The sequence below is a fragment of the Bradyrhizobium sp. Pa8 genome (assembly GCF_052588265.1).
In genome coordinates, this window is sequence record NZ_CP176767.1 from 5223390 (window position 1) to 5335261 (window position 111872).

The window sequence follows — 111872 nt, forward strand, 5'->3', positions numbered from 1 at the left end:
GCGAGCCCCGCGATCAGCGAGGCCAGGAACAGCATCGCGATTTCGCGCCCGCCCCACATTGCAATTCGCGCGGTCGCCGAATGATCGGGCGACGCAAACAGGTTCGGCATGCCGATCTGCACCAGCGCCACCAGTCCGAGCGTCGCGGCGAAGGACATTTGAAAACTCGGATGCACAAGTGCTTCCGGTGCGACCGCGAGCACGATGAGCGCGGCCACCGCCAGCGTGCGGAAGGTGATGGCACGGCGATCGACCATGACCGCGATCAGCACCACCGCCGTCATGAAGAACGAGCGTTGCGTGGCGACCTCCGCGCCCGACAGCAGCAGATAGAACGCGGCTGCGACCAAGGCCGCGGCCGCCGACCATTTCTTGATGGCGAAGCCGGCCGCCATTCCAGGGATCAACGCCAGCAGCGCGCGCACCGCGAAGAAGACCACGCCGGCGACGACCGCCATGTGATAGCCGGAAATCGAGAGCACATGGCCGAGCCCCGAGATGAACATGGCGTCGTTGACGGGCGTGGTAATCGCATCGCGCCGGCCCGTGAGCAGCGCGGTCGCAATCGCCCGGTTGTCGCCCTCGAGCGTGGCGCGGATGCGCGCATCGATCGCATCGCGCAGACCCTGCATGAAGGCGGCATAACGTAGCCGCAAGCCACCGGCATCCGGCGGCACCGATGCCGCAATCGTGCCCATCACGAAGCCGGAGGCGCCGATGCCCTGGAAGAACATGTCGCGCGAAAAGTCATAGCTGCCGGGGCGCACCGGCGACAACGGCGGCAACAGCCGCGCCTTCAACTGCACGAAGCTGCCGACCTCGGGCGCAGTCCCCTTGCGCACGGAGAGGCGCACGCGCTCGAGCTTGACGTCGCTGCGCTGCGCCTCCATCGCCGTGACGCGCAGCACGAAGCGGTCGGTGCGCTCGCGGATGTCGCGGGTCTCCACGAAGCCCGACAGCGAGACGGAATAAAGCGGCTTTGCCAGCACCGTGTGCGCGATCCGCGCCGTCTTCCAGGTCGCCGTGGCAAAGCCGGCCGCGACCGCCGCGATCATGATCGCCGGCGCAAACAACCGGCTCCGCCGCAACAGCACGGCGCCAAGCATGAGTGCGACGGCCGTTGCGGCAACAACCCACAGCACCGGTTCATGATCGGCGGCAAAGTAGAGCGCGATGCCGCCGCCGAACGCGACCGGCACCCACGGCAACAATCGCCCAGCGCCGGCCTCGGCGCGCGCCCATTCGCGCAGGGTCTCGGCCAGCGACGTCCAGAGGTCGAACCCTGCCGGCACGAGGCCGCCCGCGGATGCAGCTCGGCCGACGGGCCAAGTCCCCGCGATCCAAGTCCCCGCAACCCCCTGGGACCGAACTGGCCGGCCCGGCTCCGCCATTCCCTGCACCTTACGATACGCGACAGGCCTGGAGGCTACCGGAACGTGCAGGCTGGCGAATGGCGATTATATACTTGACACCACAAGGCCCAATCCCTAGAATCGCCGTAGTTTCTAGGGATTTGGCCTCATGTCTCAGTTCAACGCGCCCCACTTCCAGAGCCACGAAGCAGCCCGCGAGTACCTTGAAGGTCTCCGCTGGGGCGCTGAGCGCGTCTGTCCGCACTGCGGCGTTGTCAATCAGTCGTTCGGCACCAAGAAGCCCGGCGTCTACCGCTGCCGCGTCAAGGAGTGCCGCAAGGACTTCTCAGTGACGACCAAGAGCGTGATGGAAAGCAGCCACATCAAGCTCCACGTCTGGCTACAGGCGTTCTACCTGATGGCGTCGAGCAAGAAGGGCGTTAGCTCGCACCAGCTCCATAGGGCCTTGGGCATCACGTACAAGTCGGCTTGGTTCCTCACCCATCGCATCCGTGAAGCGATGCGCGCTGGCGGCTTGCTCCCGCCCATGGGCGGCGGCGGCAACCCGGTTGAAGTTGACGAAACTTTCTACGGCCGCGTCAAAGGTATGCCGAAGAAGGGCCGTTACGCATGGGCGAACAAGAACGTTGTTCTTACGCTTGTGGAACGCGGCGGTGCCGCTCGCAGCTTCCACATTGACGGCGTTCGCGCTGGCGAAATCCTGCCGATCATCCGCGCCAACCTCAGCAAAGAGGCGCGCCTGATGACTGACGAAGCCAACGCTTACAAGTACATTGCCGAAGTCGAAGGCATCAGCCACGAGACCGTGAACCACTCCAAAGACGAGTACGTTCGCGGCGACATCACCACCAACACGGTGGAAGGATATTATTCGATCCTCAAGCGCGGCATGAAGGGCGTCTATCAGCATTGCGCTGAGAAGCACCTGCACCGCTACCTTTCAGAATTCGACTTCCGTTACAGCAACCGCGTTGCGCTCGGCATCGACGACGGAGAACGCGCGGACCTTGCCATCAAAGGCGCGGCTGGCAAGCGTCTGACGTATCGTCAATCTCACTAAGACCGATCTGTCCCGGCTGGCTCGGCGCTTCATTCGCTGGCGCGCGAAGAAGCATCCGCCCAAGAAGCCGATCCGCGTCAAATACTGGCGAACGCGCTAGTTGTGTAAAACCCGTACAAAGCCGGAACGCGGACTACCAATACGGGAATCAGGATATACTGGAACATGATTCGAGAGGGGCCCTGTGGCGGGGCTCCCTCCCGAACCCGCATTCACAGCTCGGGGCTGCTAGCGGGCATTGGCGATACCAACAGCCGGACAATGAGTCCGGATTCGTCAGCAGTCAATAGTGGCCCCACCTTAGAAAGGGGCCAGAATGGCCGGAAATACCTATTGGTTGACGTTTCGCATTCACGACGACGCAACTTATGAGCACCGTCGCGACAAGCTCTACGAAGCGATCGACAATCTGTCATCGAAGTGGTGGCTCGAACCAACTTCATTCATTGCGTTCTCTTCGGAACAGAGTGCCGATACAATCGCAGCCAGAATAAAGGCGTCCTTCAACCCAGCAACCGACATGGCGCTACTCGGAATGACTGAGTACAAAACAGCGCGGCTAATCGGCAAGTCAGATGATCAAGACGTTTATAAGTTGATCCCCTTCCTAAAGAAGGTTTGACGCACTTCGATTGGCACATTGAGCATCCTTGCGATCCAACGGATTAGCCGGCTTCTGCTCATTGCTTCCTTCATGACTTGGAAGCCCGGCTCTGGCCGGGCTTCTTCTTAGCCTTCTTCACCTTCGGCTTTTCCTTCAACGGCTCATGAGGCGTTTTTAGCGCGCCACGTAGCGCAGCCTCGAAACGCTCTTGGGCTTCTTTCTCGTCAAACTCTTCGGTCTGATCTTTGCCCATCATTCTCCCCATAGACTGGCTCAGGTTCGTCGTGAGTGGAGAACCAAAACACCTTTCGATAACGCGCGTCGGGTCCGATCTCTGCGCCCGAATTGGCTGTTCTTCAAACCTTGTAATGATGGATCATCATTACGCGCTGAAGTGCACCCATAAACACCGCATTACACCGGATCACTTCCAGGTTCTGCCTGCAACTCTCACATATGGCCGGGTAGTCGCCGATAGAAGCAGGCACCTTAGCTTTTTTCATTTCGACCACATCTTCGGCCAATGGTTTCAGGCAACCATCAAAACCAACCTCGCCGGAAACGAGCTATGGGTGGTTACCTTCCACCCCGCCAGCGACAAGGAAGTCCGCCGGATGCTCAAGAAATACGGCGAAGTGTCCTGAAACTAGAACGGGCAGCCGAAGCTGCCCGTTGAAGAATGCGCGGTGGGACTCCAACCCCCACATAATGCACACCGCTGGCTGAATCTCTCCTCCCTGACTCCCCACGAGAGGGAAAAAGGAAAGACCAGCGGGGCCACGGCCGGGAGATTCACCGTGTCACGCGCAACCCGGAGAGTAACCGACTCGGTTACCAAATGCATTACGAACCAAAGGCGAACCCTAAATATGGTTCCCGAATTGGCGCCGGCCTGTCACCACAAATCAACACTTTGTGCCTTGTGGTGTCAAGTATATAATTCCCTGGCGAATAGCGGTACGGATCAGGAACGGAGCGAAGGTCCCCCTACTTTTCCTCTTCCATCGTCACGGCGACGTCCGCCTTGGCCGAGAGCCGAACCTTGTTGCCCTCGACACCGGCGACGAGGCCCTTGTCGATGAAGTGATGGTGGCCCTTGTGGCTACCCTCGCCGCTATCCTTCTTGGTCAGCTTGATGCGGTTGCCTTCGACGCGATCGACGGTGCCGATGTGGACGCCGTCGGCGCCGATGACTTCCATATGCTCTGCGATGTTCTGCATGGTGAGATCCTTGTTGGGGACCCACACAACGCCTGAGAGGCCTTTCCGTTCGTTCGTGACAAAACCGCCCGGCGCGATGGGCGACCGTTCCATCTCGGGACGGGTCACTCGGTTCAGGTCGATTGAGCCGAAAGTCTCATAAGACGCCAGCCCCGGCGGGATTACATTGCTTCTACGCCTCCCCGGCAGACGGGCAGGTCGTGATGGCTCGCGGTACCGAAGAGACCGCTGGAGCTCTTTCTCAGGTGGCTCAAGCGTCCCTGAGACCAGGCGTTGCGGACGCAACTCGCAATTCTCGCCTGTAGCGTTCGCGCACCAAGCGTACTCCGCGAGCGAATGGGCGCTGAAAAGCGCCAGGAGTAGCGTTTGAATTTGATAGGAGCAGCACATGGCAGTTCAAGTACCGAGCGATTTTCGCCGCGTGATTGTTGCTGCATCGGTGGGAAACGTCATCGAATGGTATGATTTCTATATCTTTGGCAGCCTGGCCGCAGTTCTGTCGGTCAAGTTCTTCGAGCAGTCCCACCCGGTTGCAGCCCTCCTCAGCACGATCGCGCTGTTCACTGCAGGCTTCCTGATCCGTCCGCTGGGAGCTTTCCTCTTTGGATGGATGGGCGACCGGGTCGGGCGAAAATATACGTTCCTCATCACGCTGAGCGGAATGGGACTGGGTACGGGGGCAATCGGGTTGATCCCGACCTACCAGTCCATCGGTCTGACGGCGGCGTTCCTTCTATTCGGCTTGCGCATGATCCAGGGTCTGTGTCTGGGCGGCGAATATGGCGGCGCCATCACCTATGTCGCAGAGCATGTTCCGGACGAGAAGCGCGGCTACTACACCGGCTGGCTGCAGACCTCGCCAACTCTCGGCATCGTAGTGTCCCTGGCCGTGATCATCCTGACACGGACCTGGTTCGGCAATCAGGCCTTCGACGAATGGGCATGGCGCGTTCCGTTCCTGGTGTCCTTCCTGCTGGTGGCCATTGCGATCTATATCCGCCTCCAGCTCCAGGAGACGCCGATCTTCCAGGAGATCAAGGCCCGCGGACAGATGACGAGGAATCCGTGGAAGGAGGCCTTCCTCAGTTCGAACATCAAATACATCGGGATCGCCATCGTGGTCCTGATCGGACAGGGCGTGGTCTGGTACAGTGGTCAATTCTGGGCGCTGTACTTTCTGCAGCAGGTCTCCAAGGTGGACCCGCTGACCTCGGCCTACATCGTGGGAGCGGCGCTGCTCATTGCAACGCCGAGCCTGATCTTCTTTGGCTGGCTGTCGGATCAGATCGGCCGCAAGCCGGTGATCCTCGGAGGCATGCTGCTCGCCGCGATCACGTACTATCCGCTGTACCTGTGGCTGGGATCGGTCACGCAGCCCGGAAACATCAACTATCCGACCGCGATCTTCATCATCTTCATCCTCGTTTGCTATGTCGGGATGGTGTACGGGCCGGTCGGCGCGTTTCTGGCGGAATTCTTCCCTGCCAGGATCAGGTACACGTCGGTCTCCGTGCCGTACCACATCGGCAACGGTTGGGGTGGCGGATTGGTGCCGTTCATCACCTCGGCGGCATTCGCCGCGACCGGCAGCATCGGCTACGCACTGATCTACCCGATCGTCGTCCCCGCGGTGTGCTTCGTGCTCGCTGTCTTCCTGATGCCGGAGACGCGCAAGATCAGCATCTGGCAGCCGATCGAGCCCAGAACCGCACCGTGACGGAATAATCTTGGTGCTGGTCTTGGTGTAGGATCGCAAGGCCCTGCACCATCGCCGCATGGGCCCCAGCGCGATGACGATCACTCGGGTCCTCGTTACGCCCAAGCGTTGTCCTCGGCATGCTCAAGTCGAGCCTCGCCTCCGGCGGATAGCGGTCGGCGGAGAATTCGGCCGATTGCTCTTGTCAGCCGGCCGGGTGATGCCAGCGATCGTGCCACCAGGCGCTGAAATCGCGATCGGTCACCAGCTCCCAGCCACCGAGCAAGATCACCAGCAGGCCCGACAATACGCTGCTCGCCGTGGATGACGCCTGGTCATAGCCAATGGTCCAAGGCGCCAGCACCAACGCCAGGCCCAACAGCATTTCGCCCCACTCTTCCAGGTAGGACGGGATGACAAGAGCCTCTACGGCAAACAGCATGACGCCGAGCCCAAGGGCGATGGTGATCCAGACAGCCGCCCCGGATAAACCCAGGACAAACGACGACAGGACCAGCCACACGCCCACCAACAGGCTGGCAGCGTCTTGCCAATGTTGGATGCGCATAATGCTCACCTCCCTCTGCTATTTATATGGGGGCGCACCGATGAAGATGCATCCGTCCGGCCTGCGTTGTGTTGCCGCGACTGCCGGTCCAGAACCGGTGTTCAATCCTGGCCGCCCATGCCCCCGGAAAAGGCCCTTGCGAGTGCGACGCACCAGGATGCAGACTGTCGAAGCTTGACAGGTGTCAATATCTACCGTTCTCGGCCCACCCAGTTCGCGCCCGGAACAAGAGGGAGATGACGCCATGCGAGAAATAGAAATCCACGACTATGCGCGGCAGTTGCTGGAAGCACATGGCCCCAAGGCCATTGCCGAAGCCGCCCAGAACGCGATCGATCTCGAGTCAAAGGGCGATCTCGAACTGGCACAAACCTGGCGGCATATCGAAGACGCCATGAAGCTCATGCGCGGGCCACATCAAAGCTAAAACTGCCGGCGGGCCTGCGAAGCTGCCTGACTGCGAGCGGTGCGCCATGCCGGATTGAGGCTGACGCGACGCCAACGCTGAACGTGGACCACAGTCCGTCGCAAGCCGCTCGGTTGCGGCCGAACGGCAGCGCGATCTCAGGACGCTGATCTGGGAGCGAAGCCATGGTTGCGAAATGTGCGACAGCCGAAGATCTCGTGAAGGCGATCAAGGACGAGACGGTCCAGATGATCGATTTGCGGTTCACCGACTTGCCGGGGGTGTGGCAACATTTTTCCGTCCCGCCAAGCGCGGTGAATGCCGATGCACTCAATGAGGGCATTGGATTCGATGGCTCATCGATCCGCGGCTTCCAGGAGATCCAGGAAAGCGACATGCTGGTTGTCGCGGATCCGGCGACGGCATTCGTCGACCCCTATAGTCAGGCAAAGACGCTGGTCCTCATCTGCAACATCAGAGACCCGGTGACCGGCCAATCCTATAGCCGGGATGCCCGCTACATCGCCCAGAAAGCCGAAACCTACCTCAAGGGCACCGGGCGCGCCGATACGAGCTACTTCGGCCCGGAAGCGGAGTTCTTCGTATTCGACGACGTGCGCTACGGACAGGGCATCAACTACGCGATGCACGAAATCGACTCCAGCGAAGGCAGCTGGAACACCGGCGCAGAGGAAGCGCCGAATCTGGGCCACAAGCCGCGCCCGAAGGAAGGATACTTTCCCGTCCCCCCGACCGACAGCATGCAGGCGCTGCGCACCGAGATGGTTCTGACGATGGAGCATCTGGGAATCCAGATCGAAGCCCATCACCATGAAGTCGCAACAGGCGGCCAAAATGAAATCGACATGCGCTTCACGACCCTCACCCGCATGGCCGACAATCTGATGATCTACAAATATGTGGTGAAGAACACCGCCCATCAGCATGGCAAGACCGCGACATTCATGCCGAAGCCGCTGTTTGAGGACAACGCTTCGGGCATGCACGTTCATCAGAGCCTCTGGAAGGGTGAGACCAATCTCTTTTATGACAAAGCCGACTACGCCGAGCTGAGCGAGCTTGGCCGCTACTACATCGGCGGGCTATTGACCCACGCCTGGGCTCTCTGCGGTCTTTGCGCCCCGACCACGAACTCCTATCGGCGTCTGGTGCCGGGCTATGAGGCTCCGATCAACCTGGTCTACTCCCAGCGCAATCGTTCAGCCTGCTGCCGGATTCCAATGTATTCGCCGAACCCGCGGGCAAAGCGCGTCGAGTTTCGCTCGCCTGATCCCTCCTGCAATCCCTATCTGGCCTTCGCCGCAATGCTGATGGCCGGCCTCGACGGCATCAACAACCGGATCGACCCGGGCAGCCCGATCGACAAGAACCTTTACGACCTCCCGCCTGCCGAAGCGAAGGAGGTGAAGTCAACACCGGGATCGCTGGAGCAGGCGCTTGACGCGCTCGAGCGAGATCACGCCTTCCTGCTGCGCGGTGATGTGTTTACAGCCGACGTGATCGAAACCTGGCTTGACTACAAGCGAAAGAAGGAGGTCGATGCGATCCGGCTGCGCCCTCATCCTTATGAGTTTCACCTCTACTACGATATCTAAAGCCCGATGATTCTAGGATGAATCGTCATCGCGCTTTAGGTTGTTGTTTGAGCATGATCTTTTTCGGAAAACCGCTGCACACTTTTCCGGATCGTGCTCTATAGCGATCGCCCCCTGAGGGAGGCCGGCCCACGACTCAATCAGCGGAGTCACGGACGAAACGTGATGGTTCGCGATCTTCCAATCGCCGGCCTCACGGACAACCACCCAGGTGATCTTCACCGAAAGCGGCGGACCTTCCTCGCCGAGGTCGAAAGAGGCGATGCCCGCCATATTGATCACATCAGGCGCGACCCGCGCTGATGCCACGTCAGAGAACGTGACGCGCGGCGAGCGCCAGCGCGGCAGGCCATTGAAATAGGCCACCACGCCTTCCCGGCCGCGATAGAGCCTTGGATTCGAACCGAAGAAGAAAACGCTCTTCGAATAGAGAGACGACAGCGCCGCGGCGTCGAGCTTCTCGAAGCCGGCGCACCATTTCGCGATGATGGCGGAAACGATGGCGTCGGCTTCACTGCTCATAGGCCCAATCCCCTCAGCCCTTGGCCACTTCCTTCGCGAACGTGTCGCGCAGGCCGATGGTGCGCGAAAACACCGGCTTGCCCGGCGTCGAGTCCTTGTCGCGCACGAAATAGCCCTGACGCTCGAACTGCATCGGCTCGGTCGAATTGCTCTCCGCAACCGATGCCTCGATCCGCGCGTTGGAGAGGATCTCCAGCGACTGCGGATTGAGATCGGCCGCGAAGTTCGAGGCGTCCGGGCTCGGATTGGAGAACAACTGGTTGTAGATGCGGATCTCCGCCGGCACCGACGTCGCCGCCGGCAGCCAGTGCATGGTCGCCTTGACCTTGCGGCCGTCGGGCGCGTTGCCGCCCTTGGTCGCGGGATCGTAGGTGCAGCGCAGCTCCACCACTTCGCCCGCGTCGTTCTTGATCACGCCGGTGCACTTGACGAAATAGGCGTAGCGCAGCCGCACCTCGTTGCCCGGCGACAGGCGAAAGAACTTCTTGGGCGGGTGCTCCATGAAGTCGTCCTGCTCGATATACAGCTCGCGGCCGAAATTGATCTTGCGCGTGCCGGCCGAGGGATCGTCGGGATGGTTGATCGCTTCGAGCTCTTCGGTCTGCCCTTCCGGATAGTTCTCGATGACCACCTTGAGCGGCCGCAGCACGCCCATGCGCCGCTGCGACGTGCGGTTCAGCTCCTCGCGGATGCAGAATTCCAGCATGCCGACGTCGACGACGCTGTTGGCCTTGGCAACGCCGATGCGCTTGACGAATTCGCGCAAGGCTGCCGGCGGCACGCCGCGGCGGCGCATCCCCGCCACAGTCGGCATGCGCGGATCGTCCCATCCGGCGACATGGCCGTCGCGGACGAGCTGGGTCAGCACGCGCTTGGACAGCAGCGTGTAGGTCAGGTTGAGCCGCGCCATTTCGTACTGGTGCGGCTTGGACGGCACCGGCAGCTTTTCGATGAACCAGTCGTAGAGCGGCCGATGGTCCTCGAACTCCAGCGTGCAGATCGAGTGCGTGATGCCCTCGATCGCGTCCGACTGGCCGTGCGCATAATCGTAGCTCGGATAGATGCTCCACTTGGTCCCGGTGCGCGGATGGTGCGCATGCAGGATGCGGTACAGCACGGGGTCGCGCAGGTTGATGTTGCCCGCGGACATGTCGATCTTGGCCCGCAGCACACGCGCGCCGTTCGGGAATTCACCGGCCTTCATGCGGCGGAACAGGTCGAGATTCTCGTCCACGCTGCGGTCGCGGAACGGCGAGTTCTTGCCCGGCTCAGTCAGCGTGCCGCGCGCGAGGCGGATCTCCTCCTGGGTCTGGTCGTCGACATAGGCGAGCCCGTCACGGATCAGCTGCTCCGCCCATTCGTACAGGCGGTCGAAATAGTCCGAGGCGAAGAACAGGTTCCTGCCCCAATCGAAGCCGAGCCAGTGCACGTCCGCCTGGATGGAATCGATGTATTCCTGCTCTTCCTTGACCGGGTTGGTGTCGTCGAAGCGCAGATGGCAGCGGCCCGGAAACTCCTGCGCGATGCCGAAATTGAGCGCGATCGACTTGGCGTGGCCGATATGCAGGTAGCCGTTCGGCTCCGGCGGGAACCGGGTCACGATCTCCCTGTACTTGCCCTGATCGAGGTCGGCCTGGATGATGTCACGAATGAAATCGCGCCCAACCTCGTTCGCCACCGGTTCTGTCATTACGAAAATCCTGTAGGGAAATCAGCGGCCCTTCTGCCAAATTCGCTTGGCTGAGCCAAGAGCTTAGCGGTCCGCTGCCGGGCTTTAGTTATGCTCCGGTCCTGTTATATACCACCGCCTCCAATGCATAGGCCCTGCCAAGAATGACCGATTCCGTCGTCACCCGCTTTGCTCCCTCGCCGACCGGCTTCCTCCATATCGGGGGCGCCCGCACAGCGCTGTTCAACTGGCTCTATGCGAAAAAGCACGGCGGCAAGATGCTGCTCCGGATCGAGGACACCGACCGGGAGCGCTCCACGGAGACTGCGATCGGCGCCATCCTCGACGGCCTCAAATGGCTGGAGCTCGGCTGGGATGGCGACGTCATCTACCAGTTCAGCCGCGCCGCCCGTCACCGCGAGGTCGCCGAGCAGCTGCTCGCCGACGGCAAGGCCTATCGCTGCTACGCGACCGCGGAGGAGCTCACCGCGATGCGCGAGAAGGCGCGCAGCGAGGGCCGCACCCGCCTCTATGACGGCATGTGGCGCGACCGTGACCCGGCAACAGCGCCTTCCGACGTCAAGCCCACCATCCGCCTTCGCGCGCCGCAGACCGGCGAAACCGTGATCGAGGACCAGGTCCAGGGCCGCGTGGTCTGGCAGAACGAGAACCTCGACGACCTCGTCCTGCTGCGCGGCGATGGCAATCCGACCTACATGCTCGCGGTGGTCGTGGACGACCACGACATGGGCGTCACCCATGTCATCCGCGGCGACGACCACCTGATCAACGCCGCCCGCCAGAAGCAGATCTACGACGCGATGGGCTGGGCGCTGCCGAGCATGTCCCACATCCCCCTGATCCACGGCCCGGACGGCTCGAAGCTGTCGAAGCGCCACGGCGCACTGGGCGTCGATGCCTACCGCGCCATGGGGTACCTTCCGGCCGCGCTCCGCAATTACCTCGTCCGGCTCGGCTGGAGCCATGGCGACCAGGAGATCTTTTCGACCGAGGAGATGATCGCCGCGTTCGACCTCGCCAGCGTCGGCCGCGCCGCCGCCCGCTTCGATTTCGCCAAGCTCGAAAACCTCAACGGCCACTACATCCGCCACGCCGACGATCAATCACTCGTGAAGATGTTCGAGGACGTGCTGGACCACGTCGTGCCCAGCCGCGACGAGCTTAAGGCCAAGTTAAACGACACCACGCGGGCGCAGCTTCTCAAAGCCATGCCGGCCCTGAAGGAGCGCGCCAAGACGCTGATCGAGCTGATCGACAGCGCCTATTTCATCTTCGCCGACCGGCCGCTGGAGCTCGATCCCAAGGCGGCAGCGCTGCTGACACCCGAGAACCGCAAGCTGATCGGCCAGCTTCATTCCGCGCTGGAGAAAGTCGAGACATGGAGTGCGGCGAATGCGGAGGCCGCGCTGCGCGCTTTTGCCGAGGAAAATAGTCTCAAGCTCGGCGCCGTCGCCCAGCCGCTGCGGGCGGCGCTAACGGGACGGTCGACATCGCCTGGCATATTTGAGGTTTTGGACGTGCTGGGACGCCAGGAAAGCCTGGGCCGGCTCGAGGATCAGTCCAAGGACTAGGCTAAGACGTAAGTCGACCATGCGCGCGGTGATCTTGCAGCGCACACAGCAATAATATACCCATCTGCCCCGTACCTTCTGGAACATCCGGCCTGCCCCATTATCTCATCGGGGCCTTCCGGGTCCGGCCCGTTTCACCACACATCGGGGACCTCTGATGGACGCAAAAGCAAGCAATAAGACCGCCACGCTGACGGTCGGAAACAAGAACTACGATCTCCCGATCCACAGCGGCAGCGTCGGGCCTGATGTCGTCGATATCGGCAAGCTCTACGCCCAGTCCGGGCTGTTCACCTACGATCCCGGCTTCACCTCGACCGCAAGCTGCGAGTCCAAGATCACCTATATCGACGGTGACGCGGGCGTGCTGGAATACCGCGGCTACCCGATCGAGCAGCTCGCCGAGAACGGCGACTTCCTTGAGACCTGCTACCTTCTGCTCTACGGGAACCTGCCGACCGCCGCGCAGAAGAAGGATTTCGACGACCGCGTGATCCATCACACGATGGTGCACGAGCAGATGGCCCGCTTCTTCCAGGGCTTCCGCCGCGATGCCCATCCGATGGCGGTGATGGTGGCTTCCGTCGGCGCGCTCGCCGCGTTCTACCATGACTCCACCGACATCAACGATCCGAAGCAGCGCATGATCGCTTCGATGCGGATGATCGCGAAGATCCCGACGCTGGCGGCGATGGCCTACAAGTACACGATCGGCCAGCCCTTCGTGTATCCGAAGAACTCGCTGAAGTTCGCCGAGAACTTCCTGCACATGTGCTTCGCCGTGCCCTGTGAGGAGTACAAGATCAACCCTGTGCTGGCTGACGCGCTGGACAAGATCTTCATCCTGCACGCCGATCACGAGCAGAACGCCTCGACCTCGACGGTGCGCATCGCCGGCTCCTCCGGCGCCAACCCCTTCGCCTGCATCGCCGCCGGCATCGCCTGCCTCTGGGGCCCGGCGCATGGCGGCGCCAACGAAGCCGCGCTCGCGATGCTCGCCGAGATCGGCTCGGTTGACAAGATTCCGGAATTCATCGCCAAGGTGAAGGACAAGAACAGCGAAGTCCGCCTGATGGGCTTCGGCCACCGCGTCTACAAGAACTATGATCCGCGCGCCAAGATCATGCAGAAGATGTGTCATGCCGTTCTCAAGGAGACCGGCCATGGCGACGATCCGATGCTGAAGGTGGCGCTCGAGCTCGAGAAGATCGCGCTCAGCGACCAGTACTTCATCGACCGCAAGCTCTACCCGAACGTCGACTTCTATTCGGGCATCACGCTGAAGGCGATGGGCTTCCCGGTCTCGATGTTCACCGTGCTGTTCGCGGTCGCCCGCACCGTCGGCTGGATCAGCCAGTGGAGCGAGATGATCGAGGACCCGCAGCAGAAGATCGGCCGTCCGCGCCAGCTCTACACCGGCGTCACCCGCCGCGACTACGTCGCAATCAAGGATCGGAAGTAAGATCGGCCTTAGGGCTTTTGGAAACGGCGCCATCCTGCGATGGCGCCGTTTTTGTTTTGGAGGACGCCGTAGGGTGGGCAAAGCGAAGCGTGCCCACCACCTCTCCGCGAGCGAGACAAAAACGGTGGGCACGCTGCGCTTTGCCCACCCTACGATATGGAGAACCCGATGCTGACCGGAAGCTGCCTCTGCGGAGGCGTTGCCTACGAGGTCGATGCGACCCCGGGCACCATCATGCACTGCCATTGCCAGACCTGCCGGAAGACGCACGGATCGGCCTTCTCCACCGTCACCAACGTGCCGCGCGACCGCTTCCGCTGGACGAGGGGCGAGGACTTGCTGCGCGGCTTCGAATCCTCGCCCGGCAAAACCCGCTATTTCTGCTCGCACTGCGGATCGCACATCGTCGCCTCGCGCGAGGGCAAGAACACGGTCCTGCTGCGGATGGGCTGCCTCGACACACCGATCGCAGAACGGCCCGAGATGCACATCTGGCGATCGGATTCCGCCAACTGGTACGACCCGAAGGCCGAGCTGCCGGAATGGCCGGAAGGCACGCGGCCGAAAGCCTGACCGGTTCTTCGCCTCATCTTGCTGCCACGCACAACAACAAGTCGACTCATCGCGCGCGCAATCGCTTGACAGTCGAAACGCTCCGCGCGCAAATTCTTACACTAAGTAAGAATGACGACAGGGATGGAAATGCCGGAGCAGCCGAGAAGTCGGCGGCAGACGCGCGCTGCCATTTTGACTCACTTGCTCCAGTCCGGCGGCTCGTTCCGGCCGCCGCTGGCCAAGGCCGTGCGCCTGTCCGAGGCGAGCCTGTCGCGCATCCTGTTTGACCTGAAAGCCGAAGGCCTGATCGAGGAAGTGCGGCGCCCTGCCCCTTATGTCGGCGGTCCGACAGGCCTCGTGTCGCTCGATGGCTCCGTGGCGCTCGCGGCCCTCGAGCTGACCGGCCAGTGGCTCGGCATCGGCGTCGGCGGCCTGTCGGGCGAGCTGCATTACATCGAGCGCCTCCCGCTGCCGGCCAAGCTGACGGTCGAGAGCGTCGGCCGCGTGTTTCGCGAGGCGATTACGTTATTACGCAACTGGACGCGCCGCCGCCGCATCACGCTTGCGCAGATCGGCATCACCATTCCCGGCCTCGGCCGCTTGAGCGAGTTCGGCAATCCGATCATTCCTTGCGATGTCGAACGCATCGGCGGCATGTTCGGCGAGCTGTTTGCGGACGTCCCGGTCGTCTTCACCAATTCGGTGGTCGCGCACGCCATTTTTCATCGCTGCCGCACGGAAAACTACCCGTTCAGCGATGCGCACCTGTTCGTCTTCGTCGGCCAGGGCGTCGCGGGGACGTGGATGGACGATCCGATCGAGGAGGATGCGCTCCAGCCGGTCGAGCTTGGCCACATGGTGTTCGGCAACGATGGACCGCGTTGCCGCTGCGGCCACCACGGATGCGTCGAGGCCTATACGTCGCTGCCGGCGCTGGCCGAGCTCCTGCGTACCACCGAAGCGGAATTGCTCCAGCTCGGCAGTGAATGGGTGGCCGCGATCCCGCTCACCTCGCGTGTGCGGCAAGAATTGCGACAGCGGCTGTTCAGGCTGGGCCTCGCGATCGGCAACACGCTCAACGTCAAGCCATGCCGCGGCGTCGTCGTCAGCGGTTGGCCGTCGGCTCTCTCTGAGGAGGATCGCAAAGCGGTGGTCGATGGGATCGACGCCTGCCTTCTCGGCGGACGGAAACTGGCGCAGGTGTCGCTCGCCTTCGTGCCGCCCTCGAACGGCAACGATCCGCAAGCAGCTCTCGCCTTCGCCGCCTTTTGTCTCGCGAGCCGCGGCGGGATGCCCGCGGCTTCGACGGAGGCCGCCTGACATGCCCTGAGCCACGTGGCTCAACGCGCCAAGAAAGTTCACACCGGGAGGAACTGCCATGCCGATCACGACAACAAGGCGCCGTCTGCTCGCTGGGTCTGCGGCCGCACTCGCATTACCGGCATTCGCCCGCGCGCAAGGCGCGGCCAAGCCGCGCCTGACCGCGATCTCGCAATGGTCCGCAGGCAGCGATGGGGCGGCGATCACCGCACTCGGCAAGAAATTCGAGGAGAAAGGCGGCGTCTGGCAGCACTCGCCCGTCCCCGGCTTCACCACAGAGATGATGAACAAGCTGCGCGCTCAGATCATCGCCGGCGATCCGCCGGCCTGCTCGCAGCTCAAGGGCCCCGAGATTGCGGCCTGGTCGAAGATCGCCCCGACTGTCGATCTCGACGCCCTCGTCGCGGCCGCCGGCTACGAAAAGGTCGTCGCTCCGGACCTCGCAAAATTGCACAAGCCGGGAGGCAAGTGGATTGCGCTGCCGTTGCAGATCTACAGCACCAACATGCTGTTTCTCTCCAAGCGCGCGATGGACAAGGCCAAGGCCGACAAGATTCCGGTTACCTGGGCCGACTTCAACGAGCTCGCCGACAAGATGAAGGCGGGCGGCATCACCTACCCCATCGCCAACGGCGGCACCCGCCCCGATGACGGGCAGAAATTCGAGGCCTCTTTGGCCGGCATCAGTCCCACGGCATACCGTGCGGCCATCATGAATCTCGACAAGAAGGCCCTGGAGGGCCCCGAGATCAAGGCTGCCTTCGTCCAGGTCCGCAAGATCGCCAACTGGATGGACCCCAACGTCGGCGCCCAACCCTACGCCACCAATTTGAAGCGCTTCGTCGACGGCGACATGGGCATGATGATCATGGGCGGCTGGGCGCAGGGCGTGTTGCGCAACGCCGGTTTCAAGTTCGACGACTTCATGATCACGCCGGGCCCGAGCGACAATGGCAGGCCGGTCTTCCTGTTGAATGCCGACGCCTTCATCTTCTGGCAGCGCAAGGAGCCCGACCTCCAGGCCGGTCAGACGTTGATGGCCCAGCTCGTCATGGATCCGGCGATCCAGACCATGTACTCGCAGATCACGGGATCGATCCCGGTGCGCACCGATGTCGACCTCTCCGGTGAGGGCTGGTCGGACGGTCAACGGCGGACCGCAGCCGCGCTCAAGGACGCTGTCGCCAACAATCAGGCCGTCCTGAGTCTTGCGCACAACATGGCGCAGGAAAACGGCATGACGGCCGCGATGATCGACGTGCTCACCGAGTATGTGAAGAACAAGACGATCACGCCGGAGCAGGCGGTCACCCGCCTCGCCGAGGCCGTCGAGGGTTCGCGTTGACCGACACCGTCTCCACAGCAACGCGGCCGGCGACGTCTGACGTCGTGCGCCGGCTGCCCGAATATCTGATGATCTGGATGCCACTGCTGTTGTCGGCTGCGCATCTCATTTCGTTTTCGCTGTGGACGATCTGGATTTCGTTCACGCCCTCTACCCTTGTTCCGGTTACGGGCTGGGTGGGCTTGCGCAACTACAACGCGGTCCTGGCATCGCGGAACTGGCAGATTGCCTTCGACAATCTGCTGCTGTTTGGCAGTGCTTTCGTGCTGCTGAGTTTGATCACCGGCCTTGTGCTTGCGATCCTGCTCGATCAGCGCATTCGCGGCGAGAATGTGCTGCGATCCATCTTCCTGTATCCGCTTGCGGTGTCGTTCGTCGTCACCGGCACGGTCTGGAGCTGGCTACTCAATCCCGGCATCGGGATCCAGAAGCTCGTCCATGACCTCGGCTGGACCTCCTTCCGGTTCGACTGGCTGATCGACCGTGACATGGCGATCTGGACGATCGTGATTGCCGCGATCTGGCAATCCTCGGGCTTCGCCATGGCGCTCTTCCTCGCCGGCCTTCGCTCCGTCGATTCCGATATCATCAAGGCCGCCCAGATCGACGGCGCTGGACCGGTCCGAACCTATTGGCGGGTCATTCTGCCGACGCTCTGGCCGATCACCATCACCGTCGTCGTCGTCCAGTTGCAGTTCGCGATCTCGGCCTTCGACCTTGTCCGTGCGCTCACCAATGGCGGGCCGGGAATCGCGACCCAGCTGCCGGCCCTTGTCGTCTACGACCTCATGTTCCAGCGCAGCCAGCTCGGCCGGGGCGCCGCGGCGGCGGTGCTCATGCTGCTCATTCTCCTCGCGGTGCTGCTACCCTATGCGGCGTGGCGTTATGTCCAGCGAAGGCAGGCCACCCATGCGTGACCGCAGCTTCGCACCGAGCCGAATTCTGATCTATCTCGTCGTGACATTGTTCGCTGCGGCCTATCTCGCGCCACTCGTTGTTGTCGTCCTGAACTCTCTCCGCACCAACGAGGAGATCGCGCAGGGTTCGATGATCGGCTGGCCGCAACATTTGGCCTGGAGCAACTACGCCAAGGCCTGGAGCGGTTTCTGCGTCGCCGAGACCTGCGCCGGCATCCGGCCGTACATGCTGAACTCCGCGCTCGTCACCATCCCGGCGACGATTTTCTCGACCCTGCTCGGCGCTGTCGCCGGTTACGCCGTGTCACTCTGGCGCTTTCGCGGCGACAGCTGGATCTACGGCATCGTGACCCTCGGCCTCTTCCTTCCCCAGCAGATGCGCCTGCTTCCCTGGACCATCGTGCTGCGGGACACCGGTCTCATCAACACGCTGACGGGCCTCGTGCTGATTCACACGATCCAGGGGCTCTCCTTCACCACGCTGTTCTGCCGAAACTACTATGTCGCCATTCCACACGAGTTGATCAGGGCCGCACGCATCGATGGCGCCGGGTTCTTTCGCATTTTCTGGCGCATCATACTGCCACTCTCGGCTCCTATTCTGATCGTCACCGTGATCTGGCAGTTCACGCATATCTGGAACGAATTCCTCTATGGCGTGACATTCACCACCGGCCAGCAGCAGCCCGTCACGGCCGCGCTCATTGCGCTCTCCGCCGCAATTGCGGACATTCCGCAGCATGGCGTGCAGAGCGCCGCGGTGATCATCGCGGCGCTGCCCACTTTGTTGATCTATCTCCTCGGCGGACGGTACTTCGTACGCGGCCTGACCGCCGGCGCAGTGAAATGATGGGGTCGTCATGGCAGCACTGAGCATTCGCACCCTGTCCAAGCGCTACGCCAATCTGGAGGTGCTGAAGGGCATCAATCTCGACATCGAGAGCGGCGAATTCACCGTGCTGGTCGGGCCATCCGGCTGTGGCAAGTCCACCCTGCTCAACATCGTCGCCGGGCTCGATCGTCCGAGTGACGGAACGATCGAGATCGGCGGACGCGTCGTCAACGACGTCCCGCCCAAGGATCGCGACATCGCGATGGTGTTCCAGTCCTACGCGCTCTATCCGTCGATGACGGTGCGCCAGAACATCACCTTCGGCATGGAATGCCGTCACGTTCCGAAGGTCGAGCAGGAGAAGGCGCTGGCGAATGTGGCTCGCCTCCTCCAGATCGAGCCCCTGCTCGGCCGCAAGCCGTCGCAGCTGTCGGGCGGCCAGCGCCAGCGCGTGGCGATGGGACGGGCGCTGGTGCGCGATCCCCTGCTCTTCCTGTTCGACGAGCCGCTCTCCAATCTCGATGCGAAGCTGCGCGTCGAGATGCGGATGGAGATCAAGCGGCTGCACCAGCGCATCGGCGCCACCATCATCTATGTCACCCACGATCAGATCGAGGCGATGACGATGGCAACGCGCATCGCGGTGATGCATCGGGGCGTGGTGCAGCAGTTCGCCGATCCGGACACCGTGTACCGCTATCCGGCCAATCTGTTCGTCGCCCGCTTCATGGGTTCGCCGCCGATGAACACCATGCCGGGGCGGCTCGAGGCCGATAGCGGCGGACCCGTGGCCGTGATCGGCGCGGGGCGACCGGACGAGGTTCGTCTGCGCCTGCATGGACACGACGCGGCGGCATCTTATGTCGGCCGCGACGTGGTCGTCGGGATCAGGCCGGAATGCATCGCCGAGGCCAGCCGCGTCTTTTCCAGGGAGCCACCTGTGCTCGTCGACGCGCCGGTCGAGATGGTCGAACCGACCGGCGCCGAGACAATCGTGCTGCTGCGGCTCGGCGGCGAGACTGCGCTGGCGCGCATCACGCCGGATATCCGTCCCGCGCCTGGCGCGACCGCCACCTTCGCGCTCGACACGCGGCGCATTTGCCTGTTCGACCCCGAGACGGAGCGGCTGATCGCATGACCCGGACCATCTATCCCAGCCTTGCCGGCCGCGTGGTGTTGATCACCGGCGGCGCCAGCGGCATCGGTGCCGCTTTCGTGCGCGCCTTCGCCACCCAGGGCGCCCGTGTTGCCTTCCTCGACATCGATGCGAGCGCCGGCGAAGCGCTGGTGCGGGACGTCTCGGCCACATCCGGCTCCACGCCCCTGTTTGTGCCCTGCGACCTGCTCGACATCGACGCCTTGCGCGCTGCGATGGCACGGGTGCACGGATCGCTCGGCGATGCCGCAGTCCTCGTCAACAATGCCGCCAACGACCAGCGTCAGGTGCTGGCCGAGGTGACGCCGGCCGAATTCGACTGGACGATCGGCGTCAATCTCAAGCACGTCTTCTTCGCGGCCCAGGCAGTGGTGCCGCAGATGCAGGCGCGCGGCGGCGGCTCGATCATCAACATGTCGTCGGTGGCGTGGATCCGCGGTGCGCCGGCGTTGCCGGTCTATGCCGCGGCGAAGGCGGCGATCGTCGGCTTCACCAACTCGCTGGCCAGGTCAGTCGGCCCCGACCGCATTCGCGTCAACGCGATCGCGCCCGGCATGGTGATCACCGAGCGCCAGCGCCGGCTCTGGTTTCCGGACGAGCAGAAGATCTCCGAGCTGCGCACCCGCCAGGCGGTGCCCGATGCGGTGACGCCCGAGGACATCGCCAGCATGGCGCTGTTTCTCGCGTCGGACGAGAGCCAGCGTATCACCAGCCAGTATTTTCGGGTCGACGGCGGCTTGGCTTAGAGCCTTTCATTGCTTAATTGAATCGGAGGGGATTCCGGTTTTTGGCGGATTGTGATTCAAGATGCTGACTGGATTGGAGGCCAGCATCGCATGACCCGACCTCTTTCCCTGGATCTTCGCGAGCGTGTGGTGGCGTCGGTTTTGGCGGGCGAGAGCTGCCGGTCTGTGGCGGAACGGTTTGGTGTTGCGGTCTCGTCGGTTGTGAAGTGGTCACAGCGGCAGCGGGCGACCGGCTCGGTTGTGCCTGGCAAGATGGGCGGTCACCGCAAGCCTGTGCTTGATCCGCACCGCGCCTTCATCGTCGAGCGGATCACTCAGACGCCGCACCTGACGCTGCATGGTCTGAAGGCGGAACTGGCAACCCGTGGGGTCAAGGTCTCACACAACGCGGTCTGGCTGTTCCTGCGTCGGGAAGGGCTGCGGTTCAAAAAAAACACTGTTCGCCCTCGAACAGGCTCGCGCCGACGTCTCTCGTAGGCGCCAGCGTTGGCGATCCTGGCAGGCCGGACTTGATCCGGGCCGGCTCGTCTTCATCGATGAGACCTGGATCAAGACCAACATGGCCCCTTTGCGGGGCTGGGGCCCCAAAGGGGCACGCCTGCGCGGCTTCGCCCCACACGGTCACTGGCGTACCCTCACATTCCTCGGCGCGCTCCGTCATGACCAACTCACGGCACCCTGCGTCTTCGACGGCCCGATCAACGGCGAATGCTTCCGCGCTTATGTGAAGCACCTTCTCCTGCCAACCCTGCGCGAAGGCGACATCGTCATTCTCGACAATCTCGGAAGCCACAAGTCGAAAGCTGTCAGGCAGATGATCCAGGCTGCTGGCGCCAGGCTCTGGTACCTGCCGCCATACTCGCCCGACCTCAACCCGATCGAACAGGCCTTCTCCAAGATCAAACACTGGATGCGGCAAGCTCAGAAGCGCACCATCGAGGACACTTGGCGCCACATCGGTCACCTCGTCCACGACATCCAGCCTCGCGAATGCGCCAACTACTTCGCCAACGCCGGTTATGCTTCAGTCAAAATGTGAAACGCTCTAGCTCCGCCGCCCCTTGCGCATCGTCGCAAGCACGATGTCGGCGGCGAGCACGCTCGGCGACTTGTTGCCAGTGGACATCATGGTGTCGAGCCGTGCGAAGGCCTCAACCTGTCGTTTGCGCAGCGGCGTGTCCGTGAGCAGCTCCGTCAATGCCGGCGCCAGCTTCTCCGGCATGCAGTCTTCCTGCAAGAACTCCGGAATGACATCCTCGCCGATCACGAGATTGGCGAGGATCACCGAGGAGACGCGGATCGCGCGGCGCAGGATGAAGGCTTCGATCGCGCCGACGCGATAGGCCGTCACCATCGGAATGCCTGATAGCGCGAGCTCCAGCGTCACGGTGCCGGATTTGGCCAGCGCCGCGCGCGCGGTTCGAAATGCGGCACGCCTCTCGGTCTCGCCGACCACGATTTGCGGCTTGACCGGCCAGCTCGCGATGCCTTCGCGGATGGTGGCTTCGAGATGCGGCATGGTCGGCAGCTTCAGTTCGAAGGCACGGCCTTCGGCCTGGAGCCGTCCGAGTGTCGCGCCAAACACGTCGAGATGGTGCCTGATCTCGCTGCGGCGGCTGCCGGGCAGCACCAGCAGAACCGGCGGCTCGGCATCGCGGCGCCGCTGCTCCTCCGCATTTGGCCGCAGCGACGGCAACTGCTCGATCAGGGGATGGCCGACATAGCTGCATGGCGGCCCGCCGAGCTTGCGGTACTCCTCCGGCTCGAACGGCAACAGGCCAAGCACATGATCGACGTAGCCGAGCATGGTCCGCGCCCGTCCCGGCCGCCAGGCCCAGAGCTGCGGCGAGACATAGTCGACGACCGGGATCGCGGGATTCTTCGCGCGCACGCGGCGGGCAACGCGATGGGTGAAATCGGGGCTGTCGATGATGACGAGCGCGTCGGGCGCAGCCTCCAGCACGGCGTCCACGGTCTGGCGGATCAGCCGCAATATCTTCGGCAATTGCTGCACCACCGCGGCGAACCCGACGATCGACAGCTCCTCGATCGGAAACAGCGTCTCGAGCCCCTCGCGCGCCATGGTCCGACCGCCGACGCCCACGAACTGCACGCCGTCGCCGAGCCGCTGGCGCAACACCTTCATCAAGGCGCTGCCGAGCCGGTCGCCGGATTCCTCCGTCGCGATCAGGAAGATCTTTCGCTTGGGATCGCGGCTCTGCATCACGTCGTCAGGCCGATGACGAAGAGATATTTGGCGTCGGCGAGCGAGATCATCGCCTGCGGCTCGGCGGCGATGGTATTGCCGGCGACGACGGCGATGCCGGCCAGTCCAGCGCGAGCGACGCCCTCCAGGGTACGCGGGCCGATCGTCGGCAGGTCGAAGCGCAAATCCTGCCCGCTCTTAGGTACCTTCACCAGCACCCCGCGTCCTGCCGCAGCGCGGATGCGACCTTCCTCGCGCAGGCGTGCCACGCGCGCGAGCAGCGCGTCGGTGCCCTCGATATCCTCGATCGCCACCACATGGCCGTCGATCACGACCGCGGCCTGGCCGATGTCGAACGGGCCGAGCGCGGTCAGCACCGCGCGGCCGCGCTCGATGTCGGCCTTGCTGTTGTCGTTCGGCCAGGCGCGGCTGATGCAGCCCTCGGGCATCAGCAGATCCGGCGCGACATCCTTGATGCCGACCATGCGAAAGCCGCCTTGCTCGAGAATGCGCCCGACGCCGGACAACAGATGATCGTCGCCGCCGCGGAAGGCGCGGATGACGTTGCCGAGCAGGCGCAGTGTCGTGACGTCGAACCTTATTTCGGACAGTGCGGGCCGCACCAATGTGCCGATGAAGATCAGATCGCGGCAGCCCTCCTCGCGGAACAGCCGCATGGCGCGGCCGAGCTGGCCGACCGAGATCCAGCGATGGCGGAATTGCTCCACTCGCGTCGGATCGCAGGCACCCCGCAGCGGGAACAGCACCGGCGTGATGCCGCGCGCGGCAAGCGAGTCGGCGACCGCGAACGGCATGGCGCCGCCGCCGGCGACGACGCCGACCGGCGACGAAATCTCCGAAGCCGCCGATGTCATGCCCGCGGCCATCCCGAAATCACTTCTCGATGGCGGGAAGACAGATCGGGCGATGCTTGCGCTTGCCGATGAAGTCGAGGATTTCGGCAATCGCGGGGTCTTCGCTCGCGAGCGGCTGGGCCGCCGCGAGCCGCTCGGCGAACGTGCCGGGGCCGTGGAAGAGTTTTTGGTAGAACGATTGCACGGTCGCGCGCCGCTGCTTGGTGAACTGCCGCCGCTTCATCCCGATGAGATTGAGGCCTTCCAGCGCCGCATACTGGCCGTTGGCGAGGCCGAACGGAATGATGTCGTCGCGCACGCCCGAGAGACCGCCGACCATCACCTGCGGGCCGATGCGCGTGAGCTGATGCACCGCCGACAGGCCGCCGATATAGACGAAATCGCCGATCTCGCAGTGGCCGCCGAGCGTCGCCGAGGTCGCGAAGATCACGTTGTTGCCGACCATGCAGTCATGGCCGACATGGCTGTTGTTCATGAAGTAGCCGCCGTTGCCGACGCGCGTCAGCCCGCCGCCCTTGATGGTGCCGACATTCATCGTCGCGCCTTCGCGGATGGTGCAGCCGGAACCGACCTCCAGCCTGGTCGGCTCGCCCTTGTAGCTGAGATCCTGGGGCGCGCCGCCCAGCACCGCGAAGGGCGAGATCACGCAGCCGTCACCGATCGAGGTGTGGCCGATGACCGTGACCTGTCCGATCAGCTTGCAGTTCGCGCCGATCACGGCATCCGGACCGATGATGCAAAAGGGTCCGATCTCGGTACCCTCGCCGATCACGGCGCCGTCCGCGACCCGTGCGGTGGGATCAATCTTACTCATCAAGCAATCTGACTCATCAAGAAGGTCTGATTATGTGTTGAAGTCGCTCGGTTTTCCGGTGGTTAGCGCGACTATGCCCGATCTGTCCAGTGACGTATCATCTCGGCCTGTTTCAGGCGCCGGATGAGCCGGCCGTCCTAAAGCACGATGAGATTGGGATGAATCGTCATCGTACTTCAGGCTATTGTTTAAGCATGATCCTTTCGGAAAACCGCTGCACACTTTTCCGGATCATGCTCTAGCCCTTCAACGCCTTCATGTGGAGCTTGAAGTCATCGTGGTCAGGGCCCTGGCAGTTCTGCTCGCACAGCTCGCGGCCGCCCCGATCGTCTCCGAGACGGTCGAGACCCGCGAACGCCGCTTCGTCGATCTCGGGACGTTCGAGTGCCGCGACATCACCCGCAGCACGGTGCTTCAGCGGGTCTGCTACGACCGCACGCGGCAGAACCTCATCGTCGCGATCGACGGCCAATATGACCGCTATTGCGGGGTCGCGGCCGAGACGGTCGACAGCCTGCTCGGCGCACCGTCCATGGGCCAGTTCTTCAACCGGAGTATCAGGCGCGAGCCGGCCGGCGGCCGTTACGGCTGCGGCGCATAATCCATTTCCGCTGGCTTGAGCCGCTCAGTCCGTCAGCATGGCGCCGACGTCGGCTTCGGCAACGATCTGGCCGTTGACCTTGGCGTCGCCGTGAAACCACCACATCGTCTTGCGGCGGCCGATCGAACGCATGTGATATTCGATGGTGTCGCCGGGCAGCACCGGCTTGCGGAATTTGCACTTGTCGATGGTGAGGAAATACACCGCGCGCGGCTTCTCGGTGCCCTCGACCGAGGTGATGCCGATCACGCCCGCGGTCTGCGCCATCGCTTCGATCATCATCACGCCGGGATAGACCGGGCGTTCCGGGAAATGGCCCTGGAAGGCCGGCTCGTTGAAGGTGACGTTCTTGATGCCGATGCCGCTGTAATCTGCGCGGATATTGATCACCCGGTCGATCAGCAGCATCGGGAAACGGTGCGGCAGCGTCCGGAGGATCGCGTTGATATCCACCAGCTCGAATTTGATCGGTGATTCCTCCGTCATTCCCGTCCCTCGTTCTTCGGATCGGCCCTGCTGTCGCGTACCAGGCGCTCCACCGCGATAATTTCCTTGAACCACTGCTTGGTCGGCTTGGCGAAAAAGCCGCCCCAGCGTCCGTTCGGCGGGATGTCGTCCTTGACGCCGCTCATCGCGGTGACCTGGGCCCCATCGCCGATCTTGAGGTGATTGTTGATGCCAACCTTTGCTCCCAGCGCCACGTTGTCGCCGATCGTCAGGCTGCCTGCGAGCCCGATCTGGGCCGCCAGCAGGCAGTTCCGACCGATGGTCACATTGTGGCCGATCTGGACCTGGTTGTCGATTTTGGTGCCCTCCCCGATTACGGTGTCGCGCAGGGAGCCGCGATCGATGGTGGTGCCGGCGCCGACTTCCACATTGTTCTGGATCAGCACGCGGCCGGTCTGGGGCACCTTGAGATGGCCCTCGGGGCCGAAGAAGATGAAGCCATAGCCGTCCTGGCCGATCGAGCAGCCGGGATGGATCAGCACGTTGTTGCCGATCAGCGCGCACTGGATGGCCGTGCGGGCGCCGACATTGCAGTCCCGGCCGATCTTGACGCCGGGACCGATGACCACGCCGGCCCCGATCACGGTGCCGCTGCCGATCTCGACGTCAGGGCCGATGACGGTCAGGGGATCGACGATGACGTCGTCCTCCAGCCGGGCCGAGGGATCGATGATGGCCGACGGGGCGATGCCGTCATTACCGACCCAGGACTGCGGGCGCAGCGCATCGCCGTGCCATTCCCGGGCGAGCCCGACGAAGGCGCGGAACGGCTGCGCCACCCGCAGCACGGCCACATGCGCGGGCACCTTGGCCTCGAAGCGCGGACTCACCAGGCAAGCTCCGGCCCTGGTCGCCTTGAGCTCGTCGGCATATTTGAGGTTGTCGAAGAACGCCAGATGCATCGGGCCGGCTTCGTCGAGCGAAGCAAGACCGGTAATGACGTGACCGCCCCTGGCTGGGTCGACGAGCTGCGCCTTGGTCAGCGCTGCAATGTCAGCCAGCGCTGAGGCCGGCGGCTTTTTGAAGAAGGTCGGCTGCGCCATTCCACCCCATCGCGGTCCGGCTTCGGCATGAAGCGGTCAGGCCGCATCATGCCTTATCTCACGGATTGAGCACGATCTTTTTGGAAACCGGCCCCACAAGGGGCCGGCTCATGCCCTGCTGATCGAATTAGAACGAGGTGCCGCCGCCGAACCGGAACTCCTGGGTACGGTCGTACTTGCCCTTGGTGAGCGGCACGGCGTAGTCGAAGCGCAGCGGTCCAAATGGCGACTGCCAGATCAGGCCGACACCAACCGACGAACGGACGACGTTGCCGTTGTCATACACCAGGCCGGTACAGGTTCCAGCCGTGGGCGGGTTGATGGTCGACGGCGCACAGTTCGAGTTCCTGGTCGTGGTCATTTCGTTGGTCAGCGACCACGTCGTTGGGCCCTGATAGTCGAAGAGGCCGCCGGCGTCGGCGTAGACCGCGCCCTTCAGACCCACTTCCTTCGGCAGGAACCAGAACGGCATCTGCAATTCGAACGAAGCGCCCCAATATTTGGTACCGCCAAGCGCGTCTTGCGTGCCAAAGGGATTCAAATCGCGCGGACCGATGCCGTTCGGAGCAAAGCCGCGGACCAAGTTCGGGCCCATCTGGAACTGATCCAGCATGCGGATATCATTGTTGCCGATCTTGTTCAGCATGCCGCCCTGAAGGTGAACGAGGCCGACGATGTCGGACACCAGCGGAGCGTAGTACTTCGCGTCCACGACGGACTTCAGGTAGGTGACGTCGCCGCCCACGCCGGCGAAGTCCTGCCGGAAGTCGACGAGCAGACCGTCGGTGGGGTTCTTGTTGTTGTCCAGCGTGTTGTAGGTCAGCGTGTAGCCGAGCGCCGAGGTCAGGGTCTTGCCGCCGGCAAGCTCCTTGCGGACCGGCAGCGAGGCTTCGCCGTCGGAGTAGCAGCCGAGACCGCCGGTCGAGGTCAGATCGATCGGCGGCGTTTGCGATGCGGCAAAGGCCGGGCTCGGGTTGAAGGCCGACGAACCGAGGACGTTGTTACAGTTCGCCAGGTAGGACGGCAGCGTGATTTCCTGCTGGTAGATCGAGTAGCGCAGCTGGAGCGCCAGATCTTCACGCAAGGAGAAGCCGAGGCGCGGCGAGAAGCCGAGCGTCTTGGTGCCGTAGGAGATGTAGCTGTTGGCCAGCTGCTGGCGCTGATAGAGGTCGAGACCGAGCGCGACGCGGTAGTCGAGCAGATACGGCTCGACGAACGACAGCGAATAGCCGCGCGCATACTGGCCGTAGGTCACCGACGCCTTGGCGAACAGGCCGCGGCCGAGCAAATTGCGCTCGGAGATCGAGACTTCGGCGAGCGCGCCGTCGGTCGTCGAGTAACCGCCCGAGACCGAGAAGTCGCCGGTCGATTTCTCCTCGAGATCGACGATCAGGACCACGCGGTCGCTGGAGGAGCCCGGCTCCGTCGTGATCTTCACGCTCTTGAAGTAGTCGAGGTTCTTCAGGCGGCGCTCGGCACGGTCGACCAGCGCGCGGTTGTAGGCATCGCCCTCGGAGATGTCGAACTCGCGGCGGATCACGTAGTCGCGCGTGCGGGTGTTGCCGCGGACGTTGATGCGCTCGATATAGGTGCGCGGGCCTTCGTCGATGTTGAACACCACGGCGACGGTGTGCGCCTCGAAATTGCGGTCGCCGCCGGGACGGACCACGGCGAAGGCATAGCCGCGACGCGACGCCTCGATCTGCATTTCCTCGACCGACTTCTCGACCGACTCGACGTTGTAGAGCGCGCCGACATTGACGCGCGAATAGGAGCGCATCGTGGTCGGATCGAAGTTCGGAATGGAGGAGCGGAAGTCGACGGTGCCGACGCGGTACTGCGAGCCTTCCTCGATCTTGAAGGTGACGTTGAAGCCCTTCTTCTCCGGATCGTATTCGGTGAGCGCGGCGACGACCTGGACGTCGGCGAAACCGTTCTTGAGATAGAAACGACGGATCAGATCGCGGTCGGCCTCGACGCGATCGGGATCGTAGATGTCGTTGCTGGCGAGGAAGCTCAGCAGGTTCGATTCGTGCGTCTTGATGACGTCGCGCAGGCGGTAGGACGAGAACGCGTTGTTGCCGACGAACTCGATCGACTTGACGCCGGTCTTGGCGCCCTCCTCGACCGTGAAGACCAGGTCGACGCGGTTATTCGGCTGCTCGATGATCTCGGGCGTGACGCGGACGTCATAGCGGCCCGAGCGGCGGTAGATTTCGGCGATTCGCAGCGTGTCCGACTGCACCATGGCGCGGGAGAAGGTGCCGCGCGCCTTGGACTGGACTTCAGCGGTGAGCTGCTCGTCCTTGATCTTCTTGTTGCCTTCGAACGCGATGCGGCCGATCACCGGGTTTTCCACCACAGAGACGATGATCTGGCCGCCGGAACCGCGATTGATTCGCACGTCCTGGAACAGGCCGGTCTCGATCAGGGCCTTCAGGCCGTCATCGATGGCGCCCTGATCCAGGCGGCCACCCGGGCCCGGCTTGAAATAGGAGCGGATCGTCTCCACCTCGACACGGCGATTTCCTTCGACGGAAATCGACTGGACGGTCTGAGCAAGCGCAGACGAAGACACAAAAGCAGCCCCAACCGGGGCAAGCACCGGCGCGCCGAACAAGATCAGGGATGCGAGCAAGCCCCCCCGGAGTCGCAGTCCAAACTTCATTGCGCAACGCGCCCTTATCAGTACCAGACCCAACCCCAACGCCGGTCCGGGAGATTCCCCAAGTTCGAAGCCGCTTGTAGCCAATTTCCCCGATGCCGCAAACGGCTGCTGACACCGCAATTTCAATTTCATTCCAAGACGTTGCTCATGAGCAACGCCACAAAAAAGCCCGTATCAGGAAGCTGCCATCCGCAAGATGTCGTTGTAGGTGGCAAACACCATCAGCATCAGCACCAAACCGAGCCCGATTCGGAACCCCATCTCCTGAGTCCGCTCGGACAGGGGTCGGCCCCGGACCACCTCCGCCGCGTAGAACATCAGGTGACCGCCATCGAGCAGCGGGATCGGGAACAGGTTCAACAGCCCGATCGACACCGACAGCACCGCGCACAAATTGATCACGAACTGGAAGCCGGCGCTGGCCGCCTGCCCCGACATCTTGGCGATGCCGAGCACGCCGCTGACCTCATTGGGATTGCCTTGTCCGACGAACAGCGAGCCAAGGAACTTGAAGGTGCTGGTGATGATGAACCAGACCTGCTCGACCCCGATCTTGAGCGCTTCGCCGACGCCGACCGGCGTGGTCGAGGCCTCGCCGGCCTGGGACTTGTGCTCGACGCCGAGCACGCCGAGGCGGTGGCTGTTGCCAAAGGGATCCTTGCGCTCAAGCAGCGCCGGCGTCGCGGTCAGGGAGACGATGGCGCCGTCCCGCTTGACCTGGAAGGCAAGCGCCGAACCGGCATTCATCGCAACGATTCGCTGCATGTCGGCAAAGCTCTCGATCGGCTTGCCGTCGATCTGCACGACGACGTCGCCGATCTTGAAGCCGGCCGCGGCCGCAGCGCCGTCGGCGACGACGCCGTCGACGCGGGCGATCGTGCTCGGCTTGCCGTAATAGAGCGCCATGGCGGCGAAGATCAGCGCGCCCAGGATGAAATTGGCGATCGGTCCGGCCGCGACGATGGCGGCGCGCGGGCCGACCTTCTTGTGATGGAAGCTGCCGGCGCGCTCCTCGGCCGTCATAGCCGCGAGCGTCTCGGCCGACGGGGTCGAAGCTTCGCTCTCGTCGCCGAAGAACTTGACGTAGCCGCCGAGCGGGATCGCCGATATCTTCCAGCGGGTGCCATGGCGGTCGTTGAAGCCGACCAGCTCCGGTCCGAAACCGAGCGAGAAGGTCAGCACCCGAACGCCCGCCCAGCGCGCGACCAGGAAATGGCCGAGCTCATGGAAGAACACGACGATCGTCAGGACGAACAGGAAGGGAACCGCGTAGCCGAGGAGCCCATGGCTCAACGTATTGAAACTATGGACGAAAAAGTCGATCATCGAATTCCCTCATCCAGCGCCGCAAGGCCCTGGCCCCGTGCCATCTAGGATGCCTTTAAGGCAATTTGAGGCAATAGGGCGGCAGCTCTATTTCGCGCAACATGGTCAACAGAGATTGCATCGTCGGCGGACGTCAGGGGAGCCTGGTTCCCGCCGCGGATCCAGTCGTCCAGCGTCGCCTCGACCAGCCGCGCAATCGCGCCGAACCGGATCTTGCCGGCGATGAAAGCGGCGACCGCAACCTCGTTGGCGGCGTTGTAGACGGTGGTCGCCCCCTTCCCGGTCCGGAGCGAATCGAAGGCCAGCCGAAGTCCGGGGAAGCGCTCGAAATCCGGCGCCTCGAAGGTCAGCTGGCCGATCTTGGCCAGATCGAGCTTGGCCGCCGGCCCCTTGATGCGATCGGGCCAGCCGAGGCAGTGCGCGATCGGCGTGCGCATGTCGGGAGAACCGAGCTGGGCCACCACCGAACGGTCGGAGAACTCGACCATGCCGTGGATGATCGACTGCGGATGCACGAGGACGTCGATCTCGTCGGGCGAGAGCGCGAACAGATAGGACGCCTCGATCACCTCGAGGCCCTTGTTCATCATCGAGGCGGAATCGATCGTGATCTTCTGGCCCATGCTCCAGTTCGGATGCTTCAAGGCCTGCTCGAGTGTCGCCTGCTCGATGTCGGCGGGCTTCCAGGTCCGGAACGGCCCGCCCGAGGCGGTGATGATGACGCGGACGAGCTCATCGCGGTTGCCTGAGCCGAGTGCCTGGAACAGCGCATTGTGCTCGGAATCGGCCGGCAGGATGCAGGCGCCCGCTTTCGCCGCGCGCTGCATGAAGAAATCGCCGGCGCAGACGAGACATTCCTTGTTGGCGAGCGCGACATGCGCGCCGCGATCGACCGCGGCCAGGGCCGGCTTCAGTCCGGCGGCGCCGCTTACGGCGGCCATCACCCAATCGGCCGGACGCGCGCCGGCTTCGATCACCGCGCTTTCGCCCGCGCCGCATTCCGTGCTCGTTCCCGCGAGCGCAGCCTTGAGCTCTGCGAACTTGGATGTGTCGGCAATCGCGACGTAGCGCGCGGAAAATTCCTTGGCGAGCTTGGCCAGCGCTTCGACATTGCCGTTCGCCGTCAAGGCTTCGACGCGATAGCGCTCGGGAGAGGCGCGCAGCAGATCCATCGTGCTGTCGCCGATCGAGCCGGTGGCGCCGAGAACCGTGACACTGCGGACGCTCGACGCCGCAGCCTTGTTGTTACGCAATGGGACCGCGCTCATATCCTCACCAAACCATAAGACCGCTTCCGGCGCTATGCACACCATGGCGGAGAAAGCCGATAATCCATGCCATCAGGATGGCGGCGACAAAACCGTCCAGGCGGTCCAGTAACCCGCCATGGCCGGGAATTAAGTGACTGGAATCCTTGACGCCGAAGCGCCGCTTCACCGCGGATTCGAACAGATCGCCCGCCTGCGATACCACCGACAGGATGGCGCTGACGAGCAGCAGTGGAACCGCCTTTCCGATCCCGCACGCCGCAAAGCCGGCCGCAACCAAAAGGCTCGCCGCAAAGCCGCCGAGCGCCCCGGACCAGGTCTTCTTCGGGCTCACGCGCGGCCATAGTTTCGGTCCGCCAATGCTGCGTCCGGCGAAATAGCCGCCGATATCGGTCGCCCACACTACGAGCAGCACGAACATCAGCGCGGCGAAGCCGTTGACGAGATCCTGCCGCACCAGGATCGAGGCCAGCAGCGCCGCCGATGCGTAGGCGAAGCCGGTGGCCGCCCAGATGAACTTGCCCCGCGCGATCAGCGTCACGATCGCGCCGCCGATGAGGCCGATGACGATTGCGGTCTTGAGCGCGCCGAAGGCGACGCAGGCCCCCATCATGGCAATGACGATGGTCCCCGCCCCGGTCAGTGCGGCAGACCCCGCGCCCACCACCATCAGCCATTCCGCAAACAGCCCGATCGACACCAGGGTGACGAGAAGCGCCCATAGCCAGCCGCCGGCGTAGGCGAGCGCGATGGCGAGCGGCGCCAGCACCAGCGCCGCGAGGACTCGCATCACGAGATTGCTCGGGGCAGGCTTCGCGCCCGCCGATGCGGCGTCGGGTTCGCTCACGAGGCGTTTTTCGCGACCAGACCGCCGAAACGGCGCTCGCGTCTGGCGAATTCGGCGATTGCGCCTTCCAGCGCCGCCTTGTCGAAATCGGGCCAGTGGATCGGCACGAAGACCAGCTCGCTGTAGGCGGCCTGCCACATCAGGAAGTTGGATAGCCGCTGCTCGCCGCTGGTGCGGATGATGAGATCGGGATCGGGGATGTCGGGCGCATCGAGATGAGCCCCGATCGTCTCGGCGTCGATCGTTTCAGGGGCGCGCTTGCCGTCTGCGACTTCCCGCGCGAGCTTCTGGGCGGCTTTCGCGATTTCCTGCCGCGAACCGTAATTGAAGGCGACGACCAGCGTCAGGCGCGTGTTGTCGCGCGTCAGTTCCTCGGCCTCGTTGAGGAGTGCGCAGATGTCGCTATCGAGTCCGTCGCGCTCGCCGATGATGCGGACCTTGACGCCGTCGCGATGCAGGCTCGCGAGATCGTTGCGGATGAAGCGGCGCAGGAGACCAAACAGATCGCCGATCTCGCTCGCCGGGCGCGACCAGTTCTCCGAAGAGAAGGAGAAGATGGTGAGATAGCGGATGCCGAGCTCGTGCGAGGCACGCACCACCCGGCGCAGCGCCTCGACACCGCGGCGATGCCCTTCAGCCCGCGGCAGGCCGCGCGCGGCCGCCCAACGCCCGTTGCCATCCATGATGATGGCGACATGCGCAGGCGCGTCGGACCGGTCGGGTCCTTCCGTTGCTGGCGCGGCGGCGTTGGACATGAAGGCGGCCCTAAAGCATGATCCGGACAAGTGCGAAGCGGATTTCCGAAAAGATCATGCGCGAACAATAACCTAAAGCGCGATGACAGTTCATCGCGCTTTAGACGGTGAGGATTTCTTTTTCCTTGGCGGCCAGCAACTGGTCGATCTCGGCGATGGTGCCGTCGGTCGCCTTCTGCACCTCGTCGGCGTGACGCTTCTGATCGTCCTCCGACATCTCGTGATTCTTCTCGGCCTTCTTGAGGACGTCGAGGCCGTCGCGGCGGACGTGACGCGCGGCGACCTTGGCCGCTTCCGCGTATTTGTGCGCGACCTTGACGAGCTCCTTGCGACGCTCCTCATTGAGCTCGGGGATGCGCAGGCGCAGCACCTGGCCCTCGGTCGCGGGCGACAGGCCGAGATTGGAATCGACGATCGCCTTCTCGACCGGCTTGACCATCGACTTGTCCCAGACCTGCACCGAGATCAGCCGCGGCTCCGGCACGCTGACGGTGGCAAGCTGGTTGAGCGGCATGTGGCTGCCGTAAGCCTCGACCTGCACCGGGTCGAGCATCGAGGCCGACGCGCGCCCCGTGCGCAGGCCGCCAAGCTCGTGCTTGAGGGCCTGGACGGCGCCCTGCATGCGACGCTTCACTTCGTTGAGGTCGAAATTACCCGTGGCCATCACGTTTCTCCTTCAAAATCCCGGCGACTCACTCCGCGCCCTACAGGCGCGACCGACGAGCCCTCAGCCGGCGACGACGGTTCCGTGGCCGCCGCCACGCAGCACAGCGCCGATCGAACCCGGCTCCGCGATCGAGAATACGATGATAGGCAGCAACGTCTCGCGGGCAAGCGCGAAGGCGGTCGCATCCATCACCTTGTAGCCGCCCTCGATCGCCTGCGAATGCGTCAGCCGGTCGAACCGCGTGGCGGTCGGATCCTTTTTCGGGTCGGCCGAGTAGACGCCGTCGACATTGGTTGCCTTCAGCACAGCCTCGGCTCCGATCTCGGCGGCCCGAAGCACCGCGGTCGTGTCGGTGGTGAAGAACGGATTGCCGGTTCCGCCCCCGAGCAGCACGATCCGGCCCTCGGCGAGGTATTTGTGCGCCGCGGTGCGGGTGAACAGCTCGGAAATCTCGGGCATGACGAAGGCCGACAGCGTACGTGCCGGCGTGCCCTTGCGCTCGATCGTCGCCTCCAGCGCGAGGCAGTTCATCATGGTGGCGAGCATGCCCATGGTGTCGCCGGTGGTGCGCGACACCCCTTGCGAGGACACTTCGACGCCGCGCACGATGTTGCCGCCGCCGATCACCACCGCAACCTCGGTGCCGAGCTGGCGGGCGGCGATCAGATCGTCCGCAACCCGGTCGAGGGTCGGCTGATCGATGCCAAAGCCCTGCTGTCCCGCGAGATACTCGCCGGACAGCTTGATCACGACGCGACGATAGACCGGATCAGTCATGAGCACTTTCCCCGTCCGGGCGCCGCTTCCGGCGGCAAGCCGGAAGGAACGTACCGGCGCTTACTTCTTGCCGCTGGCCGCTGCGACCTCGGCCGCGAAGTCGCTTTCCTGCTTCTCGATTCCCTCACCGAGAGCATAGCGCACAAAGCCCGCGATCTTCACCGCGCCGCCGACCTTGCCTTCGGCTTCCTTCACCGCCTGCGCCACCGACTTGCCGGTGTCGTGGATGAAGGCCTGCTCGAGCAGGCAGACTTCCTTGTAGTAGGTCTTGAGGCCGGACTCGACGATCTTTTCGATGACGTTCTCGGGCTTGCCCTGCTGGCGATATTTGTCGGCGAGCACGTCCTTCTCACGCTTCACGACCGCCGGATCGAGGCCGGACGGCTCGAGCGCGAGCGGATTGGTGGCCGCGACATGCATCGCGATCTGGCGACCGAGGGCCGCGAGCTCGTCGGCCTTGCCGGGCGATTCGAGCGCGACGATCACGCCCATCTTGCCGGCGCCTTCGACGACTGCGCCGTGGACGTAGCTCGACACGACGCCCTGCTTCACTTCGAGCGAAGCTGCGCGGCGCAGCGTCATGTTCTCGCCGATGGTGGCGATCGCATCGTTGATTGCGGCTTCGATCGTGACGTCACCGACCTTGGCGGCCTTGATCTTCTCGACATCGGCGCCGACGTCGAATGCGACCTGCGCGACCATCTTGACGAGGCCCTGGAACTGGCCGTTGCGCGCGACGAAGTCGGTCTCGGAGTTGACCTCGACCACGACGCCCTTGGTGCCCTTGGTGAGCGCGCCGATCAGGCCTTCCGCGGCGACGCGGCCGGACTTCTTGGCGGCCTTCGACAGGCCCTTCTTGCGCAGCCAGTCCTGCGCGGCTTCCATATTGCCGTCGTTTTCGGTGAGCGCGGCCTTGCAGTCCATCATGCCTGCGCCGGTGGACTCGCGCAGATCCTTGACCATCGCAGCTGTGATCGTTGCCATCGTTGAAAATCCTTCTTGCCTGCCGGTTTGCCGCGGCGTGGCATCAAACAGCCCCGCCGCGGTCCATCTCAGGAATTCGCGTCAACTGAAATGGTGGCCGGACTTATATCCGGCCAACCCATCGCTCTTTTTGACTATTCCGCTTCCGCGGTCAGCGCCTTGGCCTTGGCCACCCAGGCATCCGCACGGCTCGGCAGACCGACTTCTTCGCCGATCTTGTGTGCGGTGTCGTGATCGAGCTCGGCGAGCTGCCAGAAGTGGAAGATGCCGAGGTCGTTGAACTTCTTCTCGATCGCGCCCGACACGCCCGGGAGCTTCTTGAGGTCGTCGGCGGTGCCGCGCGGACCGGCAAGGCCCTGGAAGCCGCTCGAGGAAGCGGCCGGCAGCTCTTCGGCGACCGGACGAGCCGAGGCGCCGATGTCGATACCCGAATCGCCCTGGGCGCGCGAGATGCCGTCGATCGCCGCACGTGCGATCAGGTCGCAATAGAGGGCGATCGCACGGCCGGCGTCGTCATTGCCCGGGACCACATAGGTGATGCCCTTGGGATCCGAATTGGTGTCGACGATCGCGGCGACCGGGATGTTGAGCCGCTGGGCTTCCTGGATCGCGATGTCTTCCTTGTTGGTGTCGATCACGAAGATCAGGTCGGGCAGACCGCCCATGTCCTTGATGCCGCCGAGCGAGCGATCGAGCTTGTCGCGCTCGCGCTGAAGCGTCAGGCGCTCCTTCTTGGTGTAGGAGCTGGCGTCGCCGCCGGACAGCACGTCATCGAGATGACGCAGGCGCTTGATCGAGGCCGAGATCGTCTTCCAGTTGGTCAGCGTGCCGCCGAGCCAGCGCGAATTGACGAAATACTGCGCGCAGCGCTTGGCAGCGTCCGCGACGCCGTCCTGCGCCTGGCGCTTGGTGCCGACGAACAGGATGCGGCCGCCCTTGGCGACGGTGTCGCTGACCGCCTGCAAGGCGGTGTGCAGCAACGGCACGGTCTGCGCGAGGTCGACGATGTGGATGTTGTTGCGGGCGCCGAAAATGAACGGTGCCATTTTCGGATTCCAGCGGTGAGACTGGTGACCAAAGTGCACGCCAGCTTCGAGGAGCTGACGCATGGTGAAATCGGGTAGCGCCATAGTTTCAATTCTCCGGTTGGTTCCTCCGGAAACGTGTGAGCAAAACGGAGCGTTCTCGCCCCGGTTGCCACCGGACGGCCTTGTGAGCCATGTTTCCGTGTGAGATGGGGCGCTATATAGCGCCATTTCGGCCAGAAGCAAGGAAATAAGGGCCTTTCGGGGGCGGTTTTCGCCCCCCGAAGCCCCTCTTCCGTAATCACCACGCCAGTCCGTAAAGACCTAGCACTTGGGCTGGTTCGGCGGGCACTTTTTCGCCGCCGGCGGCGGCGCCGCTGGGCGCGGCGGAGGCGCCGCCGGACGCGGCGGGGGCGGTGGCGCGACGGCCATCCGTGGCGGCGGCGGTGCCGGCCGGGCGACCGGCGGTGGCGGCGCGGGCCGCGCCATGGGCGGAGGTGCTGGCCGGGCCATTGGCGGAGGCGCCGGCCGTGCAACGGCCACAGGCGGAGCCGCGCGGGCCGGCGGAGGCGATGCGACATGCGGCGGCGGTGCCGGGCGAGCGGCGGGCGGTGGCGGCGTCGGCCTCGCCACGGCCTGCGGCCGCGGTGCTGGAGCTGACGGCGACGGCCGGGCGGCCTGCGCTGGAGGGGTCGCGGGCAAGTTCTGCGGTTTGACCGGCTCGCGCGCGGCCGAGGGCGGCGGCGTGACCGGCCTGCCCGCAGCGCCCGAGGGCGTGCCGGGCGACGTGCCCGCAGCAGGTGGCGCGCCAGCCGGCTCACGGGTTGCAGACTTGCCGCCAGCGGGCGCGCCGCCGGGCGGGGTCTGAGCAACCGGCGGCTTCGGCGGTTGGCCGGGCGCAGCCGGATTCGCGGTGGGCGCAACGGTCGTCGGAGTGCCGGCCGTTGGCGCACCAGGATGGGGCGGCAGCGTTGTGCCGGGAGCGGCCGTGGTTGGCGCCCCCGGATGCGTCGGCGCGGGCGCGCCGGGTGCATTTGCCGTCGGCGCCAAGGGCCTGCCGCCTGGCGACGTCCCTGCCCCGGCCGGCGGCGCCGGCGGCCCGCCTTGGGCGCCGGGAACCGGCAGCGTGTTGGTCTGTGGCAGCTTGGTCGGCGGTGCGGCGGGGGGCGTGCCGGTCGGCGGCGCGACATTGGCCGGCGTCCCGGGAGGCGTCCCTGGCCTCGCCGTCGGCTGGACTGTCGCGCTCGGCGGCATCGGCGCCTTGCCCTGCTGGATCAGCGCGGCGCGTTGCGTAGCGGCTTGCGGCAACATTGGCGCTACCGGGTTGGCGCGGTCGGCAATCGCCGGCCTCAGATTGCCGGGCCCGGTCCCTCCTCCCGCTCCCACGGGCGGGGCGGGCGGCCGGTTGATCACGGTGTTGATGACCGTGGTGTTATGGATGTTGTTGAAGATGATGTTGTTCGGCGGCGGCGCGACATAGATCGGCGGCCTGACGAACACCGGGATCGGCACGAACATCGGCTGCGGCAGCACGAACAGGCCGACCACGGGCAGCGGTGGCTCGAGCACGACGAAATCCGGCGGCGGCGGCGGCAGATAATAGACAGGCGGCGGCGGTGGCGGCGCGAAGCCGAAATCAGGGTCGCTGAAGTACAGCACGGGACGGTCGACATAGACCACCTCCTCCGGCGGCGGGGGCGGCACGTCATAGTCGATCATCGCGAAGGTCGGCGGTGGCTCGGGCGGCGCGGTGAGAATCGCCAGACGCCGACGCGCATCGGCCGCGTGCGGCCCGCGCGGATAGCGGCGCAGATAGGACCAATAGGCCTCCGGTGTATCGTTCCGGTAGGTCCGCCGCCAGGTGATCGCCTCGCGGCGCGCCGCGACGATCGCCATCACACGCTTCGACAGCGGGTCACCGGGATAGGCCGTGAGAAATTCTTCGTAGGCGGGCAGCGTGTCGCGCTCGAGCGCGGCCGCATAGGCGTCCTGTACGCCGAGATCGCGGATCGGCTTGTTGCGGATCGCGGCAACCTGGTCGGGCGCGGCCTCCGGCGGCGGCGCATCGGGCCCGCGCTCGAAGAACGAGAAGGGCGCCGAAATCTTCGCCTCGTTCCAGGGCACCTGCGCGCCCTTGCTGGCCTCGTTGACGCGCAGACGGACGCGGTCGAACACCTCGGCCAGCGGCAGACCGCCGGTACGGATCATCTCCGCCAGCGATTGCGCGTAGATGCCGTACGGGCCGGGCTCTTCCGGCGCGACCGTGCCGGGCGCGGCGTTGAAGGCGATCAGCATGTTCGGATCGGGCTCGACCAGCGCCAGCCCGCTCGCGATCGGCTGGCCGCCTTCGATGAAGGGCTGCGCGCGCGCCGCGTCGAGCACGACGATGTTAGCCTTGAGCGGAATGGAAGCGAGCTGGCGCGCGTAGTCGCTGATGCGCAGGCCTTCGGTCGGAACGTCGGTGTCGCGGGTGATGTTGGAATCGACCGGGATGAAATAGTTCTCGCCGGCAAGCTGCACGCCATAGCCGGCAAGATAGATCATCGCGACGGTGCCAGGACCCGAGGCCTGCGCCTTCTGGATGAAATCGCGAAGACTCTTGCGCAGCGTGTCGCCGTCGAGGTCGCGCGCGCCGACCACGTCGAAGCCCGCCGATTGCAACGTCTGCGCGATCAGGCCGGCATCGTTCGCGGTCGTCGCCAGCGGCGACGTGGCGTAGGCGCCGTTGCCGACCACGAGCGCGACGCGCTTTTCCTGCTGCTGCGCGCGCGCCCGATCGGGCGCGGCCGCAGCGACGGCCAGGATCGGCAAGAGAAAACAGATGAAGGCCTTGTAGGTCCCACGCATGGCTTACTTGCCCGCTATCGTTGTTGAGCTGCCACCGTACATAAGACGTGCGGCCGGCTGAATGGCTCTTGAACGAAAAGCGCGGATTGAGGCGGCGGCATGGCGCCCCCCCCCCCCCATCAAACCCCTGCGTCAGGCCCGCGTCAGCCTCACGACCGCGCTGCGGCGCGAGCTGCGCTCAGCCCTGCGCGATCAGATCGACCGTTCCCGTGGTGAGCCGGTAGATGCCGCCGACGACCTTCAGCTTGCCCTGCTCCACGGCCGCATTGAGGATCGGCGCGGCCGCCTTCAGCTTCGCGACGTTGTCGATCACGTTCTGCCGGATCGCCTTGTTGAGCACGTCCCCGCCCTGCTGCATCGCAGCCTTTGCGGCAGGCGCGATCGCATCGACCAGCGAGGGAATGTGGCCCGGCGGCGACGTGTTGTCCTTGATTGCCTTCAGCGTCGCATCGACCGCGCCGCAGGCATCATGGCCAAGCACCAGGATCAGCGGTGCGTTGAGCACGGCCACCGCATATTCCATGCTGGCAATGGTTTCGGTGCCGGCAAAATTTCCGGCGACGCGGCAGACGAAGAGATCCCCGCGGCCGCTGTCGAAGGCATATTCCGGCGCGATGCGTGAATCGGCGCAGCTCAGAACCGCCGCGAACGGATTCTGTCCACCGGCCAACGCCTCGCGCTCGTGCTTGAAATCGTGGCGCCGCGCCACACCGTCGACGTAGCGCGCATTGCCCTCCATCAGCCGCTTCAGCGATGCGTCGGGCGACAACACGTTCTGCGGCTTGGGTGGCTGCTTGGCCTCCTTTGCCAAGGCGCCGCTCGCGAAAGCTCCGCCGGCGAAGGCCATGCCGAATGCAGCGGCGCCAAACAACATCGCGGATCGCCGCGATGGCGCGATGTCTCGATGCAGTGATTCATGATGCAGAGATTCAGAGCACTTGTCGCACATGTGACGTTTCCCCGGGGACAGTGGACGAATGGAAGCGTCGCGATGATAGGTGCATCGATGTGAAGAAATCACCAATGATAAATGATGCAACTGATGATTGCTGCAACGCGAACCATGTTGCAAAGCCGAAGCGATCGCTCGCCTCACGCGCAACGACCGCACAGAGCTGCGCCCATCTGCATATATTCGAGATCGGCTGCTAAAGCATGATCCGGAAAAGGGCAGCAATTCTCACTCACCACAAACGCGGCACGCGTTTGTGGTGAGATCATACGCTAACGCCGATCCCAAGCACGATGACGATTCTTCCAGATTTCATCGTGCTTTAGAGCTGCTGCACGTCCACGACGCCCGCGACCGCCTTGATCGCGCCGGCGATCTGCGGCGAGACCTTGAAGCGGCCGGGCAGCTTCATCTCGACCTCGGTCTCGAGGTCGAGCATCATCACCAGCGAGACCTCTCCGTCACCGTTCGAGCGCGGCGCGATGCCGGGACTGCCGACTTTTGGCGCGGCGCCGTTCGAGGCCGCCATATCGGGTCCGGCCAGACGCTTGGCGATCGACTCCAGCGGCTTGGTGTCGCGCACGAAGATGCGCAGGCCCTTCTGTGTCTTGGCGGCGGCGTCATCGAGCGGCTCGGCATGCAGCACGCGCGCGCGGACGTCCTCGCCCTGCAATTCCGCGCCCAACTGGAGCAGCACGGCGGCGCCCGGTTCGAGCACATCGCGGTATTGCGCGAGGCCTTCGGAGAACAGCACCGCCTCGAAGTGGCCCGTGGGATCAGAGAGCCCCATGATGCCCATCTTGTTGCCGGTCTTGGTGCGCCGCTCCATGCGCGACACCACGGTGGCCGCGACCTTGCCGGCGGTGGCGCCGGTCTTCACCGCACGCGAGAACTCGGCCCAGCTCTGCACCCGCAGGCGCTTCAGGACCATCGCGTAATCGTCGAGCGGATGGCCCGACAGGAAGAATCCGATAGCGTCATATTCGCGGCGCAACCGCTCGGCCGGCAGCCAGGGCTCGATCTGCGGCAGCATGATGGTCGGCGCGTCCGCCGACATGCCGAACATGTCGTTCTGGCCGATGGTCTCGGCCTGATGCGCACGCTGGCAGGCGGCCAGGATCGAGTCCGCGCCGGCAAAAACCCGCGCCCTGTTCGGCTCCAGCGTGTCGAAGGCGCCAGCAGCGGCGAGGCTTTCGATGATGCGCTTGTTGATTGCGCGCGGATTGACCCGCGCGGCGAAGTCGGCGAGCGAGGTGAACAGCCCGCGCCTGGTACGCTCCTCGATGATCTGCTCGATCGCCTGGATGCCGACGCCCTTGAGCGCGGCGAGCGCGTAATAGATCGTCTTCTCGCCGACCTCGAAAGTCGGGCCTGAGCGGTTGATGTTCGGCGGCTCGACCTTGATGCCGAGGCGCTGCGCCTCGGAACGGAATTCGGAGAGCTTGTCGGTGTTGTTGAGATCGAGCGTCATCGACGCTGCGATGAACTCCACCGGGTAATGCGCCTTCATATAGGCGGTGTGGTAGGACACCAGCGCGTAGGCCGCCGCGTGGCTCTTGTTGAAGCCGTAGTCGGCGAACTTTGCGAGCAGCTCGAAGATGGTCTCGGCCTGCCCCTTCGGCACGCCGTTCTTCACCGCACCCGCGACGAAGATGTCGCGCTGCTTGTCCATCTCGGCGCGGATCTTCTTGCCCATGGCGCGGCGCAGCAGGTCGGCGTCACCGAGCGAATAGCCCGACATCACCTGCGCGATCTGCATCACCTGTTCCTGGTAGATGATGACGCCGAAGGTTTCCTTCAGGATCGGCTCCAGCACCGGATGCAGATATTCCGGCTCCTCATCGCCGTGCTTGCGCGAGCAATAGGTCGGGATGTTCGCCATCGGGCCCGGGCGATAGAGCGCGACCAGCGCAATGATGTCCTCGAAACGGTCGGGGCGCATGTCGACCAGCGCGCGCCGCATCCCCTGGCTTTCAACCTGGAACACGCCGACCACCTCGCCCCGCGCCAGCATCTGGTAGCTTTCGGCATCGTCGATCGGCAGCGTCGCGAGATCGATGTCGATGTTGCGCGGCTTCAGGAGCTTCACCGCGACGTCGAGCACGGTCAGCGTCTTCAGGCCGAGGAAGTCGAACTTCACGAGCCCGGCCGGCTCGACCCATTTCATGTTGAACTGGGTTACCGGCATGTCCGACTTGGGATCGCGGTACATCGGCACGAGTTCGCTCAAGGGGCGATCGCCGATCACGATGCCGGCCGCGTGCGTCGAGGCGTGGCGGGTCAGGCCTTCGAGGCGCTGCGCGATGTCGAAGGCGCGTGCCACCACCGGGTCTTCATCGCGGAACGCCTGAAGCTTCGGCTCGCTCTCGATCGCGGCGGCCAACGTCACCGGCGCGGCCGGATTCTGCGGCACCAGCTTGGTCAGCTTGTCGACCTGGCCATAGGGCATCTGCAGGACCCGGCCGACGTCGCGCAGCACGCCGCGCGCCTGCAGGGTACCGAAGGTGATGATCTGCGCGACCTGGTCGCGACCGTAGCGCTCCTGGACGTACCTGATCACCTCGCCGCGGCGGTCCTGGCAGAAATCGATGTCGAAGTCCGGCATCGAGACGCGTTCCGGATTGAGGAAGCGTTCAAACAGCAGGCCGAACTTGATCGGGTCGAGGTCGGTGATGGTCAGCGCCCAGGCGACCAGTGAGCCGGCGCCCGAACCGCGCCCCGGTCCGACCGGAATCCCTTGGCCCTTCGCCCATTTGATGAAGTCCGACACGATCAGGAAGTAGCCCGCGTACTTCATGCGCATGATGACGTCGAGCTCGAACGCCAGGCGCTTGTCGTAGTCCTCTTCCGTGGTGCCCTGCGACAGGCCGTGCACGCGCAGGCGGTTGGCGAGCCCCTCCTCCGCCTGGCGCTTCAGCTCGGCCGCCTCGACCGACGCGGCGTCGGAGCTGGCGGCGGCACCGACGGTGAAGAATGGCAGGATCGGCTTCCGCGTCATCGGGCGGAACGAGCAGCGCTCGGCGATCTCCACCGTCGAGGCCAGCGCCTCCGGAATGTCGGCGAACAGCACCGCCATCTCGGCGCGGGTCTTGAAGCGGTGATCGGGCGTGAGCTGAACGCGATCGGTCTCGGCGATCAGCCGCCCGCCGGCGATGCAGAGCAGCGCGTCGTGCGCCTCGTAATCGTCGTTCGAAGCGAAATACGGCTCGTTGGTCGCAACCAGCGGCAGGCCTTTTGCGTAGGCAATGTCGATCAGCCCACTTTCGACGCGCCGCTCCTTGTCGATGTTGTGGCGCTGCAATTCGACATAGAGGCGGTCGCCGAACAGGCCTGCGAGACGCTCGCAGCGCGTCGCCGCAATTTCGGCCTGCCCGCTGGCAAGCGCGAGCGAGATCGGCCCGTCAGGGCCGCCCGTGAGTGCGATCAAGCCTTCGGTCTCACCGTCGAGCCAATCGAACTTGATGAACGGCGCGTGGCTGTCAGGCGATTCGAGGAACGCGCGCGAGTTCAGCCGCATCAGGCTGCGATAGCCGCGCTCCTGGGCCGCCAGCAGCACCACGCGCGACGGCAGCAGCGCATTGCGCGCACTGGGATCCTGGTCGCCGAAATCGATCGCGAGCTCGCAGCCGACGATCGGCTGGATGCCGGAGCCCGCCATCTTGTCGGAGAACTCCAGCGCGCCAAACATGTTGTCGGTGTCGGTCAGCGCCAGTGCGGGCTGGTGGTCTTTCTTCGCAAGCTCGGCGAGCTTGGCGATCTTGATCGAGCCCTTGAGCAGCGAATAGGCCGAGTGAACGTGAAGGTGGACAAATCCGGCGCTCGGCATGGTCGCGTGACGGCCTCTTGCAGATGAGATGGAGCGGTCGCCGGCTCCAGGGGGATCATGGGGACATCTTCCGTCCACCCAGCCGACTCGCCTCACAATGGTGGGGCGTCACCGCTTCAGAGTCCACGCCGGAGCCACGAAACGGCCGCGTCGTCCCGCTTTTCCCCAAGGGCATGACCAAGGGGGTCTGGCCAGCCGCGGCTCAGAGCTGCGGAATCACCTGCGCCCAGATTGCGATCATCCCGACGAACAGCGAGATCGAGGCGAGTGCGGCGGCTTCTTCCACGAAAATCCTGAACATGGCTTGCTCCATTACCAGAACGTATGAAGAACATTGTTCTCATTTCGTTCTTGAGAGTCAAGCCGTCTCAGCCACCTCGAAATGGGATGGTTAACTCGCTGAATTCAAACGATGAAAAAGCCCCGGCCAACGGCCGGGGCTTTCACAACCGCTCCAAGGAGAGCGATCAGTCTCAGTCGTTTGCTCAGTACCGGCCGATCAGCGGGCCGCCGAACTTGTAGTTCAGGCGGACGAGACCCATGTCGACGTCCTGGCGGATGCGCTCCGAGCCGGCGAAGCCAGCGAAGGTCACGTCCTTGTCGGACAGGAAGATGTGGTTGTACTCGACGCCAACCGACCAGTTCGGCGCGAAGCCGTACTCGAGGCCGGCACCGACCGTGCCACCCCAGCGGCTGTCGCTGCTTGAGGAGAGCAGCGCGCCAGCCGTGCTGGAGATTTCGTACTTGTTGCTGACCACAGCCGCACCGCCCTTGACGTAGATCAGGACGTTGTTCCAAGCGTAGCCAACCTGACCGGTGATCAGACCGAACGCATCGATCTTGGTGCGGTTGCGGGTGGCGAACAGCGCGCTGGTGTTGTCGCCCGAGAAATCGGCCCAGTTGCCCTGGCCTTCCACGCCGAACACCCACTGGCCGGACTGCCAGCGATAGCCGATCTGGCCACCGACCGTGCCGCCCGTCGCATCGTGCGAACCTTCGCGGCCAACGCCAACGAAATCCCAGGTCGCGTGCGACGAACCGCCACCGCCGTTGATGCCGATGTAGAAGCCGCTCCAGTCGTAGATCGTGGCGACCATGGCCGGCGCCTTGGTGTACGGCCGAGCCGCGAGATCAGCAGCCAGCGCCGGTGCAGCGGCGCTGAGCGCGACCAGGCTCACAGCAGCAAGCAACAAGTTCTTCTTCATTTGAATCCCGTTCCAGTTTCATCAGTAGGCCCCCGGGCCGTGCGGTGGTCATATCAGCGATCGACGGAATTGCTGTAACCGCGACGCCACAGTTGAAGCCAAAGGCCCACGCTGCGTTAATGGATGTTTAGCGGCCCCCGCGGGAAACCCTTTGAAACAAGAGTTTTCATGAGTTCCAATGTCGACTACACGACGTATATTGCATCTGTGCTTGGACACCCGATGCACGCACGATTGTGTGATTGGAGCTTGAGATGCGCAGACAGATTGCCCTCCCCATTGTCGCCACATTTTCGCTCGCAATCGCCACATTCGCGTTCACGCTGAGCGCAAGCACGCCCGCACGCGCATTCGGTACGCATCACGCGTTCTGCCTGACCGGCGACGAATGGCCGGGGCTGAGCAATTGCACGTTCGACAGTTACGCTCAGTGTCAGGCGAGCTCGTCGGGCCGCGCGCTGACCTGCCTCGCGAATCCGTATTTCGCAGGCCAGAGCGATGATCCCTACGCCTATCAGAATCGTCCGGGCGCCCAGACACCGGGCTATTCACCCGGCTATTACGCGCCGCGCTGAGATGCGCCGCGCCCGCTCCGCACTCGTCGCCACCGGCCTGCTCTTCTCGGGCGTTCCGGCGCACGCGCAGACCTACGATCCCAGCTATCCCGTCTGCATGCAGATCTACGGCCCGGTCGGCTATTTCGACTGCCGCTACACTTCGCTCGAACAGTGCAGGTTTCTTGCCGTCGGGCGCTCCGCGAGCTGCGCCGTGAATCCGTATTTTCCGCAGAAGAAACCGGGAGCCTCTCGCCGGTCGAAGCGCGCCGATTAGCGCCACTCGCAAATCGGGATGCTGATATGCGGCCTGCCTTGCATCGCGCCTCCGATGTTGACGCGGGCTGGTGCGGGTTTAAGTACGACGACAAATCTTGCAGGGGTGGCGACGTTCGCTGGGCTGGTTCCCGTTGACGCCACCAATGCAGGACACATGACGACCTCGCCTCACGCGACCTCGCCCCGCGCCTCAGCGCCCCCTCACCTCGCCATCGTCCTGTTCTCGCTCGCGATGGGTGGCTTTGCGATCGGAACCACCGAATTCGCATCGATGAGCTTGCTGCCGTTCTTCGCTGCCGACCTCGGGATCGACGAGCCGGCCGCGGGGCACGCGATCAGTGCCTACGCGCTCGGCGTGGTGCTGGGCGCGCCGCTGATCGCCGTGCTTGGCGCGCGGTTCGCCCGGCGCACCCAGTTGCTGGCCCTGATGGCCGTGTTCGCGCTCGGCAACGCGCTCACCGCGCTCGCGCCGGGCTTCGGCTGGATGATCGCAGCCCGATTTCTGTCGGGATTGCCGCATGGCGCCTATTTCGGCATCGCCGCGCTGGTCGCGGCCTCGCTCGTTCCGCAACACCGCCGTTCGCAGGCGATCGGCCAGGTGATGCTCGGCCTGACCTCTGCCACGATCATCGGCGTGCCCTTGGCCAATCTGATCGGCCAGGCGGTCGGCTGGCGCGCGAGCTTCGCCCTCGTGTCGTTGCTGGCGTTGATCACGGTCCTGCTGTGCGCCCTGTTCGCGCCGCGCGACCAGGCCGGCCAATCGGATCCGCGGCGAGAGCTCGCGGCGCTCAGAAGCGGCCGCGTCTGGATCACGCTCGCGATCGGAGCCGTCGGCTTCGGCGGCATGTTCGCCGTCTACACTTATCTGGCGACGACCCTGATCGAGGTCACCAAGGTCAGCCCCGCGGTCATTCCGTTCTTCCTGGCCGTGTTCGGCATTGGCGCTACGCTCGGCAATCTGTTCGTGCCGCGCTTTGCGGACCGCGCGCTGATGCCGACGGCAGGCGTCATCCTGCTGTTTGCCGCGGCCGCGCTCCTGGTCTTTCCGCTCGCCGCCGGCAATCCCTGGCTGCTGGCGGCCGACGTCTTCGCGATCGGCGCCAGCGTCTCGCTCGGAGCCGTCCTGCAGACGCGGCTGATGGACGTCGCGGGAGACGCGCAGGCGCTCGCTGCTGCGCTCAACCACTCGGCGTTCAACACCGCCAATGCGCTCGGCCCGTTCCTGGGCGGCCTTGCCATACGCGAGGGGCTGGGCTGGACCTCCACCGGTCCCGTCGGAGCCGCGCTCGCGCTTCTTGGCTTCCTGATCTGGATCGTCGCCGCGCGCGAGGCCGGAGCCGCGCCGGTCGAGGACACCTCAGGCGACGCTGCCTTGCTGAAGAACGCTCCCGCGAGGCCGGCACCACCGCTGGCGCCGGATGACCGAAGCCGTTCGGATGCCGTCAGGGATCCCGTAGCTTAAAGCGGCAGCTCAGCTTTGCCAGGGCGTATTGCGGATGCGCGTACACGCGTTGGGCTTGCGGAAGGTGGGATCGTGATCCTCGATGTAGTCGAAATTCACCGTCCCGAACGTCGTCTGGGGTTTCTTCAGGGCTGAACAGGTCTGCACCTTCAGGAACTCGTTCTTGAAATCGCCGCGCGGAAACGCTGATATCACCTGGTCGCGCTGCTCCGTCGTGTAGTCGTCATACCCAACGCCCACGACATCCACCAGGACGCCTGCGTTCGTCAGGGCGATTTCCGGCCTCATATATTGCGGGATGCCGGGCGTGGTATGCAATGCGATCGCTTCCCACACCAGATCGGCCTGCGGCTCGGCAATGCCGCGCGCCCGGAGGAATTCGCGCGCGGCGTCGGCCCCGTCGACCTCAAATCGCTTCGTCGCCGTATGGTAATGATCGACAAGGCCGAGGTCGTGAAACAGCGCCGCGACATAGAGCAGTTCGGCATCGAACTTCAGCTTCTGACGCAGCCCCTTCATCGCGCCGAACACGTAGACGCGAACCGAATGGTTGAACAGCATCGCGTCTTCGTAACTGCGCACCAGCTCAGTGGCTTCGCGCGCCAGCTTGCTGTCGGGAATTCTGACGCCGGAAATCAAGCTCGTCATCTTCAACCTCCTGCTTTGCATCTGTTACGGTCGATGCCGTTCGTGGCCCTCAGGCGGCCTTCTCGATGGCGGCCTGCGGCGTTCTACGGAAGCTGATCGCCATGCGATTATACGTGTTCATCAGACCGATCGCGATGGTGAGGTCGACGAGCTCGCGCTCCTCGAAGACCGCGCGCGCAGCTTCATAGGCCTGATCCGGCACGCCGGTATCTGCGACGCGGGTTACCGTTTCGGCCCATGCGAGGGCGGCGCGCTCGCGCGCGTCGAACAGATTGCCGGCTTCCGCCCACGCCTGCAGCAGCGCGAGCTTTTCGATCTTCACCCCGCTCTTGAGCAGATCGCGCATATGCATGTCGAGGCAATATGCGCAGTTGTTGATCTGGGATACGCGCAGATAGACGAGGTTGATCAATCCCGCTGGAAGATCGCTCTGCATGATATAGCCGTACACGCCCCCCAACGCTTTCACGCCTGCCGGCGCGATACGGTCGTAGTCGAGACGCTTGGTCATTGTCCTGCTCCTTGATGATCGATGCCCGGCCCTTGTCTCCACCATAAATGCCCCTGCCCTGGTCCACAGAAAAGAACCAAGAACGCGCGAAAATCGTGTACCAAGGAGCATGACCAAACCGCTGCGGTTGGAATTGGATCGCTCTGCGAAGATGCCGCTGGCCGAGCAGATCCATGGCGGCATCAGGGCCGCCATCGAGAACGGCGTGCTCGCACCCGGAGCGCGCCTGCCCTCCTGGCAGGATCTGGCAGCCCAGCTTGGCGTCGCGCGGGGCACCGTGCGCGCGGCCTATGAAAAGCTGGCCTCTGCCCAACTGATCGTCGCGTCACGCGCAACCGGCACGCATGTCGCGGATCGGCCGTCCTTTCCCGTTCGGAAGGACAAGGCTCCGGCCCCCGGCTCGTTCATGGAGATGTACCAGGAGCTCACGGCGGGGCCGGCGATCTTCCAGATGGGCGTGCCCGCGCAAGAGACTTTTCCTGCGACCCTGCTCGCAAGGATGCGCGCGCAGGCAGTTCGCGTCGAAATGAGCGCGCCGGCGATCTATCCCGATCCGCGCGGCGAGCTCGACTTGCGACGCGAGATCGCAGCTTACCTTGCGCTGGCGCGCGGGATCGAGTGCGTGCCGTCGCAGATCATCATCACCAGCGGTTTCAGCGGCGGCCTCGGATTGGCGCTCGGTGTCCTCGGCCCCGAGCCAAAGACGAAGGTCTGGGTGGAGAATCCGGGCTTTCCCTTCACGCGGCACGGTCTCGCGCTTGCAAGACTGTCGATCGCGCCGATCCCGGTCGACGCCGACGGCATCGATGTCGATTATGGCCTGAAGCATGCTCCTGACGCCGCGCTTGTCGTCGTGACGCCCGGGCAGCAGGCGCCACTCGGATCCACATTGTCGCTGGCGAGGCGTTCGCGCCTGCTCGACTGGGCCACCCGACGCAAGGCGTGGGTGATCGAGGATGACTATCTCAGCGAGCTTCAGCTCAGGGGCCGGGCCACGCCGGCACTCGCCTCGCTCGATCGCGCGGGCCGCGTCATCCACATCGGCTCTTTCAGCAAGACCGTGACCCCTGCCTTGCGGCTCGGCTTTGTCGTTGCGCCGGCGGCTCTGGTATCGCGATTTGCCGAAGCCGCGGCTTGCCTCGCACCGGCGCCCGGGCCCGCAGTGCAGCTCGCCACCGCCGATTTCATGCGCGAGGGCCATTATCTGCGGCATCTCCGGCGCACGAAGCGGGTCTACGGCGCGCAAGGCGATGCATTGCTGAAACAGCTTCGGACGCGCACCGCCAATGTTGCGCTTGCCGGATTGGCAGCGGTCCTGCGGCTGCCGGACGGAGCGCCCGATCTCGCCATCGCCAGGGAAGCGGCATCGTTCGGACTGGCGCCTACCCCGCTGTCGCTCTGGTATGCGTCCACGGCTTCGGCGCGCCCCGGTCTGTTGCTGGGTATCGCCACATCGCCGCAAAAGCGGATCGAAGCGTCCTGCGAGAGGCTCTTCGAAATCATCGATCGGCTGACGTGACGAGATCCTGGGTGCCATCTCGCTCTACTGGCTCACCGATACCGGCGCATCGGCCAGCCGGTTCTAACCACCAAAAGTTGTAAGCGCGCCGATCATCATGTAACGTCGGCGCCTATCCTCACCGCGCGCGGCCCAGTCGTTACATGCTTGCCCGTATTTTGTTTCTCGTGGCCATGCTGCTTCCATGCACACTGCATGCCGAGGAAACGCCTTCCGAGAAGGCCGGATTTGCGCGCAAGCTGACGATCTATCTTGCCAAGGGGGCACCGGACGCGTGCGGGCCCGGCTGCGACCGCTGGATCGCCATCGAGGGCGAGATCGATGGGGACGCCAGCCAGCGCATTCGCCGCTTCCTGGCCGGCGTCAAGGACACGCAGCGACCGATCTACCTTCATTCGCCCGGCGGGAACGTGGAGCAGTCCTACGTCATCGGCCGGCTGCTGCGCAGTCGCAAGTCGGTCGCGCGTGTCGGCCGGACGATCGCGACGCCGTGCGCCGCCGGCACACAGGTGGACACCGCATGCCTGAAGACCAAGGGCGCCGGCGGCGAGGTCGAGGCGGAGCTCACGACCTACCATGCGATGTGCAACTCGGCCTGCGGTTACCTGTTTCTCGGGGCGACATCACGCGAGGTGGCTCCCGACGCCGTTCTGGCGGTCCATAACTCCAGGCTGGTCCTCGTCTTTCACGGGCATCCGGCGCCGCAGGCGGTCGCGGAATACAGACAGCGTCGGATCGCGAACGCCGACCGCGACCGCGCTGCGTTCATCGCGGCGATGGGGATCAGCCGCGACCTCGACGATCTCATCCGTACCGTGAAGTTCGAAAACCTGCATATGCTGACGCGAGCCGAGCTCTATCGTTTCGGAATCGACACCCGACCGTTTGCCGAAGGGATGTGGAGGCTGGAGAAGGCAACGCGGCCGTTCATCAGCAAGATCGCGGTGATGAAGAAGGACAGCGGCTCTTCGTTCCGGACGATGGAGTGGCGCATGTTTTGCGAAACCAGGAATCGCGTGCCGCTGATGTTCGCGGGCGAGATCGACGAGGCGAGCGTCGGCAAAAGTACGATCATGATGACGGCGGACTCCGACAAGGACCAGGAGGCCGGAGGGTTTCCGGTGCGGGCCGCGAAGTACGAGATGTGGAGCGGCAGTATCGACCCTGACATGGTCAAGGCGATCATGGCGTCCCGCTCCCTCCATGTCCGGCGGACCACGCCGATGCCGGACGAAAAGGTCGACGTCGCGAAATTCGACATCGACCTGACGGGCCTGGCATCGGTGCGGACGCAGCTTGCGGCAGCGTGCTCGTCGGTCGCGGCCAAGCCGAAAGGTCCCTGGCCGGCAAGCCCTTGGCCAGCAACTCCGCTACCGAACGTCACCGCGCCGCCTTCGACCGTGCCGTCGCCGTAAGCGCAGGAGCGCAATTCGAAGGCCCGTGGCAGAACGTAGCTTCACTCTGGGGCTGTTGCAGACTTCGCCTGCGCCACCTCGGAAACGCGCTTTGGGCCCCGAGCGGATCTGTGCGCCACCGGCTGAATGGATTAACCCGTCACCTCAGGAGAACTCAGGGAACAAGCACCGCTGGCATTAGTCCTGTTGGCCGCGGTACAAACTGATCCTGCTGCCCCCGAGCCATCGCCAGGATCGCCAATGCAATTGCGAGGACCGCCAAGAGTCTGGTCATCAATCAAATCCGCGGAAGTCTTGTTGGTACGTACGAGATGATCTTAGCTTTGCGCGCCTTTGGAAAGGCAATCGTTCGACAGCGACCGGGATCGACCGGTCACGATCAATACATGCATGCTGAAGAAATCAGCACTGTGAACATGTCGACGTCGAACTCGTTCTCCAAGCTAAGTCCGAACCGCTCCAGCCATTTATCCTGAGCCAGGTAGGCCAATTTCTCTCGCGCCTGTGGGCAATCAAATTTGAGCCTTCCAACATTCTGAAGGTGATGGACCATTTCGTGTACCAGGACCGATTGGTCGGTGGGCGAAGTGCCGCCCCAATCATCAGGAAGCAAGATCGTTCTCGTCTCGTTGTCGTAAAGTGCGACAACTCCGCGCTGAGCTACGTGCGCATCGCTTTGCATGAAGCCTTGCGAAGAAGTACGGTCCCTTGCACGCAACCTCGCAAGCTCCATCTTCGACGCAAATTCAACGGCGGGGCGCTGTTTGATGGCAGGCAGGTCGAAATTCGATGAGAGCCAAGTCACGATGTCATCCAGCAGGGCTTCCGCAAGTTGAGCCGTATCAGAATGCAACGAAACCGAACGCGACTCGGCGGACGCGCTGCGCTCCAAAGCATATTCGTAATGGGCTTTAGTGGATGTGGCTAACGTTAGGGAGGCTATCGCCGCGACCAAGAGGAATTGCTTGAACATGACCCTCTCCTCAGAGGCTGTTCGAAAAAGACACTCTTCAAAAATCAGTCGGCAGTTGAACGGCTGGAATATAGCATTCGCCTGGCGACGTCGTTGTGAACCCATTCACACCCAAGAAATTCACAACGCCGCCGGTCACCGAACATGCTGGCGAGCGGCGTGCCTCGTACTTCACCGGGACACCGGCCGGCCGTTCAGCAGATGACGGAACCACGTCGCTCGTGCGTGGTAGCGGACATGAGCGCCGGGGCAAACCGTTCAGAAGACGTTGCTGTCTCGGCATCCCGAACTGCAGCAATCGAGGCCGTGCGTGGCTGCTGGAATTCAGCGGACGAGCCTAGTTCGTCTTGACGAACTTGTACGTCCCCTTCTTGTGGCCAATAACCTGATTGATGCCATCGAAGTTGCTCTTGAGAGGGTCGATGGTGACGACGAGCGCGGCCTGGAGACCTTCGAATTTGCCGGTCCCACCCGTTATGTTGCAATTGTTGGGGGATGCGGGCATCCAGTCGCATTGCTCGAACAACTGGTCGCCGTCCTTGTCGACGTAAGTACAGAACCCGTGAATTTCAGCGGTCTTCGCCGACGGATCCGTCAGGCGGCTGAGCTGACAACGTCCACCCATGTTGTTGAGTACAGGATTTCCCGCCTCGTTTGAGGCTGCCATGGCCTGGTTCATGACAACAAATTCTCTGCCGCCGCCTATCGCCATCGGCTTGAGAGCAGGAATCGGCGTGGCGGTGAATATGACCGAGACGGGGCCCTCCGGCGGCATGCTCTGAGCCTGGACACTCGTCGTTGCCAGAATCGATGCGACTGAAAGCAATGCGAGGTTTGCGTGCAAAATGGCCATCGTTGGCTCCCTTTAAGGTGGTGCAGAGAACGATTGCGGGCAGAGAAGACTTTGCTTGGAGTTACTTTGCGGCCTGCTGCGGCTGAGGCGGCGGCGGTTTGGGGACAGACGTTAGCATGCGAATTTTCCATTGCCCGTCCTCACGAACATCGAGAGCGGTCCAAACAACGGTGAAGTCTATGGGAGCGCCTGTCTCGCTGTTGCCAGTAACGCGAGATTCGCCGGTGACCAGAGCCATGTTTTCTGACAATGACTGAACCTCGGTCATCTTGACCTCGAGGCGACTAACTCCCGCCTTGAAAGCGTCCTCATAGTACCTGGTATTGTCCACGACGCCGTCTTCAGTCACACGCATATAGTTCTTGGTATAAAGCGAAGTAATCCCGGCGGGATCCTTCTTGCCGAAGTACTGCTCGTATGCTGAGCCTATCTTTCCAAGTTCTTCCTTGAGATTCTGATCTGACGCAGTCGCGGGAATTGTCGATAGTAACAGTGAGATGCATACAGCTCCGAATCCGCGCATGATGTCACTCCCTACTGTTGACGCCTCTCCAGACGAAACTGGAGACGAGGCTTGCCTCCATCCCTTGGTGAATTTCCGGTGCCGCTGCATTTGAGCCGGCAGCCTCGTTGATCTCCATGGACAGGAAGTCTCCCTTGATCTGACGCAAGGAATTTTCTCCGCTGTCAGCGCTCCGCTGCTCGAAACTTGGTTGTTCGCCTTCATGGCGGCAGCAGAGCGGCCGCGATTCCGCCGCTAAGGTCAGGCGGCCGCACGAAAAGAAAACGGGAGGTCGCCGGTATTTCAGCGTCATCTCGGCCGTCCTGGCCGATCAGGATCAATCCGGCTCCGCCATTTGCCACGTTGAGAACCACCGGCTCTCCGCTCCACGTCTTGATTGGCTGCATTCCCACGATGAGGAATTCGCCCATGGGCTGATCAAGATATTGAAGGCGTAATTGCGGACCAACCTCCGCTGCCGCAAGTTCAAAGCCGAGTTGCCGGGCCCGCGCGTAAATGACGGCCAGAGGCACGCTATCGGTTTTAAAGCCGAGCTCGACCGCGGATACCGCCACAAGCTCCACGTCTATCTTGTTGGGACTGACGGTGAAGGCCGGTCGAGCGAGAACTTCCGCGGCCAGCCCGCCGATATTGCAACCGACCGCATCCAATGCATTGCGTAACGCAATGGAGTTGCCAAAGGTGCCGACCGCAATATTCCGCCATGTTGGAACATCGCGGGCGGACCCGATGAGTTTCACCGGCAAATCAACTGCACGAACTTTGCCGAGCTTCAGTTGATTCTGTAACACGTCGCGCGCCGAGCATTGTCCCCACGCTTTGGGCGTGACCTGAAACAGGGAAGCGGCACAGAGCAATGCAACAATCAGGCAATGCCTGCCCCGCCCCGCGATCGGATGGTGATTTGGTGCGGCAAGATCCGCGTGGCTCGTCAGAATGCACATGTCGAAGATCGACTTGTTGCAAAATTCGACTGAAAGAACCCGCCTCCGAGTCAGTGGGAAGAACGGAGGCCCAATGAAAAAACATTGTCCGACCGCACTCAAAAGGGGGGCCGGAGGCGGGGCACTATTGCCTCAAGTATTCCAATTTCAAATGAACGGGCGGCAGTCCGTAAGCCCGATCGCCCGTCGCATCAAACCGAAAACGGAATGACGTGCAGAAACGTAGCACCACGAGTCCCTCGGTACAATCAGCAACTCCGCCCACCAGCGTGCATAGCGCGCTTCGCCGCGATCGCGACGTTCGAACGGCCGGCACTCGAGCGCGATACGTGGTTTAGCAAGAGGTATCCGGTTCGCGGCGAACACCACTCAGCGCGAAAAATTGCCTGCCAGTGACGATGCGCCGACCATCCGCCGAGAACGGGCAGAGTTGCTTCCGCTTGCGAAGCCTGAACCAGGATCGAGCCGCTGAAGACGAACCTTCATCGAGCAAGAGGTTCGCTCCTCAAACGTTGCTCGATAAATGCCTCTTGGACATTTGCACAACTATGGAGGTAGCCCATGCCGATCGTTCAATTTACTCGCTTCAAAACCGACAAGGTCGAGGAAACGATCCAGATCATCAGGCAGGCGAAGAAAATCTTTGAAAAACATGGTGCCGAATTTCTTCGGCTCTCCCGTTTCCACACCGGTCCCTGGGCAGGAGAGTTGCTGGTTACGACGCGCTACTCCAATTGGGAAGTCTACGGCAAGGTGCAGGAGGCCGTGTCAAAGGACCCGGAGTTTGCGCAGCTGCAGGCTGACGGAATGAAGATCGCCGAACTACAGGGCCGCAACATCGCCGTCAGCATCGATCTCTAGTCGAGGCGCCGCCCCGCAAACTACGATAAGCGCGGAGGCGCTGGACATATGCCGGTGGCCGTCCCGATCCGATCACAGCGCTTCCGCACCACGGCCGGAAGCGCTGCCCGGCGGTGCAGGCCGGCTGATTCAGGCCCTCGATCATCCGCCGAATGACGGGCGAACGATCTCGGACGTGAACGCGCACCTGTCGCCGTCGTGCGCCAGTGCGTTCAGATGCGCATGCCGGGTCTTGCTGAGACGCAGCGCGCGGGTCTGCGCGCCGATGGTCTTGGCCTTCGCGTTCTACGCCCTACACCGGCGTGTAGATCACGAGCTTCAGCGCGGGATCGTCATTGGCCTGAAAACTCGTGTGCTCGAAATGGAGCACGCCCAGAGTTGGATGAGACATCGTCTTGAGGCCCGAGGCGGTGCTGCGGATCTCGTGGGCTTCCCACCATTTGACGAATTCCGGGCTGCCCTGTCGCAGCCGCGTCAGCAACTCCGCAAACGCGGGATCGCCGGCCCAGACGTCGTGGGTCGCGCGGAACATCGCGACCATGCGCTTGGCGACCTCCGCCCAGCCCGCGCCGTAAGCCTTGCGCGTCTGCTTGTTGGTCATCATCAGGAGCATCGTGTTGCGATCCTCCTCCGGCAACCGGCCGAACGCAAAAACCTGCTCGGCGGCTTCGTTCCAGGCCAGCACGTCCCAGCGCCGCCCGGTGATATAGGCCGGATGCGGCAGGCTCTCGATCAGCCGCAGGATCGGCGGCGGCACGATCTCGCGCGTGAACGCGCTTCTGGCACCGTCGCGCGCCAGCGCCTTGAGATGCGCATGCTCGGTCTTGCTCAGCCGCAGCGCACGGGCGAGCGCATCGACCGTGGTGACCGACGGGCTGACGGTGCGGCCCTGCTCGAGGCGGATGTACCAGTCGACACCGATGCCGGCGAGCTGGGCGACCTCCTCGCGGCGCAGGCCCGCGGTGCGCCGGCGGCTGCCCGCGGGAAGACCGACCGTCTTCGGCGTCAGCTTTTCGCGGCGGGACCGCAGGAAGTCGCCGAATTCGACGCGGCGCGGGTCGGCCATGATGTTGCGCTCCGATGCAGGGCCTTCGTAATACTAGGATAATACCAGGCCTTCCTAGCCTTTCCAAGGCGGCGCATATGCCCTTTCACCCGACTTTGAGGTGAACATCATGAAAGCTGCCGCACTCAAATCCTTCGGATCGCCACTGGTGATCGAGAATGTCCCTGATCCGGTGCTGGGCACCGGCGAGGTCATCGTCGACGTCGTCGCCACGCGCGTGCTGTCCTACATGAACGAGGTTTTCAGCGGCGAACGAAACTACGCGCTCGACCTGCCGATCATCCCCGGCCCCGGCGGCATCGGCCGGGTACGCGCGATCGGCCCCGACGCCACCAAACTCAGCGTCGGCGACTGGGTGTTCTGCGACCCGACGGTGCGTTCGCGCGATGACATCGTGGCGCCCGATATCGCCCTGCAAGGGCTCACGGCCGCCGGCCCCGGCGGCATGCGCCTGCAGCGGCATTTTCGCCACGGCTCCTATGCCGAGCAGATGCGCGTGCCGACCGAGAATGTGAAGCGGCTTGGTGCGATCACGTCCGCGGAAGCCTCGCAATGGTGCGCGCTGGGCACGCTGCTGGTGCCCTATGGCGGCTTCCTCGCCGCCAACCTTCAACCCGGCGAGACCGTGCTGGTGAGCGGCGCCACCGGCAATTTCGGCAGCGCGGCCGTCTCCGTCGCGCTCGCGATGGGCGCGGCCTGCGTGGTCGCGCCCGGTCGCAACGACAGGATTTTGGCCGACCTCGTCCGCCGCTTCGGCGATCGGGTGAAGCCGGTGAAACTCACCGGCAACGAGAGCGACGACTGCGAAAGCATGAACCGCGCCGCACCGGGGCCGATCGACTGCGTGTTCGACATCATGCCACCCTCGGTCAGCACGACCGTGGTACGCGCGGCGATCATGACGGTGCACGCTTACGGCCGCGTCGTGCTGATGGGCGGCGTCGGCATGGCCGGCGGCGCGGGCCTCGAGCTGCCGTACCCCTGGATCATGCGCAACTGCATCAGCATCCACGGCGTCTGGATGTATCCGCCGGATGCGGCGAGCCGCCTGATCGCGCTGATGCGCGCGGGATTGTTACGGCTGGACGAATACGAGGCGACGGCCTTCGACCTCGACCATGCCAACGAGGCGGTGGAACACGCCGCAGCCAATGCGGGACCGTTCAAATTGACGGTGATCAGGCCGTAGCGGCCCCTCCGCTGCGGCGATGCGCCGTCGCCGCTGATAGGCCCGACATGTCAAATGGCTGCAAGGCGTCACCCCGATCGTAGCCGGCCAGAGCCGGCTACTGTGCATGGGGTTGTTTTCGCAGTTTTTATTATTCGAGCTCGACGACCTGGCCGTTCGACAGCGACACGCGCCGGTCCATGCGGCCGGCGAGCTCCATGTTGTGGGTCGCGATCAGCATGGAGACCTTGGTCGCCTTGACCAGCTGCATCAGGGCCTGGAAGACATGATCGGCCGTGTGCGGATCGAGGTTGCCGGTCGGCTCGTCCGCGAACAGCACGCGCGGCGCGTTGGCGACCGCGCGCGCGATCGCGACGCGCTGCTGCTCGCCGCCCGACAATTCCGCGGGCCGATGGGTGATGCGGTCGCCGAGGCCGAGATAGCCGAGGATCTCCTTGGCGCGCTTGACGCTCTCCGACTTCTTCAGGCCGCGGATCATCTGCGGCATCATCACGTTCTCGAGCGCCGTGAACTCCGGCAGCAGCCGGTGCGACTGGTAGACGAAGCCGATATCGGTGCGGCGGAGCTGGGTACGCTCGATGTCGGGCAGCTGCGAGGTCGGCGCGCCGTTGACGTAGACCTCGCCGGAATCGGGCGCTTCAAGCAGCCCTGCGATGTGCAGCAACGTCGATTTGCCCGAGCCCGACGGTGCGACCAGCGCCACCGATTGCCCGGCCCACAGCGCGAGCTTGGCGTTGTCGAGGATCGTCAGCGGCACCTCGCCCTGCAAGTACTGCCGCTTTATCTCGTGGAGATAAATGACCGGTACATCTTCCGCCCCCTGCTGGCTCTCCATCAGCCCCTCACTCGTACCGCAGCGCTTCGACAGGATCGAGGCGCGCGGCGCGCCACGACGGGTACAGCGTCGCCAGGAACGACAGCGTCAGCGCCATGATGACGACAGCCGTGGTCTCGCCGACGTCGATCTCGGCGGGAAGCTTCGACAGGAAGTAGAGCTCCGGCGAGAACAGCTCGGTGCTGGTCAGCCAGGACAGGAATTGCCTGATGGACTCGATGTTGAGGCAGATCACGAGGCCGACGAAGAAGCCGACCAGGGTACCGACCACGCCGATTGAGGCGCCCGTGATCAGGAAGACGCGCATGATCGAGCCTTGCGAGGCGCCCATCGTGCGTAGGATCGCGATGTCGCTGCCCTTGTCCTTCACCAGCATGATCAGGCCGGAGACGATGTTGAGTGCTGCGACCAGCACGATCATGGTCAGGATCAGGAACATCACGTTGCGCTCGACCTGGAGCGCGTTGAAGAAGGTCGAGTTGCGCTGCCGCCAGTCGACCAGGAACACCGGACGGCCCGCGGCCTCCGTCACCGCCTTGCGGAAGGCGTCGATCTTGTCGGGGTTGGTGGTGAACACCTCGATCGAGGTGACGTCGTTGCTGCGGTTGAAATAGGCCTGAGCTTCGGCCAGCGGCATGAACACGAAGCCGAGATCGTATTCGGACATGCCGATCTCGAACACCGCGACGATCTTGTAGGGCTTGATGCGCGGCGTCGTGCCCATCGGGGTGACCGCGCCCTTCGGCGCCACCAGCGTGATGCTGTCGCCGGCGTGCAGCGAGAGCTGGTCGGCAAGGCGCCGGCCGATCGCGACCCCCTGCCCGTCGTCAAAGCCCTCGAGCGAGCCCTGCTTGATGTTCTTGGCGATCGAGGTGAGGTTGTTGAGGTCCTCGGAGCGGATGCCGCGCACCAGGACGCCCGAGGCGTTCCACGGCGAGGACGCCAGCGCCTGGCCGTCGACCACGGGCGCGGCGAGCCGGATGCCCTGGACCTGGCTGAGGCGGTCGGCGACGTCCTTCCAGTCGGTCAGCGGCGATTCCAGCGGCTGCACCAGGATGTGGCCGTTCAGCCCCAGGATCTTGTCGAGCAGCTCCTTGCGGAAGCCGTTCATCACCGCCATGACGATGATCAGCGTCGCCACGCCGAGCATGATGCCGAGGAAGGAGAACCCGGCGATGACCGAGATGAATCCCTCCTTGCGGCGCGCCCGCAGATAGCGCGCCGACAGCATCCATTCGAATGGCGCAAAAGGCGCGGTTTGCTTGGTCTCGGTCATGGTCTCATCCATCGCTCGATAATCCCATGATTCGGGGTCAATTGTGGCCGGATTGGCGGCCGCGATATCGCGCGATGAACAATATTCAGCCGACCAGCCGGGCGATCGCGTCCGCAGGCGACATCGTCTCGCGGGAGCCGTCACTGCGCTTCTTGATCTCGACCTTGCCCTCGGCGAGGCCCTTCGGCCCGATCATGATCTGCCAGGGGATGCCGATCAGGTCGGCGGCGGCGAATTTGGCGCCGGCCCGCTGATCGGTGTCGTCGTAGAGCACGTCGACGCCCTTGGCGGTGAGCTCGGCATAGAGCTTCTCGCAGGCCGCATCGACCGCGGCATCGCCCTGCTTGAGGTTGAGAATCGACACGCGGAACGGGGCCACCGCCTCCGGCCATTTGATGCCGGCATCGTCATGGCAGGCTTCGATGATGGCACCGAGCAGGCGCGAGACGCCGACGCCATAGGAGCCGCCGTGGATCGGCACATCGACGCCGTCGGGGCCCGCAACCAGCGCCTTCATCGCGTCGGAATACTTCGTGCCGAAATAGAAGATCTGCCCGACCTCGATGCCGCGGGTGTTCACCCGCTTGTCCGCAGGCACCTCCTGCTCGAAGCGCGCGGCGTCGTGCACGTCTTCCGTCGCCGCATAGACCGAGGTCCATTGCTTGATGATCGGCGTCAGGTCGCCGTCATAGTCGACGTCCTCGCCCGGCACCGGCAGGTCCAGCACGTCGCGATTGATGAAAACGCCGGATTCACCGGTCTCCGCCAGCACGATGAACTCATGGCTGAGATCGCCGCCGATCGGGCCGGTCTCGGCGCGCATCGGGATCGCCTTCAGCCCCATCCGCGCGAAGGTGCGCAAATAGGCGACGAACATCTTGTTGTAGGCAACGCGCGCGGCTGCCTCGTTGAGATCGAAGGAATAGGCGTCCTTCATCAGGAATTCGCGGCCGCGCATCACGCCGAAACGTGGACGCTGCTCGTCGCGGAATTTCCATTGGATATGATAGAGATTGAGCGGCAGGTTCTTGTAGGACTTGACGTAGGCGCGGAAGATCTCGGTGATCATTTCCTCGTTGGTCGGCCCGTACAGCAGCTCACGCTTGTGGCGATCGGCGATGCGCAGCATTTCCGGGCCGTAGGCGTCGTAACGGCCGCTCTCGCGCCAGAGGTCAGCGAGCTGGAGCGTCGGCATCAAGAGTTCGAGCGCGCCGGAGCGGTCCTGCTCCTCGCGCACGATCTGCTCGATCTTCTTCAGCACGCGGAAGCCGAGCGGCAGCCAGGCATAGATGCCGGCCGCCTCCTGCCGGATCATGCCGGCGCGCAGCATCAGCCGATGCGAGACGATCTCCGCCTCTTTCGGATTTTCCTTCAGGATGGGCAGAAAGAATCGCGACAACCGCATGGCAATACTCTGGGAATCAGTGATCGCCTGCAGTGAAAGCGGATTGGGAGCGAAAACACAAGACCGGGAATGAGGAAAAGCCGCTAAGGCGGCGGAATTCCAGTCATTTTTCCGTTGCCTTCAGGTTCAGCATGAACCGAACCGGCGCGCTCTAAGGCAGCCCCACATCGAGCTCGTCCTCCAGCGTGACCTTCTCGAAATCGGTCACCAGCGCGTCGATCCGCACGTGCCAGCGGCCGGCGAAGGGAAGCTCGACCTTGCGCACATGCCAGTAGCCATCCGGCTCGAGCAAGGCGCCCCGCTCCATCGGCTCGATGCCGCGCTCCGGCAGGCTCAGGGTCAGCGTCACCTCCTTCGCGATCAGGGGCGTGGCCTCGCCGGTCATAAGCTGGAGCACGAAATCGTCGACGCCGGGTTTCCCAGGCGACACCAGAACCTGGAACATCGCCTTGTCGCTGTGGATGTGGATCGCCAAGGGCGTCTCGGGAATGATCGTCCGCGGCGGCGGCGTGAAGCGCCAGCCGGCGACGACGGCAAGGATGGCGAGTGCGATCGCGCCTTCCAGCAGGATCGAGCGCTTGAGCGCGGGCGTCCCTGTCTCGTCCCGGGCCAGGGCCGGTGTCAGCCTGAACCGATTGAGCGCGGCGAGCGCCAGCAATCCCGTGACCAATGCAAGCTTGATCGAGAGGATGAGTCCGTAGCGGGTTTCGACCAGCGCGACCGGCTTTTCGAGCTGAACGATCGCGAGTGCGAGGCCGGTCAAGGCGAGCACGCCGACCGCCAGCGCAGCGATGCGGGAAAAGCGGCTCACGACGGGGAGCGTCGCAGTCGTCGGCTTCGACACCAGTGCGACCAGCGGCGCGAGAGCACCGATCCAGATGGTGACGCCGAGGCCGTGGAGAAAGATCGCCGGCCGGGTCAACGCCTCCGGCGGGGCCGTTGCAGCGTGCCCGGTCATGGCAAGCGACAGACCGACGCCGACGAGCGCGATGATCGCAAGAGCGCGCGCATACCATGCGCTGCGCAGCGCCATCAACGCGAGCAGCATCGCAACAATCGCAACCAGCAGCGCGGGGCCGGCGCTGGTCGCGAACGCGACCTTCCACGGGGCGGCCGTCGCGAGAGCCGCTGGCGGCAGCCCGAGGAGATCGAGGCCCAACGCGCCAACGGACGCTGTGGCGCCCGGAATGCCGATGGCGAGCGCTACGCGCGGAACGGTCATGCGCGTCGTCGACCACGCAACCCAGCGCGCAAAGAACACGCCTCCGACACCGACGAACAGCCCGAGATACAGACCGACCCGCGCCAGCCAGATCAGCACGCTCAGCCCGCGATCGGCATTGGCAGGAGGTTGCGTCCCCGTCGGCATGCCGATCGAGAAGATCACCGATCCCGCGACGGGATGGCCGTCCTGCGAGATCACGCGATAGCTGACGACCGCAGTGCCCTGCGGCAGGTCGGGCGGCAACGCGACCGAGATCGTTTCGCCCGACGCGCTGACGCGCGCATCGTCCCGCGCCCTCCCGGCGCCGTCGATCAATTGGATTGCGCCTGGCGTCACCGCCTCGTTGAAGCGCAGCTCCACCGCCTTCGGCGCGCTCGCAAGCATGCTGCCGCTCGCCGGCTCGACTGCGACGAGCGCCGCATGTGCGGACGCGCCGGTCGTGAAGCCGACAACGCAGAGGAGCGTCGCGAGCGCGGCGAGCAGGCGCATCAGGGCTTTGGCAAGAGCTTCACGCCCGGTGCCGGCGATTTGCCCTCGTGCGAATGCCCCGCCCCGTCCGCCGGGATCTCGATCCAGCGGCTGACGCCGGTCTCGCACTCCTGGACAACAGGGAAATACAGCGTCGTGTCCGGCTTCAGGCTGTTGGTCAGGAAGCTGCTGATGACGAACTCGTCGTAATTGTGATCCGGCAGCTTGCCGCCGGACCAGGCCACCTCCCTGACGCCGGAGGCAAGCTTGTTGCCGTGATAGTCGTATTCATTGGCGTACTTGCCTTCGACGACATCGACGCTCCAGCCCGCTTTTGGCATCGGCTTCACCGCGATCACACCTTCCGGAATCTGCACCTTGATCTTCACCGTGGGCGAACCCGCGCAGCCGTGCGGCACGGCGAAGACGGCCTTGTAGTAGGAACCAACTGTCGCCTGCTTGGTCTCGAGCGTGATATGCGCCGATGCAGGCGACGCGGCCAGCACGGCGATCAGGAACAGGCAGGATTTCTTCGACATGTTAGGCCCCTTCGACATCGTCACTTGATCAGGATCGGCGATTCCACACTGACATGATCGGCCTCGGAGATCGAAATTCCGAGACCCAGCATCCAGCGTCCGGGCGTCAATTGCGCGACCTTCACGTGCCAGCTGTCCTCGCCGTCGCGCAAAGCCTCGACCGGCGCGAGCTTCCGCCCGGACTGCGTGTCCACGAGCGTCACCGACACGGCCTTGGCCGTGAGCGGCGTCTCGTCCGTGGTTTCGAGCTGGATAGCGATCTCGACCGGGCCGGCGCGGCCCGGCGAGACCGTGACATTGGCCATCGCCTTCTCGGTGTGCAGGTGCGTGAAGAAGCTGTCGTCGTCCGTCGCCGCCGCAAGCGGTGTCGCGGCAAACGACAGCAACGCAGCCAACGCGAGCGCAAGGCCTGTTAGGGATCGACGCAAGGTCATGGAAAACTTGATCTGTTTCATCACATCTTCATTCCCGAATGATCCGGCATTTTCTTCATCATATGCCCGCCGTCGCCGGGCGCCTGCGCAGCGACGCCCTGAACGTCGAGGGAGACGGCGACCTTGCCGGCCTTCTCGAACTCCAGTGTCACCGGTACCTTGTCACCCTGCTTGAACGGCCCCTTCAGCTCCTGGAGCATCAGATGATTGCCGCCGGGCGCGAGCTTCACCGTCTTGCCGGCATCGATCACGAGCCCCTTGTCGAGCGGACGCATCTTCATCACACCGTTGTCCATCGCCATCTCATGGACCTCGGTCTTCCCCGCGATGTCGGCGGAAACACTGACCAGCCTGTCCGCCGTTGTCCCCTTGTTCTCGATGGTGAGATAACCGCCGGCCACCTTGGCGCCGCCGGGCGTCGCCCGGCTCCAGGCCTGCGAGATAACGAGATCGCCGGCCTTGACGTCCTCGGCCGCCGCTGGTGCTGCGCAGAGCGAGAGAGCAAACGCTGCGAGCAGCAGATCTTTCAACATGGTCTTCATATCGGTATTCCCGTTTGCAGATTGAATGTCAGTGTGTGGCGAGCTGTTGGCCCGACCATTTTTCGAGATCGGCCATCTCGGCCGAGCCTTCGATCGTCGTGATTGTCCCGTCGCGGGAGATGAGCATGGTCCGGGGAATGTCGCCCTGCCAGGCGGGATCGATCTCGAACCTCAAACGCTCGACAAAACCGTCGTTGAAGATGAAGTTCTCGGTCGACGACAGCCCCGCCTTGTCAAGCATCGACTGCGTTGCCGCCGGCAGGTTCGGCACGAGATCGGCGCTGATCGTGACCACGTCGATCCCGGGATGGTCCTTCGCAAACTGCCCCAGCAGCGGCAGCTCGACCTTGCAGGGCCCGCAGGTCACGCCCCAGAAATGCACGAGCGTCGGGCGGCCCGCATGCCCCCTAAGGACGCCTTGCCAGGTGCCACGCTCGAACGGTTTCAGGGCCGGCGCGGCTCCGAGCGTAGCCGCTGACGCGATCAGGATACCCAGACCCAGAATGCCTGCAAATCGACGTCTCATGGCTGGTCCTCGATTGCTGTGAGCCGATAGCCATCCGCTTTCGTCATCCATGACAAATAGACCTGTTGGCCATTGGAAACGAGCAAGGGATGATCAGATGTGTCGGTCGTGCTCGATATCGTCTTCGGCGGCGACCAGCTCTCGCCGTCGTCGCGGGAAATCATCATCTGGACCGAGGTCTTCTCGCCGTCGAACTCCTTCCAGACCATCACCGTTCCCACAGCACTTGCGAGCACGTAAGGACGCGTCGGATTGCGGCCCGGCTGCCCCAGCGCCATGGGCGTGGAGAAGGTGCGGCCTTCGTCGCGCGAATGGGCGTAGAACAGTCCCTTGCGCGCCTTGCCGTTCGTGTACCAGGCAACGTGATAGGTCCCGTTCGGCGCAACGGTGAGGCTCGGTCCGTGATGCGGGCAGGCGTTGATCTGCCAGTCGTCATTGCTGACCCGATGGATTTCGCCCGGCGTCGAGACGTCGGCGAAGGTCATGACCGCGTGATCGCGCACGCCGCCCTCGAAGATATTTCTGAAGATCACGGCCGGCCGCCCGGGCGCCGCGAATGTCAGCCCCAACCGGCAGCATTCGCAGGTGTTGTCACGCGCAAGCTTCGCCTCCGCGTAGGTGGCGCCGTCGTCGCGCGACGAGGCAAAGAACAGCCCTGCTCCCTCGTACTTCCGTCCCGCCTCCTTCGCGGGGACGCGATTGCGCTTGTCCAGCCACGCCGCGAAGACCGTTCCATCCTGATCGAGCGCCAGCGCCTCAAAACGCTGGCTCTCGTTGTTGGCGGTGATGGGCTTCAGCTCCGCAAAGCTCTTCCCGCCGTCGGCCGAGCGTGTGTAGAGCACCTGGCCGTTGAAGGCCTCATCCCTGAAGATCGAGAATGCGAGCGCGATGCCGCCCTTGCGATCGACCACGATCTTCGGCCGGGCGTCCGGCCCCCAATCAAGGTTCAGCCGCTTCGTCGTGACCTGGATGGGCGCCGAGAAACTGCGCCCCGCATCCTTCGAACTTGCCACCGATATCTGCCCCCCCGCCATCCAGGCGAGCCAAAGCGTGCCATCCGACGCGAAGGCCGGCGTCACCTTCGACGCGCAACGCAACTCGATCTCCTCGCACGCCGCCTCCGAGGCATGCTGATGATGGCTCATTTGCGCATGCGCTGCGTCTTGGCAAAGCGAAAGGACGAGCGTCGCGAGCAGGCTCATTCGTAGCATGGCTTTCCTCCTGCTGCAGTGTTGCTCGATCATTTGAACGCCAGCTTCATTCCGGCGAAGAACGCGCGCGGCGAGCCAGCGTAGATCGAATTGGTCGTATTCGCCAAAGCGATCGCTCCGTCCTGGATGCCCGTGCCTTGCACCGTATTTGCAATATTGTTCGCCGAAGCCACATAGGTCCGGTCAAACACGTTCCTGACTTCACAATAGACGTTCAGTGACTTGAAGTAGTCGGACTGGAGGTCCGTCTTGTAATGCACGTTGAGATTGACCAGTTCGTAACCGGGCGCCTTCAAGAGATTGGCGTTGTCCATCCAGAAGGAATCCTTCCACTGCACTTCGACGAACGCGCCGAGGCCGGCAAGCGGCCCCGAAAACTCGTCATAGCCAAGTCGCGCGGTTAACTCGTTCGGCGAGATCCCGGGAATCTTGTTGCCCGCACGATTGAAGCTGAAGACCGTTCCACCGACGCCGGGGCTTCTGAGGTTTTCCGTGTATTCGGTGTAGAATTGATCGAGATAGGTATACGCCGCCGTGAATCGCCAGCCTGGAAGGAACTTCCAGTCGGCGGCAAGCTCGACACCGCGATGCTCGGATCGTGGCGCGTTGAACATGAAGCTGACGCCGGCCATTTGTGTCGCCTGGCTCACCAATTCGTCACGGAAAAACTCGTAGAAGCCGGTCGCACTGAATTTGAGCGCGGTGTTTGGAGTCCAATCGAAGCCAAGATCGTAGCCGAGATTCTTTTGCGTCTGGAGCTGGGTGTTATTGCCGGGTGTGCCGTCCGAAACGATGAACAGGTTGGTGACCTGCGGCGTTCCGTAGCCCGTAGCGACGCGGCCGCGAAACTGCCACTCGGGGTTCAATTTGTAGACCAGCGCCAGTTCGGGAGCCGTATTCTGAAATTGCCGGTCAGTCGCGGTGAGCTTCGTCGTCGTTATGCCCGCGGCTCCCGTGTAGGTGTATGCCGTATTTAGTCCCTTCAGAATGGTGGTTTCCCATCCGATCCCGGCAACAGCGGTCAGTTGCGGCGTCAGCTTGAGTTCCTCGCGCGCACGCACGCCGTAATTCGAGGTGTCGCTGAACGTATTGCTCTGGAGCCTACCCAGCGTCGCGTTACCACCCGGCATCACGAATCTTGTGTCGCTCGATGCCGTCAGAGTGTTGTAAAAGCCACCGAAATAGGTGGTCGAATCCATCCCGAAGATTTCACCGCGCTTGGTTATGTCGCTCATGTAATTGTACGACGGAAAGTCGCCGATGGCGCTGGTGCCACCCGTGGGCTGACTGATGTTGCGGTCGTCGAAAACGAACTGATTTCGCCATGTCGTCGTATTGTCGAAATCGTGCTCCCATCGCCCGCCGACGATGGTCCGGCGGTCGTTGCGACCAAGCCCTGCTTGCAGCGCCGTTTCCCTGTCGGTCCCCGCGACTGTGTTGAAGCCGTTATTATTGAGCAGAACCGTCGCGCATCCCGGTGCGGCGGTAGCCCCGGTCGCGCAGCCCTGCTGGAAAGGGTTTTGATAGAACTGGTTCAGCGAGGAGCGGATCGGAAGGCGGGTATCAAGATTGTTGTTGATGAACTTGACGGTAAAGCGATCATCAGGCGTGGCCTGCAGCGTGCCGAGAAAATTGACCGTTTGGGTATTGTACCAGCTATTGCCGATGAAGCCGTCGCCGCGGGCGTCACTCGCAAACAGCGAGCCCTCGAAATTGCCGACCTTCTTGCCGTAGGTAAAATAATTGTTGAGGTAGCCAAAACTCCCGCCATCGACGCCATACTCGGCGCCATCGATCGAGCCGCCCGGGCGGGTGCGGAAATTGAGCGCGCCGCCGGTGGCATAGTTGCCGTAGAGCGCCGACGACGGGCCGCGGATCACATCGATCGCACTGTAGGCCCGCGGATCGATCAGGTCACTGCGGGACAGCCCGTCCGGTTGCGTGACCGGGAAGCCGTCGTCGAAGATCACGAGATTGCGGATGCCGAAGCCGTTGCGGGCGTTGGAGCCGCGGATCGAGATGCCGATATCGCGGGGTCCGTTGCCCTGCTTCACCGATATGCCGGGGCTCTCGCGCAGCACGTCGGCCACGGTAACCGCCGGCCGGTTGTCGAACTGGCTGCGATAGATGGTCGTCTCTGTCTGGCCGGTTGGCGCCTGATTGAGACCGTCTCGCGCCGCGCTGGCCGTCACGGCCCGGTTTGGGGTCGCTGCGCCGACGCTCGCACTCGGCGTAACGGGCCTCGCCGCGCGGCCGGCCGAAGCGGATCGCGGCCGCGAGGGCCGGGTGACTGGTTTGGCACGGGCAGTCTGCGGCGCCTCAACGGTCACCGCCGGCAACTCCGTGTTCGTGCTTTGGGCAAAGCCTCCGCTCGACGACGCAAGCAGCGCGGCCTGGACCGCGACGACGCTCACGCCATGGCGGGCATGACAACGTAACATGGGCATTCCTGACGCCGGGCTTTCTCTCCGGCCATTCGACAGCTTCGATCGCCTGCGGACGGACCGCGGCAATCACGAGGGTCGTCAGGAAAATTGAGGCGGTGCGCGCGCCTGGGCGCTTGTGCCCTTATGGATCGCGACGGCGGATACATCCGCCGCATGCCACACCACGCGCGCGGCGTGGCGGAAGGGAATGGCGAGCGCAATGTGCGGCGGCGAATCGAGCGATGCGCCTGCCTGCGCCAGGCAGCACAGCGCGCACGCGGCGCCATGTGCGGTCGGCGCACCGGTCTGGTCGTTCAGACCGCCCTGCTCGCTCGCGCTGTGGCAGATGACGCCGGCAGACAACGGATCGGCCACGGCCTGGCCGGCCGCCAGACAGGCGGCAATCGGCGCCAGCACCTGCATCGCCAAAGCGAGCAGGACCAGGGGTAGGAATTTTTGCAGCCGTGCGCGCATCCGCCGAACCATTCGTTCGCCTACGAACTAAACACCTCGCCGAGACCTGAGTCGAGGTCAGTTCCGCCGGCTTCTTGGCCCAGCGCAAATTTCTCGAAAACTGTGATCCCGCCGCCCCACGGGCTGCGACGTCCGGCATTTGAGGCAGTCCGGCAACCCGTCCCGTCCACAGATTTCTTATATTTGTCATATGCTTACGGGGTAAACAGCCCGATCATTTCGTCAGCTGCTCTAATTTTGAACAATCGTTGCCGAAAATGATGACAAGTGAGAAAAGTTGATCTAGCATCCCTCTTGCTCAGGCTGGCCGAGAGGTCGAAGTCTGGTGGTCCAAGTCTCGGGAGGAGCCCCTGGCGCGCAAAACGCAGCGTCGCCCCGTCAATCAAGAGCAAATCTTAGAATCGGGGATAATAGGGTCGACACAATTTTCGAGCGGGGCCAGGGCCCCGCTCTTTTTTTTGCCCGCGAGGCTTCTTTTGCCCGCATGGCTTCGATGCCGATGAGCGCTCCCTCTAATCCAATCGAAAACAGCTTCGAACTCGCGGCCTCGCGCTGCGCGGATCTCACGCCGCTCGTCTACCAGCGGCTGTTTGAACAGCATCCCGAAACGCAGACCATGTTCCGCTCGCTGGGCAGCGAGCTGGTGATGGGATCAATGCTTGCGCTGACGATCGAGGCGATCCTCGACTTCGCCGGCGAGCGTCGGGGCCATTTCAGGCTGATCGCCTGCGAGGTCGCCTCGCACGATGGCTACGGCACCCCGCGCGAGCTGTTCATCGCGTTCTTCGCCGTCATCAGGGATACGTTGCGCGACCTGCTCGGCGACGAATGGTCGCCGGAAATCGCACAGGCCTGGGACCAGCTGCTCGTCGAGATCGGCGCCTTCGCCACTATTCCGGCCTGACGCTTTGCGCTGCACCTAACACGAGCTGCGGCGATCTCGCGATCGATTGCAGATTGAGTGGCAGGAACTCTTGTGAGAGACTTTCGGACATCGGTCGCGCAATCAATGACGCGCCGACGAAAATTTTATGGGAGCGAGCGATGTCCGGGACGAAAGATTTCTCGACGACGAGGCGCGATCTTCTTCAGGCGGCGGCGACCGCCGGCGCCGCGACTGCCCTTCTCGGCAGCATGGGCATAAACCCCGCCCTTGCAGCCGAGGTCGGACGATCCGAGAAGCCGCTGAAGGCGGCCTTCTCCAATGCGGGCCTCCAGGCCACCTGGTGCGCCCAGGGCAAGCAGGCGGCGGAATTCTGGGGCAAGCTGTTCAATGTCGAGGTGACCTGGTTCGATGGCCAGCTCGATGCGGTGAAGCAGCGCGCGGCGATCGACAACATGGCCTCGCAAAAGTGGGACTTCGTCGCGATCCAGGCCTTCGGCATCGGCACCCTCACCCAGCCCGTGCAGAAGATGATCGATGCCGGCACGCCCGTGATCGACATGGACACGCTGATTGCCCCGCTCGACCAGATCAACGTCCACTCTTTCCTTGCCCCCGACAACGAGTTCATGGGCGCCTCGGTGACGCAGGCGCTGTGCAACGCGATGGGCGGCAAGGGCAAGATCATCATGACGCAAGGCGCGCTCGGCCATACCGGCGCGCAAGGCCGGGCGAAGGGCTTCAACACCGTCGTCAAGCAGTTCCCGAACATCGAGGTGCTCGACACCCAGCCTGCCGACTGGGACGTGTCGAAAACCGCGCGCCTCTGGGAAACTTATCTGACCAAATATCCGCAGATCGACGCGGCGTTCTTCCACAATGACGACATGGCGCTCGCCGCCGCCAACATCATGAAGGCGCGCAATCGCACCAACATTCTGATCGGCGGCGTCGATGCAATGCCACCGGCGATCCAGGCGGTAAGCGAAGGCCGCATGTTCGCGACCGTGCGCAATCCCTCCTGCCGCATCCATGGCGGCGCGATCATCGCGGGCGTTTCCGCCGTTGTCGGCGGCGAGAAGAGCGGACAGGGGATTCCCAAGAACGTCGTCACCGACGGCCCGGTCGTGACCAAGGCCAACGCCGCCGGGATGCAGTGGATGCAGGATCACTTCCTGATCTGAGCCTCCATGCCTGAGGTTCGTTCGCCCATTCTGGAACTGCAAGGCATCACGAAGAGCTTCGGCGGCGTCGAGGCGCTTCGTGGTGTCGACTTCGCGCTCTCACCCGGCGAGATCCACGGTCTCGTCGGCGAGAACGGCGCCGGCAAAAGCACGCTGATGAAGATCATCGCCGGCGTGCACAGCGAATTCTCGGGCCGTTTCCTGATCGACGGGAAGGAGACGCATTTCCGCTCCGCCCGCGATGCACACGCGGCCGGTATCGCCATGGTGCATCAGGAGCTGAGCGTCGCGCCCGATCTCACGGTCGCCGAGAACGTGTTCCTGGGCAACCAACCGACCAACCGGTTCGGCCTCGTGCAATGGCGGCGCATGGCACGCGAGGCCGGCGAGCAGCTCGCCCGCTTCGGCATCGACGTCGACCCGATGAGCCGGCTCGGCGACCTCCCGATCGGGCTCCAGCAGTTGATCGAGATCGCCCGCGTGCTGTTCTCCGGCGCCCGCATCGTCATCCTGGACGAGCCGACCTCCGCCCTCTCCCCGCCCGAGGTCGAGCGGCTGTTCGCGACGCTCCGGCGGCTGCGCGAGGAAGGCACTGCAATCGTCTTCATCTCGCATTTCATCGAGGACATCCTGCTTGTGTCCGACACCGTGACCGTGTTCCGCAACGGGCGGAAGGTCGCCGAGACCGCCGCGGCCGCGACCAGCAAGGGCGCGCTGATCGAGGCCATGATCGGCCGCGGCGGCGAAGCGCTCGAGCACAGCTACACCGATGACCTCATGCTGCCACGGCCGAGCGACAGCTCCGTGGTCCTGAAGGTCGACCAATTGTCGCTGGCCCGCAGCCTGAAGGACATCTCCTTCGAGGCGCGCGCCGGCGAGGTGCTCGGCATCTACGGGTTCATGGGCTGCGGCCAGCAGGAGCTGTCGCGTATCCTGTTCGGCAAGCTGAAGCCGGACGGCGGCACGCTCGCCGTCGAGGGCAAGCCAAAAACCTTCGCCAGCACGGCGGCGGCGCGGCGCGCCGGCGTGGCGCTGGTGCCGGAGAGCCGGCGCGCCATGCTGTTTCACCAGGAGCCGGTCTACAAGAACATCTCGATCAGCATTCTCGACCGCATCTCGTCGCTGCTGCTCAAGCCGGCGCAGGAGCGCGACATCGCGAAACGCCAGGTCGAGCAGCTGCAGATCAGGCCGCCGGTGATCGGCCTCGATCTCGGCATGCTCTCCGGCGGCAACCAGCAGAAGGTCGCGCTCGCAAAATGGCTGACCTATCCGCCGAAGCTGCTGGTGCTGTGCGAGCCGACCCGCGGCATGGATGTCGGCGCCAAGAACGACGTCATCAACATCATCCGCGATCTCCGCGCCAAGGGGCTCGCGGTCATCGTGCTGTCGACCGAGCCGGAAACGGTGCTGTCGCTGGCCGACCGCATCCTCGTGCTCAAGCGCGGCGCATTGGTGCGGGAATTCAAGAACGAGCCGGTCAGCAAGGACCGCCTGCTGGAAGCGGCGTGACGGAGAAGCACCATGGCGAGCAGTGAGACGGCTTTGGCGGCGGGTCGGCGGCCGCGCGGCGTTGCGCCCTTCCTGCGCTCGCAGATGCGCAACATCGCGCCGTTCCTCACCCTGATCTTCCTGTCCGCCTTCTTCGCACTTGCCAGCCCCTCCTTCGCGACGCTGGACAATCTCGGCAACATCCTGACGCAGGTGTCGGTCACCGGCATCATCGCGGTCGGGCTCACCTTCGTGATCCTCTGCGCCGAGATCGACCTCTCGATCGCCAGCATCGCCAACGTCACCGGTATCGCGGTCGCCTACTTCACGCTACAGGAATCCTACGTCAACATCGCCAACATTCCCCTGCCCGGCGCGGTCGCGATCATCCTGTCGATCCTGCTCTGCGCCCTGCTCGGCCTCGTCAACGCGCTCGGCCTGACCGTGATCGGCATCCCCTCCTTCATCATGACGCTGGCGATGATGCAGATCGCGGCCGGCGTCTCGGCGCTGCTGGTGCGCGGCCAGATTGCCTACAAGGTGCCCGGCCTGATCACCACGCTCGGCTCGGGCTCGATCGGCGGCATCCCCTGGATCGTCATCGTCGCGGCGATCATGCTGCTCGGCGGCCATCTGGTGCTGACCTACACGCGCTTCGGCCGCTACGTCTACATGGTCGGCGGCAACCGCGAGGCGGCCGAATATTCCGGCCTCAACGTCAAGCTCATCCTCGGCGCCGTGATGGTGATCTCGGCGGTGTGCTCGGGCATCGGCGGCATGCTCGGCGTCGCCCATTTCGGCAGCGCGCAGCAGAACGAGTTCGACACCTATCTGCTCGACTCCATCGCCGCCGTGGTTGTCGGCGGCACCAGCCTGTTCGGCGGGCGCGGCGGCATCGGCAACACCATCGTCGGGCTGTTCGTTCTCGGTGTCCTGAATAACGGCCTCGACCACGTCAACATCGACAGCTTCCTGAAGATCCTGATCCGCGGCCTGATCCTGCTGGCGGCGCTGGTCATCAACGTCTACGCGCAGCGGCTGAGGGAAAAAGCGGCGGACTAGGCAGCCCTCAAAACGAAAAGCGCGAAAACAACCCCATGCACAGTAGAAACTATGAGGAAGTTCAGCCGCTTACCAAACCCGCAAGTGCGTGAGCGCGACCGCATCGACGTTTGACACGTCGGGCAAAACAGGAGCAGGGTGTCATCATGGCGCCCGCTTCGAAAGGCCGGTGTCTCCCCCGTCATTGCGAGCGCAGCGAAGCAATCCAGGACTCCAGCCGCGGATGCATTTCTGGACTGCTTCGCTGCGCTCGCAATGACGATGCGGCGGCAGGAGAGCAATCCAGGATCACGTGTATCGCGGATACGACGCGGATCTCGGGCAGCGCCATCAACCGACAGCGCGCCCCCGTGGCCGTGCAGATAATTCTCTGAATTTGCTTCCGCTTTCGGCGGCATAGCGGACTTGGCCGGGCTTGCTGTTGGCTCGACCCGGTCGCGAATGACCCGGAACGGACGTCTGCCACCATGACCGGAAAAATCTGCTCGCGGAGCGCGAAGCGCACGTCAAGCAATGCGGCTCGCGCGTGCGGCAGCGTCATTCTTCGGTTCATTAGGCGGTGCGCGGCTTAACGCTGCACCATGTAGGATGGGGGCGCAGCGGTTAGAAAGTCTTCACGCACTGGCGCGAAGAAATCGATCAGCTCTGAGTCTTCCGGAAAATAGGCTTCGTGCTCGACACCGCCGGGGATCACCGCTACGTCCCCGGGTTTCATTGTTCGCTTCTGGTCGTCAATTCGAAATTCCATGGTGCCGGCAATCATCCACACGAACTGCTCATGCGGATGTTTGTGAGCGGCGGCGCGCGCGCCCGACTTTATTCTCCAGCACACCATCGTCCCTTGTTTGCCAGATATGACTCGGCGCCGAATTTTCTCGGTAATCTGCTCCTCGGGCACTGACGCGAGTTTGTCGAATCCTGTGATGATGGGCATGTCGCTTTCCTCCGCGTGAGATATCGGACGTCATAACCATATCGAACGTGCGCAGTCGGCGTAAAGCTGCCCTGGCGAAACTCCTCTCGGCATCATTTTGCTTTGCGGGGCAATATGATCTCTCAGCGCGCCGATTATTGTGCAAGAACAACGGCTCTCCACACCGGGGTTCGCCTGTTGGCGGGGCCAGACCGGACGCCACCGGCTGAGGCGCGAACCGGCGCTCTTGACCCCACGGCTGCCTTGCGCCACGCGTCAAGGCGCTCCGCCTTATCGCGCCGCCTCAATACTCGTGAGTCCGTTTGTGGCCCGTAGGCGAAGTCCAGACCGGCTCACGCGTGGTCCGATTTGTGGGGCAGAGCGGAAGCGGCTCGTCCAGCGCGCCCCCGACGCGATTGACCCATCTGCGACATGGGCAGGTTCAGCCGATCAGCTGGCAGTGCCCGCTGATGACAGTACCGTCGCGTTTATGCGCCTTAAGCGTGCCGTCAACGCGGTTGATGAAACCTTGCCAGACAGCGGTCGGATCGAACAGATGTCGCCAAATGTTGCCGAGCGTAAGCGCCGTCTCAAAGAACAAGTGCGTATCCGTGACGTGGACGGCCAAATTGCTTCCGAATGTCCGAGAGTGCATCGTCCCCTCGTCCAGATTAACGGTGACCTGTTCCCCGTTTATGTAGACCGAGTTGCCCTCGCCGCCCGTAAGGCCCCGCGCCCAGCATTTCAGATCGATCGTCTCGGCATGTGCAGCCGTTGCAGCTAGCAGCGCTACGACGATGATTGTTGCTTTCAGCTTCACAGTTATCTCGTCGCTTTGTGACGGCCCTGCCGGGGGGTCGGACACGGCAGGACATTCGATGACTTTGCCGAAATTTCGGTGTCGCCTTCGAAGGATGTGCAGAGGACTCAGTCGTTCAGAGATGAGCACGCGGCAATAGCCATCCCATGATCTTCTGATACGGATCGCGACGACTGCGGACGAATGCGTTCTCGTTCTGCTGAGCGGCGGTCCTGGCGAATTCAGAAATCCCCTCCATAGACTGCCGTTTATCCTTCGGAAGCTTCGCCCATTGGCGAATGATCTTCCGGCGGGCTTCGCGTTGCTTTTCCCTTACGTCAGGCATCGGGATGCTCCTTGAAGAGGATTATTCCGGTCGACCTAGTATCGTTTGGGCTCACTAGAACTTCAACGTCCAATCAAATACTCTTAGCCCCTCTGATCGTGCAGCGCTATACACGGGAGCTAGTCTCATATTGGCTTTGCAGGCCCACCGCCCTAGAATTGCGGCGATCGCAGGACGGGCGAAATGCAGTATGTTTGCGACGCGCCGAAGGGCAAGACCTGGTTCCGTATCGAGACGGAAGGTGAAGCGATGTATGAGTCGCGCCTGATGGGCCACACAGTTGAGAAATATTTCCGCCGCGAGCGGGAGAAGGCAGTCCAGTCCTGGCGTCCCGAGCGGCCCAACGCGATCGAGCGCGACATCGGCCTCGAGGCCCATGTACAGCGAGAGATGCCGCTTTTCCTCACGCTGCGCGACAGGGAGGGCAATGCACTAACTACAGCGATGCTGCCACCGGGTGGCAAAGATCGCGGCGGGTTCCGGATCATCATCGTTGCCGCATCCAATGCCGATCCTTATCCTCAGCAGGACGCGGCCATCGCCGCACTGGGAGCGCATTTCGGTCTCACACTCGATCGCAACCGCTGCTTCCCCTACGGCCGCTAAGGAGCCTGACAAGTATCGCCGCTTGATTGGAGCGATGTCGGCTCATGGCCGATCGCGTCATTTCGCTGCGATGCGCAATTTGATCGCTACCGGGGCATAGCGGACTTTCGCGGGCCGTCAGTGCGGCTGATTTATGGGTTCACGGCCTAGTTGCTCGTTGTCAGCCATTAAATCTCGGGTGCGAAGAGTGGTTGTTGCGCATCGCGCGTCATGTGTTAGACCGCGCCCTCAACATCGAAGGAGCGCGTCTTGGCTAAGAAGAAAAACGTAATTCGTCGCGAATGGACGGCTGCCGACATCAAGGAATTGAAGGCGCACTCGAAAGCACGGACGCCTGTCACAAAGTTAGCCAAGATGACCAAGCGGACAGAGGGCGCGCTACGTCAGAAGGCGCTGGGCTTGGGAATCGGACTCGGGCACCAGCGGTAAATTGACGCTGGCTTCGATCATTCTAAGTTCTCATCCGCCGAATTCCGATATTACTTTAACGCTCGGATCTGCGCCGATCAGGTGCAGACTGCTGCGTCCGTCAAGGCAGCCGGAGCTTTCGCGGCCTTGGGGTTGCGGGCTCGCCTTCGCCAGCCCCGGCGAGCCCCACCTCAGTCAGTTGAGCTGACGTACACTCGAATTTTTCCAAATGTGACTTCGACAACATTGCGCAGCGGCGCCGTCGCTGTACGCTTTATCTCGCCGGGGCTGGACTCAATATTTCACGTTTTCATTTAACCCGGCTGGCCGCAGGGGTTCGCCGCTGCGGCCTTTTCGTTGAACAGCACATTGAGTGGCTTCAACCGACACGTAAATTTTCCGCCGAGTCTTTTCCGCGATTGTTCACGACATCGAAGCTAACCTTGGCTCCCTCCGCGAGTGAGGTGAAGCCGGCTTTCTCAACTGCCGAGATGTGAACAAAGACGTCCTTCCCGCCCGAATCCGGTTGAATGGACCCATACCCCTTCGTCGGGTTGAACCACTTCACTGTCCCCATAGCCACGCTACATCTCCATCATTAAAAAAATAAGGTAGTGCCAACAATTCGACTAAAGCAAGACTTCTCCAATTGAGAAATTTCCACCATGACTCCGCCAAACAGGCGCAGCCTGCCGAACTTACTGGACCTCACACTCGTCAAAAACGAGCTGGTGAAAGGGCAACGGATCATCGTGAACGCAGCGGCGGGCCCCAGAATGGCCGGCCGACACGGCGCTGTTCTCAGATCTGGCGAAACGCGCCACCGCGTTCGCGTTTTGCTCGGATCGAAGCATGAGATGACTCTACACGCGCTATTTGTGGATGCGGAGAACGAGCCAACGGGTGAGCCCTAAAAAGTCTAAGAGTGTGACCCTCTTCACATGGGTATGACATCAGGATCGATAATCTCCAGCCGCTAGAGTGATGGTCCAGTTACAGTGGGAGGCGGTCATGTCTGCCGACACAAAAGCTGATGATTGGTTTATTGCTGCGCACGTGCTGAGGATACGCACGTCGTCGGGCACCGCATCGATATCGTTTAAGATTGGCAGCAGAGTAGCTAACATCGCCGCACTTCTAGGTTGCTCCGGGCCACTTTCTGGGAGCGGCGTTTCGGACACGGACTTCCAGCTTGATACACAACTTATGCGCAACATCAGCGGGCCATGGTCATTGAAGGACATCAAGGGGCATCGCGGTGACGTCACGCAAAACGTGTCATTTTTACCAGATGCATTGTCCGGCGTAGCGTTTAACAAGAGTGGAAGCGTCTTTTTTAATTTCGAGATACCCAACCCCACTCCTACGACCTTTACGATCAAGGGCCAGTGGATGGTAAAGATGGTCCTCAATCTTGGCACGACGTTCGCAATCTAATCCGGCGGTAGCCGCGAGAAGCGGAAATTGCAGTGGCTCGCGCCGCCCGCCAGTGTTTGTGTGCGCTCCAGACGGATGCCGCGCGCTGCGTAGGCGACGAAATCGAGGCCGCAGATGTTCGGCAGGATGTCCTTGTCCCCGTGGCGCGCTGCGAGCTTGCAGAAGCCGCAGGCCTTGTAGTTGATGCCGAATTCGAAGCTGTCTTGCGGACCCGGCTCTACGAAATCGTAGACGAAGTCTTCCGGAAACTCTTCCTGATGAGCTTTTGTGACGCTCCCTGCCGCCTGCTCGCGCAGCAAGGCCTGGTTCTCCGGCGACATGAATTGTCGCCCCGAGGCGAGACGCTCCGCTTCTGATACGGTCAGCAATTGCGCCTTGTAGGTGTCTCGCTCGATCTCGCCAATCACAGGCACCGGCACGCCGTGTCGTCGCAGCACCCGGCTGATGGCCATAAAGCCCATGAGACGCATGAAGAAATCGCTCATGCGGCTTGCCGCGCCGCCGACATAGGGCATCTGGGTGAGCACGATCTCGAATTCGTCCATTACCTCTCGCCTGATCCCGCCGATGTCGGAGAGATGCATGCGCTCGCGCAACATTGCTTCGGCGAGGTCGAGTCGATCGCGCATGGCGGTCTCCATTGCGCTCCGATGCGTCTCGTAGAAAGGATGGATGGTCTTAGCCATTGGACACCTGATCTGATTGGCTCATTGCAGCCTCGACGACGCCGGTTTCATTCCGCGGCGATCGCCTCGATCTCCAGCAGCCATTTGCTGTCAACGGTCTCGACGACCACGACCGTCAGCGCCGGCCGATGTTCGCCGAGCACCTTGCTGCGAATGGTGCGGTTGGTCACGACTTGAGTCCGGTCAGTCAGGAACGTGGTCACCTTGACCAGATGCTCGACGCCAAGGCCCGCGGCGGCGAGCACCTCGGTCACGTTGCGCCAGGCCTGCTCGCATTGCGCCTCGAAACCTTCGGGCACGGTGCCGTCGGTTTTCTCGGGCACCTGGCCGCTGATGAACAACAGGCGGCGATGCTGCATCAATTCAAGTCCCATGCTGTAACCGCCGGCGGGAGGATGGACCGTTGCGGGATTGTGGTTGACGATGTGAGCCATGTCAGTTTGCCTCCTGTTCGACGAATTCGAGCGCCAGACCATGCGCGGTGGCGGGTGGCACCAACAGCACGGCACCGGTCATCGCAAAGCCGACGCCATTGTGTTCCAGCGTTCGCCTTGTCGCATCCAGATCAGCGACCGCCAGACGTGCCGCGCAAAAGCGCGGCGAAGTGCTGTTCGCGAGGCCCGGTAACCGACGCGCCAGCTCGGACGGGTCAAGCAAGGTGATATGATTGCCGCGCTCACCAATCGTCAGCCGCCCGGGCGCAAGCTCGGCCGTGCCTTCCGTGAGGCGCTCGAGGAAATCGCGACGCGCCGCCGGCTCCACCGCCGACATCACCACCTCGACCACGCGGAGGGCGCCGTTGGGATGACGCTGATACTGCGCCTTCCAGAACAGTTCCGGCGGGTGACGCTGCTGGCAGGTGAAGAACGCGACCCCGGGCATGGCGGGATCGGTGGCAAAGGCCAGCGAAAACGCGACGCGCGCCGTGCCTCCGCCCGGGAGCACCGCGTCGCGGCCGAAATCGAACGGCGCATAATCGCCGATGCGGTCGGCCCTGAAACGCGCGGCATCGGCATGGGCGTCGGTGCTGTGCAAGACCAGCATCGACATTCCCTCGGCGGTCGCAAGAAAATCGCGGTTGTGGGCCGCAAAGCTGAAATGGCCCGGCGTGGCTGGCGGCACCAACGCATTGTCGGTGACGGCCAGCAACTCCAGAAAATTGTCGGCGAACTGCGCAAGGCGGTTGCTCGTTCCGAACGGGTGCACACCGGTCGGCGTGAGGTTGAAGCCCAGCGTCTGCCAATCCAGCGCGGCCTGTTCCAGATCGCGGACGCAAATGACGAGATGATCTAAACGACGGGGCATTGGGGGTCTCCGGATTGCGGGCCGACCGTATCCGGCGATGACGGCGCCGATCAAAGCATTGTTGCTGCGGTTCAGCGCAAGAAAATCTATTGCAAGGCCAAGGCCCATCGGTGTCAAACTGCGGTGCGATGACCTACGCCCTTCCCCCGCTCAACGCGCTCCGCGCTTTTGAGGCCGCCGCCCGGCATCTCAGCTTCAAGCTGGCCGCGCACGAGCTGCACGTGACACCTGCCGCCGTGGGGCAGCAGGTGAAAGCGCTGGAGGCACGCCTCGGCGTGCAGCTGTTCGAGCGGCTGCATAAGCAGCTCATTCTCACCGCGGCCGGTCAGGCCTATCTGCCCGGGGTCTCCGAAGGTTTTCGTCACATTGCGGAGGCGACCTCGCAATTGAAGCCGGCGGGCGCGGTGCTGCTGCAGTTGGGGGTCCATGGCAGCTTCGACCTGCGCCGGCTCGAATTGGCGGAGTTTCGCAGCGCGCATGCGGAGATCGGCTTGCGGGTGCTGCAGCCGGCCGGCCTGCACGAATTGGTCGAGGGCAAGGTCGACCTCTTGATCGCCCGCGGTCTCGGCCGCCATCCGGGCTATCGCTGCGACCGGGTCAATGAGGGATCAGGCCTCGGCGATTGGCTGATCGCGCCTGAAGGCACCGCGGATTGCCCCGAAATCATCGGTTTTCGCGCGTGGCTGCGCGCCCTGCCGACCGAAAACCCTCTCGCAAACCGCCGCCCTCGTCTGGTCGGCATCAGACGATAGGCTTGACCGGCAATCCATAGCCTCGCCGCGACGACGTTGGACACCTCGGGCACAACAGGAGCAGAACATCATGCGGCGATCGCGTGTCTGAGGAGCGCTAAGCTCAAACCCAGCTCGGTCGTTTCGAGCCGCACTCGCCTCTTCATAGGGAGCTTGAATGACGGTCGTGAAATGGGCTCCCGTTCACGGGTGGGGCTGCTTGGCGCGCGGACGCACTTTTCTCCGGCTGTGACATTGCAACAACCCATGATCCTGCAGGCGGATGGCGCGTCGTCGCGTGCGCCATCCGCTCCTCCACATGGGCCTTAAGCTTTCAGGTCCGTGATCCGCATAATCGCGACCACATTCCCGTCGTTGTACGCCTGTTCTTTTGTTTCCTTGTTGCAGGTCCAGACAAAATTCTTCTTGCCCGTAAAGGTCTTTCCGTCCTGCTCGAGCCGAAGCTCCCCTTCGGTGATATGGCAGATCATGGCATTCATCATCGGGGGCCCCATGGTCTTCGCCCCCGGCTGCATGATGACATCGCGCATTGAGACGGTCTTAAAACCTGGAATCAGGGATGGTGTCTCGCCTTCATATTCACGCACCACGACACCTGGCCAAGGCGTCATATCCTTGTAGCCTGTGGCTTGAGCGGCGGCTGGCTTGACCATGGCAGCCGAGGCCGCTGCCAACGCGATTCCCAGTGCGGACCTTCGATCGATCTTGCTCATCGCTTTCTCCCGACGTTACCGAACGAGCCGCCGCATAAGCAGCGCGCAAAGTTCGTGGTGAACGGTGGTGCGAAACCGAAAAAAACGGCTTCTAAGAGAGCGTGCTTGCCGATGGCACCAGTGCTGCTCGTTTGCCCGGACGGTGATTTCGGCACATCCCACTTCAAGGGCGACGACATTCTACGTCACCTGACGAGTCTGGGGAACATGTGAAACGAAGTCTCTGCCGGCCCGCGGGAAGGTCCGGAATTGGCCCTTAGCTGACTGCCGGGCCCAATCAGTCGAGGACCACTTCTGACCCAACCGAGACATTGGCGCACTAGTTTACTGTTGTGCAAGAATGCGGCAGGCACTGTGGTAAGCTGCAACGCTCCGGCCCGAGCGGAGACAACGGTCACGGCAGACCTGAGCTTGGCTAGACCGGCTCCGCTGAGACCGACGCTAGCGGTCATAAAGCGGATTGCGATTGTCGATCCCTGCGAACCGTCCTCGGGTCTTGCGACGTCGCGGCCTCGAGATGCTTGGGAGCGGCGTGCGCGCGGGCGCCGGTCTCGATGCGCTAACGCGCGAAGATGCCTCGTTTAGCGATAGTTGCGCGATATGGCGCCCGTCCTGTTCCTCGGTAGGAGGCGCATCACGACCGCAACTTCCAATTGAGGCGATCTTGGCGACGCGGCCGAGACTGGCCGCACCTGCGCCACAGGTGCGCCCCATTGTCATCCCCTCGCCTCCTTAATCTGCGTGCCAAGTCGGGGACATAAATGGGGGGACCGCGGCCGCGCGGCTGGCGACATTGAAGATTTGGCAAGCAAGCTGGATTGCCGGCGCGCTGACAGCGACTTCGCTTGCCGCGATCTGTGAGATCACGGTACCGCGCCCAAGCATCGCAACGCCGAATGCAAGAGTGGCTGATGCGTTCAGCGGCATCCCGCTGAATGTGACGACGGTCCTGACAAATGCCGGCGCCGCGTTTCCGGCCCCGGCCATCGAGACGAAATTCGATACAGGATTATCAGCTAATGCGATCGTTGCGGCGGGATTCAGCGCCGCGGCGCCTGACTCGGTGCCGCCGTCCGATGTAACCACTTCGCAAGGGCCGATGTTGCAGGTCGCCAGCCTTGAGGCAGCGTCGCCCGAGAACTCGGCAACGCTACAGCAGGACCGTCCGCCCGTTGCTTCGCCCAATCCGGGCGAAGGCAAACCGTCGTATCTCAAATACTACGTCTACTCGGAAATTCCGCCGCCGGAGAAACCGGCGAAGATCGCCTTGTCGGCGTTGCGCGACGTTCCGCTCGGAACGCCCGTCCAGGAGATCGAACGTGCAGCCGAAGCGTTCGGTGTCGATGTCAATTTCATGAAGGCGGTCGCCAAAATCGAATCCGATTTCAATCCCAGGCAACGCACCGGCTCCTATATCGGCCTGTTCCAGCTGAGCAAGTTTGAGTTCAGCAAATACGGATCGGGCGACATCCTCAATCCTCGCGACAACGCTATGGGTGCCGCCTACAAGTTTCTCAGCGAGGCTGCGCTATTCGAAATAATGGCGCAGAAGAAGCCGACCTTTTCCGACCTCTACCTGATCCACCAGCAGGGCTGGGAAGGAGCCGCCCAACACCTCAGCCGTCCGCAGCGAATTGCCTGGAAGTCGATGTGCGCAACCCAGGAGGGCTCGGCGAAGGGCGAGCGATGGTGCAAGCGTGCTATCTGGGGCAACACGCTGCCTGCGGTCAAACGCGAATGGAAGTCGGTCGATAGTCTCACCTCGGGTGCGTTCGTGGCGATGTGGCGGGACCGCGTCGACACGCTCTATGCCCGCTATCCCGTGCTAACTGCGGCGGCCGAACGCTCGAGATAGAACAGCTTGCGACTGCCCACACGCACACCTCTTGGCCCATTCGTTTCGTCGAGAAGCTGTGTCGGCAATCTCGTTTTCCGGCGCCGGGTAGGTTTGCGTTCCGCTTAGAGACTGGGTGGTTGTTCGGCTCCGGCGGCCGGATTGACCCAATACCTCGACCGGTGCCGCTCCGCGGCCCGGACTCTTAGATTATTCACAGGCAATCACGTCGGCTGATGGCCCTTAACGGACCTATGGACGCTGTCGTGGATTTGTCTGCTGCTGACCCAACTGAGACATTGGCGCGAGGCTTCTGTCCCGCGTTTTGTGTTTAGGACCACGGCGGCTCTTCGCTCTTCCCGACCGCCTCGTGGTGGGTCGTGACACCCGCCGAACGCAAGCTGGTCAGCAATACGGTTCTCACAGAGGCCGGATCGAATCCAATATCCTTGGCGTTTGGTGGATGTGCTTCACTGCCCTTCAAGCGGAGCGCCAAGTGCAATTGCTCGCAAAGGTGCTGAACGACGAGATTGACCTGATCGTTAGTCATGATCTGCCTTTCCTGCTACATTTTGCTACCCAACCATGTAGCACACATGAAAATGGGGCGGTACGCGATTGGACCGCGCCAAGGATCAACCCCACGCGATGGCTCATGGGCGGCCCCCAAAAATCGTCCGCCCGTCAGGGCAGACCGGACGTGACTAGCGGGCAGCTAGAGCGACGCTTTTGTCTGCGACGGAGGCGCCTTCCATCCCTAGGGATGCCCGCCCTCGGTCGAAGCCAATTGCGTCTGCCCCGCAATCTCGTCTGCCCGCCAGCACCTCACCGAATGTCCATCGGCGCGCGTTTCCAGCACCGGACCGGGCTCGCGGCGACACGCGGCCTCCGCGTACCGGCAACGCGGGCTGAAGGCGCATCCGTTCGGCGGATTGAGCGGATTGGGGAGATCGCCCCCTGTCGTCGCTAACGGCGCATGGCGCAGCGGATCGGGAATGGCGGCGATCAGGGCTTGCGTGTACGGGTGCGCCGGCCGCTCGAAAATCTCGCGCCAGCCGCCGTTCTCCACGATGCGGCCAAGATACATGACGGCGACGCGGTCGCTCATGTGCTCGACGACGCCGAGGTCGTGGCTGATCATGATGTAGGAGAGACCGAGGGTTTCCTTCAATTCCAGCAGCAGGTTGATGATCTGGGCGCGGATCGAGACGTCGAGCGCCGACACGGGCTCGTCGCAGATGACGATCCTGGGATTGAGGATCAGGGCGCGCGCAATCCCGATGCGCTGGCGCTGGCCGCCGGAGAATTCATGCGGATAGCGGTCGGCCTGTTCCGGCCGCAGGCCGACATGCCGCAGCATCGTCGCAACGCGGTCCTCGATCTCGCTTTTTGCGGTCACGCCATGCACGCGCAGGGGATCTTCCAGCGTGCGGCGGACGGTCTGGCGGGGATTGAGCGAGGCGTAGGGATCCTGAAAGACGATCTGCACGGTGCGGGCAAGCGACTTTCGGTCGCCGGATTGCCTGTTCGTCACCACCTGCCCGTCCAGGACGATGCGGCCGCGCGTCGGCGTCAACAGACCCAGGATCGACAATGCGACCGTCGACTTGCCCGAGCCGGACTCGCCGACAAGGCCGAGGCATTCGCCTCGTCTCAGCCTGAGATCGACGCCGTCGACGGCCCGGAGCACCCGCCGGCTGCGGCCCAGCAGGCCGCCCCCCATCGGAAAATGAACCGCGAGATCCTCGACGCTGAGAATGAGATCGTCGTCCGGCCTCGCTTCACCCTGCATGGCTTGCGGCTCATGCATGGTGGTAACACCGGACGAAACCGCCGGCCTCCAGCAAATCCGTCTGCGGCGCAACCGTGCGGCAGATCTCGGTGGCCTGCGTACAGCGCGGATTGAACCGACAGCCATCCGGGAAATTCGTGATCGCTGGAACCACGCCCGCGATCTCCTTGAGCCTGGTGCGGCCAAGCGCGGCCCGGCTGCCCAGCCGCGGCAGCGAGGCGACCAGGCCCTGCGTATAGGGATGCGAAGGCGCCCGGAAGATATCGGCGGAGCCGCGCTCCTCGACGATGCGGCCGGCATACATGACGGCGACGCGGCGGCAGACATTGGCGACGAGGCCGAGATCGTGGCTGATCATCAGGATCGCCGTCCCCCTCTCGGCGCACAGATTGCGCATCAGCTCGATGATTTCGGCCTGCACGGTCACGTCGAGCGCGGTGGTCGGCTCGTCGGCGATCAGGAGGTCCGGACCGCATGCGAGCGCAATGGCAATCATGACGCGCTGACGCATGCCGCCCGACAGCTGGTGCGGGTAATCGTTGACGCGCCGCTCCGGCGCGGGGACGCGGACGCTCGCCAGCGCCTCGACCGCCAGCTTGTTGGCTTCCCGCCAGCTCTTGCCCTTGTGCAGCACGAACATCTCGGCGATCTGCCGCCCCACCGGCGAGACCGGGTTCAGCGCCGTCATCGGTTCCTGGAAGATCATCGCGATGCGATTGCCGCGCAGCTCCCGCTGCCTGGCCGCGGAAAGGTGCTGGATCTCCCGCCCCTCAAACCGGATCACGCCGCCGCCGATCGACAGCGGCTGCCGCAACAGGCCGATCAAGGCGAGCGCCGTGATGCTCTTGCCGCAGCCGGATTCGCCGACCAGGCCGAATGTCTCGCCTCGGTCGATGCGGAATGAAATGCCCTCGGCCGCCGCGACGCGCTTCGCCCCGTCGTCGAGATCGATGCGCAAATCCTCGACTTCGATCAACGGCGCGCCGGTCATGTCCGCCGGCTCCGCGACTGGGGATCGAGAATGTCGCGCAGGCCGTCGCCGAGCAGGTTCAGGCCGAGCACCGTCAGGAAGATGGCAAGGCCCGGAAAGACCGACAGCCACGGCGCCGTCGTGATCTGCTCGCGAGCATCCGACAACATGCTGCCCCAGCTCGGAAAGGGCGGGCGGACGCCGAGGCCGAGGAACGACAAGGCGGCTTCGGACAGGACCGCGCTGCCCATGCCGAGCGTGCCGATGACGACGATCGGCCCTAACATGTTCGGCAGCAGCTGCGTGACCATGATCCGCAGATCGCCGTAGCCGAGCACGGTCGCCGCCTGCACATAGCCTTGGCTCCTCAGCGACAGCGCCGAAGCCCGTGCGATCCGGCAGGTAAAGGACCAGTTGGTCAGGCCGAGCGCGATCAGGAGGCTCGTGAGGCCAGGGCCAAGCACCGCCATGATGGCGAGTGCGAAGATCAGCGAGGGGATCGCGAGCATCAGATTGGTCAGGCCGTTGACGAAATCGTCCCACCAGCCGCCCCAATAGCCCGCGCTCAGGCCCAGCGCGACGCCGATGACGCTGTTGATGAGCTGCGAGACGATGCCGACGGTCAGGGAGACGCGGGCGCCGTAGACGACGCGGGAGTAGATGTCGCGGCCCTGGTCGTCGGTGCCGAACCACCAGGTCCAGCTCGGAGGCTCCTCCGCGTTCATGAGGTTGGCGTCCAGGACGGGATCGGTGTGCGCCAGCCAGGGCGCGAGCAGGCCGACCAGGATCGCGAGCGCGAACAGCGCGCCACCGATGATGAGATTGGCGCGGAGCTTCATGCGTATCGGATCCTGGGATCGATCACGCCGTAGAGCACATCGATCAGCAGATTGATCGCGAGAAAGGCCAGCACCACCACGAGAATGGAGCCCTGGACGGCGGGAATGTCGCGCTGGAGCACACTGTCGACGAGCAGCGAGCCGATGCCCGGCCAGGAGAACAGTTTCTCGACCACGACCGCCTGCCCCATCAACCCACCGAACTGAAGGCCGACGGTGGTGAGAATGATGACGAGCGCGTTGCGCATCACATGCCACTTCACGACACGGGTCTCGCTCATGCCCTTCGAGCGCGCGGTGCGGACGAAATCGGCGGTCATGATCTCGAGGACGGCTGCGCGCGTCGTCCGGGCAAACAGCGCCATCGGCGAGACGCCGAGCGTCACGGCCGGCAGGAGCAGATATTTCAGCCCTCCATCGCCATAGCCGAAGCTCGGCAGCCAGCCGAGCTTCAACGCAAACAGATACATCAGCACGAGCCCGAGCCAGAATTTGGCGATGGAGAGGCCCGACACCGCCACGACCATTGCGAGCGTATCGACGATGCCCCCCGGTTTCAGCGCTGCAATGAAACCAAGGGGAACACCGATCAAAATCGCAAACGTCATGGCTGCGAAGATGAGCTGGAGCGTCGGCCAAGCCCGTTTGGCGATCATGGTCGTGACAGGCTCGCGGGTCCGGAACGAGGTGCCGAAATCACCGGTTACGAGCTTGGCGATGTAGGCGCCGAAACGCAAATAGAGGGGATCGTCGAGGCCGAGCTGCTTCTTCATGCGCAGCTCGACCTGGGGATCGCTGTCGTCGCTCATGGACGAGACGATGCTGCCGGGAACGACGCTGAACAGGACGAAGACCAACAGCACGACGGCGAGCACGGTCGGAATGGTTTGCAGGAGACGGCGGAGCAGGAACGAGAGCATCCAGGCTTTTCCTCTCTCCCCCCACCGCTCGTCGCGATGGAGGGAGCGCGAGAGCGCGTGTCACTTCGCGGGCGAGGTCTCGTCGACCCAGAGGTCTTCGACGTTCTGATGGGTCAGCTCCGTCGCATTGAGCTGAACGCCCTTGAGCCACGGCTGCACCGCCATGACCGCCTTGTTGTAGTTGAAGAACCAGACCGGCGCTTCCTCATAGAGCAGCGCATTGGCCTTTTGCAGCAGCTCGGTGCGCTTTGCTGGATCGTCGGCCTGCCCTGCCGCATCGATCAGCTTGTCGAAGTCGGCATTCTTGTAGTTCATGTAGTTGCAGGCCGGCTGCGGCGTCGAGGAGTGGAAGCATTTGAGCGCGGCCAGGGGATCCGGGCCGGTCGCCTGGGAATAGATGAAGGCCTGGTAGTCGCCGCTGCGAACCACCTCGGCCAGCACCGCGGTCTCGACCTGCTTGACCTTCGCCTTGATGCCGACCTTGTCCAGCATCGGGATCACGGCCGAGACGATCGGCAGGCCCCAGCTTTCATTCTGGCTGGTGGTCCATTCGAACTCGAAGCCCTGCGGATAGCCGGCCTCCGCGAGCAGCTGCTTGGCCTTGGCGGGATCGTAGGGGTACGGCTTCATCGCCTTGTCGTAGGCTGGAGATGTCAACGGCAGCCAGCTGGTGGCGCGATAGGCTTTGCCCTTGACCAGCTTGTTGATGATCAGGTCGGTATCGATCGCGTAGTTGATCGCCTGCCGGACGCGCTTGTCGGTGAACGGCTTGAACGACGGATTCATGCCCATATAGCGCGTGAAGACCTCGGCGACTTCGACGATGGTGCCCTTGAGGTCGGCGTCGGACTGATAAGCGACGTATTGCGCAGGTCCCAGCACCGAGGTGTCGATCTCCTTGTTGCGGAAGGCGACATCGCGCGCCGCGGCCTCGGCCATGATCGACACGATGACCTTGTCGGCGTAGGGCTTGCCGGGCTTGTAGAACCGGTCCCAGCGCTCCAGAACGATGCGCGATCCCGGCACGTGCTCGACGAATTTGAAGGGACCGAGACCGATCGGCTTCTGGACGAAGCTCTCCTTGGCAGCCTCGTCGGCGGGATAGATCGAGGTCAGCGCGGTGAAGAAGTAGAAGCCCGGATCGACTTTCTCGGTCAGCTTCATTTCGAGGGTGAAGTCGTCGATCTTCTTCAGGCCGGAGATCTCCTTGGCCTGGCCCTTCTCGACCGCGGCCGCGCCCTCGATGACACGGACAAAACGCGCGCCGGGATAGGCCTTGGTGCCGTCCATGATGCGGTTGTAGGACCAGATGACGTCGTCGGCCGTCATCTTGCGGCCGTTGTGGAAATAGGCGTCGTCGCGCAGCTTGAAGGTGTGAACGAGACCGCCGCCCGAGACCACGTCTTCCTTGGCAAGCTCCAGAACCGGCTTGCCCTCCGCGGAATTCCAGACGTAGAGCGACCGGTGCAGCGCCTTGGCGTAGATCTCATCCTGGGCGCGCTGCGTGGTGTGAATGTCGAGGCTCGTGAAACTCGAACCGTAGGGCGCCGTCATGCGGATGGTTCCGCCCTTGCGCGGCGCCTGGGCCTCCGCCGAGGTGGCGAGCGCCAGCCCCAAACCAGCGACGATCGCGATCATCCTGAACATCATGTGTCCCCCAACAACGCAGGCATTCCGATCAGGGATTTGATCATTCGTAGCCCGTCGAACGCAAGCTTCGTTTTGATGGCGACGGGTTCCGGAACGCGGCGCTCGCGAGACCCTCGGAGGTCAGGTTGCGTCCCAGGCGGTGCAAGCCGCCGATTGCGGTGCATCATGAGCGACCAAGAGCAGTGAACATTTTTCGCGATCAACGCGACCAAGCTCAGGATCGTATCTGAGCCCCAGGGATCGCGGAAAAAATGAATCGCGGAACGCTAGGTATCTTGCTCGCGGGCGGACTGGTCGCCGCCACGGCCGGTACAGCGAGGCGGACAGCATCCGGTTCAGCTGGAGTCGCACCACCGGCGTGAACGACTATCTTGACGAAACGTGGTGGGCGGTCCGGCGCCATGACACTCCGGATAATTTCGTCGAACGACTGCTCAGCATCCCCGTCGGAGCGGTCGCACGGGGCGCAGGTGCGGGTTTCGAAGCCAGGGTTTCCCAGGGCACCGGTCTGCCACTGCCCGAGAGCTGGAGCATCGCTACGGCGAAGAATTCGCCGTTCATCACGTCAGTCTACGCCGAGACCCCGCGCGATCTCACGGCTGTGCTCGGCTTCTATCGCGCCGAACTCGACAAGCGTGGCTGGATCGAGACGGTGGTCGAACCGGACCGGGCCGTGATCACCTTCACGACGGCCCGTGGACCGGTCCTGGTCCGGCTTTCCCGTCAGGACGACGGGACAATCGCCGAACTTTCGCTGCGCAAGCCGGGTATCGCGAATGCCGGCCTCCTGCCGAGGCCGAGGCAGGCAAAGCTGATGCTCGGCAACAAATCGGACGAGGCGGCGGTCATCACCGTCGCCGACCAGACCGTCAAGCTGGCGGCGCACGCCGGCGAGAAACTGGCGCACTCCGACTCCGCCGCCGCCGAAATACCGGACAGCCAAAAGATCGATCTGCCGCCCGGCAAGTACAAGGTCACCCTCAAGGTTGAGGGCGGCACGACGCAGAGCCGGGAGTTCGAGGTCGCGGCCAACGAGACCTGGGGTCTGCTGGCCGGCACGGACGGCGTCCTGCTACCGATGCGGCTTTATTGAAGCGCATCGGCCCCTAGCCGGTCGCAAACTCCGGCTGCCAATCGCGCAGTTTTCGCGCTGCGACGGTGACGTCCGAGATGTTCGGAAATGCCCCCGCCTCCACCATCATCGCCCTCGCCAGCCGCACGGCGCGGGCCTCGCTGATCGCGCGCTTCTTCGGGTCCTCGATCAGCTCGAAATCGATGTTGTGGGCCAGGCCGAAGATGCGGCGGAGGGTTTTGGCGGCGGCGAAGCCGACGGTGTCAGTGAACAGCCGCTGCATGTAAGCCTGCCGCTCGGCTCCCAGGCGTGCGGCGCCCTTCTCGCCGGCGAAGAGCGTGACCGGATAGGCATCGCCGGTGGCGCCAGCGCGCCAGAGATCGAGGAACTTACGGGCGAACTCGCTCCAGACCTTCTCGACCATCTCCAGCACCCAGCCCTCGAATTCGCGCCGCTCGCCCGGCGAACGTTCGTGGCCGGCGGAGGCGAAATAGGCCATCAGGAGGTTCGCGAGCACGGCGCCGACGTCGAATCCCATCGGGCCGTAGAACGCGAATTCGGGATCGATCACGCGCGTCTGGCTCTCCGTCACCATGATCGAGCCGGTGTGGAGATCGCCGTGGAGCAGCGCCTCGGGGCTTGCCATGAACTTCAGCTTCAACCGGGAGATCGCGACATGCAGCTCCATGTCATCGCGCAGCTCTGCGGCGAGGTCGTCGAGATAAGGCGCGGTCCAGCGGTTCTGCTCGGCAATGCGGTAGGGATCGGTGAAGATCAGATCCTCGGTGATCTTGCAGAGCGCGTGGTTGCCGGCAAAGGCGGCGATGCCCTGCTTCTTCTCGGCCGCCGACAGGGCGAGGTCGGAGGTGAAGAACAGGGTGCGCGCCATGAAGGTGGTGATGTCGTCCACGAAACCGGGATATTGCGTTGCGGCGACCATCCCCTTGCGCATGATGATGTGGGGCTCGAGCAGCTCCATCACGGTCAACGCCAGTGTCTCGTTGTGGTGCAGCAGGGCCGGCACGAGGCCGGGCGCGAGCTGGGCCTGCTTCGACAAGGCTAGATACTCGTAATGGGCCCGCGACAGCGGCAGCGGCCAGCTCTCGCCGACGAGGCGGACGTAGGGCAGCGCCTGCTTCACGGCGACGCCGCCGTGCGTGCCCTTGACGATGAAGACGAGATTGAGATTGCCGTCGCCCACTTCGGTGATCGGCCAGGTGGCTGGATCGCCGCCCAGAAGCGCCTTCAGGTCCGCCACGCTTGCGAGATAATCCCGCAGCGCCGCCTCATGCAGAATCCGATAGTCCCCCGCCCGCCCCTGCGCCATGACGATCCCACCCCTGGTATTTGAGCATGATCTTATCGGAAAACCGCTTCGCATTTTTCCGGATCATGCTCTTGGCATGGCCGGATCGTTACTCCCGCTCCAGGAAGCTCGAGCCGATCTCGGCCTTTCTTTTGATGGGATCGTAATCACAATAGATGCTGTCCGCCACCAGCGTGTAGCTGGCGCTGACGGTGTATTTGTCCAGTTTGACCGAGTTCAGGCCGATCACCGAGGTGCTCTTGCCCCCGTTCCACTTGAACGGCGTCGAGCTCTTGGCCTGCTCGCAGGCCATCACGGCTTCGTTGAAGACAGAGCCCTCGACGAACGCCTTCAGCGTTCGGACCTGTACGGCCATCTTCCACTCGAAATAGCCGATGGCGCCAAGGCCGGCGACGATCAGCACCAGAAGCGCGACGACGATCCGCTGAAAAGTCATTCGTTCCCCCAATAAAACAAGCACAAAATTCCAAGCAGGACAAAGCACGCGCACGCCTCGTCCTTCGAGACGACCGCTTCGCGGTCTCCTCAGGATGAGGCTAACGGATATCGGTGCCCGTTGAAACTGCTGCCCCGCACCCCGTCCTCATCCTGAGGAGCCCGCCAAAGCCGGGCGTCTCGAAGGATGCGTCGCAGGGAAACCGCTCACGAATACGATAGCCTCCGCTCCAGCGAGCGATAGCTCTAGAACGGCATTCCCATCAATTTGGACAAGCGCTCGATCGAAAGATAGCCGGCATGATAGGCCGCTATGCCGATCCCGTAGATGATCGCCGAGATGATCGTGGTCCAGATCAGCTTGCCTCTCATCCGCGTCAGGATCGGTGCGCCGGGGTCGGTGCCGGGCGCGCCGACGCCGTCCTCGTGCTGGCTGCGCACGCCGAACGGCAGCGTCAGGAACAGCGCGATCCACCAGATGACGAAGTAGATCGCAAGCGCGGTCGATATCTGGATGGCCATGATCCGGCGCCCTACGCCTGCTCGATTTCGACCAGCGCCCCGGAAAAATCCTTCGGGTGCAGGAACAGCACGGGCTTGCCGTGGGCGCCGATCTTCGGCACGCCGTCGCCGAGCACCCGCGCTCCCTCCTTCACCAGGGTGTCGCGCGAGGCGATGATGTCGACGACCTCGTAGCAGATGTGATGGATGCCGCCGTCGGCATTGCGCTCGAGGAACTTCGCGATCGGCGAGGCCTCGCCGAGCGGCTCGATGAACTCGATCTTGGTATTGGGCAGCGTCGCGAACACGGTGGTGACGCCATGCTCGGGCAGCGCGACCGCCTCCGAGATCTGCGCCCCGAACGCCGCGCCATAGATCTTGGCAGCCTTGATGGCGTCCTTTGTGGCGATCGCCACATGGTTGAGCCGGCCCAGCATGTTCTTCTCCCTCAGGGCATGATCCGGAAAAGTGTGAGGCGGTTTTCCGAAAAGATCATGCCCAAATTACACTGTCAGGACGTGTACCAGACAGGGGGGCTTTTTGCCCCAATGTTCGTTGATGACGGCCCGGACAGCGCGTCGCACCGACTCAGCCAGGGCATCCGCATCGCGGCGGCGCGCCTTGGGCAGGCCCTCGATGGTGGAGACCACTGCGTCGAAGACGAGGTCGTCGAAGGGCTCGCCGTCCCGGTTCTTCTCGGGAATGCCGACGAGATCGACCTCGGGATCGTCGGCAAGCTCGCCCTGCTCCGTCATCGCGACCGCGACGAAGGCGCAGCCGGAGAAAGCCATGCGGCGGCGCTCGACCACGGCGCGGGACTTGGAGTCCTCCAAGATCGTGCCGTCCTTGTAGAGACGACCGGAGGGCACCTCGCCGATGATGCCGGGATCGCCCGGGCCAAGCTTGATCAGGTCGCCATTGCGAACGACCAGGACGCGCGGCACGCCGGCGGCGCGCGCGAGCTTGGCATGCTCGTTCAGGTGCAGCGCCTCGCCATGGACGGGGATCAGGAGCTGCGGCTTGGTCCAGGCAATCATGTCGCGCAATTCGTCGCGGCGGGGATGGCCGGAGACGTGGACCAGATGGTCGCGGTCGGTAAGGACCTCGACGCCCTGCAGCACCAGATTGTTGATGATCGAGCCGACGGCCTTCTCGTTGCCCGGGATGGTGCGCGAGGAGAAGATCACGCTGTCGCCGCGGTTGAGCGTGATCTCGGGATGGTCGTCATTGGCGATGCGCGCCAGTGCCGCGCGCGGCTCGCCCTGGCTGCCGGTGCACAGCGCCAGCACCTTGTCCTGCGGAAGATGGCCGTAGACCTCGGGCGAGCGGAAATTCTGCACGCCGTCGAGATAGCCGGTCTCGCGCGCGACCTGCACCACGCGCTCCATGGCACGGCCGACCACGACGACCTCGCGATCGGCAGCCCTGGCCGCGGCGGCGACGGCCTTGATGCGCGCGACGTTGGAGGCGAAGGTCGTCACCGCGACGCGGCCCTTGGCGGCCTTGACCAGATCGATGATGGTTCGCGCGACCTCGGCTTCCGAGGGCGAGCGGCCGTCACGCACGGCATTGGTGGAATCGCCGATCAGGGCGAGCACGCCCTCCTCGCCGAGTTCGCGCAGCCGCTTTTCGTCGGTCGGGCTCCCGAGCGTCGGGGTCGGGTCGATCTTCCAGTCGCCGGTGTGCAGCACCGTGCCGGCGTCAGTGTGGATCGCCAGCGCGTGCGCCTCAGGAATCGAATGCGCGACGGGAATGAACTCGACGTTGAACGGGCCGATATCGACGCGGCCGCCCGACGCCACCACCGTCACCGGGATTTTCGGCGCGTTGCGCTCGGCGGCGCATTTGGCCTCGAACAGCGCCGCACTGAACTGCGTGGCATAGATCGGGCATTTCAGCTTCGGCCAGAGGTCGATGATGGCGCCGAAATGGTCCTCATGGGCGTGGGTGAGCACCAGGCCCATCAGATTCTTGCGTTCCTTCTCCAGGAAGCTGATGTCGGGCATGATCAGGTCGATGCCCGGCAGATGCTCCTCGTCGCCGAAGGAGACGCCGAGATCGACCGCCAGCCAAGCGCGCTGCTGGCGGTTGCCGAGGCCGTAGATCGACAAATTCATGCCGATCTCGCCGACGCCGCCGAGCGGCGCAAATACCAGTTCGTCAGGCCGTGCCATCACGCAGCTCCCACGGAGGCGGCCGAGCCGAAGAACACCTCGCCGGCCGCCACCGGCAGGCGTCGGCCGTCAACGGTGCGGACGATCAGGCAGCCGGTGTCGTCGATGGTGTCGAAAATGCCTTCCAGCGTCATCGTTCCTGTGTTGATCGCGACCCGTTCGCCGAGGCCGCAGGCGCGCTCCAGCCAGAGCTTGCGGATCTCCGCAAAGCCGCGGCCATTGTCCCAGATGCCGAGGAACTCGACCCAGGCGTCGGACAGCGCCGAGAACAGCTCTTCCGCGCTGATCTGGACGCCGAGTGCGGCCAGCGAAACGGCCGGTGTCGGCGTCCCCTCCGGCGCCGCCACGACGTTGGTACCGATGCCGACGACGACGGCGAGACGATCGCCGATAGCCTCGGCTTCGAGGCCAATGCCGACCAGCTTCTTGCCGCCCGCGAGGACGTCATTCGGCCATTTCAGGGCGTATCTGGGCCGGTCGGGACCAAGCCGCAATGCGGCCTCGAGGCTGACCTTCTCCAGGGCAGCCTCTTCCGCAAGCCCCGCCGCAAACCCGATGGTGGCGGCAACCGCAGGCGCAATTTCCAGGACCTCGAGGACGCTGGCGGCGAGATTGCCCTTTGGCGCGATCCAGGCGCGCTGGCGGCGGCCGCGGCCGGCGGTCTGGTCCGACGTCACGAACCACATCGGGCCGCGTTCGCCGGCCCGTGCGTGCTCGATCGCGTCGGTGTTGGTCGAGCCGGTCCGTTCGAAAGCTGCGAGCTTGTAGCCCGCCGAGAGTGCGCGAGGACCGAGCGCGAACCCCATCCTAAAACAGCGACTTTGCCGCTGCGGAGGCGACGCTCACCACCGGGCCCGCGAACAGCGCGAACAGGATGTTGAACAGGCCCGCGACCGCCAGCACCGTCTTCACCTCGACGCGCACCGGATCGACCTGGCCGGCCGGCTCGTCGAAATACATCGTCTTAACGATGCTGAGGTAGTAGTAGGCTCCCACCACGCTGGTCAGCACGCCGATGACGGCGAGCGTGAACAGGTTCGCCTTGATGGCGGCGACGAAGACGTACCATTTGGCAAAGAAGCCGGCGAGCGGCGGGATGCCGGCGAGCGAGAACAGCAGCATCGCGAACATGAAGGCGAGCAGCGGATTGGTCCGCGACAGGCCGGCGAAATCGCTGATCTGCTCCACGGCCTGGCCGTTGCGCTTCATCGCGAGGATGATAGAGAACGAGCCGAGCGTCATCGCCACATAGATCACGATGTACATCAAGACGCCCTGCGCGCCCTCGACCGTGCCGGAGGCGAGGCCGACCAGGGCAAAGCCCATGTGGCCGATCGAGGAATAGGCCATCAGGCGCTTGATGTTGGTCTGGCCGATCGCGGCGAAAGAGCCGAGCGCCATCGAGGCGATCGCCACGAACACCAGGATCTGCTGCCACTGCGAGACGATGCCGGGGAACGCGGTCAGCGTGACGCGGGTGAAGACGGCGAGCGCGGCCACCTTCGGCGCCGAGGCGAAGAAGGCGGTCACCGGCGTCGGGGCGCCCTCGTAGACGTCAGGCGTCCACATGTGGAACGGCACAGCCGAGACCTTGAAGCACAGGCCGGCGAGCAGGAAGACGAGGCCGAACACCAGGCCGATATTCGAGACCGTCGCGGCTGCCGCGATGCCGGTAAAGCTGACCGTGCCGGTGAAGCCGTAGACCAGCGAGGAGCCGTACAGCAGCATGCCCGATGACAGCGCGCCGAGCACGAAGTACTTCAGGCCGGCTTCGGTCGACTTGGCGTTGTCGCGGTTCGAGGCCGCCACGACATAGAGCGCGAGCGACATCAGCTCGAGGCCGAGATAGAGCGAGATCAAATCGCCGGCCGAGATCAGCACCATCATGCCGAGCGTCGAGAGCAGCACCAGGATCGCGTATTCGAAGATCCGGCGCGACGGGTCCGACAGGAACTCGGTCGACAGCACCAGCGTCACCGCCGAGCCGATCAGGGCCAGGATCTTCATGAAGCGGGCAAAATCGTCGACGATGAAGCTGCCGCCGAAGGTGACGTGCTTGCCCGCGGGCTGCGCGTAGACGAGCACGCCGACCACGACCAGCAGCAGGACCGCAAGCGTCGTGACGGTCTTGGTGGTCCCCTGCCCGCGATAGGCCCCCAGCATCAAGAGTGCCATCGCGCCGACCGCGAGCACAATCTCGGGCAGCACCGGCGCCAGTTGATAACCTGCAGTCTCAAAGCTCATGGCGATATCCTGACCTGCCCGATCACTGGAGCAGTGCGGCGGCCTTCACGGCCGTCACAGCGGTGTTGTAATTGTTGACGAGTTGCTGGACCGAGACGGCCGACATATCGAGCACCGGCTTCGGATAGACGCCGAACAGGATCGTCAGCGCGATCAGCGGGAACAGCGTCACGCACTCGCGGAAAGTGAGATCCTTCATGCTCGTCAGCGACGGCTTGACCAGCGCCCCGAACACGACCTTGCGGTAGAGCCACAGCGCATAGCCCGCCGACAGGATCACGCCTGTCGTGGCGAAGAACGCGGTCGGGATCGAGACCTTGAAGGTGCCGAGCAGTGTCATGAACTCGCCGACGAAGCCGGAGGTACCGGGCAGACCGACATTGGCCATGGTGAAGACCATGAAGGTCAGCGCGTAGAGCGGCATCCGGTTGACGAGGCCGCCATAAGCCGCGATCTCGCGGGTGTGCAGGCGGTCGTAGACGATGCCGACGCAGAGGAACAGCGCGCCGGAGACGATGCCGTGCGAGATCATCTGGAACATGCCGCCGGCGACGCCCTGCATGGTGCCGGCAAAGATGCCCATGGTGACGAAGCCCATATGCGCCACTGACGAGTACGCGATCAGCTTCTTCATGTCCTCCTGCATCAGGGCGACCAGCGAGGTGTAGATGATGGCGATGGCCGAGAGCGTGAAGATCAGCGGGGCGAAGTCGTGCGAGGCCAGGGGGAACATCGGCAGCGAGAAGCGCAGGAAGCCGTAGCCGCCCATCTTCAGCAGGATCGCAGCCAGCACCACCGAGCCCGCGGTCGGCGCCTCGACGTGGGCGTCGGGGAGCCAGGTGTGCACCGGCCACATCGGCATCTTCACCGCGAACGAGGCGAAGAAGGCGAGCCACGCCCAGGTCTGCAGCGACCGCGGCACGGCGGTGTGCATCAGGGTCGGGATGTCGGTGGTGCCGCCGTTCCAGTACAGCGCCATGATGGCGAGCAGCATCAGCACCGAGCCGAGCAGCGTGTAGAGGAAGAACTTGAACGACGCGTAGACCCGGCGCGGACCGCCCCAGACGCCGATGATCAGGAACATCGGGATCAGGCCGCCCTCGAAGAACAGGTAGAACAGCACGAGATCGAGCGCCGAGAAGGTGCCGATCATCAGCGTTTCCAGGATCAGGAACGCCATCATGTATTCGCGGACGCGGTTGGTGATCGCCTTCCAGCTCGCGATGATGCAGAACGGCATGATGGCGGTGGTCAGGATCACCAGCGGCAGCGAGATGCCGTCGACACCCATGTGGTAGGTGATGCCGGTGGCGAGCCAGTTCGCCTTCTCGACGAACTGGAAGTCGGCGCTCGACGGATCGAAGCGCATCACCAGGATCACCGACACCGCGAAGGTGATCAGCGTGGTCCACAGCGCGATCCAGCGCGCATTGCGCCGGGCCGCCTCGTCATCGCCGCGGCTGAGATAGACGATCAGCGCGCCAACAAGCGGCAGGAACGTCGTGACCGAAAGGATTGGCCAGGTTGTCATTTACTGGCCTCCAAAGCCGAACATGAACCAGGTGATCAGGCCGGCGGCGCCGATCAGCATGGCGAACGCGTAGTGATAGAGATAGCCGGTCTGGATCTTGACGACGTTGCGGGTGACGTCCAGCACGCGGGCCGAGATACCGTCGGGGCCGAGGCCGTCGATGATGAAGCCATCGCCCTTCTTCCAGAGCTGATAGCCGATCCACTTCGCCGGACGGACGAAGATGAGATCGTAGAGCTCGTCGAAATACCATTTGTTGAGCAGGAACTGGTACAGCATCGGCTGGGTGTTCGCGAGCTCGACCGGCAGATAGGGCCGGCGGATGTAGAACAGGTACGACACCAGGAAGCCCAGCACCATCATCACCGTCGGCAGGAAGGCGATGGTCTCGGGGATGTGGTGCATCTCCTCGATGATGTGCGGGTTCATCTTCACGGACTCGCGGAAGAACTCCTCGACGCCGTGACCGGCGAACAGCTCCTTGAACGGGAAGCCCGCGACGATCGAGCCGACCGCGAGAACGCCGATCGGGATCAGTATCCAGAGCGGAGCCTCATGCGCGGCCTCGTAGTGATGCTCGTCATGGGGCTCGCCGTGGAAGGTCTTGAAGATCAGGCGCCAGGAGTAGAACGAGGTCAGGCCGGCGGCGACGACCGTCATCAGGAAGCCGTACATCGCGAACGGATTATGCGAGGCGTAGGCGGACTCGATGATGGCGTCCTTGGAGAAATAGCCCGCCGTGAGCGGGAAGCCCGTGAGCGCCAGCGTGCCGATCACCATCACCGCATAGGTGTAGGGGATCTTGCGCCAGAGGCCGCCCATGTTGCGGATGTCCTGCTCGTGGTGCATCGCGTAGATCACCGAGCCGGAACCCAAGAACAGCAGCGCCTTGAAGAAGGCGTGCGTGAACAGGTGGAACATGCCGACCGAATAGGCCCCTGCTCCCATCGCCACGAACATGTAGCCGAGCTGCGAACAGGTCGAGTACGCGACGATGCGCTTGATGTCGTTCTGGACGAGGCCGATCGTGGCGGCGAAGAACGCCGTGGTGGCGCCGAAGAACATCACGACGGCCTGCGCGTTCGGGGCGAGCTCGAACAGCGGCGACAGGCGCGCCACCATGAACACGCCGGCGGTGACCATGGTCGCGGCGTGGATCAGCGCGGAGACCGGGGTCGGGCCTTCCATCGCGTCCGGCAACCAGGTGTGCAGCAGGAACTGCGCCGACTTGCCCATCGCGCCCATGAACAGCAGGAGGCAGGTCAGGGTCAGCGCGTCGGCATGCCAGCCGAGGAAGTCGATGGTCTTGCCGGTCAGGCTCGGCGCCTGGTGGAAGATGGTCTCGAAATCGGTCGAGGCAGTCAGCATGAAGATCGCGAAAATGCCGAGCGCGAAGCCGAAATCGCCGACGCGGTTGACCACGAAGGCCTTGATCGCCGCCGCGTTCGCCGACGGCTTCTGATACCAGAAGCCGATCAGCAGGTAGCTCGCCAGACCGACGCCTTCCCAGCCGAAGAACAGCTGCACCAGGTTGTCGGCCGTCACCAGCATCAGCATGGCGAACGTGAACAGCGAGAGATAGCCGAAGAAGCGCGGCCGATACGGATCCTCGTCCATATAGCCGATGGAATAGAGGTGCACGAGCGAGGACACGGTCGTCACCACCACCAGCATGACAGCGGTGAGCGTGTCGACCCGCAGCGCCCAGTAGACCTGGAGGTCGCCGGAGAGGATCCAGGGCAACAGCGGAATGCGCATGTCGTGATGCATGAAGCCGACATCGACCAGCGTCATCCAGGACAGCGCCGCCGAGACGAACAGCAGCGCGGTCGTGATCAGCTCGGCACCGCGCGAGCCCGCGGCCGGCGGCTCGACCGGGCCGTGGTCGTCATGCGCGTGATCGTCGTGGCCATGATCATCATGGGCGACCGCCGCGTGGGCGTCGCCGTGCCCATGGTCACCGTGATGCTCGACCTCGTCACCCGAGGGGTTGCGGGCATGCGCGCCGAACAGCGCGATCAGGCCAGCAAGGATGGCGCCCAGCAGAGGCAGAAAGACAATCGCCTGAACCATGACTGAGCTCAGCCCTTCATCAGATTGACGTCCTCAACCGCGATCGAGCCGCGGTTGCGGAAATAGACTACCAGGATGGCGAGACCGATCGCGGCTTCCGCAGCCGCAACAGTCAGCACCAGCAACGCGAAGACCTGGCCGACGATGTCGCCGAGGAACGTCGAGAATGCCACGAGGTTGATGTTGACCGAGAGCAGGATCAGCTCGATCGACATCAGGATGACGATGATGTTCTTGCGGTTCAGGAAGATGCCCAGGATCCCGAGCGTGAACAGGATCGCGCCGACCGCCAGATAATGTCCGAGCCCGATCGTCATTTCACCCACTCCGCCGCGTCGCTGTCCTGGAGCCCCTGCCCCGACGCCACCTTGCGCATCGCCATCGCCATTTCGGGCGTGCGTGCATTCTGAACGTTGATGTCCTGCCGCTTCACGTTCGCCTTGTGGCGCAGCGTCAGCACGATGGCGCCGATCATGGCGACCAGCAGCACCATGCCCGAGAGCTGGAAGTAGTGGATGTACTTCGTATAGAGCACGAGCCCGAGCGCCTCGGTGTTGCTGACATTGGTCGGGATCGCCGCCGTGATCGTCTTGGAGACGCCGGGGTTGATGACCCAGAAGCCGACGGTGAGCAGCAGCTCGAACAGGAAGATGCCGCCGATAACGAGGCCCACCGGCAGGTACTCGATGAAGCCCTCGCGCAGCTCGAGGAAGTCGACGTCGAGCATCATGATCACGAACAGGAACAGCACCGCGACGGCGCCGACATAGACGACGATCAGGATCATCGCGAGGAATTCGGCGCCCATCAGCACGAACAGGCCGGAGGCGTTGACGAAGGCCAGGATCAGGTACAGCACGGAGTGTACGGGATTGCGCGAGACAATCACCATCACCGCCGAGGCGACGCAGACGCCGGCGAAGAGATAGAAGAACAGCGCGGGAAGGATCATGCTCTCATCTCACCGGTACGGCGCGTCGAGCTCGATCGCTTTCGCGATCTCGCGTTCCCAGCGGTCGCCATTGGCGAGCAGCTTGGCCTTGTCATAGAACAGTTCCTCACGGGTCTCGGTCGCGAACTCGAAGTTCGGACCTTCGACGATGGCGTCGACCGGACAGGCCTCCTGGCAGAGGCCGCAATAGATGCACTTCACCATGTCGATGTCGTAGCGCACGGTGCGGCGGGTGCCGTCGTTGCGGCGCGGGCCGGCCTCGATGGTGATGGCCTGCGCCGGGCAAATGGCTTCGCACAGCTTGCAGGCGATGCAGCGCTCTTCGCCGTTCGGATAGCGGCGCAGCGCATGCTCGCCGCGGAAGCGCGGCGAGATCGGGCCCTTCTCGAAGGGATAGTTCAGCGTCGGCTTCGGCTGGAAGAAATAGCGCATGGCGAGGAAGAACGCCGAGACGAATTCCGACAGCAGGAGCGAGCGTGCGGTGGCGTTGATGTTGATACCCATGACGGCCCTCACTTCGGCGCGATGCCGGCGAAATGCAGCACACCGGCCACCACGACCACCATCGCCAGCGACAGCGGCAGGAACACCTTCCAGCCGAGGCGCATCAATTGGTCGTAGCGGTAGCGCGGCACGATCGCCTTTGCCATCGCGAACAGGAAGAACATGAAGAACACTTTGAGCGAGAACCAGATGATCCCCGGCACCCAGTTGAAGGGCGGCAGATCCACCGGCGGCAACCAGCCTCCGAGGAACAGGATCGTGGCCAGCGCGCACATCGTGACGATCGCGACATACTCGCCGAGCATGAACAGCAGATACGGCGTCGAGCCGTATTCGACCATGAAGCCGGCGACGAGCTCTGATTCAGCTTCGACGAGGTCGAAGGGTGGACGGTTGGTTTCCGCCAGCGCCGAGACGTAGAAGATCACGAACATCGGGAACAGCGGCCACACATACCAGTTCAGAATGGTGAGCTGCGGCAACCCGATCAGGCTGGCGAGGCCACGGGCATGCTGGGCCTCGACCACGGCCGACAGGTTCAGCGTGCCGGCGCAGAGCAGCACCGTGATGATGACGAAGCCGATCGAGACCTCGTAGGACACCATCTGCGCGGCCGAGCGCAGCGCGGCCAGGAACGGGTATTTCGAGTTCGACGACCAGCCGGCCATGATGATGCCGTAGATCGACAGCGACGAGATCGCGAAGATGAAGAGCACGCCGACATTGATGTCGGAGATCACCCAGCCGAGATTGGTCGGGATCACCGCCCAGGCGGCGAGCGCGAGCACGCAGGACACCAGCGGCGCCAGCAGGAATACGCCTTTGTTGGCGCCGGACGGGATGATCGGCTCCTTCAGCACGAACTTCAGCAGGTCGGCGAAGGACTGCAGCAGGCCCCAGGGGCCGACCACGTTTGGGCCGCGGCGGATCTGCACCGCCGCCCAGATCTTGCGGTCGGCGAGCAGGATGTAGGCGATCGCGACCAGCAGGACGACGAGCACCAGGACGCTCTCCGCGACCATGATGATCAGCGGCCAGAGGAAACCGGTCCAGAATGCGCTTTCGAAGAATTCCATCGGCTCACTCCGCTGCGGTCAGCATCTGCCCGGAGGCAAGCCGCGAGCATTCCGCCATCACGGCGGACGCACGCGCGATTGGGTTGGTCAAATAGAAGTCCTCGATCGCCGGCTTGAACGGTGCCTTCTCCGGCGAGCCGCCCTTCCCTGCCAGCTTCCTGATCTGGTCGGCGGCGCCGGCCTCGATCTGGTCGAGACGGATCAGGTGCGGCACGGCTTTGAAGATCGCCTGGCGGAGCGCCGACAGCGAGTCGTAGCCGAGCTTCTTGCCGAGCGCTTCCGACAGGGCGCGCACGATCGCCCAGTCCTCGCGGGCTTCGCCCGGCGGAAACGCGGCGCGGCCGGTCATCTGCACGCGGCCTTCGGTGTTGACGTAGATCGCGGACTTCTCGGTGTAGGCGGCGGCCGGCAGGATGACGTCGGCGCGATGCGCACCGCGGTCGCCATGGGTGCCGATATAGACGACGAAAGTGCCGTCCGACGGCTTGATCTCGTCGGCGCCGAGCAGGAACAGCAGGTCCAACGTGCCGAAGGTCGTCATTTGCGCGGCGTTCAGGCCACCTGCCGTGGCGGAGAAGCCGATATCGAGCGCACCGACGCGCGAGGCGGTCTCGTGCAGCACGGCAAAACCGTTCCAGCCGTCCTTCACCGCGCCGACATCGAGCGCGAGCTTGGCGGCGGCGGCGAGAATGGCGGCGCCGTCGTGACGCGAGGCCGCGCCCGCGCCGACCAGGATGATCGGGTGCTTGGCGTTCTTCAGCACGTCCATGAAGGAGTGCTTGCCGGCCGCGAGCTCGCCGAGCGTCTCGGTGCCTGCACCCAGATGATCATAGTCGTAGGTCAGGTCGACCTTGGCACCGATCACGCCGACCTTGAAGCCGCCGGCGCGCCAGCGCTTGCGGATGCGGGCGTTGAACACGGCCGCTTCCTTGCGCGGATTGGCACCGATGATGAGCAGCGCATCGGCCTGCTCGACGCCGACCAGCGTCGGATTGAAGATGTAGGAGCCGCGGCCGAGCGCGGGATCGAAGGCGTCGCCGCCCTGCACGGCCAGATTGCCCGAGCCGTACTTGGCGAGCAGGTCCTTCAGCGCGAACATCTCTTCGACGCCGGCGAGGTCGCCGGCGATCGCGCCGATGCGCTTGCCGTCGGTACGCGCCGCCTTCGCGGTGATCGCGGCGAAGGCCTCGGGCCAGCTCGCCGCGCGCAGCTTGCCGGCTTCGCGGATATAGGGCCGGTCGAGACGCTGGGTGCGCAGGCCGTCGACGACATGGCGGGTCTTGTCGGAGATCCACTCCTCGTTCACGGCCTCGTTGATGCGCGGCAGCACGCGCATCACCTCACGACCTCGGGTGTCGACGCGGATCGCCGAGCCGATGCCGTCCATCACGTCGATCGACTGGGTCTTGCCGAGCTCCCACGGGCGCGCCGCAAAAGCATAGGGCTTCGAGGTCAGCGCGCCGACCGGGCAGATGTCGACGAGGTTGCCCTGCAATTCGGACGTGAGCGCGTGCTCGAGATAGGTCGTGATCTCCATGTCCTCGCCGCGGCCGGTGGCGCCCATCTCGGGGGCGCCGGCGACTTCCGCCGAGAAGCGGACGCAGCGCGTGCACTGGATGCAGCGGTTCATCGAGGTCTTGACCAGCGCGCCGAGGTACTTGTCCTCGACCGCGCGCTTGTTCTCGGCGAAGCGGCTGGTGTCGACACCATAACCCATCGCCTGGTCCTGCAGGTCGCACTCGCCGCCCTGGTCGCAGATCGGGCAGTCCAGCGGATGGTTGATCAGAAGGAATTCCATCACGCCTTCGCGCGCCTTCTTCACCATCGGCGACCGCGTGGAGATTTCCGGCGGCTCGCCCTTGGGACCCGGACGGCAATCGCGCACGCCCCAGGCGCAGCTCGCGACCGGCTTCGGGCCGCCCTTCACTTCGACGAGGCACATCCGGCAATTGCCGGCGATCGACAGCCGCTCGTGATAGCAGAAACGCGGAATCTCGGCGCCCGCGGCTTCGCACGCCTGGAGCAGCGTATACTCGGCGGGGACATCGATCTCTTTGCCGTCGATGATGAGCTTGGTCATTTCTCTTACTCCGCCGCGACCATGTTCACGGGATCGCGGACGCCGATATCGTCGATGTCAGCCTTGTGCGAATACTGGTCGATGCGCGCTTCGATCTCGTGACGGAAATGCGCGATCAGGCCCTGGATCGGCCAGGCGGCTGCGTCGCCAAGCGCGCAGATGGTGTGGCCTTCGACCTGCTTCGTCACCTCGAGCAGCATGTCGATCTCGCGCTTGTGGGCACGGCCGTCGGCCATGCGGGTCAAGACGCGCCACATCCAGCCGGTGCCCTCACGGCACGGCGTGCACTGACCACAGCTCTCATGCTTGTAGAAATAGGAGATGCGGGCGATTGAGCGGATCAGGTCGGTCGACTTGTCCATCACGATCACGGCCGCGGTGCCGAGGCCCGAGCGCAGCTTGCTCAAGCTGTCGAAATCCATCGGCGTGTCGATGATCTGCTCGGCCGGCACCATGCGCACCGAGGAACCGCCGGGGATCACGGCCTTGAGGTTGTCCCAGCCGCCGCGGATGCCGCCGCAATGCTTCTCGATCAGCTCACGGAACGGAATGCCCATGGCCTCTTCGACGTTGCAGGGCCGCTCGACATGGCCGGAGATGCAGAACAGCTTGGTGCCGACATTGTTCGGACGGCCGATGCCGGCGAACCAGGCCGCACCGCGGCGCAGGATATCGGGCGCAACCGCGATCGACTCGACGTTGTTGACGGTGGTCGGGCAGCCGAACAGGCCGACATTGGCCGGGAACGGAGGCTTCAGACGCGGCTGGCCCTTCTTGCCTTCGAGGCTTTCGAGCAGCGCGGTTTCCTCGCCGCAGATATAGGCGCCGGCGCCGTGCGCGACGTAGATGTCGAACGGCCAGCCGTTGACATTGTCCTTGCCGACGAGCTTCGCCTCATAGGCCTGGTCGATCGCGGCCTGGAGATGCTCGCGCTCGCGGATGAACTCGCCGCGGACATAGATGTAGCAGGCATGCGCGTTCATCGCGCAGCTCGCGATCAGGCAGCCCTCGATCAGGAGATGCGGATCGTGCCGCATGATCTCGCGATCCTTGCAGGTGCCGGGCTCGGATTCGTCGGCGTTGACGACGAGATAGCTCGGCCGGCCGTCGGTCGATTCCTTCGGCATGAACGACCATTTCAGGCCGGTCGGGAAGCCGGCGCCACCGCGCCCGCGCAGGCCCGAGGCCTTCATCTCGTTGATGATCCAGTCACGGCCCTTGTCGATGATATTCTTCGTACCATCCCAGGCGCCGCGGCGCCGCGCGCCCTCGAGCCCCCAGTCGTGGAGGCCGTAGAGGTTCTTGAAGATGCGGTCCTTGTCCTCGAGCATTTCAGTGCTTTCCGATCAACGATTGGACTGCTTGTAGGCAAGTCCGGCGGCGCAGACGGCGAAGGTCAGCGCCCAGAGTAGGCTGCTCTCCTGCGTCGCGTTCATCACGAAGCGCTGCAGCAGGAACATGAAGGCGGCCGCGACCGCGGCATGCATGGCAACGAAGCCCCATTTGTTCACGGCCTCGTTCCCTCCAATTGTGGGGAGATCACGCATCAGGTGATCTCCTTCAGCGTGGTCGGCCCACCCGTCGGCGCCGAGAACTGGCGGCCGTTCTGCGGACCGGGCTTCGGCGGATTGCCCGAGGCGAAGCCGTCGAGCACCTTGCCAAAGGTTTCCTTGGTCAAATCCTCATAGGTGTCCTTGCCGATCAGCACCATCGGCGCGTTCACGCAGGCACCGAGGCACTCCACCTCTTCCCAGCTGAAATTGCCGTCCTTGGAGAGATGGAACGGCTCGTGGTGGATGCGGTGCTCGCAGACGTGGATGAGATCCTCGGCGCCGCGCAGGCGGCACGGCGTGGTGCCGCAGACCTGCACGTGGGCCTTCTTGCCGACGGGGGCGAGCTGGAACATCGTGTAGAAGGTCGCGACCTCAAGCACGCGGATATAGGGCATGTCGAGCAAGTCGGCGACGGCGCGGATCGCGGCTTCCGACACCCAGCCGTCGTGCTGTTCCTGGACGCGCCAGAGGATGGCGATCACCGCGGAGGCTTGCCGGCCGGCCGGATATTTCGCGATCTGCTGCTTGGCGAACGCGAGGTTCTCCTCCGTGAACGCAAAGCTCGCGGGCTGGACTTCCTTCGGTGCTAATCGGCGAACGGACATCTCTTATCTCTCACTGCATACGGCGCGCGGTTTTCGCATTCAGGGCATCGATCCTGTCCTGCCAGAATGCGCTTGCGGTGCCGAAAACGTTGTAGCCGACGTGGGTCGAGACCTTGATGCGGTCGAGGATCGACAGCTCGGTCACGGTCTCCATCCGGTTGCTGCGCGGATCGAACACGATCAGCTTCAGCGGCGTCTGTTCGAGGATAAAGCGCGACACCGCGTGGCTGCGATCGCTGCCGTGCTCCTCGCACATGATGACGCTGTCGGTCTCAAGCAGCCGGGCGCCGCCCTTGATGGCTTCGATCTCGACGCCCTCGACATCGAGCTTGATCAGGTACTTGCCGTGGGCCGCCACCTTGCCGTCGTCGATGAGATTGTCGAGCGCGAGAACAGGCACGTCCTCGCCGCCCGCCGACGGTGCGCCGGCGATGCTGAAGGCCTCATGCTTGGTGCCTGTTAGCCGCGCAGTGCCACGAGCCGCACCGATCGCGCATTTCAGGGGCTCGAAGCGGTTGCCGTTGACGCGGGCGTTGTTGGCAAGCTTCGGATAGTTCTGCCCCGACGGCTCGATCGCGATCGCCTTGTGCGATCCGAACGGCTTGCTCGAGACCAGCACCGACCAGTAGCCGTAATTGGCGCCGCAATCGAGCAGCGTGTAGTCGACGTCGATGGAGTCGGCGAACAGGACCTCCAGCTCGTCCTCGTAGTTGTACGAGCGGTTGAGCAGCTTGCTCCAATAGCCGTCGCCGTAGGGGAATTCGAACACGGCGTCGGGATTGAGCCTGATCGCGATATTGCGCTCGGGCAGCGTTTTCCGCAGCAGGTTCGCGCAGGCGATGTAGCCCATATGCGAGAAGTGCGACGAGATCTTCGATCCCGTCACCAGCGCCAAGGCAGCCGTCCGCTCCCACAGGTTGGCCCCTTCAAGGGCCCCCGAGGCACGGTCAAACTGGATTGGCGCCTGCGCCATCACCGATCGACCTCTCCGAACACGATGTCGAGCGAGCCCAGGATCGCCGAGACGTCGGCGAGCAGATGGCCGCGGCAGATGTGGTCCATCGCCTGCAGATGCGCGAAGCCCGGCGCGCGGATCTTGCACTTGTAGGGCTTGTTGGTGCCGTCTGAGATCAGATAGACGCCGAACTCTCCCTTGGGCGCCTCGACCGCGGCATAGACTTCGCCGGCCGGCACGTGGACGCCTTCGGTGTAGAGCTTGAAGTGATGGATCAGCGCTTCCATCGAGCGCTTCATCTCGCCGCGGCGCGGCGGCGCGACCTTGTTGTCTTCGACGACGACAGGCCCCTTCCCGTCGGCTGCGTTCAGCTTCTGGATGCACTGCTTCATGATGCGCACGGACTGGCGCATCTCTTCCATGCGGATCAGGTAGCGATCGTAGCAGTCGCCGTTCTTGCCGATCGGGATGTCGAAATCCATCTCGGCGTAGCATTCATAGGGCTGCGACTTGCGCAGGTCCCAGGCCGCGCCCGAGCCGCGCACCATGACGCCCGAGAAGCCCCACTCCCAGGCTTCCTTAAGCGGCACCACGCCGATATCGACGTTGCGCTGCTTGAAGATGCGGTTGGCGGTGAGGAGGCGATCGAGGTCGTCCACGACCTTCAGGAACGGATCGCACCAGGCCTCGATGTCGTCGACCAGCTTCTGCGGCAGGTCCTGATGCACGCCGCCGACGCGGAAGAAGGCTGCGTGCATACGGCTGCCGGAGGCGCGCTCGTAGAACACCATCAGCTTCTCGCGCTCTTCGAAGCCCCACAGCGGCGGGGTCAGCGCGCCGACGTCCATCGCCTGCGTGGTGACGTTGAGGAGGTGCGAGAGGATGCGGCCGATCTCGCAATAGAGCACGCGGATCAGCTGGCCGCGGCGCGGCACCTCGATGCCGAGCAGCTTTTCGGCGGCGAGACAGAAAGCGTGCTCCTGGTTCATCGGCGCGACGTAGTCGAGCCGGTCGAAGTACGGGATCGCCTGGAGATAGGTCTTCTGCTCGATCAGCTTTTCGGTGCCGCGGTGAAGCAGGCCGATATGGGGATCGACGCGGGCGACGATTTCGCCGTCAAGCTCCAGGACCAGACGCAGCACGCCGTGCGCAGCCGGATGCTGGGGCCCGAAGTTGATGGTGAAATTGCGAAGCTGTTCGGGTTGCTCGTTCATGATCAGACCTTCGGTCCCGCCTTCTCGTCACCGGGAAGCGGATAGTCCGCCCCTTCCCACGGCGAAAGGAAATCGAACTTGCGGAATTCCTGGTTGAGTCGGACAGGCTCGTACACGACCCGCTTCTCCTGGTCGTCGTAGCGGACCTCGACGAAACCGGTGGTGGGGAAATCCTTGCGCAGCGGATGGCCCTCGAAACCGTAATCGGTCAGCAGGCGGCGCATGTCGGGGTGGCCGACGAAGAACACGCCATAGAGGTCGTAGGCCTCGCGCTCGAACCAGTCCGCGCCCGGGAACACGTCGATCAGCGACGGCACCTGCGTGGTCTCGTCAGCCTGGGCCTTGAGCCGGATTCGCGTGTTCAGGGTCGGAGACAGGAAGTGATAGATCACGTCGAAGCGCTTCTCGCGCGCCGGATAGTCCGCGGCCGTGATGTCGGTGAAGTTGATGAAGCGGCATTTCGGATCGTCGCGGAGGTACTTGACCACCTCGACGATCTTGCTGGCCTCGACATCCACCGTGAGCTGGTTGAAGGCAACCGAATGACCGATGGCGGCGCCCGGAAGCGCGCTAACGATCGTCTGCCCCAGGGCGTCGAGCTTGGCGTCGTCCATGACGTAAAACCTTAGCGTTCGATGGTGCCGGTGCGGCGGATCTTCTTCTGCAGCAGCAGCACGCCGTAGAGCAGCGCTTCCGCCGTGGGCGGGCAGCCCGGCACGTAGATGTCGATCGGCACGATCCGGTCGCAGCCGCGCACGACCGAGTAGGAATAGTGATAGTAGCCGCCGCCGTTGGCGCAGGAGCCCATCGAGATGACGTAGCGCGGCTCGGGCATCTGGTCGTAGACCTTGCGCAGCGCAGGCGCCATCTTGTTGGTCAGCGTGCCGGCGACGATCATCACGTCGGACTGGCGCGGCGAGGCACGCGGGGCGAAGCCGAAGCGCTCGACGTCGTAGCGCGGCATCGAGACCTGCATCA

The 111872-nt window shown here is 63.6% G+C and carries 111 protein-coding genes and 1 pseudogene (2 of these 112 cut by a window edge); 34 read left to right on the plus strand and 78 right to left on the minus strand.

Annotated elements, in window-relative coordinates:
- Positions 1–1391, minus strand: the 5' portion of a protein-coding gene (locus ACKWRH_RS24245) for a ComEC/Rec2 family competence protein (RefSeq protein ID WP_445215569.1). The gene continues 904 nt to the left of window position 1, outside the view; 1391 of the gene's 2295 nt are visible here — the first part of the coding sequence; the start codon lies at positions 1389–1391; its stop codon lies beyond the left edge, outside the window.
- 130 nt (positions 1392–1521) lie between these two features.
- Here ACKWRH_RS24245 and ACKWRH_RS24250 point away from each other — a divergent pair, with 130 nt between their 5' ends.
- Both ACKWRH_RS24250 and ACKWRH_RS24255 read left to right on the plus strand, forming a co-directional pair.
- Entirely contained in the window at positions 1522–2433 is a 912-nt protein-coding gene (locus tag ACKWRH_RS24250; protein WP_445215570.1) for an IS1595 family transposase, read from the plus strand.
- Between the two features lie 316 nt (positions 2434–2749).
- Positions 2750–3055, plus strand: a complete 306-nt coding sequence (locus tag ACKWRH_RS24255) for a hypothetical protein (protein WP_445215571.1) — start codon at positions 2750–2752, stop codon at positions 3053–3055.
- 70 nt (positions 3056–3125) lie between these two features.
- On the opposite strand, the gene ACKWRH_RS24260 is transcribed toward ACKWRH_RS24255, so the two are convergent.
- Positions 3126–3290 (minus strand): hypothetical protein, encoded by a 165-nt coding sequence (locus tag ACKWRH_RS24260; RefSeq protein ID WP_445215572.1) that lies wholly within the window; start codon positions 3288–3290, stop codon positions 3126–3128.
- Positions 3291–3405: 115 nt separating this feature from the next.
- Here ACKWRH_RS24260 and ACKWRH_RS24265 point away from each other — a divergent pair, with 115 nt between their 5' ends.
- Positions 3406–3681 (plus strand): hypothetical protein, encoded by a 276-nt coding sequence (locus ACKWRH_RS24265; protein ID WP_445215573.1) that lies wholly within the window; start codon positions 3406–3408, stop codon positions 3679–3681.
- Positions 3682–4024: 343 nt separating this feature from the next.
- Here ACKWRH_RS24265 and ACKWRH_RS24270 read toward each other — a convergent pair whose 3' ends face one another.
- A complete protein-coding gene (locus tag ACKWRH_RS24270) occupies positions 4025–4258 on the minus strand; it encodes a DUF2171 domain-containing protein (protein WP_254119959.1) in 234 nt (77 codons plus the stop codon).
- Between the two features lie 388 nt (positions 4259–4646).
- Between ACKWRH_RS24270 and ACKWRH_RS24275 the strand changes: the two genes are divergently transcribed.
- Positions 4647–5975 carry an MFS transporter gene (locus ACKWRH_RS24275; RefSeq protein WP_445215574.1) on the plus strand — a complete coding sequence of 443 codons (1329 nt, stop codon included), beginning with the start codon at positions 4647–4649 and terminating at the stop codon, positions 5973–5975.
- A gap of 184 nt (positions 5976–6159) precedes the next feature.
- On the opposite strand, the gene ACKWRH_RS24280 is transcribed toward ACKWRH_RS24275, so the two are convergent.
- The gene (locus tag ACKWRH_RS24280) at positions 6160–6522 is read right to left on the minus strand and encodes an SPW repeat protein (RefSeq protein WP_445215575.1); all 363 of its coding nucleotides are present in this window, start codon (positions 6520–6522) and stop codon (positions 6160–6162) included.
- Between the two features lie 244 nt (positions 6523–6766).
- Here ACKWRH_RS24280 and ACKWRH_RS24285 point away from each other — a divergent pair, with 244 nt between their 5' ends.
- Complete coding sequence (locus ACKWRH_RS24285; RefSeq protein WP_445215576.1) at positions 6767–6949, plus strand: hypothetical protein; 183 nt, start codon at positions 6767–6769, stop codon at positions 6947–6949.
- Between the two features lie 164 nt (positions 6950–7113).
- On the plus strand, positions 7114–8544 hold the full coding sequence (gene glnA / locus ACKWRH_RS24290; RefSeq protein WP_445215577.1) for a type I glutamate--ammonia ligase: 1431 nt from the start codon (positions 7114–7116) through the stop codon (positions 8542–8544).
- 138 nt (positions 8545–8682) lie between these two features.
- Here glnA and ACKWRH_RS24295 read toward each other — a convergent pair.
- Both ACKWRH_RS24295 and ACKWRH_RS24300 read right to left on the minus strand, forming a co-directional pair.
- A pseudogene (locus ACKWRH_RS24295) lies at positions 8683–9066 on the minus strand (YybH family protein); the annotation flags it as partial.
- A 13-nt stretch (positions 9067–9079) separates the two neighbouring features.
- Complete coding sequence (locus tag ACKWRH_RS24300; protein WP_445215578.1) at positions 9080–10756, minus strand: glutamine--tRNA ligase/YqeY domain fusion protein; 1677 nt, start codon at positions 10754–10756, stop codon at positions 9080–9082.
- A gap of 143 nt (positions 10757–10899) precedes the next feature.
- Between ACKWRH_RS24300 and gltX the strand changes: the two genes are divergently transcribed.
- The 10 genes from gltX (at position 10900) to ACKWRH_RS24350 (ending at position 21699) form a co-directional block, all read left to right on the plus strand.
- Positions 10900–12327 (plus strand): glutamate--tRNA ligase, encoded by a 1428-nt coding sequence (gene gltX / locus ACKWRH_RS24305; protein WP_445215579.1) that lies wholly within the window; start codon positions 10900–10902, stop codon positions 12325–12327.
- 157 nt (positions 12328–12484) lie between these two features.
- The gene (gltA, locus tag ACKWRH_RS24310; RefSeq protein WP_071913479.1) at positions 12485–13789 is read left to right on the plus strand and encodes a citrate synthase; all 1305 of its coding nucleotides are present in this window, start codon (positions 12485–12487) and stop codon (positions 13787–13789) included.
- A 168-nt stretch (positions 13790–13957) separates the two neighbouring features.
- Positions 13958–14362 (plus strand): GFA family protein, encoded by a 405-nt coding sequence (locus tag ACKWRH_RS24315; RefSeq protein WP_445215580.1) that lies wholly within the window; start codon positions 13958–13960, stop codon positions 14360–14362.
- Positions 14363–14485: 123 nt separating this feature from the next.
- Positions 14486–15664 carry an ROK family transcriptional regulator gene (locus tag ACKWRH_RS24320; protein WP_445222472.1) on the plus strand — a complete coding sequence of 393 codons (1179 nt, stop codon included), beginning with the start codon at positions 14486–14488 and terminating at the stop codon, positions 15662–15664.
- A gap of 58 nt (positions 15665–15722) precedes the next feature.
- The gene (locus ACKWRH_RS24325; RefSeq protein WP_445215581.1) at positions 15723–17009 is read left to right on the plus strand and encodes an ABC transporter substrate-binding protein; all 1287 of its coding nucleotides are present in this window, start codon (positions 15723–15725) and stop codon (positions 17007–17009) included.
- Positions 17006–17926, plus strand: a complete 921-nt coding sequence (locus ACKWRH_RS24330) for a carbohydrate ABC transporter permease (protein ID WP_445215582.1) — start codon at positions 17006–17008, stop codon at positions 17924–17926. Before ACKWRH_RS24325 ends, ACKWRH_RS24330 begins: the two co-directional genes overlap by 4 nt.
- On the plus strand, positions 17919–18776 hold the full coding sequence (locus ACKWRH_RS24335; protein WP_014494951.1) for a carbohydrate ABC transporter permease: 858 nt from the start codon (positions 17919–17921) through the stop codon (positions 18774–18776). Before ACKWRH_RS24330 ends, ACKWRH_RS24335 begins: the two co-directional genes overlap by 8 nt.
- A 10-nt stretch (positions 18777–18786) precedes the next feature.
- Positions 18787–19896, plus strand: a complete 1110-nt coding sequence (locus tag ACKWRH_RS24340; protein WP_445215583.1) for an ABC transporter ATP-binding protein — start codon at positions 18787–18789, stop codon at positions 19894–19896.
- Positions 19893–20660 carry an SDR family NAD(P)-dependent oxidoreductase gene (locus ACKWRH_RS24345; protein WP_445215584.1) on the plus strand — a complete coding sequence of 256 codons (768 nt, stop codon included), beginning with the start codon at positions 19893–19895 and terminating at the stop codon, positions 20658–20660. Before ACKWRH_RS24340 ends, ACKWRH_RS24345 begins: the two co-directional genes overlap by 4 nt.
- A gap of 90 nt (positions 20661–20750) precedes the next feature.
- Positions 20751–21699, plus strand: a protein-coding gene (locus tag ACKWRH_RS24350; RefSeq protein ID WP_445215585.1) for an IS630 family transposase whose coding sequence is annotated in 2 segments (ribosomal slippage) — positions 20751–21086 and positions 21088–21699 — 948 coding nt in all. Because the reading frame shifts where the segments join, the coding sequence is not laid out codon by codon here.
- 6 nt (positions 21700–21705) lie between these two features.
- On the opposite strand, the gene lpxB is transcribed toward ACKWRH_RS24350, so the two are convergent.
- The 3 genes from lpxB to lpxA are packed head-to-tail and all read right to left on the minus strand — an operon-like array spanning position 21706 to position 24555.
- The gene (gene lpxB, locus ACKWRH_RS24355) at positions 21706–22887 is read right to left on the minus strand and encodes a lipid-A-disaccharide synthase (protein WP_445215586.1); all 1182 of its coding nucleotides are present in this window, start codon (positions 22885–22887) and stop codon (positions 21706–21708) included.
- Positions 22884–23741: an LpxI family protein gene (locus ACKWRH_RS24360; protein WP_445215587.1), complete on the minus strand. Its 858-nt coding sequence runs from the start codon at positions 23739–23741 to the stop codon at positions 22884–22886. The genes lpxB and ACKWRH_RS24360 overlap by 4 nt, the downstream gene beginning before the upstream one ends.
- A 19-nt stretch (positions 23742–23760) precedes the next feature.
- Positions 23761–24555, minus strand: coding sequence for an acyl-ACP--UDP-N-acetylglucosamine O-acyltransferase (gene lpxA, locus ACKWRH_RS24365; RefSeq protein ID WP_445215588.1), 795 nt, complete (start codon positions 24553–24555; stop codon positions 23761–23763).
- 277 nt (positions 24556–24832) lie between these two features.
- Between lpxA and ACKWRH_RS24370 the strand changes: the two genes are divergently transcribed.
- The gene (locus tag ACKWRH_RS24370; protein ID WP_445215589.1) at positions 24833–25156 is read left to right on the plus strand and encodes a KTSC domain-containing protein; all 324 of its coding nucleotides are present in this window, start codon (positions 24833–24835) and stop codon (positions 25154–25156) included.
- A gap of 24 nt (positions 25157–25180) precedes the next feature.
- On the opposite strand, the gene fabZ is transcribed toward ACKWRH_RS24370, so the two are convergent.
- The 15 genes from fabZ to ACKWRH_RS24445 all read right to left on the minus strand — a co-directional run bounded on the left by fabZ (position 25181) and on the right by ACKWRH_RS24445 (position 45853).
- Positions 25181–25642 carry a 3-hydroxyacyl-ACP dehydratase FabZ gene (gene fabZ, locus ACKWRH_RS24375; protein WP_028156003.1) on the minus strand — a complete coding sequence of 154 codons (462 nt, stop codon included), beginning with the start codon at positions 25640–25642 and terminating at the stop codon, positions 25181–25183.
- A complete protein-coding gene (gene lpxD, locus ACKWRH_RS24380; RefSeq protein ID WP_445215590.1) occupies positions 25639–26706 on the minus strand; it encodes a UDP-3-O-(3-hydroxymyristoyl)glucosamine N-acyltransferase in 1068 nt (355 codons plus the stop codon). The genes fabZ and lpxD overlap by 4 nt, the downstream gene beginning before the upstream one ends.
- Before the next feature lie 127 nt (positions 26707–26833).
- A complete protein-coding gene (bamA, locus tag ACKWRH_RS24385) occupies positions 26834–29374 on the minus strand; it encodes an outer membrane protein assembly factor BamA (protein WP_445215591.1) in 2541 nt (846 codons plus the stop codon).
- A gap of 174 nt (positions 29375–29548) precedes the next feature.
- Complete coding sequence (gene rseP, locus ACKWRH_RS24390; RefSeq protein WP_445215592.1) at positions 29549–30700, minus strand: RIP metalloprotease RseP; 1152 nt, start codon at positions 30698–30700, stop codon at positions 29549–29551.
- Between the two features lie 44 nt (positions 30701–30744).
- Positions 30745–31968: a 1-deoxy-D-xylulose-5-phosphate reductoisomerase gene (gene dxr / locus ACKWRH_RS24395; protein ID WP_282524942.1), complete on the minus strand. Its 1224-nt coding sequence runs from the start codon at positions 31966–31968 to the stop codon at positions 30745–30747.
- 4 nt (positions 31969–31972) lie between these two features.
- Complete coding sequence (locus tag ACKWRH_RS24400) at positions 31973–32815, minus strand: phosphatidate cytidylyltransferase (RefSeq protein WP_445215593.1); 843 nt, start codon at positions 32813–32815, stop codon at positions 31973–31975.
- Entirely contained in the window at positions 32812–33570 is a 759-nt protein-coding gene (locus tag ACKWRH_RS24405) for an isoprenyl transferase (protein ID WP_014494938.1), read from the minus strand. The genes ACKWRH_RS24400 and ACKWRH_RS24405 overlap by 4 nt, the downstream gene beginning before the upstream one ends.
- Before the next feature lie 100 nt (positions 33571–33670).
- Positions 33671–34234 carry a ribosome recycling factor gene (gene frr / locus ACKWRH_RS24410; RefSeq protein WP_445215594.1) on the minus strand — a complete coding sequence of 188 codons (564 nt, stop codon included), beginning with the start codon at positions 34232–34234 and terminating at the stop codon, positions 33671–33673.
- Between the two features lie 63 nt (positions 34235–34297).
- Positions 34298–35014, minus strand: a complete 717-nt coding sequence (pyrH, locus tag ACKWRH_RS24415) for a UMP kinase (RefSeq protein WP_028151698.1) — start codon at positions 35012–35014, stop codon at positions 34298–34300.
- A gap of 60 nt (positions 35015–35074) precedes the next feature.
- Complete coding sequence (tsf, locus tag ACKWRH_RS24420; RefSeq protein WP_445215595.1) at positions 35075–35998, minus strand: translation elongation factor Ts; 924 nt, start codon at positions 35996–35998, stop codon at positions 35075–35077.
- 134 nt (positions 35999–36132) lie between these two features.
- Positions 36133–37128 carry a 30S ribosomal protein S2 gene (locus tag ACKWRH_RS24425; RefSeq protein ID WP_028151700.1) on the minus strand — a complete coding sequence of 332 codons (996 nt, stop codon included), beginning with the start codon at positions 37126–37128 and terminating at the stop codon, positions 36133–36135.
- 219 nt (positions 37129–37347) lie between these two features.
- Positions 37348–39870, minus strand: a complete 2523-nt coding sequence (locus tag ACKWRH_RS24430; protein ID WP_445215596.1) for a caspase family protein — start codon at positions 39868–39870, stop codon at positions 37348–37350.
- 178 nt (positions 39871–40048) lie between these two features.
- Positions 40049–40819, minus strand: coding sequence for a carbonic anhydrase (locus ACKWRH_RS24435; RefSeq protein WP_445215597.1), 771 nt, complete (start codon positions 40817–40819; stop codon positions 40049–40051).
- 325 nt (positions 40820–41144) lie between these two features.
- On the minus strand, positions 41145–44648 hold the full coding sequence (dnaE, locus tag ACKWRH_RS24440; RefSeq protein WP_445215598.1) for a DNA polymerase III subunit alpha: 3504 nt from the start codon (positions 44646–44648) through the stop codon (positions 41145–41147).
- Between the two features lie 485 nt (positions 44649–45133).
- Positions 45134–45853, minus strand: a complete 720-nt coding sequence (locus tag ACKWRH_RS24445; protein ID WP_445215599.1) for an outer membrane protein — start codon at positions 45851–45853, stop codon at positions 45134–45136.
- A gap of 254 nt (positions 45854–46107) precedes the next feature.
- On the opposite strand from ACKWRH_RS24445, the gene ACKWRH_RS24450 reads away from it, so the two are divergent.
- The 3 genes from ACKWRH_RS24450 to ACKWRH_RS24460 all read left to right on the plus strand — a co-directional run bounded on the left by ACKWRH_RS24450 (position 46108) and on the right by ACKWRH_RS24460 (position 48148).
- Positions 46108–46428, plus strand: a complete 321-nt coding sequence (locus tag ACKWRH_RS24450; protein ID WP_445215600.1) for a DUF3551 domain-containing protein — start codon at positions 46108–46110, stop codon at positions 46426–46428.
- A gap of 1 nt (position 46429) precedes the next feature.
- A complete protein-coding gene (locus ACKWRH_RS24455; protein ID WP_445215601.1) occupies positions 46430–46684 on the plus strand; it encodes a DUF3551 domain-containing protein in 255 nt (84 codons plus the stop codon).
- Between the two features lie 156 nt (positions 46685–46840).
- A complete protein-coding gene (locus ACKWRH_RS24460; RefSeq protein WP_445215602.1) occupies positions 46841–48148 on the plus strand; it encodes an MFS transporter in 1308 nt (435 codons plus the stop codon).
- Positions 48149–48157: 9 nt separating this feature from the next.
- Here ACKWRH_RS24460 and ACKWRH_RS24465 read toward each other — a convergent pair whose 3' ends face one another.
- Entirely contained in the window at positions 48158–48796 is a 639-nt protein-coding gene (locus ACKWRH_RS24465) for an HD domain-containing protein (RefSeq protein ID WP_445215603.1), read from the minus strand.
- 49 nt (positions 48797–48845) lie between these two features.
- Positions 48846–49307: a carboxymuconolactone decarboxylase family protein gene (locus ACKWRH_RS24470; protein ID WP_445215604.1), complete on the minus strand. Its 462-nt coding sequence runs from the start codon at positions 49305–49307 to the stop codon at positions 48846–48848.
- Between the two features lie 109 nt (positions 49308–49416).
- On the opposite strand from ACKWRH_RS24470, the gene pdxR reads away from it, so the two are divergent.
- Positions 49417–50826 (plus strand): MocR-like pyridoxine biosynthesis transcription factor PdxR, encoded by a 1410-nt coding sequence (gene pdxR, locus ACKWRH_RS24475; RefSeq protein ID WP_445215605.1) that lies wholly within the window; start codon positions 49417–49419, stop codon positions 50824–50826.
- Between the two features lie 143 nt (positions 50827–50969).
- A complete protein-coding gene (locus ACKWRH_RS24480; RefSeq protein WP_445215606.1) occupies positions 50970–52241 on the plus strand; it encodes a hypothetical protein in 1272 nt (423 codons plus the stop codon).
- Between the two features lie 379 nt (positions 52242–52620).
- Here the strand turns inward: ACKWRH_RS24480 and ACKWRH_RS24485 are convergent, their stop codons facing one another.
- The 5 genes from ACKWRH_RS24485 to ACKWRH_RS24505 all read right to left on the minus strand — a co-directional run bounded on the left by ACKWRH_RS24485 (position 52621) and on the right by ACKWRH_RS24505 (position 55534).
- Complete coding sequence (locus tag ACKWRH_RS24485) at positions 52621–53214, minus strand: DUF6647 family protein (RefSeq protein ID WP_445215607.1); 594 nt, start codon at positions 53212–53214, stop codon at positions 52621–52623.
- Positions 53215–53551: 337 nt separating this feature from the next.
- Positions 53552–54067, minus strand: a complete 516-nt coding sequence (locus ACKWRH_RS24490) for a hypothetical protein (RefSeq protein ID WP_445215608.1) — start codon at positions 54065–54067, stop codon at positions 53552–53554.
- A 61-nt stretch (positions 54068–54128) separates the two neighbouring features.
- A complete protein-coding gene (locus ACKWRH_RS24495; protein ID WP_445215609.1) occupies positions 54129–54590 on the minus strand; it encodes a YybH family protein in 462 nt (153 codons plus the stop codon).
- A 4-nt stretch (positions 54591–54594) separates the two neighbouring features.
- The gene (locus ACKWRH_RS24500; protein WP_445215610.1) at positions 54595–54738 is read right to left on the minus strand and encodes a hypothetical protein; all 144 of its coding nucleotides are present in this window, start codon (positions 54736–54738) and stop codon (positions 54595–54597) included.
- A 52-nt stretch (positions 54739–54790) separates the two neighbouring features.
- Entirely contained in the window at positions 54791–55534 is a 744-nt protein-coding gene (locus tag ACKWRH_RS24505; RefSeq protein ID WP_445215611.1) for a hypothetical protein, read from the minus strand.
- A gap of 561 nt (positions 55535–56095) precedes the next feature.
- Here ACKWRH_RS24505 and ACKWRH_RS24510 point away from each other — a divergent pair.
- A complete protein-coding gene (locus ACKWRH_RS24510; protein WP_445215612.1) occupies positions 56096–56395 on the plus strand; it encodes a hypothetical protein in 300 nt (99 codons plus the stop codon).
- Between the two features lie 292 nt (positions 56396–56687).
- Here the strand turns inward: ACKWRH_RS24510 and ACKWRH_RS24515 are convergent, their stop codons facing one another.
- Positions 56688–57461: a helix-turn-helix transcriptional regulator gene (locus tag ACKWRH_RS24515; RefSeq protein WP_445215613.1), complete on the minus strand. Its 774-nt coding sequence runs from the start codon at positions 57459–57461 to the stop codon at positions 56688–56690.
- Between the two features lie 109 nt (positions 57462–57570).
- On the opposite strand from ACKWRH_RS24515, the gene ACKWRH_RS24520 reads away from it, so the two are divergent.
- Complete coding sequence (locus tag ACKWRH_RS24520) at positions 57571–58650, plus strand: alcohol dehydrogenase catalytic domain-containing protein (RefSeq protein ID WP_445215614.1); 1080 nt, start codon at positions 57571–57573, stop codon at positions 58648–58650.
- 130 nt (positions 58651–58780) lie between these two features.
- On the opposite strand, the gene ACKWRH_RS24525 is transcribed toward ACKWRH_RS24520, so the two are convergent.
- The 11 genes from ACKWRH_RS24525 to ACKWRH_RS24575 form a co-directional block, all read right to left on the minus strand.
- Positions 58781–59485 (minus strand): ABC transporter ATP-binding protein, encoded by a 705-nt coding sequence (locus ACKWRH_RS24525; RefSeq protein ID WP_445215615.1) that lies wholly within the window; start codon positions 59483–59485, stop codon positions 58781–58783.
- 7 nt (positions 59486–59492) lie between these two features.
- On the minus strand, positions 59493–60773 hold the full coding sequence (locus tag ACKWRH_RS24530; protein ID WP_445215616.1) for a lipoprotein-releasing ABC transporter permease subunit: 1281 nt from the start codon (positions 60771–60773) through the stop codon (positions 59493–59495).
- Between the two features lie 73 nt (positions 60774–60846).
- Positions 60847–62166: a proline--tRNA ligase gene (gene proS / locus ACKWRH_RS24535; RefSeq protein WP_445215617.1), complete on the minus strand. Its 1320-nt coding sequence runs from the start codon at positions 62164–62166 to the stop codon at positions 60847–60849.
- A 151-nt stretch (positions 62167–62317) separates the two neighbouring features.
- Entirely contained in the window at positions 62318–63880 is a 1563-nt protein-coding gene (locus ACKWRH_RS24540; RefSeq protein ID WP_445215618.1) for a copper resistance CopC/CopD family protein, read from the minus strand.
- A complete protein-coding gene (locus tag ACKWRH_RS24545; protein ID WP_445215619.1) occupies positions 63880–64398 on the minus strand; it encodes a YcnI family copper-binding membrane protein in 519 nt (172 codons plus the stop codon). The genes ACKWRH_RS24540 and ACKWRH_RS24545 overlap by 1 nt, the downstream gene beginning before the upstream one ends.
- 20 nt (positions 64399–64418) lie before the next feature.
- Positions 64419–64853 (minus strand): hypothetical protein, encoded by a 435-nt coding sequence (locus ACKWRH_RS24550; RefSeq protein ID WP_445215620.1) that lies wholly within the window; start codon positions 64851–64853, stop codon positions 64419–64421.
- The gene (locus ACKWRH_RS24555; protein WP_445215621.1) at positions 64853–65374 is read right to left on the minus strand and encodes a copper chaperone PCu(A)C; all 522 of its coding nucleotides are present in this window, start codon (positions 65372–65374) and stop codon (positions 64853–64855) included. The genes ACKWRH_RS24550 and ACKWRH_RS24555 overlap by 1 nt, the downstream gene beginning before the upstream one ends.
- 28 nt (positions 65375–65402) lie before the next feature.
- Complete coding sequence (locus ACKWRH_RS24560; RefSeq protein WP_038955320.1) at positions 65403–65900, minus strand: TlpA family protein disulfide reductase; 498 nt, start codon at positions 65898–65900, stop codon at positions 65403–65405.
- The gene (locus tag ACKWRH_RS24565; protein ID WP_445215622.1) at positions 65897–67111 is read right to left on the minus strand and encodes a sialidase family protein; all 1215 of its coding nucleotides are present in this window, start codon (positions 67109–67111) and stop codon (positions 65897–65899) included. The genes ACKWRH_RS24560 and ACKWRH_RS24565 overlap by 4 nt, the downstream gene beginning before the upstream one ends.
- Before the next feature lie 29 nt (positions 67112–67140).
- Positions 67141–69552 (minus strand): TonB-dependent receptor family protein, encoded by a 2412-nt coding sequence (locus tag ACKWRH_RS24570; RefSeq protein WP_445215623.1) that lies wholly within the window; start codon positions 69550–69552, stop codon positions 67141–67143.
- Positions 69553–69636: 84 nt separating this feature from the next.
- On the minus strand, positions 69637–70011 hold the full coding sequence (locus tag ACKWRH_RS24575) for a DUF2946 domain-containing protein (protein ID WP_445215624.1): 375 nt from the start codon (positions 70009–70011) through the stop codon (positions 69637–69639).
- A gap of 499 nt (positions 70012–70510) precedes the next feature.
- On the opposite strand from ACKWRH_RS24575, the gene ACKWRH_RS24580 reads away from it, so the two are divergent.
- The 4 genes from ACKWRH_RS24580 (at position 70511) to ACKWRH_RS24595 (ending at position 74628) form a co-directional block, all read left to right on the plus strand.
- Positions 70511–70915: a globin gene (locus tag ACKWRH_RS24580; RefSeq protein WP_445215625.1), complete on the plus strand. Its 405-nt coding sequence runs from the start codon at positions 70511–70513 to the stop codon at positions 70913–70915.
- A gap of 140 nt (positions 70916–71055) precedes the next feature.
- On the plus strand, positions 71056–72078 hold the full coding sequence (locus ACKWRH_RS24585) for a sugar ABC transporter substrate-binding protein (RefSeq protein ID WP_028155964.1): 1023 nt from the start codon (positions 71056–71058) through the stop codon (positions 72076–72078).
- 6 nt (positions 72079–72084) lie between these two features.
- Positions 72085–73587 (plus strand): sugar ABC transporter ATP-binding protein, encoded by a 1503-nt coding sequence (locus tag ACKWRH_RS24590; RefSeq protein ID WP_445215626.1) that lies wholly within the window; start codon positions 72085–72087, stop codon positions 73585–73587.
- 12 nt (positions 73588–73599) lie between these two features.
- Positions 73600–74628: an ABC transporter permease gene (locus ACKWRH_RS24595; RefSeq protein ID WP_445215627.1), complete on the plus strand. Its 1029-nt coding sequence runs from the start codon at positions 73600–73602 to the stop codon at positions 74626–74628.
- A gap of 568 nt (positions 74629–75196) precedes the next feature.
- Here the strand turns inward: ACKWRH_RS24595 and ACKWRH_RS24600 are convergent.
- From ACKWRH_RS24600 to ACKWRH_RS24610, 3 genes are all read right to left on the minus strand, one after another.
- On the minus strand, positions 75197–75562 hold the full coding sequence (locus ACKWRH_RS24600; protein WP_445215628.1) for a cupin domain-containing protein: 366 nt from the start codon (positions 75560–75562) through the stop codon (positions 75197–75199).
- A 421-nt stretch (positions 75563–75983) separates the two neighbouring features.
- Positions 75984–76361, minus strand: coding sequence for a hypothetical protein (locus tag ACKWRH_RS24605; RefSeq protein WP_445215629.1), 378 nt, complete (start codon positions 76359–76361; stop codon positions 75984–75986).
- A gap of 115 nt (positions 76362–76476) precedes the next feature.
- Positions 76477–76686 carry a hypothetical protein gene (locus ACKWRH_RS24610; protein WP_063707793.1) on the minus strand — a complete coding sequence of 70 codons (210 nt, stop codon included), beginning with the start codon at positions 76684–76686 and terminating at the stop codon, positions 76477–76479.
- 183 nt (positions 76687–76869) lie between these two features.
- On the opposite strand from ACKWRH_RS24610, the gene ACKWRH_RS24615 reads away from it, so the two are divergent.
- Positions 76870–77292, plus strand: a complete 423-nt coding sequence (locus ACKWRH_RS24615; RefSeq protein ID WP_439035036.1) for a hypothetical protein — start codon at positions 76870–76872, stop codon at positions 77290–77292.
- 249 nt (positions 77293–77541) lie between these two features.
- Complete coding sequence (locus ACKWRH_RS24620; protein WP_445215630.1) at positions 77542–77721, plus strand: hypothetical protein; 180 nt, start codon at positions 77542–77544, stop codon at positions 77719–77721.
- 358 nt (positions 77722–78079) lie between these two features.
- On the opposite strand, the gene ACKWRH_RS24625 is transcribed toward ACKWRH_RS24620, so the two are convergent.
- Positions 78080–78283 (minus strand): cold-shock protein, encoded by a 204-nt coding sequence (locus tag ACKWRH_RS24625; RefSeq protein WP_445215631.1) that lies wholly within the window; start codon positions 78281–78283, stop codon positions 78080–78082.
- A gap of 428 nt (positions 78284–78711) precedes the next feature.
- On the opposite strand from ACKWRH_RS24625, the gene ACKWRH_RS24630 reads away from it, so the two are divergent.
- Positions 78712–79137: a hypothetical protein gene (locus ACKWRH_RS24630; protein ID WP_231142003.1), complete on the plus strand. Its 426-nt coding sequence runs from the start codon at positions 78712–78714 to the stop codon at positions 79135–79137.
- On the opposite strand, the gene ACKWRH_RS24635 is transcribed toward ACKWRH_RS24630, so the two are convergent.
- The 3 genes from ACKWRH_RS24635 to ACKWRH_RS24645 are packed head-to-tail and all read right to left on the minus strand — an operon-like array spanning position 79134 to position 81236.
- Positions 79134–79823, minus strand: a complete 690-nt coding sequence (locus ACKWRH_RS24635; protein ID WP_445215632.1) for an L-2-amino-thiazoline-4-carboxylic acid hydrolase — start codon at positions 79821–79823, stop codon at positions 79134–79136. The genes ACKWRH_RS24630 and ACKWRH_RS24635 overlap by 4 nt on opposite strands.
- Before the next feature lie 47 nt (positions 79824–79870).
- Entirely contained in the window at positions 79871–80257 is a 387-nt protein-coding gene (locus ACKWRH_RS24640; protein WP_445215633.1) for a RidA family protein, read from the minus strand.
- 1 nt (position 80258) lies between these two features.
- Positions 80259–81236: a VOC family protein gene (locus tag ACKWRH_RS24645; protein WP_445215634.1), complete on the minus strand. Its 978-nt coding sequence runs from the start codon at positions 81234–81236 to the stop codon at positions 80259–80261.
- 20 nt (positions 81237–81256) lie between these two features.
- Here ACKWRH_RS24645 and ACKWRH_RS24650 point away from each other — a divergent pair, with 20 nt between their 5' ends.
- The gene (locus ACKWRH_RS24650) at positions 81257–81880 is read left to right on the plus strand and encodes a LysR family transcriptional regulator (protein ID WP_445215635.1); all 624 of its coding nucleotides are present in this window, start codon (positions 81257–81259) and stop codon (positions 81878–81880) included.
- Positions 81881–82185: 305 nt separating this feature from the next.
- Here ACKWRH_RS24650 and ACKWRH_RS24655 read toward each other — a convergent pair whose 3' ends face one another.
- Positions 82186–82593 carry a hypothetical protein gene (locus ACKWRH_RS24655; RefSeq protein ID WP_014494682.1) on the minus strand — a complete coding sequence of 136 codons (408 nt, stop codon included), beginning with the start codon at positions 82591–82593 and terminating at the stop codon, positions 82186–82188.
- Positions 82594–83497: 904 nt separating this feature from the next.
- On the opposite strand from ACKWRH_RS24655, the gene ACKWRH_RS24660 reads away from it, so the two are divergent.
- The gene (locus ACKWRH_RS24660; protein ID WP_445215636.1) at positions 83498–84448 is read left to right on the plus strand and encodes a transglycosylase SLT domain-containing protein; all 951 of its coding nucleotides are present in this window, start codon (positions 83498–83500) and stop codon (positions 84446–84448) included.
- A gap of 310 nt (positions 84449–84758) precedes the next feature.
- Here the strand turns inward: ACKWRH_RS24660 and ACKWRH_RS24665 are convergent, their stop codons facing one another.
- From ACKWRH_RS24665 to ACKWRH_RS24690, 6 genes are all read right to left on the minus strand, one after another.
- Positions 84759–84977, minus strand: a complete 219-nt coding sequence (locus ACKWRH_RS24665; RefSeq protein ID WP_445215637.1) for a hypothetical protein — start codon at positions 84975–84977, stop codon at positions 84759–84761.
- A 207-nt stretch (positions 84978–85184) separates the two neighbouring features.
- The gene (locus ACKWRH_RS24670; protein WP_445215638.1) at positions 85185–86237 is read right to left on the minus strand and encodes an ABC transporter ATP-binding protein; all 1053 of its coding nucleotides are present in this window, start codon (positions 86235–86237) and stop codon (positions 85185–85187) included.
- Positions 86230–87210, minus strand: a complete 981-nt coding sequence (locus ACKWRH_RS24675; RefSeq protein ID WP_445215639.1) for an ABC transporter ATP-binding protein — start codon at positions 87208–87210, stop codon at positions 86230–86232. Before ACKWRH_RS24675 ends, ACKWRH_RS24670 begins: the two co-directional genes overlap by 8 nt.
- A complete protein-coding gene (locus ACKWRH_RS24680) occupies positions 87207–88028 on the minus strand; it encodes an ABC transporter permease (RefSeq protein ID WP_038936568.1) in 822 nt (273 codons plus the stop codon). The genes ACKWRH_RS24675 and ACKWRH_RS24680 overlap by 4 nt, the downstream gene beginning before the upstream one ends.
- Positions 88025–88948, minus strand: a complete 924-nt coding sequence (locus ACKWRH_RS24685) for an ABC transporter permease (RefSeq protein WP_445215640.1) — start codon at positions 88946–88948, stop codon at positions 88025–88027. The genes ACKWRH_RS24680 and ACKWRH_RS24685 overlap by 4 nt, the downstream gene beginning before the upstream one ends.
- Positions 88949–89008: 60 nt before the next feature.
- On the minus strand, positions 89009–90598 hold the full coding sequence (locus ACKWRH_RS24690; RefSeq protein WP_445215641.1) for an ABC transporter substrate-binding protein: 1590 nt from the start codon (positions 90596–90598) through the stop codon (positions 89009–89011).
- A gap of 358 nt (positions 90599–90956) precedes the next feature.
- Between ACKWRH_RS24690 and ACKWRH_RS24695 the strand changes: the two genes are divergently transcribed.
- Entirely contained in the window at positions 90957–91691 is a 735-nt protein-coding gene (locus ACKWRH_RS24695; RefSeq protein WP_445215642.1) for a hypothetical protein, read from the plus strand.
- A gap of 13 nt (positions 91692–91704) precedes the next feature.
- On the opposite strand, the gene mtnK is transcribed toward ACKWRH_RS24695, so the two are convergent.
- From mtnK to ACKWRH_RS24800, 21 genes are all read right to left on the minus strand, one after another.
- Positions 91705–92997 (minus strand): S-methyl-5-thioribose kinase, encoded by a 1293-nt coding sequence (gene mtnK / locus ACKWRH_RS24700; RefSeq protein WP_445215643.1) that lies wholly within the window; start codon positions 92995–92997, stop codon positions 91705–91707.
- Positions 92998–93085: 88 nt separating this feature from the next.
- Complete coding sequence (locus ACKWRH_RS24705) at positions 93086–93433, minus strand: hypothetical protein (protein ID WP_445215644.1); 348 nt, start codon at positions 93431–93433, stop codon at positions 93086–93088.
- A 245-nt stretch (positions 93434–93678) separates the two neighbouring features.
- The gene (locus ACKWRH_RS24710) at positions 93679–93954 is read right to left on the minus strand and encodes a DUF1467 family protein (protein WP_028155944.1); all 276 of its coding nucleotides are present in this window, start codon (positions 93952–93954) and stop codon (positions 93679–93681) included.
- Positions 93955–93965: 11 nt separating this feature from the next.
- Positions 93966–94370 (minus strand): methylmalonyl-CoA epimerase, encoded by a 405-nt coding sequence (gene mce, locus ACKWRH_RS24715; protein WP_445215645.1) that lies wholly within the window; start codon positions 94368–94370, stop codon positions 93966–93968.
- A 66-nt stretch (positions 94371–94436) separates the two neighbouring features.
- The gene (locus ACKWRH_RS24720) at positions 94437–96107 is read right to left on the minus strand and encodes a ribonuclease J (protein WP_445215646.1); all 1671 of its coding nucleotides are present in this window, start codon (positions 96105–96107) and stop codon (positions 94437–94439) included.
- Positions 96107–96913, minus strand: a complete 807-nt coding sequence (locus tag ACKWRH_RS24725) for a biotin--[acetyl-CoA-carboxylase] ligase (RefSeq protein ID WP_445215647.1) — start codon at positions 96911–96913, stop codon at positions 96107–96109. Before ACKWRH_RS24725 ends, ACKWRH_RS24720 begins: the two co-directional genes overlap by 1 nt.
- A gap of 1 nt (position 96914) precedes the next feature.
- Entirely contained in the window at positions 96915–98351 is a 1437-nt protein-coding gene (gene nuoN, locus ACKWRH_RS24730) for an NADH-quinone oxidoreductase subunit NuoN (protein WP_445215648.1), read from the minus strand.
- 22 nt (positions 98352–98373) lie between these two features.
- On the minus strand, positions 98374–99882 hold the full coding sequence (locus tag ACKWRH_RS24735) for an NADH-quinone oxidoreductase subunit M (RefSeq protein ID WP_445215649.1): 1509 nt from the start codon (positions 99880–99882) through the stop codon (positions 98374–98376).
- Entirely contained in the window at positions 99883–101955 is a 2073-nt protein-coding gene (gene nuoL, locus ACKWRH_RS24740) for an NADH-quinone oxidoreductase subunit L (protein WP_445215650.1), read from the minus strand.
- A gap of 8 nt (positions 101956–101963) precedes the next feature.
- Positions 101964–102272 carry an NADH-quinone oxidoreductase subunit NuoK gene (nuoK, locus tag ACKWRH_RS24745; RefSeq protein WP_008547737.1) on the minus strand — a complete coding sequence of 103 codons (309 nt, stop codon included), beginning with the start codon at positions 102270–102272 and terminating at the stop codon, positions 101964–101966.
- A complete protein-coding gene (locus tag ACKWRH_RS24750) occupies positions 102269–102907 on the minus strand; it encodes an NADH-quinone oxidoreductase subunit J (protein ID WP_445215651.1) in 639 nt (212 codons plus the stop codon). The genes nuoK and ACKWRH_RS24750 overlap by 4 nt, the downstream gene beginning before the upstream one ends.
- A gap of 9 nt (positions 102908–102916) precedes the next feature.
- Complete coding sequence (gene nuoI / locus ACKWRH_RS24755) at positions 102917–103405, minus strand: NADH-quinone oxidoreductase subunit NuoI (RefSeq protein ID WP_027529879.1); 489 nt, start codon at positions 103403–103405, stop codon at positions 102917–102919.
- A 14-nt stretch (positions 103406–103419) separates the two neighbouring features.
- The gene (nuoH, locus tag ACKWRH_RS24760) at positions 103420–104487 is read right to left on the minus strand and encodes an NADH-quinone oxidoreductase subunit NuoH (RefSeq protein WP_063982981.1); all 1068 of its coding nucleotides are present in this window, start codon (positions 104485–104487) and stop codon (positions 103420–103422) included.
- 4 nt (positions 104488–104491) lie between these two features.
- Positions 104492–106567 (minus strand): NADH-quinone oxidoreductase subunit NuoG, encoded by a 2076-nt coding sequence (gene nuoG / locus ACKWRH_RS24765; protein WP_445215652.1) that lies wholly within the window; start codon positions 106565–106567, stop codon positions 104492–104494.
- A gap of 5 nt (positions 106568–106572) precedes the next feature.
- Positions 106573–107898 carry an NADH-quinone oxidoreductase subunit NuoF gene (gene nuoF, locus ACKWRH_RS24770; RefSeq protein WP_014494861.1) on the minus strand — a complete coding sequence of 442 codons (1326 nt, stop codon included), beginning with the start codon at positions 107896–107898 and terminating at the stop codon, positions 106573–106575.
- 15 nt (positions 107899–107913) lie between these two features.
- Entirely contained in the window at positions 107914–108114 is a 201-nt protein-coding gene (locus ACKWRH_RS24775; RefSeq protein WP_445215653.1) for a hypothetical protein, read from the minus strand.
- Positions 108114–108725 (minus strand): NADH-quinone oxidoreductase subunit NuoE, encoded by a 612-nt coding sequence (nuoE, locus tag ACKWRH_RS24780; protein ID WP_028149052.1) that lies wholly within the window; start codon positions 108723–108725, stop codon positions 108114–108116. Before nuoE ends, ACKWRH_RS24775 begins: the two co-directional genes overlap by 1 nt.
- A 10-nt stretch (positions 108726–108735) precedes the next feature.
- Positions 108736–109698: an FkbM family methyltransferase gene (locus ACKWRH_RS24785; RefSeq protein ID WP_445215654.1), complete on the minus strand. Its 963-nt coding sequence runs from the start codon at positions 109696–109698 to the stop codon at positions 108736–108738.
- Positions 109698–110894: an NADH-quinone oxidoreductase subunit D gene (locus tag ACKWRH_RS24790; protein WP_145666028.1), complete on the minus strand. Its 1197-nt coding sequence runs from the start codon at positions 110892–110894 to the stop codon at positions 109698–109700. The genes ACKWRH_RS24785 and ACKWRH_RS24790 overlap by 1 nt, the downstream gene beginning before the upstream one ends.
- A 2-nt stretch (positions 110895–110896) precedes the next feature.
- The gene (locus tag ACKWRH_RS24795; RefSeq protein WP_445215655.1) at positions 110897–111508 is read right to left on the minus strand and encodes an NADH-quinone oxidoreductase subunit C; all 612 of its coding nucleotides are present in this window, start codon (positions 111506–111508) and stop codon (positions 110897–110899) included.
- Positions 111509–111519: 11 nt separating this feature from the next.
- Positions 111520–111872 carry the 3' portion of a NuoB/complex I 20 kDa subunit family protein gene (locus ACKWRH_RS24800; RefSeq protein ID WP_061847881.1) on the minus strand. 235 nt of this gene lie beyond the right edge of the window, so 353 of the gene's 588 nt are visible here — the last part of the coding sequence; the start codon falls outside the window, past its right edge — the gene reads right to left on this strand; the stop codon is at positions 111520–111522.

Bases quoted from the DNA above. Each gene is read 5' to 3' on its own strand.
- ACKWRH_RS24565 (WP_445215622.1), bottom strand. From the start codon at position 67,111: ATGCTACGAATGAGCCTGCTCGCGACGCTCGTCCTTTCGCTTTGCCAA.
- ACKWRH_RS24540 (WP_445215618.1), bottom strand. From the start codon at position 63,880: ATGCGCCTGCTCGCCGCGCTCGCGACGCTCCTCTGCGTTGTCGGCTTC.
- ACKWRH_RS24405 (WP_014494938.1), bottom strand. From the start codon at position 33,570: ATGTCCAACGCCGCCGCGCCAGCAACGGAAGGACCCGACCGGTCCGAC.
- ACKWRH_RS24585 (WP_028155964.1), top strand. From the start codon at position 71,056: ATGTCCGGGACGAAAGATTTCTCGACGACGAGGCGCGATCTTCTTCAG.
- gltA (WP_071913479.1), top strand. From the start codon at position 12,485: ATGGACGCAAAAGCAAGCAATAAGACCGCCACGCTGACGGTCGGAAAC.
- ACKWRH_RS24285 (WP_445215576.1), top strand. From the start codon at position 6,767: ATGCGAGAAATAGAAATCCACGACTATGCGCGGCAGTTGCTGGAAGCA.
- ACKWRH_RS24720 (WP_445215646.1), bottom strand. From the start codon at position 96,107: ATGGCACGGCCTGACGAACTGGTATTTGCGCCGCTCGGCGGCGTCGGC.
- ACKWRH_RS24725 (WP_445215647.1), bottom strand. From the start codon at position 96,913: ATGGGGTTCGCGCTCGGTCCTCGCGCACTCTCGGCGGGCTACAAGCTC.
- ACKWRH_RS24265 (WP_445215573.1), top strand. From the start codon at position 3,406: ATGATGGATCATCATTACGCGCTGAAGTGCACCCATAAACACCGCATT.
- ACKWRH_RS24345 (WP_445215584.1), top strand. From the start codon at position 19,893: ATGACCCGGACCATCTATCCCAGCCTTGCCGGCCGCGTGGTGTTGATC.
- ACKWRH_RS24790 (WP_145666028.1), bottom strand. From the start codon at position 110,894: ATGAACGAGCAACCCGAACAGCTTCGCAATTTCACCATCAACTTCGGG.
- ACKWRH_RS24335 (WP_014494951.1), top strand. From the start codon at position 17,919: ATGCGTGACCGCAGCTTCGCACCGAGCCGAATTCTGATCTATCTCGTC.
- ACKWRH_RS24520 (WP_445215614.1), top strand. From the start codon at position 57,571: ATGAAAGCTGCCGCACTCAAATCCTTCGGATCGCCACTGGTGATCGAG.
- ACKWRH_RS24685 (WP_445215640.1), bottom strand. From the start codon at position 88,948: ATGCTCTCGTTCCTGCTCCGCCGTCTCCTGCAAACCATTCCGACCGTG.
- ACKWRH_RS24635 (WP_445215632.1), bottom strand. From the start codon at position 79,823: ATGGCTAAGACCATCCATCCTTTCTACGAGACGCATCGGAGCGCAATG.
- nuoF (WP_014494861.1), bottom strand. From the start codon at position 107,898: ATGCTCGAGGACAAGGACCGCATCTTCAAGAACCTCTACGGCCTCCAC.
- ACKWRH_RS24675 (WP_445215639.1), bottom strand. From the start codon at position 87,210: ATGACCGGCGCGCCGTTGATCGAAGTCGAGGATTTGCGCATCGATCTC.
- ACKWRH_RS24255 (WP_445215571.1), top strand. From the start codon at position 2,750: ATGGCCGGAAATACCTATTGGTTGACGTTTCGCATTCACGACGACGCA.
- ACKWRH_RS24315 (WP_445215580.1), top strand. From the start codon at position 13,958: ATGCTGACCGGAAGCTGCCTCTGCGGAGGCGTTGCCTACGAGGTCGAT.
- ACKWRH_RS24545 (WP_445215619.1), bottom strand. From the start codon at position 64,398: ATGTCGAAGAAATCCTGCCTGTTCCTGATCGCCGTGCTGGCCGCGTCG.
- lpxA (WP_445215588.1), bottom strand. From the start codon at position 24,555: ATGAGTAAGATTGATCCCACCGCACGGGTCGCGGACGGCGCCGTGATC.
- nuoE (WP_028149052.1), bottom strand. From the start codon at position 108,725: ATGTCCGTTCGCCGATTAGCACCGAAGGAAGTCCAGCCCGCGAGCTTT.
- ACKWRH_RS24340 (WP_445215583.1), top strand. From the start codon at position 18,787: ATGGCAGCACTGAGCATTCGCACCCTGTCCAAGCGCTACGCCAATCTG.
- ACKWRH_RS24485 (WP_445215607.1), bottom strand. From the start codon at position 53,214: ATGTTCAAGCAATTCCTCTTGGTCGCGGCGATAGCCTCCCTAACGTTA.
- ACKWRH_RS24480 (WP_445215606.1), top strand. From the start codon at position 50,970: ATGCTTGCCCGTATTTTGTTTCTCGTGGCCATGCTGCTTCCATGCACA.
- ACKWRH_RS24600 (WP_445215628.1), bottom strand. From the start codon at position 75,562: ATGCCCATCATCACAGGATTCGACAAACTCGCGTCAGTGCCCGAGGAG.
- ACKWRH_RS24665 (WP_445215637.1), bottom strand. From the start codon at position 84,977: ATGACTAACGATCAGGTCAATCTCGTCGTTCAGCACCTTTGCGAGCAA.
- frr (WP_445215594.1), bottom strand. From the start codon at position 34,234: ATGGCCACGGGTAATTTCGACCTCAACGAAGTGAAGCGTCGCATGCAG.
- ACKWRH_RS24655 (WP_014494682.1), bottom strand. From the start codon at position 82,593: ATGAGCAAGATCGATCGAAGGTCCGCACTGGGAATCGCGTTGGCAGCG.
- ACKWRH_RS24505 (WP_445215611.1), bottom strand. From the start codon at position 55,534: ATGTGCATTCTGACGAGCCACGCGGATCTTGCCGCACCAAATCACCAT.
- pdxR (WP_445215605.1), top strand. From the start codon at position 49,417: ATGACCAAACCGCTGCGGTTGGAATTGGATCGCTCTGCGAAGATGCCG.
- nuoH (WP_063982981.1), bottom strand. From the start codon at position 104,487: ATGGAATTCTTCGAAAGCGCATTCTGGACCGGTTTCCTCTGGCCGCTG.
- ACKWRH_RS24560 (WP_038955320.1), bottom strand. From the start codon at position 65,900: ATGAGACGTCGATTTGCAGGCATTCTGGGTCTGGGTATCCTGATCGCG.
- proS (WP_445215617.1), bottom strand. From the start codon at position 62,166: ATGCGGTTGTCGCGATTCTTTCTGCCCATCCTGAAGGAAAATCCGAAA.
- ACKWRH_RS24515 (WP_445215613.1), bottom strand. From the start codon at position 57,461: ATGGCCGACCCGCGCCGCGTCGAATTCGGCGACTTCCTGCGGTCCCGC.
- ACKWRH_RS24460 (WP_445215602.1), top strand. From the start codon at position 46,841: ATGACGACCTCGCCTCACGCGACCTCGCCCCGCGCCTCAGCGCCCCCT.
- ACKWRH_RS24250 (WP_445215570.1), top strand. From the start codon at position 1,522: ATGTCTCAGTTCAACGCGCCCCACTTCCAGAGCCACGAAGCAGCCCGC.
- rseP (WP_445215592.1), bottom strand. From the start codon at position 30,700: ATGATCGACTTTTTCGTCCATAGTTTCAATACGTTGAGCCATGGGCTC.
- dxr (WP_282524942.1), bottom strand. From the start codon at position 31,968: ATGAGCGCGGTCCCATTGCGTAACAACAAGGCTGCGGCGTCGAGCGTC.
- ACKWRH_RS24490 (WP_445215608.1), bottom strand. From the start codon at position 54,067: ATGGCCATTTTGCACGCAAACCTCGCATTGCTTTCAGTCGCATCGATT.
- bamA (WP_445215591.1), bottom strand. From the start codon at position 29,374: ATGAAGTTTGGACTGCGACTCCGGGGGGGCTTGCTCGCATCCCTGATC.
- ACKWRH_RS24650 (WP_445215635.1), top strand. From the start codon at position 81,257: ATGACCTACGCCCTTCCCCCGCTCAACGCGCTCCGCGCTTTTGAGGCC.
- ACKWRH_RS24570 (WP_445215623.1), bottom strand. From the start codon at position 69,552: ATGTTACGTTGTCATGCCCGCCATGGCGTGAGCGTCGTCGCGGTCCAG.
- ACKWRH_RS24680 (WP_038936568.1), bottom strand. From the start codon at position 88,028: ATGAAGCTCCGCGCCAATCTCATCATCGGTGGCGCGCTGTTCGCGCTC.
- ACKWRH_RS24260 (WP_445215572.1), bottom strand. From the start codon at position 3,290: ATGGGCAAAGATCAGACCGAAGAGTTTGACGAGAAAGAAGCCCAAGAG.
- ACKWRH_RS24590 (WP_445215626.1), top strand. From the start codon at position 72,085: ATGCCTGAGGTTCGTTCGCCCATTCTGGAACTGCAAGGCATCACGAAG.
- nuoK (WP_008547737.1), bottom strand. From the start codon at position 102,272: ATGACGATCGGGCTCGGACATTATCTGGCGGTCGGCGCGATCCTGTTC.
- glnA (WP_445215577.1), top strand. From the start codon at position 7,114: ATGGTTGCGAAATGTGCGACAGCCGAAGATCTCGTGAAGGCGATCAAG.
- lpxD (WP_445215590.1), bottom strand. From the start codon at position 26,706: ATGGCGCAGCCGACCTTCTTCAAAAAGCCGCCGGCCTCAGCGCTGGCT.
- ACKWRH_RS24300 (WP_445215578.1), bottom strand. From the start codon at position 10,756: ATGACAGAACCGGTGGCGAACGAGGTTGGGCGCGATTTCATTCGTGAC.
- ACKWRH_RS24670 (WP_445215638.1), bottom strand. From the start codon at position 86,237: ATGCATGAGCCGCAAGCCATGCAGGGTGAAGCGAGGCCGGACGACGAT.
- tsf (WP_445215595.1), bottom strand. From the start codon at position 35,998: ATGGCAACGATCACAGCTGCGATGGTCAAGGATCTGCGCGAGTCCACC.
- ACKWRH_RS24320 (WP_445222472.1), top strand. From the start codon at position 14,486: ATGGAAATGCCGGAGCAGCCGAGAAGTCGGCGGCAGACGCGCGCTGCC.
- ACKWRH_RS24445 (WP_445215599.1), bottom strand. From the start codon at position 45,853: ATGAAGAAGAACTTGTTGCTTGCTGCTGTGAGCCTGGTCGCGCTCAGC.
- ACKWRH_RS24610 (WP_063707793.1), bottom strand. From the start codon at position 76,686: ATGCCTGACGTAAGGGAAAAGCAACGCGAAGCCCGCCGGAAGATCATT.
- ACKWRH_RS24595 (WP_445215627.1), top strand. From the start codon at position 73,600: ATGGCGAGCAGTGAGACGGCTTTGGCGGCGGGTCGGCGGCCGCGCGGC.
- ACKWRH_RS24645 (WP_445215634.1), bottom strand. From the start codon at position 81,236: ATGGGCCTTGGCCTTGCAATAGATTTTCTTGCGCTGAACCGCAGCAAC.
- ACKWRH_RS24640 (WP_445215633.1), bottom strand. From the start codon at position 80,257: ATGGCTCACATCGTCAACCACAATCCCGCAACGGTCCATCCTCCCGCC.
- ACKWRH_RS24430 (WP_445215596.1), bottom strand. From the start codon at position 39,870: ATGCGTGGGACCTACAAGGCCTTCATCTGTTTTCTCTTGCCGATCCTG.
- mtnK (WP_445215643.1), bottom strand. From the start codon at position 92,997: ATGGCGCAGGGGCGGGCGGGGGACTATCGGATTCTGCATGAGGCGGCG.
- nuoN (WP_445215648.1), bottom strand. From the start codon at position 98,351: ATGAGCTTTGAGACTGCAGGTTATCAACTGGCGCCGGTGCTGCCCGAG.
- ACKWRH_RS24280 (WP_445215575.1), bottom strand. From the start codon at position 6,522: ATGCGCATCCAACATTGGCAAGACGCTGCCAGCCTGTTGGTGGGCGTG.
- ACKWRH_RS24470 (WP_445215604.1), bottom strand. From the start codon at position 49,307: ATGACCAAGCGTCTCGACTACGACCGTATCGCGCCGGCAGGCGTGAAA.
- ACKWRH_RS24710 (WP_028155944.1), bottom strand. From the start codon at position 93,954: ATGGCCATCCAGATATCGACCGCGCTTGCGATCTACTTCGTCATCTGG.
- ACKWRH_RS24495 (WP_445215609.1), bottom strand. From the start codon at position 54,590: ATGCGCGGATTCGGAGCTGTATGCATCTCACTGTTACTATCGACAATT.
- mce (WP_445215645.1), bottom strand. From the start codon at position 94,370: ATGCTGGGCCGGCTCAACCATGTGGCGATCGCCACAAAGGACGCCATC.
- ACKWRH_RS24270 (WP_254119959.1), bottom strand. From the start codon at position 4,258: ATGCAGAACATCGCAGAGCATATGGAAGTCATCGGCGCCGACGGCGTC.
- ACKWRH_RS24325 (WP_445215581.1), top strand. From the start codon at position 15,723: ATGCCGATCACGACAACAAGGCGCCGTCTGCTCGCTGGGTCTGCGGCC.
- ACKWRH_RS24435 (WP_445215597.1), bottom strand. From the start codon at position 40,819: ATGTGCGACAAGTGCTCTGAATCTCTGCATCATGAATCACTGCATCGA.
- ACKWRH_RS24735 (WP_445215649.1), bottom strand. From the start codon at position 99,882: ATGACAACCTGGCCAATCCTTTCGGTCACGACGTTCCTGCCGCTTGTT.
- ACKWRH_RS24425 (WP_028151700.1), bottom strand. From the start codon at position 37,128: ATGGCGCTACCCGATTTCACCATGCGTCAGCTCCTCGAAGCTGGCGTG.
- ACKWRH_RS24795 (WP_445215655.1), bottom strand. From the start codon at position 111,508: ATGGACGACGCCAAGCTCGACGCCCTGGGGCAGACGATCGTTAGCGCG.
- ACKWRH_RS24525 (WP_445215615.1), bottom strand. From the start codon at position 59,485: ATGGAGAGCCAGCAGGGGGCGGAAGATGTACCGGTCATTTATCTCCAC.
- ACKWRH_RS24360 (WP_445215587.1), bottom strand. From the start codon at position 23,741: ATGACATCGGCGGCTTCGGAGATTTCGTCGCCGGTCGGCGTCGTCGCC.
- ACKWRH_RS24785 (WP_445215654.1), bottom strand. From the start codon at position 109,698: ATGGCGCAGGCGCCAATCCAGTTTGACCGTGCCTCGGGGGCCCTTGAA.
- ACKWRH_RS24575 (WP_445215624.1), bottom strand. From the start codon at position 70,011: ATGCGCGCACGGCTGCAAAAATTCCTACCCCTGGTCCTGCTCGCTTTG.
- ACKWRH_RS24615 (WP_439035036.1), top strand. From the start codon at position 76,870: ATGCAGTATGTTTGCGACGCGCCGAAGGGCAAGACCTGGTTCCGTATC.
- ACKWRH_RS24275 (WP_445215574.1), top strand. From the start codon at position 4,647: ATGGCAGTTCAAGTACCGAGCGATTTTCGCCGCGTGATTGTTGCTGCA.
- ACKWRH_RS24450 (WP_445215600.1), top strand. From the start codon at position 46,108: ATGCGCAGACAGATTGCCCTCCCCATTGTCGCCACATTTTCGCTCGCA.
- ACKWRH_RS24555 (WP_445215621.1), bottom strand. From the start codon at position 65,374: ATGAAGACCATGTTGAAAGATCTGCTGCTCGCAGCGTTTGCTCTCTCG.
- dnaE (WP_445215598.1), bottom strand. From the start codon at position 44,648: ATGCCGAGCGCCGGATTTGTCCACCTTCACGTTCACTCGGCCTATTCG.
- gltX (WP_445215579.1), top strand. From the start codon at position 10,900: ATGACCGATTCCGTCGTCACCCGCTTTGCTCCCTCGCCGACCGGCTTC.
- ACKWRH_RS24455 (WP_445215601.1), top strand. From the start codon at position 46,430: ATGCGCCGCGCCCGCTCCGCACTCGTCGCCACCGGCCTGCTCTTCTCG.
- nuoG (WP_445215652.1), bottom strand. From the start codon at position 106,567: ATGACCAAGCTCATCATCGACGGCAAAGAGATCGATGTCCCCGCCGAG.
- ACKWRH_RS24705 (WP_445215644.1), bottom strand. From the start codon at position 93,433: ATGACTTTTCAGCGGATCGTCGTCGCGCTTCTGGTGCTGATCGTCGCC.
- fabZ (WP_028156003.1), bottom strand. From the start codon at position 25,642: ATGACGGAGGAATCACCGATCAAATTCGAGCTGGTGGATATCAACGCG.
- ACKWRH_RS24750 (WP_445215651.1), bottom strand. From the start codon at position 102,907: ATGATCCTTCCCGCGCTGTTCTTCTATCTCTTCGCCGGCGTCTGCGTC.
- nuoL (WP_445215650.1), bottom strand. From the start codon at position 101,955: ATGGTTCAGGCGATTGTCTTTCTGCCTCTGCTGGGCGCCATCCTTGCT.
- ACKWRH_RS24775 (WP_445215653.1), bottom strand. From the start codon at position 108,114: ATGCGTGATCTCCCCACAATTGGAGGGAACGAGGCCGTGAACAAATGG.
- ACKWRH_RS24690 (WP_445215641.1), bottom strand. From the start codon at position 90,598: ATGATGTTCAGGATGATCGCGATCGTCGCTGGTTTGGGGCTGGCGCTC.
- ACKWRH_RS24550 (WP_445215620.1), bottom strand. From the start codon at position 64,853: ATGAAACAGATCAAGTTTTCCATGACCTTGCGTCGATCCCTAACAGGC.
- ACKWRH_RS24465 (WP_445215603.1), bottom strand. From the start codon at position 48,796: ATGACGAGCTTGATTTCCGGCGTCAGAATTCCCGACAGCAAGCTGGCG.
- pyrH (WP_028151698.1), bottom strand. From the start codon at position 35,014: ATGACTGATCCGGTCTATCGTCGCGTCGTGATCAAGCTGTCCGGCGAG.
- ACKWRH_RS24530 (WP_445215616.1), bottom strand. From the start codon at position 60,773: ATGGATGAGACCATGACCGAGACCAAGCAAACCGCGCCTTTTGCGCCA.
- ACKWRH_RS24630 (WP_231142003.1), top strand. From the start codon at position 78,712: ATGTCTGCCGACACAAAAGCTGATGATTGGTTTATTGCTGCGCACGTG.
- ACKWRH_RS24510 (WP_445215612.1), top strand. From the start codon at position 56,096: ATGCCGATCGTTCAATTTACTCGCTTCAAAACCGACAAGGTCGAGGAA.
- ACKWRH_RS24580 (WP_445215625.1), top strand. From the start codon at position 70,511: ATGAGCGCTCCCTCTAATCCAATCGAAAACAGCTTCGAACTCGCGGCC.